The organism is Brenneria izbisi (assembly GCF_025840185.1).
Taxonomy (GTDB): Bacteria; Pseudomonadota; Gammaproteobacteria; order Enterobacterales; family Enterobacteriaceae; genus Brenneria; species Brenneria izbisi.
Genome location: NZ_JAMPJU010000013.1, coordinates 1 through 108,471, shown reverse-complemented (window position 1 = coordinate 108,471; position 108,471 = coordinate 1). Strand labels below are relative to the sequence as shown.

The window sequence follows — 108,471 nt, the reverse complement described above, 5'->3', positions numbered from 1 at the left end:
ATAGCGTTTCATAACAGGCTCCGTTGCCCCCATAGAGATTTTCAGTATGGGGTGTCAACTATCCTGCCAGAGGGGGAGTGGAAGATATTAATTTTCAAATCTGTGCTGGGATCTCTGCTTTCTGAGGTTCTAGCGCGTATTGTTAACTTCTGTTGGGGGTCATTTTGGTGGTCTTTTTATAAATGTTTTTTAATTTTTTGTATAAAAAACAATAAATTTAGTTTTTTTTCGAGTCCGGCCTTCGCACCATAGTATGAAAATCAAGCCACCTCAGGGTAGCTTTTTTATGCCCATAATCGTCCATTAACATCAGTGTAAGTACACCTGTTTTAGTAACATTTTAAATATGGAAATTATATTTAAGCTATTTTTTAATAAAAATAACAATCTATAATTTTCTTAAAAATTGAATTAAAAAATTATATCTACACTGTCGACCCATGTGTATATCGCCGTTAACTGTTCCAGCACCACTCCGCCTGGAACTTTACGCCGTTTCCCTTTTTGCACTGTTGGCACCCTGTTGTTCAATTGGCACTCTGCTGCTCCAATAGCGGGGAAAATCGACTGTCCGCAATTCAGCTTCTGGTGCGGTGTGGTACGGCATTTGCAGGCTATTCGTCGTGGTTTTTACGAAGAGGGCTGCGAATGAATCGTCATTACTTGCATGTGGAGTTTGACAAGCAACGCGGATTGCAGGAACAACTCCGTGAATCATTGATGGATGCTATTCTGGCTGGCGTTTTTCCGGCTAATGAGCCGCTCCCTTCATGCCGTCAACTGGCCGCGCAGTTAAATGTGTCACGTAATACCACGGCGCTGGTTTTTGAAGGGCTGGTGCACGAAGGGTATCTGGTCAGTCGTCCGCGTAGCGGCTACTTTTTGCATCCCGATTATCAGCAGCGGGATTATCTGGCCCCTCCTGATGCACCGCAAGATCGCGTCAACGCCCCGCAATGGAACAATCGGCTGAAAATGACCCCCAGTGAAGCGTCGGCTATCCTCAAGCCTGCTCGCTGGATGAATTACCGCTATCCATTTATTTACGGTCAGCCGGATACCCGTCAGTTTCCGGTGAGTCAGTGGCGCGCCACATCAAACTGGCTTAACAGCGGTATGCGTGACCAGTGTTGGGTGGTGGATCATGTTGATCAGGATGTGCCGATGCTGATTGAGCAAATCCGTACCCGCGTGTTGCCTAAACGCGGCATTGTCGCCGGGCCGGATGAGATCCTGATTACGCTCGGTTCCCAGAATGCGCTTTATTTATTGACCCGTTTGCTGTTGTCCACAGAGAGCCGCGTGGGGGTGGAAAACCCCGGTTTTCGCGAGGCCATCAATACGTTTATGTTGAACGAGGTGGATATTGTTCCCCATGCGGTGGATGAACAAGGCATTGTGATTGATGAGTCTCAGCGTTGTGATTACTACTATGTGACGCCGGGCCATCAGGTGCCGACTGGCGTCACCCTGAGTCCGTCGCGTCGTAGCCAGCTTCTCAGGCACGCTGTGCAGCAGGATGCGGTCATTATCGAAGATGATTATGATTCGGAAAGTAATTTTACCGGTAACCCGCCGCCCGCGTTAAAAGCGAGCGACCGTAATGGGCGGGTAATTTACATCAGCAGTCTGTCGAAAGCGCTTTCTCCCGGTCTGCGCCTTGGTTTTATGGTGGCGGACCCGGAACTGATCGATGAGGCGCGGGCTTTGCGCCGTTTGATGTATCGCCATCCGCCAGCCAATATTCAGTATCAGATGGCGCATTTTCTGGCGCAGGGATATTACGAAACCCACCTGCGTCGTTATCATGATGATTCCGCGCGCCGCTGGGAGAGCCTTAGCAAGGCGCTGAATCGGTATTTGCCGGAATGTCAGACGATTGCCGGCAGCGAACATGCCAACGCGTTTTGGTTGCAAACCCCGTCAAGAATCAATACGCAGAATCTGACCTGGCGTGCGGCCCATGCGGGCGTGTTGATTGAGCCCGGCGCGCGTCATTTTCTTGACGATGTGCCGCCGGAGAATTTTTTCAGGATGGGTTTTCACGCCATCGCGCCGGAGAATATTGCGCCAGGCGTGGAGACGCTGATGGCGCAATTGCAACAAATGTGAGCCTGGCGGCAACATGGCGAGGCAGAAAAGTCAGGCTACAGCGGATGCAGGCAATGGTAATGAGCGCCAGTGATGACAACTGACCCCGTGGCGCTCCGCCACTGTTTCAATGACCGGCGCCGACTGGCTGCATACCTGGGTTGCGTGCGGGCAACGTGGCGCGAATGCGCAGCCGGGCGGTAGTTGCGAGAGATCCGGCGGCGAGCCCGGAATACAATGCAGCACATCGCCTTTTTTCAGGCCGCCTTGCGGACGGCTGCCGAGCAGAACCTGCGTATAGGGATGACGCGGATGGGACATAATCTCACGCAGAGAAGCCTCTTCCACAATCCGTCCGGCGTACATGACCGCCACACGATCGGCAATTTCGACCGCGGCGCCAATATCGTGTGTCACGAAGATGATCGATAGTCCAAGCGCCTGTTGCTGTTCCCGGAGCAGGATCAGGATCTGAATTTGTACGGTGGCGTCCAGCGCGGTGGTCGGTTCATCAGCCAGCAATAACGAAGGCTGGCAGGAGAGGGCCAGGGCGATCATCGCCCGCTGACGCATCCCACCGGACATTTCATGGGGATAGGCATCCAGACGCTGTTCCGGGCTGGGGATTCGAACCTGGCGCAGCGCTTCCAGCGCTCGCTGGCGGGCATCTTGGTACGATAGCTTTTCATGGCGGCGCAGCCCTTCAATAATCTGCTGCCCGACGGTGTATACCGGGTCGAACGCCAGCAGCGGTTCCTGAAAAATCATCGCGGTTTTTGCCCCACGAAAACGTTGCAGCGCCGGGGAAGACATCGTTAACACATCTTCGCCCCCGACCGTAATCGAGCCGCTCATGGTGGTGTGCCGCGGCGGATGAAGCCGCATGATGGCGCGCAGCGTCACGCTTTTGCCGGAGCCGGATTCACCGATCAATGCCATGACTTCCCCGCGCTTCACCTCGAAAGATACGCCGTTCACCGCTTCGATGGTCTGTTTGTCCCGGCGGAAACGGACATGTAAATCGTCAAGTTTTACCAGGGGTTCATACGACATGGTTTACCTCCTGAATCGCAATATCGCCGGTATGCCAGAGTGAGTCCGGTTGCGCCATCAGACACCGGCTGCTGTGGTTTTCGCCAACCGTCAGGAGTTGCGGTTTCACCTGCGTGCAAACGGCTTTCGCTTGTGGGCAACGGGTATGAAAACGGCAACCTGTTGGTGGTGAAATCGGGCTGGGCGGGTCGCCGTAAAGCGGTGAGGTTAGGGTGCGATTTTCCGGGTCCATGGAGGGCATCGAGTGCAGCAGCGCCTGGGTGTAAGGATGTTTCGCATCGGTAAACAGGTTTTCTGCCGGGCCAATTTCCACCACTTCGCCGAGATACATCACCAGTATGCGATCCGAGAGATAGCGCACCACATGCAGGTCATGGCTGATAAACACATAGGTGAGATCGAGCTCGCGCTTCAAATCCAGCAGTAGTTGCAACACCTGCGCCTCGACGGATTTATCCAGCGCTGACACGGCTTCGTCCAGAATAACCAGCCGGGGTTTCATCGCCAGCGCACGGGCAATATTCACGCGCTGACGCTGACCGCCGGATAACTCGTGGGGATAACGATGGGCGAAACGCGCCGGTTCAAGCCCCACATGCGCCAGCAGATAATGCGCATACACCTCAGCCTGCGCCGCATCGATGCCATGTACGCGCTGGCCGAAAGCGATGCTCTCTTGCATGGTCATCCGCGGGTTGAGCGAGGCGTAGCTGTCCTGAAACACCATCTGTACCTGACGGCGGTACGCTTTCATCGGCAAGCGGGAAGATCCTACGCCAATACCATCAAAAATCAGTTCGCCGCTGTCCTGAGCGAGCAGTTGCATTAGCAGGCGCGCCGTGGTGGATTTTCCGCAACCGGACTCGCCCACCACGCCCAGCGTTTCGCCTTTTTTGACCTCAAAACTGACGTCATCCACCGCCTGCACGACGGCCCGCTGTTTGCCGTTGCGTACCGGGAAATACTTCCGCAGTTGATTTACTTTAAGCAGCGGCTGCGCGGGGCCGCCCACATCGATATTCTCAAAGGGTTGCATCGGTTACTCCTTGATCGACATTGCGGCGCGTAAACGATCCGCAAGAATGTTAAAGGAGATGGAGGTGATGAATATCATCAGTCCCGGCAAGGCCGCCACCCAGGGTTGGGTATAGATTGCGGTGCGCAAGGTGTTGAGCATCAGGCCCCACTCCGGCTCCGGGGGACGAACCCCTAAGCCGAGAAACGAGAGCCCGGAGGCAAGGATCATGCATACCGAGATAAGCCCGGTGGAGAAGACAAACACCGGCCCCAGCACATTACCCAGTACCTGTACGCGAATAATCGTGAAGGCGCCGGCGCCAGTGGCGCGCGCCGCATCGATATAGTCCATGTGCCTTATCTGGGCGGTGACGCTTTCGGCAATACGCGCCACCTGCGGAACAAAAACCAGCGTCAGAGAAAGCAAGGCGTTCCCCACGCCAGCCCCCATCGCGCCGGATAACGCTATCGCCAGCAGCACGGAAGGAAAAGCGTAGAAAATATCGATGGTGCGCATAATGAGCGAGTTTACCCATCCGCCCGCATAGCCTGCGATAATGCCTATCGTGCCGCCAATAAAGAAAGCGAATACCACCGGAACAATCCCCATGAACAGCGACAGGCGAGTGCCCAGGATCAGCCTTGAAAGCATGTCGCGTCCCAGTTCGTCGGAACCCAGCACGAACCCCTGCGTGCCAATGGGTTTAAGCCGCATAAACATGGATGTCTGGTACGGATCTTTCACTATCAGCCACGGGCCGAATATCGCCAGCAACAGCAGGAACAGGATAATTACGCCCACTACCACGCCTGTCGGGTCACGTAGCAAACGGAGCAACACGCTGATCCAATAGCCCCGGCTGGCAGGCGGGGCCAGTTGTTTGGGCGGGATAACATCCACCATGGTTAGCTCCTTTTAATGCGCGGGTCGAGTGCGGTCTGCAATACGTCTACCAGCAGATTGAGCAACACAAAGAACAACGCCAGTACCCAGATGGTGCCTTGCAGTAACGGCAAATCGCGTTGAAAAATGGCGGTGTTCAACAGCAGGCCCGTACCGGGCCAGGAGAACACCGTCTCTACCAGAATGGAGCCGCCCATCAGGTAACCTACCTGCAACCCCATCACCGCCAGCGCGGTGGGCGCGGCATTTTTCACCACATGCAGAAAAATACGGCATTCAGTTAATCCCCTGGCCCGCAATCCGATGATGAACTCCTGACTTAAAATATCGGCCACCTGCGAACGCACGGTACGGGCGATGATGCCAGTTGGGATCACCGACAAGGTGATGGCGGGCAGCAACATAAATTGCAAATGCGCCCAATCCCACCTCCAGGCGGTTTCGCCAATCGGCCCGCCGCCAGTGGCGGGCAACAAGGCGAACTTCACGCAGAAAACGATAACCAGCAGCATTCCCAACCAGTAATGCGGCACGCTGACGCCAAATACCGATAACAGCGAAGCCAGGCGATCAATCATGCTGTTACGGAAATAGCCCGCGACAAACCCAAACAGACTGCCGAGCAGAAAGCCGATGCTGGTGGCCAGCAGCGCCAGACGCAGAGAATAGGTCACTGCGGTCATGACTTCGGAAATGACGGGCCGCCCGGTTGCGACCGACATGCCCAAATCGCCCTGCATTGCTCGCCACAGCCAATGCAGAAACTGGATCGGCAGCGGTTTGTCGAAGCCGTAAGCCTGCATCAGCGATTGGCGCAGCGATTCGGAGGCATCTGGCGGCATCACTGATACCAGCGGATCGCCGGGCGCTATCTGCACCAGCAGAAAGCAGACTACGGCCACGCCAAGCATCGTGGGGATCGCCAGTAAAATACGGTAAAAAAGGGTGGTGAGCATGCTCCCTCCGTGATCGTCGGTTACTCTTTTTTGCTGACCAACGCCAGATCGATGAACCAGCTTTGCGGTTGCACCACGCCGGTTACCGCCGGTGAAATGGCGCGCGGTCCAACGTCATGCGCCACAAACAGGAACGGCACCTCATTCATCACGGCTTCATGCAACTCCGCCGTCGCGCTATCCATCTCCGCCGGGGTAAAAGCATGTTTCACCTTGTTGGCGAGTCTTTCGGTTTCCGGCGTGGAGAAGTAACCCCAGTTGGTGGCAACCGGCGGAAACGCTTTGGCGGTTGAGAAACGAATCATGCCGAAATATGGGTCCGCGACGGCGGCGCTCACGTTGATGGCATCCACCCCTTGTGAGGCGGGATCTTTCGCGCCTAAACGCCAGTTGGTGAACAGCGTGTTCCATTCGTTGACTTTGATGTCCACATTGAAGAAACAGCTTTTCAGGCTTTGCTGAATATATTCGTTCATTGGCAGCGGTTGCATCTGCCCGGAGCCGGATGCGGATGTCGCCACCGTGACGCGCAGCGGTTTACCGGCGCTATAACCGGCTTCAGTCATCAGTTTGCGTGCGGTATCCGGGTCGTATTTAATCTGGAATGACGGCTTGCCGTACCACGGGTTGTCGCTCTCGTAGACGCCGGTGGCTTCCTTCATGTATCCGCCGAGATAGCTTTTTAACTCGCTGCGGTTCAGACACAGGTTGGCGGCCTTGCGTACGCGAATGTCCTTCCACGGCGAACCTTCCAGGAAAGAGAACTGCCACGGCCAGAGGTGCGGCTGCGTATTGGCATAAATCTTAAAGCCCTGAGATTTGATTTGATCAACCGCGTCAGGGGCCGGGGCTTCAATCCAGTCCACCTGTTTCGACAGGAGCGCGGCGGTACGGGCATTCGCTTCAGGAAGCGGGATCAGCACCACTTTATCAACGCGCGGAATGCGATCTTTGTTCCAGTAATGGGGATTTTTTTTCAGGATGAGTTGTTGACGCGGAACCAGTTTTTCCAGTTCGAACGGGCCGCTTCCCACGGCGTGGGCGGCAAAGTCGGTCCAGGCGCGCTGGCTGCGTTCGGCGACATCGCTTACCGAAGTTGGCACCGCATCGTACATTTTTTGCCAGGCGACCGGAGAAACAATAAACAGATTGGTGAGGTTATAGGGCAGCAGGGCATCGGGTTCGGTGGTGGTCAACGCGACGGTGTAATCATCAATTTTCTCAGCGCTTTTCAGGGTTGGCATACGTGAAAGAGTATTACCGATTTGCCCCGGCGCGTACTGCGGCGCCGTTTTATCCAGCACCTTCGCCACATTCCAGACGATGGCGTCGGCATTCACCGCCGAGCCGTCATGAAATTTTACGCCTTGACGCAGTTTGAAGATCCACCGGCTTTGATTGGCGGGATCAATATGCCATTCACTGGCAAGACCGGGCACCAGACCGCTTGGTTTTTCTCCCTGAGAGAGATCCCATTCAACCAACGCATCATATAAAGGGATCCCGGTAAAGCGGTTGCCTTCAAACCCCTGATCCGGTTGTCCCAGCGTGAGTGGAATATCGGCGGCTGTCATGGCAATACGCAACGTGGATGCCTGTGCCAGAGAACCATAAAGCGTTAACGCGCCAATGGCGCTGGCGAGCATAAATTTACGGGAAGATAGAGTATATTTCAGCATGGTGGTTTCCTGTTAATTGACGCGTTTATCGGCAAGGTCAGCGTAGATTTCTGAATAGGACGGTTCGGCCCGTTTGGTTTAAAAAAGTCAGGCGTGAATTAAACCCTCATGAGACTGAATATAATCATCCCGATCAGGGTGGAATATATTGTTAAATAATCCTGTTTTGTATTTTCATTACGCCTCTCATGCTCTGATTAAATTCATTTTCTTGCCGTTAGTTATCAGCTTGAATAAGGCATAACCATTTGCCGCGGCAAGATTGAATATTTCCCATAATATCCTCTTATATTTTCGTCATTATCATTATAGTGACGGCGTTTTTTACTGTATGAATACAATTTATCATCTGAACAGAGCCAGTTAGGTGTTGTAGATGTGTCAGTTGCCGGCGCACCGCAATATTGCGCCGCTGCCCTGTCATGGAACATGGGCTGAAAACAGCAGAAGTGAAGGCTAATCAGTGGAGGTTAATGAGTGAAGGCACAGGATGCGTCTGCCCCTGTGCCTGAGTGGTAATGAAGCGGAAGGCGATTACACGGATTCTGCTTCGTCGGTGTAGCGTTTGGCTTTGTAGGCCGGATGCATCAGGTTTTGGATAGAGAAAATATCATCCAGTTCCGCTTCCGTCAGCAGGCCGCGCTCCAGTACCACTTCACGCACGCTCTTGCCGGTTTCAGCGCAGATTTTCCCGACGATATCGCCATTATGGTGGCCGATAAATGGGTTCAGATAGGTCACGATACCGATGGAGTTGAAGACATACGCCTCACACACTTCTTTGTTGGCGGTAATGCCATCAACGCATTTTTCCAGCAGGTTGTAACACGCATTAGACAGGATCTGGATGGATTCAAACATCGCCTGTCCAATCACCGGTTCCATCACGTTTAACTGTAGCTGACCGGCTTCTGCCGCCATCGTCACGCAGGTGTCATTACCAATAACCTTGAAGCACACCTGATTGACCACTTCCGGCACCACCGGGTTAACCTTCGCCGGCATAATGGAAGAGCCAGCCTGCAACTCCGGCAGATTGATTTCGTTCAAACCGGCGCGCGGACCGGAAGACAGCAACCGCAGATCATGACAGATTTTCGATAGTTTTACGGCGACACGCTTAAGCGCGCTGTGCACCATCACGTAGGCGCCGCAGTCGGAGGTTGCTTCGATCAGGTCTTCAGCCGGTACGCACGGCAAACCGCTGACTTGCGCCAGAAACTGTACCGCCAGATGCTGATATTCATCCGGGGTGTTCAGGCGCGTCCCGATGGCGGTGGCGCCCAGATTTACTTCCAACAGCAGTTCCGCGGTACGCAGCAGGTTCTTGTTCTCTTCTTTCAGCAGCACGTTGAAGGCGTGAAATTCCTGGCCCAGCGTCATCGGCACCGCATCCTGCAACTGGGTGCGGCCCATTTTCAGGATCGTTTCAAATTCCTGCGCCTTACGCTCAAACCCATTACCCAACTGGGTGATCGCTTCCATCAGCTTCAGTATGGAACTGTACACCGCCAGCCGGAAACCGGTGGGGTAGGCGTCATTGGTGGACTGACATTTATTCAAATGGTCGTTTGGATTGAGGTACTGATATTCGCCTTTCTGATGTCCCATCAATTCCAGACCGATATTCGCCAGCACCTCGTTGGTGTTCATATTAACCGACGTGCCTGCGCCCCCTTGATAGACATCCACAGGAAACTGATCCAGACATTTGCCGTTATTCAGCACTTCATCGCAGGCCTGAATAATGACATCGGCAATGTTGCGCGGAATGGTTTGCAGTTGTCGATTCGCCAGCGCCGCCGCTTTTTTTACCATCACCATGGCGCGGACAAACTCTGGAATATCGCTGATGGTCTGGTTGCTGATATAAAAGTTTTCAATGGCGCGCAGCGTATGGATACCATAATACGCATCAGCGGGAACTTCACGGGTGCCTAACAGATCTTCTTCAATACGGATCGGGGATGACATAAGTCTTATTCCTTTGTTCTGACGATGTACACGAGGTCACGGTTTAATATTGACCTGAAAATTAATTTAAATTTAATGGCCTGCTTAAATGCTTACCCGCTCTGATTATTTCCCGTCAGGGCCGGCGCATCTCCTGTTATTAACGTTATTGCTGACGGTTATTCCCTATCATCTGGATTAATCGATACCAGTTTTTCTATTCCCCGATGCAGGTTTTGCAGTTTGGGCATAAAAACGGTTTCGATGATTTCATGGGTGACGTCACACGCTTCATCAAAGAACGCACTGTACTCGTCACGGTGTCCGACGATATAAAGCGAACGTTTTATGTTCAGTTGTTCCGGCATATGCGTCAGAACCTGTCTGGCATGGATTTCCGATTGCAGGAAACTGATGGGGCTGGTGACCGCCCAGCCGATCCCGGCCGCGACCATAGAGGTTAAGGTATCCGCATTATCAAATTCGAGCATATTGGGAACGCGAATATCTATCCTGCGCAGGTAGCGCTCAATCTGCATGCCAATCTGCGAGTTGCGATTGAACCGCACCAGCGGTAAGGCGGCGGACAATTCACGAATATCTTCGATCGTCTTGATCCGTTTGCGATATTCCGGCGGCGTAATAATAAAATAACCTTCGGAAAACAGGCGGTAACGCACCACGCTGTCGGTATCCATCAAGGGATCGCTGGTGACGATAAGATCCAGTTCCCGCCGCATCAGCGCTTCGCCTTGCTGTGGGCTTAATCCTGTACGGATCAGCAATTGCGATGAACGTTTCAACAAACGTTTGGTGAATACCGAACCACAGGTGATGGCAAAGGAGTCAACCAGACCGATGCGCAGATCAGGTTTTATCCCTTTTCCCGCTTCGAGCACCTGCGCTTTCAGATTGGCGATCTCTTCGGTCAGCACTTCTCCGCGGTTTTTTAAGGCAATGCCATAAGGCGTTAACACAAAAGGACGTCTTGCCCGGTTGACCAGCATGACGCCGAAATCGTCCTCCAAAAGCCTGATCGTTTGCGAAATGGCTGAGGGCGTCAGGCCCAGACGCGTCGCTGCCGCGGTCATGCTACCTGCTTCGGCCATCGTCACAAAGACATGGACGGCATACATATCGATCAATTTATTGGCGGACATTATTCGTTTAACCATGTGAAATTGTTCGTTTAACCATGTGTTGTTGCCTGCGCGACAAAAGGTGGATGCGTAACGCTCCGAGGTTACGGCTATTTTATCTCATATCAGCCGCTGGCAAACGTGGTAACTGATATCAGCTTAATCAGCCGGACGATGAAAAAATATAAGGAATATCACTGATTAATTTTTTCTTATAACCAGCTTTAGCGGATCTGAAGTTAGCGGGGCGACAGAGCGCGTACCTGTCACCGGTTTGTCTGCGTTAAGCGAATCGGCACTGCACTATGATAGAGCGTATGCGCATGTTTTACGCACCGTAAACGTTATTTTTTCCTGCTTCTTACATAAAAACAACATAAATTCAAAATGTTAAAAGTTGGCATAACTTCTGCTTTATCAGCAGCAGTAAGACTTGTATACAAGATTGAATTCATTATCAATGGCTGTCCGGCGATGTGCTTTTATTCGCTGTGACGGCTGAGCGCACCCTCTGGAGGATTAACGATGAAACGCGTCACCCATAAGGCTTTATCCGCTCCTGTCAATCCACAGCGTCGGCGCTTGATCAGACTGTCTGCGCTGGCATTTGGCGCCGTCGTCGCTGGCGACATGCTGGGGCTTTCTCGCGCGCAGGCTGCTGAGGATGACGAAATCCGTATCGGCTACTGGCCGATTGTCGGCGGGTTGCCGCTGTATGTCGCCGTCGAGCGCGGTTTTTTCAAGGAGGCGGGGCTGAACGTGCGGGCGGTCAAGTTCGCCAGTCCGCAGCAAATCGTTGAAGGCATGATCACCAACCGCATTCATGGCTGCGCCAACGGTACGGCGACCGGCGCGCTGGGATTAGGGGCGCAAACCATGCCGGAACTGTTCAAATTTATCTGTACCAATCCATCCAACCATAAATGGGTACTGGACGAGTTTCTGGTGCCGCTGAATAGCCCGGTAAAAAGCATCGCCGAGCTAAAGGGCAAACGCATCGCCACCGGCCCCGGGATCCAGAATGTGACGCTGGCGAAAATCATTCTGGAGAAAAATGGTTTTACCGATACGAAAGTGATTGAACTGCCAGTGGGACAACATGTTCCTTCACTTGCCGCTGGACAGATCGACGGCGTTTATACGCTGGAGCCGACCGGTACGGTCGGGCAGATGAGGAATCTGGCGCGCACGCTGGAAACCGGGGTGATTTCGAAATATGTCCTCGACGATGCCGATGCGCCGTGGTTTGGCGGCGCGGCGGCGCTAACCAGCAGCTTTATCAACGGCAACGCGGATAAAGCCAAACGTTTTATCGATGCCTATGCCCGTGCTGTTGAGTTCATCCAACGCCAGCCGGATGCCGCGCGCGAGAATATCGGCAACTTTACCGGCATTGATAACGCGTTGTTGAAAGCGGTGCCGCTGCCTAATTTTGTTATGTACAACGACATGAACGCTTCGGATATCGGCTTCTTCCAGAAGTACTACGACATTTTTACTGAACGTAAAATTTTCCGTGACCACATTTCCGTCGCGGCGCTGATGTATTCAGCTTAAAAAACCAGGAGACATTATGAGCCGTAAGCTGTTGCCATTTCTTGGCCCTATTCTGTTGTTTCTGCTGTGGCAGCTTGCCGTCAGCGCCAAGTGGCTGAATCCGGTGCTGCTGCCTTCACCGACGGAAACATTAGGTTATTTGTTCCACGCTTTCGGCGAGGCGGACATGCGTGAGGATATCGCCGCGACGCTGTACCGCACGCTGATGGCGTTTGCCTTTGCCGCGGCGATCGGCGTGCCGCTCGGCATTATTCTTGGCAGCAGCGAGACGGTGTATCGCAGCGTGGAGTTTTTGATTGATTTCTTTCGCTCAACGCCATCTTCGGCGCTTATCCCTTTGTTCTTGCTGATTTTCGGTATTACCGATGCGAATAAAATCGCCATTGCCGCCTTCGCCGCCGTATTGGTGATCCTGTTTAACAGCGCTTATGGCGTGATGAACGCCAAGAAAACCCGCGTGATGGCCGCGCAGGTCATGGGCGTATCACGCTGGCATATTTTCAAGGACATCATGCTGATGGAAAGCCTGGCGCAGACATTCGTCGGTCTGCGTACCGGCGTATCGATGGCGCTGGTGATCGTGATTGTCGCGGAAATGTTTATCGGTTCGGAAAATGGCTTGGGCCACCGTATTATCGACGCCCAGCAGATTTTCAATATCAAGGATATGTACGCCTCGATCCTGATCACCGGCGCGTTGGGTTATCTGTTGAATCTGCTTTTTTTACTGGTTGAGAAGAGAATTGTTCACTGGAGCGGCAAAGCATGACGACACCTAGCGTATTACACCCTGACTATCGCGGACCGCAACTGGAGCAGTATCCGCCCGCGGATACGCACGTCACCATTCGCGGGCTGGATAAATCATTCGCCGGCCAGCCGTTATACAGCAATCTCAATTTGGATTTGCCGCGCGGTAAAATTGTTTCGATATTCGGTCCTAACGGCTGCGGAAAATCGACGCTGATGAATATGATCGCCGGGCTGATACCGGTGGATAAAGGTGAAATCCTGTTCGACGGGAAATTGCTGTCGGAAACGACCATCGGTTACGTGTTCCAGAACTACCGCGATGCATTGTTTCCGTGGATGAGCGCCTACGCGAATATCGCCTATCCTTTGATTCGCCGCGGCATGAGTAAAGCGCAGGTGAAGCTGCGGGTGGAAGAACTGATCGCCATGTTCGAAATTCGCTTTGATCTACAACGTTATCCTTACGAGCTATCGGGCGGTCAGCAGCAGACCGTGTGCATCATGCGTGCGCTGGGGCCAAAACCGGAAGTGATGTTTCTTGATGAGCCTTTCTCCGCGCTCGATTTTGAAATGACGCTGTTTATTCGCGATAAATTGCAGGAAGTTCAGCTTGCCACCGGCGTAAGCATGCTGATTGTCTCGCACGATTTGGAGGACGCGGTGTTCCTGGCGGACGAGATCCTGCTGCTTACCCGGCGTCCGACACAGGTTGCTGAAGTGGTTCCCTTTAATCTGCCCAGACCACGCGGCGCCGAGGCGATGAGCGATCCAGAGTTTATCCGCGTTAAAGCCCATACGCTGGCGGTATTCAAGCGGGAAATGGCGTCGTAGCGAGGCTGAGGCGTATCGGTTCGCTGATAAACAAAGAGGGATTGCTGTGTTTAGCAATCCTTCTTTAATGTCTTCAGTTTTGTGAACCATGACATATGTTATTACCGTTTTGAGCTCCAACTGAGAATGGCATGAAAAACGCCAGACCGGAAATTTCACCGTTCTATTTGATCGATAATAAAATAATCCCTGTTCTAACATATTGTATAAAAGTAGTTTACGATGTTGTCTCCCCAGGAAATCAGCCATTAAAATATATAGAGTTAATTTGTGTACCTAATGGAATGCCTTTTTTTGTTTCGCCAAACTACAATCTATCTTTTTCCGGGATCCTGACGCCGGGGAAAGATGAAGTTTATGTGGAAAGAAAGAGAACGAGAATCAAATTAAATCCACTATCATTAATCGCTGATTGGCGTTGTCAGAAAATATACATCAATAATAGCGGATCAGTCAGAGTATCTAAAAGGCGCTAGTCAAAGCGCGATATCTAATGGAGGCTGAATTGATTTTGTCAGCATTTGAAGCGCACCGCATTATTCGTGCGTCACCGCGGGGCGTCTGGCCTGCTGCAACATATGCAGGGTGATTTTTCTGACTTCGGCCTTACTTTCGGCAATGTGCGCGGTTAAAATACGCTGCGCCTCTCCGCTCTGCTGCTGCAAGATCAGTTGCAAAATGCGGGCGTGTTCGCGATAGGTCGCATCAATACGATCTTCGCGTGTGAAATCAAGACGGCGGATGATACGGATCTTTTCGGTCAGTTCGGCGTGAACCCGTTCTATTTCACGGTTTCCAGCCGCCGCAACCAGCCTCATATGAAAGGCTTCATCATAGCGGGATACTGTTTTACCTTCGGCAAGGCGCGGTTCATCAATCCAGAATTGCGTCAGTTCTGCCAACAGCGCGCGGCTGCGCTCCAGGGGCATCTCACACAGGCGGTGCACGGCTTCCCGCTCCAGTACGGTGCGAAAATCGTAGAGTTCTTCGAAGTATTCAAAATCGAACGGTCTTACCTGCCAGCCGCTGCGGAAATAAACTTCAACATAGCCTTCCCGCTCCAGCCAGAACAAGGCCTGACGTACCGGAGTCCGGCTGACGTTCATCCGTTCGGCGACCTCGCTTTCGCTGAACCGATCGCCCGGCATCAGGCGGAAATCAAAGATATCGTTTTTAAGTGATTGATATACCCGCTCCGCCAGCGCTTCAGGCCGGGCTTTGCTTTTGCGTTTGTTCTGAGTACCTTCCGGCATTTTATCGCTCCTGTTCCAGCCCTGGTTTCGCCAGCGGGACATCCCCCGGCGTTGATATACACTGAATTCCATTTTGTATACAAGATGGCTTTCAATAAAGCGAAGTCTGTGCCATTTTTTTAATTTTTTGTTTTAAAAGATTTTTAAATGATCGCTGGCCTGCAAACGCACGTAAAGCGGGCAAGGCTGCGCTATGGCGGAGCAACGTTTTCAGGCCGCATGGCGGCGGCGAACAGACTGGATCATCCTTCCCAACTACGCTAACGTCTTGGCTGCCGTTGGTCACTTAGCTGAGATAACATGCCTAATCATTGTGTTCCCTTGTTTCGTTCGCTGTGTCTGATTGCCTTGTTGGTACTAGCTGGTTGCGCGGACAAAAGCTCGCAACAGCCTGAACCGCGTCCGGCGGATATCCGTGCGCAGTTGCTGAAGCTATTGCCTGCCACCGTCAGCGATCGTCAGGGGTGGGCGACCGATATTGCCGCGGCGTTTACCGCGCAGAACCTTGATCCCAGTAATGAAAATTTGTGCTCGGTTTTGGCGGTAACCGAGCAGGAATCGACGTTTAACGCCGATCCGCAGGTACCGGGATTAGCCAAAATCGCCTGGAAGGAAATTGACCGTCGCGCCGAGCAACTGCATGTTCCGGCTTTTCTGGTGCGCACCGCGCTGTTGATCAAATCCCCCAATGGCAAAAGCTACAGTGAGCGATTGGACAAGGTGCGTAGTGAAAAAGAACTGAGCGCGATCTTTGATGATTTTATTGAGATAGCGCCGATGGGACAAAAACTGTTTGGCCGTCTGAACCCGGTACACACCGGTGGGCCGATGCAGGTGAGCATTGCCTTTGCCGAAGCCAACGCCGAAAGCTATCCGTACCGCGTAGACGGCGCCATTCGCCGCGAAGTGTTCAGCCGTCGGGGTGGCATGTACTTCGGCATTAAACACCTGTTGGACTATCCGGCGAATTATCCGCAGTCGATTTATCGCTTTGCGGATTTTAATGCCGGCTGGTACGCCAGCCGTAATGCCGCGTTTCAACGGGCTGTCAGCCGTCTTAGCGGTATTTCGCTGGCGCTGGATGGCGATTTGATCAATCACGGTTCGGATAAACCCGGCGCGACTGAACTGGCAGTACGTTCGCTGGGCAAACGGCTGGATATGAGCGATAGCGCGATCCGCCGGGCGTTGGAGAAGGGGGATAGTCTGGCGTTCGAAGAAACCGGCTTGTATGAGCGAGTTTATGCCTTAGCCGACAAAGCGGCTGGCGGCGGCGCACCTCGCGCCATTCTGCCGGGGATCACACTGGAAAGCCCGAAAATCACCCGTAAACTGACCACCGCATGGTTCGCAAAACGTGTGGATGATCGCCGTCAGCGCTGCCTGACTCGCGCACAATAACGAGCAACGCCCGATAAAGGGCGTTGCACATTAGGATAATAGCGTCAAACCGGCCACTGGCTGAGTTTGATGCCGCGCTCCTGGGCATTGTCACGGAAATCAGCCAGCACGGAACGAACATCGGGGTCGATGTAGTCCGCATTGTCATGCTCGACAATCACCACGCTGTTGGCTGGGATCTTGTTCAGCAGACTTTGCAGGTGCGGGTTGTGCACAAATGTCAGGTTTTGCTGAAAGCTCAGTACGAAGTGGTCGCTGTAGCGCGTCAACTTCATGGCGTTGCGGTGGCTTTTGTAAATGCTGAACGCCAGTTGAGTGGCGATGCCGATAGCGATACCGGCCAGCATGCCGAAGGCGATAATCCCGATGACGGTGGCGGCAAAGGGAACGAACTGTTGCAGGCCCTGGCGCCACAACAGCAGAAACTGTTGCGGCGAGGCCAGTTTATAACCGGTATAGAGCAGCACGGCCGCCAGACTCGCAAGTGGGATGACGTTCAGCAGATCGGCCATGAACAAACCGGACAACAGCAGTAGGACGCCGTGCAGCAGGATGGAGAATCGGGTGCGCGCCCCGGCATTGACATTGACCGAACTACGCACAATCACCGCGGTGATCGGCAGGCCGCCCAAAAAGCCGCTCAGCATGTTGCCGATGCCTTGTGCGCGCATCTCTTTATCCGGCGACGGCGCCGGGTGCTGCGGACGGATTTTTTTGAGCGCTTCCTGGCTTAGCAAGGTTTCCAGACTGGCCACCAGCGCCAGCGTGACCGCTACGACATACACCGCCGGATTTTTCCATGCCTGCCAGTCTGGGCGCGTCATTTCTCCCATCAACTGCTCGATATTGTCGAACTCCGGCAGCGTGATGCGCGGCAGGTTGCTGACCATCTCGGAGGATAAGCGGTCGCCGTAGACCGTAAACAATCCGCCAAATAAGACGGCGATCAACGGCCCGGGCAACCAACTGATGGCGCTGATCTTCTGCACCGGTTTGGTGGTCCACAGCCATAGAATCGCCAACCCGACCAGACAAACCGTCAGCGCGCCGGCGGAGAAGCCGGAACCGGATGGACTGAACAGCGATTTCAGGTCGTCTTCGCCATCGGAGCCGAGGGCTAAGGGAACTTGCTGGATGATTAACAAAATGCCGATGGCGGAGAGCATGCCTTTGATCACGGTGCCGGGGATCAGGGTAATGAAGCGTCCGGCGCGCAGCATTCCTAATACGCATTGCAGAACGCCCGCGAGCATCACCGCCAGCAGCAATGCCGAAAACGAGCCCAGACTGGCTATCGCGCCGGAGACAATCGTCACCAGACCGGCGGCGGGGCCGCTGACCGCATAGCGTGACGGGCTGAATAGCGTAACGACGATACCGCCGACCACGCCGGTCAGCAGTCCGACAAAGGGCGGGAGTCCGCTGGCTTGCGCAATACCCAGGCTCAGCGGCAGGGCGACAAGGAAAACGACAAGCCCCGCAGGGATGTCATAGCGAAGTGTGCTCAGGTTCATGGGGATTCCTCCTGTTCCTGCGCGTGCCGGTGGATAAGTTCTTTCAGGTGACCGGTGTGCAGATCGTAAACACAGCCAAAAACGTCAAGCTCGACGCCATTGCGCCAGGCTTGCCGCACGGGTTCGCAAGCGATCAAATGAGCGAACTGCGCCAGTACGTTTGCTTCAACCAACTGATTCTGACGCGTGCTTTCGTCAGCCTCGGTATGGGGCGAGGCGGTAATCTGTGATGAGATGGCCTCGCGCAGTTGGGTGATGCGGCGGGAGAGCGGCGAATCCTCGCTGGCGAGCGTCATTTCGGGCAGGTTAACGGCGGCTTGCACGCCGCCGCAGCCGTAGTGACCACACAGCACAATGCGGGAAACATGCAGGTATTCGAGGGCATATTGCAGAACGCTCATGAAATTGTCGTCGTCTGCTACCACCATATTAGCAATATTGCGATGGACGAAGAGTTCACCGGGATCAGAGCCTGTCAACACTTCGGCAGGGACGCGGCTATCGGAACAGCCGATCCACAATGAGTGCGGCTGCTGGCCTTGCGTGTGTTTTCTGAAATAGTGCGGATGACGCTGACGGCGCAGCGTAGCCCAGCTACGATTTTTAGCTAACAGGGGTTTTAATGTCGTCAAATCAAATATCTCGCTTTAGAAAACAGATTGATATTCACCCTCTCAACGAGAAGGGGAGAGGAACCATTATTTTTAAACTTACACATAAGTAAGTTCCGTATTATTAAATTTAGTTCTATGTTTTATGACAAGACCTGTTGATTAAGAAGATTCTTATATTTTGTTGTATTTTTAATATCATTTTTAAATTTAAAAACATATTTAAATCAGTACTTTATGTTTTGTTTGCTTGTTGATAGGAAAAACTTATTGTGAGATTTATTACTTGCGACAGTAATATTTAATATTACATTATTATGACAATCGCGTTTATTTTCATCGAATTAAAGTGGGGAATGGAATTTTATTATTTTCCAGTTTAATTACTTAATTAACGTAACAATTATAATGTTGGTGGTCGGGAGGTAAATATAACCTTGCTAATATAGGGGGAATAAACCGAATCATTATCTTTCAGGCGATATACCCATCATCATTCAAGTTGCAGGGGCGTTGGCGGTACTCACCACTCGCCCCATCCGTGAGCGTTGTTAATATGGCGACGTTATGTCGATGTGATAAACCTATTCTCCATTGCCCGCCGATGGGGGAGGGGCTGTTTCCCCGGCACGGGCGGACGGTGGCTGTGGGTTGTCTATGGCCCGGTTCGCCGCCGGCTTGTCGGTTGTTACTGCGGCGGCGACCCGACGCACGCCTTCGGTCACGCCGCGATCCAGCAGATTCAGCACTTCGGTGGTGGCCTGGGGCGCCACCTGTAGCGCTCCGCGCAGCGCGTGGTAGGCGCTCTCCAGCTTGCGCAGGTGGCTATCCGCGCTGGTCGCGCGCGGAAGCTGGGTTTTGTGTTGGGCCGCGATGTTGAAAGCGGCGTTGGTCAGGCGATCCCCTGGTTCGATTGTTCCTTTACGCGCTTTAATTTCCGCGGAAACAGCCTGATTGCTGTAAATGGATGAGGTATAGGTAATCGGCGAGATCATACCGAGCAAAGCATTCCTGGCGCGTTGTCCGCCGCTGAGCGATGCCGACGAATCCGCTTTAGGCATCAGCCCGCTGATGAACGACCCTTGCACCGCCGACGCCATTTTACTGTAGAAATTGCTGCGCACCTTGTCTTGCGTGATGTCCAGACTTTGCTTGATCTTGTCGCCGATGCTCGTCTGGGGTGTCCGTTGCGGTTCGAAGATGGCGAATTTACGTCCCTGGGGATCGGTGTAGGCCGTATGAAGTTGCACTGCCGCTTTGATCGCGCCTGCCGTACTGGAACCCAGTGCGCCGAATCCTGAGAGAATATGCGGTGTCGTCAGATCCTTGGCGCTGACATCGTCAAGGCTTTGACGCAGCACCTGAATGGCGCCGCGTGGGAGAAAGGCTATCGAATCCCCCAGCGCCAGAACGGTATCGCTGCGTAATTGTTTATTGCTGACGCGCAAACGTTCCTGATCCGCCTGGGTCGTTTCCTCGGTCAGGGTATGTGACGATTTTTTCACCATCTCACCGTACTCGCCAACAGCCGAGCGCAAGGGTTTGGGAACGATGGTATCAGCCTTAACGGGTTTAAGCCCTGGAACGCCCAACGCTTGCAAACCGTCTTCCAGAATGGGTTTCATCAGTCCGCTGATGGCCTCATGCGCAAACCCGGTGACGCTGCCCGCCATGACGGATCGTCCCAACGTACCCTGCGCATCGTTCCGGGGGATCTGGCTGCTCGCGGCGATATTCATCCAGGAACGAACTTCTCCCAGATGCAGGAATGTCTGAACGCCCTGAACGATAGCCGATCCCACGATGATCTTTCCTTTCTCCGTCGCTTCCAGCGGTCTGGACAGGCGCTCCCGAACATCCTCCAGATTGAGGTGAGCCTGCACGGTAGCAAGATGCTTAACCTTGGAATGCCCCTGATAGTCGGTTTGTACGCCTTGCAGGAACGACAGAGTCTGCTTATGTGCGTCCATCTCCGTCTGGATCGTCTTAACACGGTCATCCGAAGGCGCCGTCTCGTTAAGTTCGTGTTCGAGCAGCGTCAGGTTGGCGTTAACCTTGTTCATGCTCGTCTCAAGCGCGTCGGGAACGCTCTTGATCGCCTCGCGCGCCGCTGACGCCAACGCTGTCTGACTGCGGCGGATATCCATGCGATCCGTCTGGCTGAGGTTCGGTTCGCGCAACGCGCTATCGTGCAGGAGATGAGCATGTTCCAGGTAGTCGCCCAACTTGCCCGCATAGTCGGCGAAAACCTGGGCGGTTTCCTGGATATCCGGGGGAGAATGCAGTTCACTGCGTGCCGCAATCTCATTAAGCCGATCGGTAAAAACCGGATCGGCCAGACGCGGCGGCGGCGATATTCCCGGCAGATAAGCCGCCACCTCGTTGAAACGCGAGCCGGGATTGGTTTCCAGCAAACCTCCCAACAGGCGGGGAAGCGCGCCATTGACATGAGACATGTCCGTACTGCCGCGCTCCATCAGATCCAAGCGGTAATCATCAAACAGTTGTTGATGGCGCTCCGGCAATTTTAACGCCTGAGGCTGCGGCGCATTGAAGGACGCTGGACGTTCGCGCTGTCCGCTCAGTAGCGGAGGATTGCTTGATGGGCGCACACTGACCGTTGATGTTGACGCGATATCGGACGCCTTTGGCTGAGTGGGAAGGCCGCTCAAGGCGAGTGTCTGTGGCTGTATATCATTAATACGCATGATCGTGCCTCTCTCAATAGGGTTGCTTGCGCGCCGCGGCGGTTGGGGTTGGCATGCGTGCGGGGCGGGGGGCGTCTGACTCGCGCCATTGGCGCACGAAGGCGGCGCAGGCGGAAAGCGCTGCCAACAGCGTGGGCGCGGAGGCGCGCTTAAGGCCGACTGCGCCCATAAGCAGAATGTTTCCGGTTTTGGGATTGCGAGCCAACACCGCACCGTAGGGCGCGTTGAAAAGGTGAAAATTCATATCCAGCAGCGCGATTGATTGTTGTGCCGAATACTCACCGCGCAATGCGCCTAGATCGGCGTGGATCGCCATGTGGCCGGGTTCTGGCTGTGGGACATAGGGTAGGGAAAAATCGACGCCGTCGATCTCGAAATTGGGGCGTTCGTAAATCACGCCGCTGCGGGGGATCTCTGCGAGGTCGCAGAAACCATCTATTAAGGCCCGATAGATTTCCAAGCTCATCTTTATATTTTCCTGTATTGACCGATAAAAAAGCCGTCTTGCTGAAACATGAAGCAAGACGGCGGGACAAATGGTTTAAGGCATAGACATCGATATTCTCTGTTCAGGGCTCAAAAGGAAGAAAGATCCGTAAGAGTCAGACGTGTGTTTTTTTATTCACTTTTAAGTCGTTGCGGAGGGAAAGTGGTTTCCGATTGAATTGTGAATTTTTTGTGACGTGGTGTTGTCGGGGATGTATATCGGCAAAGGTGTAAAGCGAGCTCGCGCCCGTCAGCATCCGGTTAATGGCGCACTGGCGCGGTAGCGCCAGTGCGGTTCATCCTCTATGTTCGGAGCCGGTTATAACTGATGCATTACCTTATGCTTCAAAGGTGGATAGTTCGTCGCATACCTCACTCAGCGCCTTGATGAAGAGTTCGGCTTCTTCCAGTGACAGAATCAGCGGCGGCTGGATTCGCATAACCCGGTTATTGTTGGCCGTCACAAAGGTCAGAATGTTGTGTTCCTGAGAGAGCTTGGTCATGATGCGTAGCACGAACATGTCCGCCATCGTGGACTCTAGCTCTTTCATGGCGGCTTCCAGATGATCGCGGGCTTTCATGGGCATCATCCGGTAGGTAGCGGCGGCTTTGGCGGGCAGTCTGCTGGTCATTTCCTGGACGAAGGCCTCAATGCCGTCCGATATATCGTTTTGGAATTCAACGGCGAGCATCAGTCCTCGTCCGCGGACTTCTTTAATGAAGTAGTGCTTGCGGGCTAACTCTTCCAGCCCTTGCCGTAAATGAGCCCCGACCAGACGGGCGTTGCCGGCCAGGTCTTCATGTTCCATCACATCCAGCGAGGCCAGCGCCGCCGCCGCCGCAAAATTTCCGCCGCCGAATGTTGAGGTGTGCAAGGAAAAGCGATCGATATTACCGTAGGCGCGTTGCCAGACTTCTTTCGATGAAAGGGTGGCGCCAATGGGTACCAGTCCGCCGGAAAGGGATTTGGACAATACCATGATGTCGGGAGAGACATCCTCCCACTGGCAGGCGAACATCTTACCGGTACGGCCAAGCCCGGTCTGGATTTCGTCGAGGATCCACAGGCATTGATGTTCGGAGCACAGCGCGCGCACCGCAGAAAGGTAACCATCCGGCGGCATGGTGACGCCGCCTTCTCCCTGGATGGGTTCCATGATGAAAGCCATAACGTCTCCCTTGAGCAGCCGCGCTTGCAGAGCGGTCGCGTCACCGAACGGAATTTCCTCGCAGCGGGGCAGCAGCGGTTCATATACCTTGCGATGTTTCTCGCGACCCGTCACCGACAAGGCCCCCAGCGTTTTGCCGTGGTAACCGTTGGCGCAATACAATATTGTTGGTTTATCAATCGTAGGTTTATCGAACGTAGTTTTATTGCTGGCGGCCATCGCCAGCTTTAACGCGGCTTCCACGGCTTCAGTTCCTGAGTTGCTCAGGAACACGCGCTCCAGTCCGCCTGGCGTAAGTTCGGATAGACGCCTGGCCAGAAGACTGGCATGCAACGGCGCGGACAGATATTGCACGAAGGTGGGATACTGTTGCGTGAGGTAGTGTTGTAGTTGGGCGATAACGCGTGGGTGGTTGTGACCGGTATTGAGACAACCGTAGCCCGCCATAAAATCCAGATAGCGGCGGCCATCCAGATCGGTTAGCCAGCATCCTTGCCCGTGGTTGAAAACCCGTTCGACATGATTGAACTCATAGAATTCACGCAAGACGGGGTTGATGTGTTCGCCAAAACAGCGCAGCACTTCCGTGCGAAGGTGTTGGGGATCGTCATCTATGTCCAGGGCTGCTGGCTGTTTGCCGCCGTGGAAACGCCGTAATTGATGGAACTTAGCTTCATTTACCGTTTCGCCCTGGCTTGTTAAGGGACGCGGGAAAAAACCATGATGTTCGGCAATACGTCCAATTTCCAGCACTCGGTCGACTGGCAAATCGCGTCCGATCGAAAAAGGTTCTGCCCGTCCCTCCAGCGCGAGAATAATGGTTTCGGCGAGGCAACCATTGAGGTTGCGCTTCGGATCCAACCCTAACGCCAAAGCGCCGAAGTTTACGGTGTCGTTTGCCGATACCAGTCCGCCATCAATCACCAGAATATCGTCACGCTTTTCCCAGCCTGGCTGCGTATCTTTCGGCAGCGCCGCATCCACGATCACGCTGCCCGGCGCCAGCCGTTGTGGATCAATCACGCCGCCGCTGGACGTCGCGGCCACGAACAGCTTGATTTTGTCGTAGCATGCTTCCACGTTGGCGTGCAGCGTGACTTGTCCGTGAAATTGCTCCGGCAGATAATTCAGCAGAATCGCGGATTGCTGTTTTTCGTCCCGATGCACCAGATGCAATCGGCATCCCTTCGGGGCCAGCAGTCGGGCGACTGCCAGCGCGATTGAACCGGGATAGCCCAGTACGGCAACTTCCGCCTGCTCGGGAGGAATATCAAGAGCGGATAGAACATCCAGCAGATTTATATAGGTAGCATAGGCTGTCAGCGAGTTGCCGGTAGTTACCGGAACCTGGGTGCGTTCGAGCGTCTGTAGGCCGCGGTTGCCGACGATGGATGTAAAGCCCCCAAGCCCAACCAGTTCCGCGCCCTCGCTTTTGAGCGCGTTGACGCCTTCGACCACGCGTTCAGCGATGCGTCGCGGCTGGCTTAGCATCTGTTCAGCCGTCAATGGCATGAATTGTAAAATACCTTCACATTGCGCGCCACAGGCGCTGACGATGCGACTGAATTCGACAAAGGGAACCAAATTGCGCTGACGCCATCGCGCAGGATCGTAGCCGTTGGCCTGTTCCTCAAGCATACGGCCTGTCATATCGACCAGTTTGACCTGATGCAGCAATTCTCTGGATGTTGGGTGGGCAATAAAACCGAATTTCATAGTTATCCCTCTTGAGAAATACGTAGACGGCTCCAGGAGTCTTCTGAGATTAGGCTTAAGCCGTCACCCTCTGAGTTGTGTCCGAGCCAGACATCGAAGAAGTTGACGCGGCCTGGCGTGATTAACGCTTCGCCCAACTGTTTCGGGCAAAATTGGCGGATCGTGCGGCGATGGACGCTTATGTCATCAATAACGCAGTCTTCAGGCTTGGTCTCCCGTCCGACCATGGGGATATGGACTTGTTTATAGCCGTTCGGCAGGTGACGCTTGTCCAGATAGCTCTGGATCATGGAGAGCCCGCCATTGGTCAGGTACAAGACGGTGACGTTGCCGCCGCGAGCCGCCACGCCTTTAGCTGATGACAAGATCAAACGCTGTTCTATGTCCGGCGCGATTGCGCGAGCGCCATCGCCAATAAAGGCCAGCACGTTGCGCTCGTTTTTCAGCGCGATATAGGGTAGCGACATCAGGCCATCCCCCATCAAGGCGCGGCCATACCAACCGGAGAAGCCGGTATCGGTACGCGCGACATTGCGGATGGCTGATAAGCCGCAACGTCCGACATCATAGACGCCGGTATAGCGATAGCCTTGCCGTTGAATCAGATCGGTTAACAGCAGATTTAAATGATGGAAGAAATAATTGGGCGTCATCGGCATCGTTTCGATGAGATCGATTGGCACCGCCTCCTGAATATTCCGCAATTGTTCAAGCAATGTCCGGCGGTGAGACAGCACGATGCTATCGACATCCAGACGCGGCTCTATATAGTCAAGAAAATCTTCCAGCCGAACATCCAGAGCCAGGCTGGTGAATGGCGACATATGCGCCGTGTTGCTGTTGACCTGGGCAACGTTGAAGTTGCGTTTGAGCTTACCTTCCGAATAGGGCGTCGCTGATTGTTCAATTCTGCTTTTGAGAAAGAACAACCAGGGCCGGCTTTCGTCTTGCTGAGGCGGCGTTTCCAGAAACTCATAGATTGCGCGGTTAAAACCGTACATGGAAAGTGTGCCGAGATAGTTTTCCACGGGGGCGCTTTCCCGGTAAGTGGGTACGCTGCCGGGATGAATGATGCTATCGACCAATCCAATGCCCGCTTTCTCTGCCAGTCGCATAACACGGACTTGTTCGTCTGGCGTGAGGCGATCACAGTGCCATAGCATTCGCGTATTATCATGGTTGATGGCCGCTACCGCCTGATCTAGCCGTTCACGCTGAGCCGCGGATAGATCCGCCGTTTTGATGGCGGGTGGCCGTGTTGTGAGCGTGGGCTCATCCAGTTGTGATTCGAGCATGGCTTGCGTAGCCATGATAAAGGTTGGCGCCGGATGCTCATCAATAGCCTGGAAAGCGCCTTCCATTCCAGTGGATATATCATCGGGCGAGTTTATAAAACAATGCCATAAGCCGCGAGCGGCAATCACTGCATGACCGTTGTTATCCGCGTTGACCGTTCCCTGAAATGGATACCAGATAGTTGAGGGGGAATCGGCGCAGACAATCAGGCCTGGCGCGGCAGCGTGTTTAAGGTTTGTCAGGGTGCCGCGCATCTCGTCAATCATGCCTGAGGTCATGGCTATCACATAGGGCCGGTCATATAACTGCCAGCCCGCCAACGCGCTGACGGCAAGAGAATGTTCGTTGTTTCCAGTCAGGCATCGGTGGTCTGAACCTTGCAATAATGTATTCATCGAACTGATGAACCGGGCTATCATGGAACCGGTATAGAAGTGAAAGTCCCACTGATCGCCCCAGCGAGCGGTCATATGACGATGAATTGTCTTCGCTAGCGTCACCGGCTCATCTGTATTCTGATAGACTCGCATGAGCATGCGGTTGTAATAGGCGTGTTCCAGGTGGCCCAGAATCAATCGCAGAAAGTCGGCCCGACGTTGATACGGATTGGGATGCAGTACGCGTACTTGTCTGCTGCTTCCCGACTGACACATCCATTTTCTCAGAAATTCCTCCTGACATAGCAGTATCATTGAATAAGGTGAAAAGCGGGTTTCAGGTTGGTTGCTGATAAACGGTACAAATGGGTCTTCCGCGCCAGGTTCTTCGTATCTGGCGTCTAAGAAGACAAATTGCGGTTGATGACCTGCCGTCAATGCCTCAAGCGCCGCCGAAATTGAGTCGAAACGCAGTAATGACAGGGCGATACCCTTGTATTTATGCTGTGAAATGTACTGATTTGCCTGTTCGATAATCTGTTTATAGAGGATGCTGTCACTTTTTGTGCAATCCTCGTCTGACAACAATTTATCGGTTGGCATGCTGTCGTTGCTGTCCAGCAATGTATTGATATTATTAAGCACTACTTTTAAATCTTGTATTAACCCATCATCCTGGCTGATTAGGCAGACATGGATTGTTTGAAACTCATGCGGCATAAATATTACCTTTCTTCTTTAAGAATCGCGAATAGCGTAAATTTTTCCCAGGCAGTCAACTGCCTGGCATACAACAACTCCTGCCATAAATGCCAATCAACCATAGGCGCCAAAAAGTCGCTTTCCTCGACTCGAATTATTCAGGCTATAACCCTTTAATTAATAAATGGGCTATTCTTATTTTTAGAAAATATTTTCAACACCTTTTACAGATTAAAATAGAAGGTGGTGTTGGGAGTTGGTAGTAACAATTGGGTTAATAGGTTTTAAAAGTCATGATTCTTATTGTGTTGGTAAGTGCGCATGTTTTTTATGATTAATATTAATTGTAGTCAAGATGCTAAAAAGGTAAATATACAATTTTTAATATTTTTATATAATTTCATTTTTTCTTTATTAAATAGAAGGTTATTAATAATGGTTAATGCCAGATTATTCATGCTCGCGTATCAATTGAAAAAAATAATAACGAGGTAAATTAAATTATTAAAATATGTGATTGTTTACAGAGGTTACTCTTTTTAAAAATTTAATTTTCCTGTCATATTAAAAATGGCAGATGCATTGACATCTCTTGAGCACGTTAATCTTAAATAGACAAGTGGCAGAGAGACGCGCTAATGTCCATCCGTCCCGAAAGTCCGGTCTGCTTTTCCCGAAACGCGTTGATGTGATAGGACGTTATAACGTGTTCAGGTATTGGTGTGCCGGGGTCGGCATGATTCAACATAATAATTTTCTGTTTTCTCTGCTCTACATCATGTTTTTATAAACGATAATTATTCTCATCTTGGTGTTGTCTTGTTAATATAACGACCGATTTTAGGCTACCTTTTTTCCACCTCTGTATTTTTTGGGTAAATGGAATATTACTATGTCTACATTTGAGAGCACCTCTGCATTATCGGTGCCAGCGCGCCGAATGAAGAAACCCCATCGTCTCCTTGCCACGCTGTTGCTTTGCTTTTCCCCGTTATTGACGGGTCCGACGCTGGCGCAAACGCCTGCGTCGCTAACGTTCGCCAACTTTCGTGATACGCGCGATCTCAATCCGCATCTCTATTCGGGTGAGATCTGGGCGCAGAATATGTTGTATGAATCGCTGGTGAAAATCACGCCCACCGGTATTCAGCCCTGGCTGGCGGAAAAATGGCAAACCTCCGCCGACGGCAAGGTATACACCTTTACCTTGCGCGAGGGCGTGAAATTCAGCGATGGCGCGCCGTTCAACGCTCTGGCGGCAAAACAGAACATTGATGCGGTGTTGGCTAACCGCGAACGGCATGGCTGGCTGGAAATGGTGCGCATCATTGATAAGGTTGAAGCGCTTGATGAACGCCAACTGCGTTTTACCCTGAAAGAACCCTATTATCCTTTCCTGATTGAGTTGGCGGTTACCCGGCCCATGCGCTTTATTTCGCCGGCGGCGATGAAAGCGGGGGAAACGAAACAAGGGGTGACGGCTTATATCGGCACCGGCCCTTACGTGATGAGTGAACATAAAACCGATGAATATGCGGTATTTACGCTCAATCCATATTATTGGGGCGAGAAACCCAGGCTGGAACGGGTGGTGATGAAGGTGATACCGGATAATCAGACACGCTTGCTGGCATTGCAGAAAGGTGAAATCGAACTGATTTATGGCAAAAACATGATTGACGCCGATTCTTTCGTCCAACTGAGCAAGAACAAGAAATTCGCCACACAGCTTTCCGAGCCGGTATCCACCCGCATGCTGCTGATTAACACCCAGTCGGAAAACCTGAAGGATGTACGCGTGCGGCAGGCGTTGCAGCACGCAGTGAATAAGGTGGACATCGCGGAAGGCATCTTCGGCGGCAGTGAAGTGCCGGCGGATACGCTGCTGGCCAGGAATGTGCCGTACAGCAATATCGATCTGAAACCTTATGCGTATGATCTGGAGCAGTCGGCAAATCTACTGGACGCGGCGGGTTGGGTGCGGCAAGCCGGTCAGACGTGGCGGCAGAAAGACGGTAAACCGCTCTCCATCGCGATTTACTACGACAGCAACACCGCATCGCAGAAAGTGATTGCCGAATACCTGCAAAGCGAATTCGCCGACCTGGGTATTGAACTCAAATTATATGGTGAAGAGGAGCAGGCTTACCGCGATCGTCAGAAAGCAGGCAAATTCGATATCGTGTTTAATATTTCCTGGGGCACGCCTTACGATCCTCAGTCCTTCCTGTCGGGAATGAAATTGCCGGTTTACGGCGACTACGCCGCGCAACAAGGGCTGGCGGAGAAAAAACAGATCGATGACAGCATTGCGCATGCGCTCATCACCACGGATGAACAAAAACGGCAGGAACTCTATCGCTATGTCCTGACCACGCTGCATAACGAAGCGGTTTATATCCCGTTGACGTATGAACGCAACCGGGCGGTGTATGTGAAGAGTCTGAAAGGGGTGGGCTTTAACCCGTCGCAGTTTGAGATCCCGTTTGATCGCATGTACCGCGAGTAACGGATTAACGCGAGTCAGGCGTTTAAGGCGAATGTAATGTAAGCCTCCGCTTTCCCTGATGGCGAGGCGGAGGATGTTGCTGATATATGCGCCGTGTTTCTGTTCGATGTTATTCGTTCCATGCTTTCCGCGTTGCGGAGGGATCTGAGAAATGACAGGTTGTGATGTGAAAAAATATATCTGCCGACGTCTGTTGCTGACCGTGCCGATTCTGTTCGGTATCTCATTCCTCTCTTTTTTGTTGCTGAATCTGGTGCCTGCTGATCCGGCTGAAGTCGCCCTGCGGGTCAATGAAATTATTCCCACCCCGGAGTCAATCGACGCCATGCGTCTGCAACTTGGGCTGGATCGCCCCTTTCTGCTGCGCTATTTCTACTGGTTATTCGATGCCATGCGTCTGGATTTTGGCTACTCGTATGTCAACAATCGACTGGTGCTGGATGAGATTGCCCGCTGTTTGCCCGCGACACTGGCGCTGGCTGGGGTGGCGCTGTTGATGATCCTGGGTATCAGCATCCCGCTGGGCGTATTGAGCGCGGTGTATAAAGACAGCCTGTTTGACCGCCTGATTCGGACGCTGGTTTTTCTGGGGACGGCCATGCCCAGCTACTGGCTTGGCCTGCTGCTGATCTGGTGGCTTGCGCTAGCGTGGGATTGGTTGCCGACCAGCGGCAGCGGTACGTTCGCGCACATCATTTTGCCTGCCATCACGCTGTCGATGGTGTATATCTCCATCTATATCCGATTGATTCGTAATAATATGCTGGAAAATATGCAGCAGTATTACGTCTATTACGCCCGTACTCGCGGGTTGACGGAGAAGAGCATTATTCTGCGCCATGTGCTGAGGAATTCGCTGCATAGCAGCATTACCGCACTGGGCATGAGTATTCCGCAACTGCTGGCCGGGACGGTGATTATCGAAAATATCTTTGCCTGGCCGGGGGTGGGGCGACTGTGTATTTCAGCGATTTTCAGTCGCGACTATCCGGTGATTCAGGCTTATATCCTGATGATGGCGGTGCTGTTTGTGTTCTGCAATCTATTGGTGGATATCATTCAGCGCTGGATGGATCCGGCTTTGCGACAAGAGAGATAATATGTTGTTTTCGCAAAAACTGCTGCGCGATAAAGTCGCATTACTCTGCCTGCTGGTGCTGATTACCGTGGTCGTCATCGGTATTTTCGCGCCGTGGCTGGCGCCCAACGATCCGAACAAGATTAACATCGCCCGTAAATATGCCGACTTCAGCGCTCGCTTCCCGCTGGGCTCTGATCATCTTGGCCGCTGCGTGCTGTCGCGTCTGATGTTCGGCGTGAGAACCACGCTGTTTCTGGCGCTGCTGACCATGGCGGTAACGATTGTGATTGGTTGTCTGTTTGGCTTCCTGTCCGGTTATTTTCGTGGCCGACTGGACGAGATCATGATGCGCTGTTGCGACGTCATGTTGTCCTTCCCCAGCCAGATTATGATCCTGGCGATTGTCGGGATTCTGGGCGTGGGGATCGGGAACGTGATCCTGGCGAATATTCTGGTGAAGTGGGCGTGGTATACCCGTATGATCCGCAGCATTGTCATCAAGCACAGCCAGAAAAATTACATTCTGTTTTCCCGCGCCAGCGGTACGCCGTGGTGGTTTATTTTACGACGCCATTTGCTGCCCAATACGTTGTCCGAGATCGTGGTGCTGGCGACGCTGGATACCGGCTGGGTTATTCTGAATATCTCCGCGCTGTCGTTTCTTGGGCTTGGCGTTCAGGCGCCGACGGCTGAGTGGGGTACCATGTTAAGCGAGGCGCAAAAAGTGATGATGAGCCACCCTGAGCAAATGCTGGCGCCGGGGCTGGCGATCCTGGTGGTGGTGGCCGCTTTTAATTTGCTGGGTGACTGTCTGCGTGATGCGCTGGACCCACGGGAGTCTCATTGATGAGCGATTTACTACGTGTCGAGAATTTGCAGGTTGCGTTGAAAACCGGGGGGCAGACACTGCTGAACGATATCGCCTTTTCTCTGCCTCGTCATGCCTGCCTTGGCGTGGTCGGCGAAAGCGGTAGCGGAAAAAGCCTGACCTGTCGGGCATTGATGGGGCTGTTGGGCGGACAGTTTACCTGTAGCGGGCAAGCCTGGTTGAACGGGACGGATTTGCTGGCGCAATCGCCGGAAGCGATGCGGCGGTTGCGCGGAAAAAGCATCGGCATGATCCTGCAACATCCGATGAATGCGTTTGATCCGCTGCAATCGGTCGGTAGGCAGATGGTGGAAACCTTTGGCGTCCATCTGGCGCTGAACCGGCGCGAAGCGCGCGAACGGGCGTTGGAGATGATGCAACTTGTCCGGCTACGGGACGTGACGGCATTGTTTGATAAATACCCCGCTCAGATCAGCGGCGGCATGTTGCAGCGCGTCATGATCGCCATCGCGCTGGCGCTGGAGCCGCAACTGCTGATTGCCGATGAACCGACGACCGCGCTGGATTCGGTTACCCAGCACGAAATCATGCAGGCGTTCAGCGCCATTCGTGAGCGCCTCGGCACCACCATGATTTTTATTTCTCACGATTTCGGCGTGGTGAATCGTATCGCCGATCGCGTACTGGTGATCCATCAGGGGCGTGCGGTGGAACAGGGTGAGGCACGGCAGGTGCTGCGCCAGCCCCAGCATCCGCATACGCGCTATCTGGTGGCTTCTCGCCAGGCCTTGCAGCGACGTTATCAGGCGCTGGTGGTTGCGCCGGCCAATGAGCGGGAAGTGACATATGACCGCGTTGGTTGACGTCGTTCAGGTGAGCCATGGCTACCGTGCGGAAAACGTCGGTCAGTGGTTGCCCGTTTTGCATGATGTATCGTTCAGTGTGCGCAGCGGCGAATGTCTTGGCATTATCGGCGAGAGCGGCAGCGGCAAAAGTACGCTGGGCCGGATTCTGCTGGGGCTGGAAGCGCCGAAGCGCGGGCAGGTGCGGCTGGCGGGGCAACCGCTCTATACGCCGCGACGTTTCTGGCAACGCCCGCAGGCGCGGCAGGTGCGGGTCAGCGCGGTTTTTCAGGACTATACCTCATCGGCCAATCCCTCGATGAGCGTGCTGAACATTGTTGCGGAACCCTTGCGGGGACGCGGCGTGACGCGGCGTGAGGACGTGCGGCGACAGGTGACGGAATTGCTGGATCTGGTGGGGCTGACGGCGGAATTATGCGAGCGTTTTCCGCACCAGTTGAGCGGCGGGCAAATGCAACGCGTCTGCATCGCCAGAGCCATCGCCTGCCGACCGCAGTTTATCGTGCTGGATGAGGCGGTCAGCGCGCTGGATGTGTCTGTGCAGGTACAAGTGCTGGATCTGCTGGCGGAACTGCGTGAACGGCTGGGACTGACCTATCTGTTTATCAGCCATGATTTAGCGGCTGTCGCCTACCTGTGCCAGCGGGTGATTTTTTTGCAATCGGGCCGCGTGATTGAGCGAGTGGATGAGATGTCCGCGTTGGGAGAGGTGCGGCATCCCTATGCGCAACAGCTTTTGCAGTCGGTGATGACGTTCTGATGCGCGTCGCGCCCGGAGATGGTTAATCAATCCAGATAGAAAACGGGAACAAGCGCCTCGCTGAGCGGACTATTGTCTGGGTTGGCGGGCATCACGTCTGTCATATGCCGCCACCAGCGCTGACAGACCGCCGTTTGCGCGATGGCGTTCCAACGCTCTTCGGATTCAATTTCGACATAAGCAAACAGCAGATTTCGCGCTTTATCCAAAAAAATACTGTAGTGGCGCGCGCCGTGCGCTTTGAGCGCCTCGGCCAGTTCCGGCCAGATCGGATTATGCCGTTGTTCATATTCGGCATGACATTCAGGAAAAACGGACATCACAAAGGCTTTACGCAACATGGCGGCTCTCTCTTGAAGGCGTCACGGACAAACGCCGGTGACGCCGGTTAAACAATGGCGGAAAGACTAAACGCGCAACGCCGCTTTCATCGGCGTGACACCAAAGCGCTCGCCCAAAGCAATCAATGCTTCGGTGGAGATGGTTTGTTTCTTGCCGCCCATCGATCTGACTTTCACCATCACCGTGGCGGATTTCTCAGCGGTATCGATCAGGCCGAAAGTTTCATCCAGCGTCGGGCCGCTGCCGAAAATACCGTGGAACGGCCAGAGCACCAGCGAATGACGCCGCATCTGATCAGCGGTCGCGTTACCGATGGCATCGGTTCCCGGCACCATCCACGGAACGATACCGATGCCATCCGGGAACACCACCAGACATTCGGTGCTGCCTTCCCACAGTTCGCGGGTGAACACGGCAGTATCGAGTTCCAGCACATAGCTGAGCGCGATCAGGTTGGTGGCATGGCAATGCATGATGACCCGATCGCGTCCGTGCGTGACCGCCATGCGTACTTTATGCGACTGAAAATGCGCGGCCAGTTCCGACGTCGGCAGGCCGCCGTTGGTCAGCCCCCAGTACAAGCGATAGCCTGTACCGTCATGATCCACTTGCAGCAGCGCCAGCGAATCCGCCGGCTCCAACTGTACGTTACGAAAAAACTTGCCGGAACCGGTGACGATAAACCAGCATCCCGCCAGTTCAGGCATGGCCTGACTTAATGTTTCATGGCGCGGTTGCGGATAGAAATCGCTTTCATAAGGCGTGACATCCTCTGTCGTCAGGCGCAGGCTGATATTGCCGCCGTTACGCTCGTCCCAACCTTTAAGCCACATATCGCCGGTGGCTTTAATCATGCCTTGTACAAACCAGGAAGAAAGGATCGCTTGCATAGTCTTACCCTTGACGTTGAGTGAGGATGGTTTGTTCATACTGGCGCACATGTTGCAGCCATTCGCTGCCCGGCATGACGTCATGGCGCTGGCAGTAGCGCTCCCAGACGGCTTGCCACGGCAGGGATTTTTGTTCTTCCAGCAGGGCCAGACGAGCGGTGTAGTCACCTTGCCGTTCGTATTGACGCAGCATATTGATGGGTTCCAGCAGCGCGCGCAGCAGTGCTTTCTTCATATTACGGGTGCCGATAACCCAGGCGGCGATACGGTTGATGGAGGCATCAAAGAAATCGAGCCCGATATGCACGCGGCTGAGCAGTTGGTGGCGCACGATTTCATGGGCAATAGCCTGTGTTTCGTCATCCAGCAGGACGACATGATCGCTGTCCCAACGCACCGGGCGGCTGACGTGCAGTAACAGACGCGGAACATACAGAATGGCGCTGGAGATCTTGTCGGAAATCACTTCGGTCGGATGGAAGTGACCGGCATCCAGACACAACGCCGTGCCGCGGCTGGCGGCATAGCCCAGATAGAATTCATTGGAGCCCACGGTAAAGCTCTCCGCCCCCAGCCCGAACAGCTTACTTTCCACCGCATCAATGTGGTGCGACGGATTGAGCGGTTCGGCAATAACTTCATCCAGCGCGCTGAGCAGACGCTGGCGGAACGCCAGACGATCAACGGTCAGATCTTTCATACCGTCCGGTATCCAGATATTCATCACTGACGGCGTACCCAGTTCGCGTCCGAAATAGGCGGAGATACGGCGGCTGGCCTGACAATGTTCAATCCAGAACCGGCGGATTTTTTCGTCCGGGTGCGACAGGGTAAAACCGTCGCTGCTGAGCGGATGAGAGAAGCAGGTGGGATTGAAATCCAGCCCCAGTTGATGGCGTTTGGCCCACTCGACCCAATGGCTGAAATGCCGCGGCTCAATCTGGTTACGGGCGACAGGCTGCTCGGACTCCAAATAAATAGCATGCAGATTCAAGCGTTTCGGCCCTGGGATCAGGGTGAACGCCTGCTCCAGATCGGCGCGTAGCTCATCGGCTGTTCGCGCTTTGCCGGGATAGTTGCCAGTGGCCTGAATACCGCCAGTCAGTGCGCCGCCGCGATCTTCAAAACCGGCGACGTCGTCCCCCTGCCAGCAGTGCATGGAGACCGGAATGCGATCCAACTGTTCCAGCACGGCGTCGACATCAATATTCATGCTGGCGTAACGTTCTTTCGCCAGACGCCAGGCGGTTTCAATCGCATTGTTCATACAGTGGTTTCCTCTTTTTTATCATGACAAAGGGACTTGAATCGGCGCCAGTGGCTGACGAAATCAATATCTGCGCGAGGGGTATAACGGTGGAGCGGGAAATTTTGGGTTAACAGATGACGGAATTCGGTCAGATCGGCGACGGCATTGAGCGCGATCAACTGACAGCCGATATTACCCAACGTGGAGGCCTCCACCGGTCCGGCTAATACCGGCAACTGGCACACATCGGCGCACAACTGATTCAGGAGTGCGTTCTGGCAGCCGCCGCCGACAATATGTAACTGGCGCAACGGGGCTTGCCGCAGTTCGCCCAGTTGCTCAATAACCTGACGGTAAAGCATGGCCAGGCTGTCAAAGATGCAGCGTGCCAGTTCCGCGTCGCTGTGGGGCATCGCCTGCTGATGTTCGGCGCAAAATTCGCGGATTGCGTCACACATGGACGGCGGATTGATGAAACGCTCGTCATTCGGATTGATCAGGCTGCCACACAGCGGCAGACGGGAGGCTTCCTCAATCAGCGCAGACAGATCCTGAATCTGCCGCTCCTGACAGACGCGTTGCAGTAGCCACAGCCCCATGATGTTTTTCAGTACGCGATAGGTGCCGTTAATTCCACCTTCATTGGTGATATTGGTGGCCAGCGCCCGCGCGCTGGTGTATGGCGTGTCGCTTTCAAAGCCGATTAATGACCAGGTGCCGGAACTGAGGTAAGCGCTGTCTTTGTCATGCAGCGGCGTGGCGACAACGGCGCTGGCGGTATCATGCGTCGCCACCGCGCGCACCGGAATTCGCTGGCCGCTGGGCGCGAACCAGACGCCGATGCGGTGACCGGGCTGCACCGGTTGGCTTAGCAAACGTTGGGGAAATCCCAGATAGTTCAGCAGTGCGCTATCCCATGTTTTATCCGCCAGATTGAGCAACTGTGTCGTGCTGGCGTTGGTGTATTCGCAACTGATGGCGCCGGTCAACCGATAGTGGAAATAATCCGGGATCAGCAACAGATGTTCAGCTTGTTGCAGATATTCCGGGTGCTGATCGCACAAAGCCTTGAGTTGGTACAAGGTATTGAAAGGCAGAAATTGAATGCCGGTACGTTGATAAATATTTTCACGCCCCAGATCACCTGTCGCCATAGCCATCAGGCCGTCAGTGCGATGATCGCGATAAGCGTAGGGCAGGCCGACCAGTTCGCCCGCTTTATCCAGCAACACATAGTCTACCCCCCAGCTATCAATCCCGATGCTGTCCGGGTAGATTCCCATGCGATCAATTTGATGTAAACCAGCAAGGATCGCCTGTTCCAGCGCTGACAGATCCCACACATGGTGGCCGTCCTGCGACACCAGATGATGGCTGAAACGATGAATTTCCCTCAGCGCCAGATGCTGTGTGGAGGTCTGTAACGTCGCCAGCATCACCCGACCGCTGGAGGCGCCAAGATCCACCGCCACGATATGCTTCACCGTCATGACCCTTCCTCTTTACCGGTTTGATGTCAGGCAGTGTAAAGATCAGTGACCGCGGTCACCTTCCGGTGAGTGCCATGTCACCGCGGTGACTGGCAAAATCGTCAAGCTGACGGTGAAACAGATCACAGTTGCGCCAGATCATGACGGGTTTTACGGCTGTATACGGCGGGAGGAGGGGAGATAAAAGAGAAAAAGGCCGGTGTGATCCTATCCACACTTCGACGAATTGGTTTCTGGATCTTGAAAAAATGACATCACAATGCCCGTGCGAGCGACGGTATTTAAAGGTCGTGCGATGTGCTTATGGCTACCATGACGCTATTTCCCCGGCGTTGGTACGCACTGGCGATCTTATACCGCTTCGCGAGCGGGTTAAGTGGAGAATCAAAATGACCTTACTTCGTGGTGATGACTTCTTTGCTTCACGGGCGGTGACAGTGGCGGTGGAGCCGCGCACGCCGCAGTCGGCATTTCCCGAACATTCTCACGATTTCTGGGAGATCGTGCTGGTGGAACAGGGCGCTGGCGTCCATGTGTTTAATGAGCAGCCCTATGCGCTGAGCAGCGGGACAGTGTTCTTCGTGCGCGATAACGATCGGCACCTGTTCGAAAATGTGGAGGGCTTATGCCTGACCAACGTGCTCTACCGCTCGCCGCGTGGCTTTCGTTTTCTGTCTGATATCGCCTCTTTTTTGCCTTACGGCCCGCACGGTGAGTGGCAGGGACAATGGCAGGTTAACGCGGCGGGCATGCGGCAGTTAAAACAAAGCCTCGGCAAACTGGCTGATTTGGCGCAGAGCGACACGCCGGAAGCTATCGCCGCCAGCGAAAGCCTGTTTTTACAAATACTGATACTGTTGCGGCAACGCTGTTTCCAGACCGAAAGCAACGGCTGTCAGCGTCAGGGCGTGCAGGCGCTGCTGGGCTGGTTGCAGAACAACTATAGCGAACAGATCAACTGGGGCGCGTTGGCCGAACAGTTCTCGTTACCGCTGAGAACGCTGCATCGCCAGTTGAAACAACATACCGGTATGACGCCACAACGCTATTTGAATCGGTTAAGATTGCTGGAGGCGCGTCGGCGGTTGCAGCAAAGTGATGATTCGATCACCACCATTGCGCATGCCTGTGGATTCAGCGACAGTAATCACTTCTCAACGCAATTCCGCAAGGCATTTTCTCTGGCCCCTAAATCGTTACGCCATCAGGCGTGTCATGAGGATAGCTGACGGCGGGCAGGTGAGGAATGTTAAAAAACAGACGTGGTTTAAAGCTACAGACTGAAGACTATTTCCTCACCGATAAAAACAACGTGATGGTTGCCGAACGCCATCCGCAGCCGGTATTTCCTCTGCATCATCATGATTTCGATGAATTGGTGATTGTCTGGCGCGGAAATGGTCTGCATTTGTGGAACGATGTGCCTTACCGCATCACGCGTGGCGACATGTTCTACGTCTCGGCCAGTGACCGGCACAGCTACGAATCTGTGCACGATCTGGAACTGGATAATATTATGTATATCCGCGAGCGGTTGACGTTATCGACAGACTGGCAGGCATTATTGCCGGGCGGCGATGAACCGCAGCATGCGCGCTACTGGTGCCTGGGTTCCGCAGGGATGGAAGCCATTCGCGATAAAGTCGACGCGCTGGCGCAGGAGTGCATGAAATCGGATGCGCTGTCGTTGCAATTGAGCGAGGTGTTGCTGTTGCAGATTGTCTTGCTGGCAAGGCGATATCGTCATGCGCCGGACAATCCGCAGTTGGCGGAGGCTCACCAGTTGGATTTGCTGATGAACGCCCTGCGCGCCAGTATCGCGCTTCCTTTCCGCTATGACGTTTTCTGCCGACAGCATGGTTTCAGCGCGCGCGGCCTGCGCACACGTTTTAAAGAACAGACCGGCATGAGCGTCGCGCAATATTTGCGTCAATTGCGCTTGTGCAAAGCGATGGAACTATTGCGCTACAACCAGCAAACCATTGGTGAAATAGCCGCGCAGTGCGGCTTTGACGACAGTAACTATTTCTCCGTGGTCTTCCATCAGGCATTTGGCGTCTCGCCCAGCACCTATCGGCAGCGTTTCCAGCATGTCGATCCGTAAGCTTATCGGGTAGCTTGCGACAGCGGCACTTCCGCATCCGGCGCATGGGTAATGCGGTTGCGTAAGTCGCGGCGGGCAATTTCAACCAGCCAGAAACAGAACATGTGGCCGAAAAGCTCGGAGAAATGCTCGGCAAACGGCTGATCCCACGGCGCCGGTATGGTGCCCAACAACGGCAGCAGGATAATATGGAAGACAACATGCAGAACCAGGCCGTAAAAAGCCCCTTGCCAGAGTTTGATTTTGGGATAAAACTCGGCCACCACGCAGTACAGCACGGCAAAGGTAATGGAAAACCCGAAGTGCATGATAAAGCTCATGATGGGTCTTGGGTTGCCGTTAAACAAATACGTGATGTGGGACATTTCGAAAGACATGCCCAACTGTTGCAGTAACTGTTGCGGCGGATTGGTAAGATCGCGGTCCGGCGTGCGCGGCGGGAACGGAATTTCCCAACCAAATTTCGCCAGGGCGCAAATAATACCGGCAATGACCCCGACTAATATTGCTATCAGGATTTTTTCCTTCGTGGTACGTAACTGCATAATATTTTCTCCTAAATAATCCGTCATCTTTCAGAATCGTCGGTTTGTTGCACCGCATCCGTTATCGGAAATTGATCCGCTTACCGCTGTTCAGGATCTTGAAATCCATTGGATAGAGCACGTTGTCATTGTTGATCAGTGAAATTGTTGTTCAGTAAAATTTAGCATGACGATGCGTAAATAAACCACCTCCCTTAAGTTGAATACCCACCATTGCAGAACGAGTTAACCACATGGCTCTTTTTCGTTGCCGAAAATGCGGTTGTTTATCCGAGAAACTTTAAAATAACCATGTTGGTTTTAAAGGTTTGTTCTATTGTCGCTTTACCGTGTAAATAATTTTATATGATGTAACTATTTGATTGTTAATGGATAAATGAAAGTAATCCTAAAAATCCGTAAAAGTAAGCCTTCATTTTAGACAATGATACACTTATTGAACATTACGATCGATTTTTACCTTTGAAACAACATTAGCATTAATGTGAATAGAGTGGTGCCAGTTGGGGCTTTTATGGTTATCAGATATGACAATATGTGTATTTATGTAATTTCTTTTTTTATCTGGCTAAATAGAATACCAAAATTCAGGTGATTAATAACGAATATAAATAATGTTCATGCTACTAAAATTAAATTGATATATACCTGATAGATCGAAAGTTACAGATGTAAGCGTTTAATTTTAATATTGACAGGCTTTATTACGTTTATTTTACATTCCGCCAAGATTCCGCGCAGCCTGATAATGTTATAGTCGAGAGCGATTTTCCGCCATATCACCTTATTTGGAATCACATGACCTCTTTCAAATACCTGTTTCTGGTATTCAATATTATTTTCCTGACCGCATGCGATGACGAAACAAAAGAACCAGCGGTTGCAGAGCCTACTGAAGTCGGGGTCGTCGTATTAAAGTCATCTCCCGTTACACTCGCCAGCGATTTAACCGGACGGACCACCGCCACGCTGAGTGCCGATGTCCGGCCCCAGGTGGGCGGCATTATTCAAAAACGGCTGTTTACCGAAGGACAGGACGTTAAGGAAGGCCAGATACTTTATCTTATCGATCCGTCAAGTTATCAGGCAGCCTACGATCAAGCGGCGGCGGTCTTAAAAAATGCACAGGCCGTTGTCTCTGCGGCGAAATTAAAAGCGCAACGTTATGCCATCCTGGAAAAAGAGCACGGCGTTTCCAGGGAAGAGTATGACGATGCGCGCGCGACTTATGAACAAAACGTTGCTTCGGTCGCTGAGAAAAAAGCCGCTCTCGAATCCGCCAAAATTAATTTGGCCTGGACCCGCGTCACCGCTCCAATCAGTGGGCGCATCGGGATTTCATCCGTCACGCCCGGCGCCCTGGTGACATCAGAACAGACCACCGCGCTGGCGACAATCCGCTCGCTGGATAGGATGTATGTGGATATGACGCAATCCAGCAGCCAATTGCTCGCCTTACGCAAACAGGCGTTGCAGAAAAATAAAGACAGTATCGATAATGTTACCCTGACGCTTGAAGATGGCAGTATTTATCCACATAAAGGCGCGCTGCAATTATCTGAAGTCGCGGTGGATGAGGCCACCGGTTCGGTAACGCTGCGCGCGGTGTTCCCCAATCCAGAATTTATCCTGTTGCCGGGCATGTTTGTCAGGGCCAGGGTCGTTAACGGTACGCTTAACGATGCTATTTTGGCGCCACAGCAGGGCATCACCCGCGACTCGGCGGGCAATGGCAGTGCGCTTATCGTCAATAAAGATAACAAGGTTGAGCAGCGCTCGGTGACCACATCGCGTGCCATTGGCGATCATTGGTTAGTGACCAAAGGCCTGTCGTCCGGCGATAAATTGATTGTCGAAGGCCGCAGTAAGGTCACCATGGGTGAGAGCGTAAATGCGGTGGTCATCGGCAATAAAATCGAGGGAGCGCAATGATGTTTTCTCGTTTTTTTGTCAGGCGGCCAGTATTTGCCTGGGTTATTGCTATTCTGCTCGTTCTTGCCGGCGCGATGGCCTTGCGGGAGATGGCGATTGGACAATATCCCGATGTCGCCCCACCAACGGTAAAAATAAGCGCCACCTATACCGGCGCGTCGGCGGAAACGCTGGAAAATAGCGTCACTCAGGTGATTGAACAGGAATTAACCGGTCTTGATGGCTTGCTCTATTTCAGTTCAACCAGCAGTTCTGACGGCACGGTTTCGATTAACGTCACCTTCGCTCAAGGCACCGACGCCAATATCGCCCAGGTGCAGGTACAAAACAAAGTTCAGCAGGCCGAAGCCAGATTGCCGGCGGAAGTGACTGCACAGGGCGTGACAGTCGAAAAAAGTCAGACCAGCTTTCTGCTGATTATGGCGCTGTACGACAAATCGGATAAACATTCGGGAACCGATATTGCGGACTGGCTGGTTAGCAATATCCAGGACCCGCTGTCACGGGTGCAAGGGGTCGGCGATGTACAGGTGTTTGGCTCGGAATACGCCATGCGCATCTGGCTGGATCCGGCAAAGCTGGCTTCTTACAGCCTGATGCCTTCCGATATTGAAAGCGCAATTGAAGCGCAGAACACCCAAGTTTCAGCGGGCAAAGTGGGGGCGGCGCCTTCGTCCGATGTCCAACAGTTGACGGCGACCGTCACAACCCTGTCCCGTCTCAAAACGCCCCAGCAATTTCGCGACATCATTGTTAAAAGCGATACCGCCGGCGCGATTGTGCATTTGAGTGATGTGGCGCGCGTTGAGCTTGGCAGCGAGGATTACAGCAACGTAACCCGCTTAAACGGCCATCCGGCCGCGGGTATCGCGGTGATGCTGGCATCCGGGGCGAATGCCCTGGATACGGCGACCAATGTGAAAGCCAAGCTAGCGGAATTCCAGAGCAACATGCCGCAAGGCTATGAAATCGCCTATCCCAAAGACAATACCGCCTTTATCAAAATTTCGGTTACCGAGGTGGTAGAAACATTGTTAATCGCCATCGTGTTGGTGATCGCGGTGATGTATATCTTCTTGCAGAATGTGCGTGCGACCCTGATCCCCGCCCTTGCCGTACCTGTCGTTATGATGGGGACCTTCGCCGTACTGTCGGTATTTGGTTATTCCATCAATACGCTGACGCTGTTCGGCATGGTACTGGCTATCGGGCTTCTGGTGGATGACGCCATTGTCGTGGTGGAGAATGTCGAACGCATAATGCGCGAGGAGAAATTGCCCGCCATTGAAGCCACAGAGAAATCAATGGGCGAGATTTCCGGGGCGCTGGTGGCGATCGCCCTCGTGCTGTCCGCGGTATTTCTTCCGATGGCCTTTTTTGGCGGTTCCACCGGCGTTATCTACCGCCAGTTTTCGGTAACGATTGTTTCCGCGATGATCCTATCGGTGGTGGTGGCCTTGACGTTGACGCCGGCGCTATGCGGCGCGATGCTCAAAACGTCTGACGAACATGAGCGCAGATTTGCCCGATGGTTTAACCGCATTTATGAAAAAACGGAAACAAAATATGGCCGCAAGGTAGCCGGTATCCTCAGGCGTCCGGCGCGGGCGATACTGGTTTATCTGGTTATCGCCGGCATCATGGTCGTATTGCTGATGCGCTTGCCCGGTGGTTTTTTACCTGTGGAAGATCAGGGCGATGTGATGGTGCAATACACCCTGCCCGCCGGGGCGACCATGAACCGAACCAATCAGGTGAGTAAAGTGGTGGAAACCTATTTTCTGGATAACGAAAAAGCCAATACCGAGGTTATTTTCACCGTCTCTGGCTTTAACTTCAGCGGCAGCGCACAGAATGCAGGTATGGCGTTTGTTGCCCTGAAAGACTGGTCGGCGCGCGACGGCAACGACAATACGGCGCAGTCCATCGCCGCTCGCGCCATGAAAAATCTTGCCGTCGTGCGTGATGCGCAAATCTATACCCTGGTCCCGCCGGCCGTAGATGGATTGGGCCAGTCCAACGGTTTCACCTTTGAATTGCAGGCCGCCGGTGCGACCACCCGTGAAGAGTTGAAAGTCTTACGGGATCAGTTGATCAAAGCAGCCTCGGCCTCCACTGAACTGGCGTCGGTTCGCGCCAATGAACTGCCTGAAATGCCGCAACTCAATGTGGATATTGATACCGCCAAAGTGGTTGCCCTGGGATTATCTATCGGTGATGTCACCGCCACGCTCAGCAGCGCCTGGGGCGGTACATACGTCAATGATTTTCTGTCCGGCGGACGGGTTAAAAAAGTCTATCTTCAGGGCGACAGTCAATTCCGCTCCAAACCTGATGACCTGAATAATTGGTTCGTTAAGGGCAGCAACAATGATATGACCCCTTTCTCCGCCTTTGCCACAACCCGCTGGACCGCCGGCGCCGATACGTTGACCCGCTATGGCGGTTCGTCATCCTATGAAATTCAGGGTGAAGGCGCGATCGGCACCAGTTCAAGCGCCGCGCTGGATAAAATGGAAGCGCTGGCGCAGACCCTGCCTGCTGGGGCGACCTATTCCTGGAGCGGATTGTCGCTACAGGAAAGAATGGCTAGCGGGCAGGCAGGTATGCTTTACGGCTTCTCCATACTGGTGGTTTTCCTCTGTCTGGCGGCGCTTTATGAAAGCTGGTCCGTACCGCTTTCGGTGCTGATGGTTATCCCGCTGGGGGTGGTGGGGGCCGTGATCGCGGTGACCTTGCGCGGCCTGGATAACGATGTTTATTTTCAGGTGGCGTTGCTGACGACCATCGGCTTGTCGTCCAAAAACGCCATTTTGATTGTCGAATTCGCCGAGGCCGCGTTGAATCAGGGAAAATCTGTTGGCGTCGCCGCTTTTGCCGCGGCCAGAACGCGGTTGAGGCCGATTCTGATGACTTCATTCGCCTTTATCGCCGGGGTGCTGCCTCTGGCGATGTCCACTGGCGCGGGCGCCAACAGCAGGATAGCGATAGGCACCGGCATCGTGGGCGGAACGGTAACCGCCACCTTCCTGGCTATTTTCTTCGTGCCGTTATTTTTCATCTTAGTAAAAAAAGTTTTTACTAAAGCGGCTGTGGTCGGGAGTAAATCGTAATGCTGAGGAAAATGCTGATTGCCTGCCCGCTATTACTTGCAGGATGTATTTCACTGGAGCCTCATTATGTGCGTCCCACCGCTCCCGTGCCAGCCGTGTGGCCCGGTGGCCAGAGCACACAGCCGCAATTGGAGTTAACAGCGTGGCAGGCTACCATCCATAATGACCGGTTGAAGCAGGTGGTGAGCCGGGCGTTAAAATCGAATCGGGATTTACGTCAGGCCATCGCGGACATTGAAGCGGCGCGGGCTTTGTATGGGGAGAGGAACGCGGCTCTCTATCCTACGCTGGATGCTGAGTTAAGCTCCAGCCGCAGTCGCTCGGTCAGCACCGGGGTATCGGAAGTAAATAGCAGCGCCGAAGCAAACGGCAGCGTCAGTTCTTTTGAACTCGATCTTTTTGGTAAAAACCGCAGTTTGTCCCAGGCAGCCAAAGAGAGTTGGCTGGCCTCAGCCGCGACCGCCAAAAATACCCGCATTACCCTGATTGCGGAGACGACGACGGCCTGGATTACCCTTGCCGCCGATCAAAGCAGTCTGGCGCTGGCAAAAGTCACGATGCAAAGCGCGGCGGATACCGTGAAAGTGACGAAACGACGCCTCGAACTCGGGGCGGATGACGGTACGGCGGTTAACTCGGCAATCACCACCTATCAGCAAGCGCGGGGCGATGTGGCCGCGTATACCACCCTGGTGGCGCAGGATCTCAACGCATTAAATCTGCTGGTCGGCGAATCAGTTCCTGACTTACTGCTGCCCGACACCCTGGAACCGCTGGAAGGCGCCATTACCATCGTGCCGTCCGGCGTCTCGTCCGAGGTATTGCTTCGTCGTCCCGATGTGCAGGCAGCCGAGCATGAGCTTAAAAGTGCCAATGCGGATATCGGCGCGGCGCGGGCCGCTTTTTTCCCCAGCCTGACGCTGACCGCCAGCGCCGGGGTGGGCAGCAGTTCACTGTCCAGCTTATTCAGTCATGGGAGTAATGTGTGGTCATTCGCGCCGAGCCTGACCTTGCCGATTTTCACCGGCGGGGAGAATCTCGCGGCATTACGTTACGCCGAGGCTGAAAAGAAAGGGTATATCGCCGCTTATGAGAAAGCGATTCAGAGCGCGTTTAAGGATGTCGCCAATGCGTTGGCCAGCCGTGCAACTCTGCAAGAACGGCTGGATGCACAGAACGCCTATGTCGCTGCCGCGATGAAAAGCTACCATTTATCTGATTTACGTTACCGCAATGGCGTGGACAGCTATCTGAACATGCTGGTGGCGCAACGGACGCTTTATGCCGCCCAACAGGGTTTAATCACGCTGAAGCAAACTGATTACCAGAACCGTATCACGCTTTGGCAATCTCTGGGCGGAGGCATTTAGGCCAGTCATTATTCATGCCCTCTTCTTTTCGGGGGGCGTTGCCGCGGTTGAATGCGTAGCGACATCGTGACCGCGCGAAAGGACAACATCAGCGACGGTGGCGAGACACGTTGGAGCCGCTCGCTTGCCTAATACCTGTTTTTTATTTCGCCAGGAGATGAAATGAAATTATCAATCCGCACTAACTATATAATAAATCTTGGTTTACTTGCCGCTTTCGGCCCTTTGTGCACCGATCTTTATCTGCCGGCGTTACCGCACTTATCCACGGAACTTAATATATCGACCTCCACGGCTCAGTTAACGCTTACCGCCAGTCTTTTCGGACTGGGGATCGGTCAACTTCTTTTCGGACCGATCAGCGATCAGGTCGGGAGAAGGCGGCCATTATTACTATCGCTGGCGTTATTTATCATCGCCTCCGTATGGTGCATGTTCGCGCCAACGGCGATGCAACTTATTCTGGCCCGTTTTCTTCAAGGCGTAGCGGGCGCCGGCGGCGCCGTGCTCTCCCGTTCCATTGCACGGGATCTCTACAACGGTCATGAGCTCACCACATTCTTCGCCATGTTGATGATGGTCAATGGATTGGCGCCTATTATCGCCCCGGTACTCGGTAGCGTGCTGCTGTCCGTCATGGACTGGCGTGGCTTGTTTGCGGTGCTTACCGCGGTCGGCGTAATTTTACTGGTTATGACCAGGCTCAATATCCGTGAAAGTCTGCCGCAGGGAAAGCGCAATCCCGGCAGTTTCGGCGCAATGTTCGGCTCTATCGGTTCGGTGATCCGGCATAAAGTCTTTATCGGGTTCTGTCTTACACAGGCGCTCATGCTGGCGGGGCTGTTTGCTTATATCGGCGCCTCGCCGTTTGTTTTACAGCGCATCTATAATATGTCGCCTCTTGGCTTCAGTCTTTGTTTTGCCATCAATGGTATCGGGCTGATCATCGCCGCGCAGTTGGCCGCGCTATTAAGTAAAAAATACGGCGAGTTCACGCTACTTAAGGGCGCATTGATATTCGCCGGCATGATCAGCAGCGCATTGTTGCTGGCGGGGATCATCGGCGCGCCTTTGCCCGTTTTCCTGGTTATCCTGTTTTTCGCCATCGCCTGCAACAGCGCCATCTGTACCGCGGCGTCCTCGCTGGCCATGCAAACCCAGAACAGCAATGCCGGCGGCAGCGCATCGGCGGTGTTAGGCGTCACTATGTTCACATTCGGCGGCATCAGCGTACCGCTTTCCGGCATCGGCGGAACCTCGGTCTTTACCATGACGCTCACCCTCTGGGCGGCGTATATGCTTGCGATTCTTGCTTTCTTTTTTATCGCCGGCAAAAAGCAGCCTGAAGGCCGGTGAAATTGTATGACTATCATTAAGCTTTCCGGCTTCCACTTTGGCGTTAAGGGTTACATGACGTTATTTTTTGAGAGAAATCTGCCGCGGTGTACTGAGATTTGATTCACACTGTCTTAAGCTTTTCGCTATGATGCCTACGATTTCCCTAACCTGCATAATGAGAATCATGGAACGTTTTATTGAAAATTTGATGTATACGTCGCGTTGGTTGCTGGCTCCCATTTATCTGGGGTTGTCGCTTGGCTTACTGGCGCTGATGCTTAAATTTTTCCAGGAGGTCTACCACGTACTGCCCCAGGTCTTCGTCATGGCCGAATCCGATTTGGTGCTGACGCTGTTGTCGCTGATCGATATGACGCTGGTGGGCGGGTTGCTGGTGATGGTGATGCTTTCTGGTTATGAGAACTTTGTATCGGCTCTGGATATCTCCAATAACAGGGAGAAGCTGAACTGGCTGGGCAAGATGGACTCCGGTTCGCTGAAGAATAAAGTGGCCGCATCGATTGTGGCGATCTCTTCCATCCATTTGCTGCGTGTTTTTATGGATGCGCGCAACATCCCGGACAACAAGCTGATGTGGTACGTGATTATCCATTTGACGTTCGTGTTGTCTGCGTTTGTCATGGGCTATCTGGATAAGGTTTCCCGCTACGAGAAAAGCAAGTCTGTCTGAGTTTGTCCACAGTAATGAAACCGTAGTAATGAAATCGCAGTAATAACACGCAAAGCCATGTCCGATTGAACGTGGCTTTGTACTTTTCAGCGGGGCGCACGGCGTAATGCAGCGACATGAACTATGCTTATCATTTGCTGTTGACTGTTGCTAATGGCATAACTCGTTGATTCTTAATTTAAAGGAGGAAACGCATGTCGCAAACCGAACAGTACAATCGCCGTATCGTGCTGGCGCAACGCCCACATGGTGCTCCCACGCCAGCCAATTTCCGGCTGGAACAGCAAGCCATTCCTGAGGTTAATCAGGGTGAAGTGCTGCTGCGCTCGGTTTTTCTTTCTCTTGATCCTTACATGCGTGGCCGTATGAGCGATGCGCCGTCTTACGCCAAACCCGTTGAGTTGGGCGAGACGATGGTCGGTACGACCGTCAGTCGGGTAGCGAATTCAAAACATCCCGATTATCAGGTGGGAGATTGGGTCGTGGCGCCCGGCGGCTGGCAGGATTACATCGTTTCCAATGGCGAAGGCATAAAAAATCTGGGGCAATCGCCGTCTAATCCATCCTACGCGCTGGGGATTTTGGGGATGCCTGGGTTTACCGCCTACATGGGACTGATGGACATCGGACAGCCCAAAGCCGGTGAAACCCTGGTTGTGGCGGCGGCCTCGGGGCCGGTGGGCGCGACAGTCGGGCAGATTGGTAAACTGAAGGGGTGTCACGTTGTGGGCGTCGCCGGCGGTGCGGAGAAATGTCGTCATGCGGTTGAGGTGCTGGGGTTTGATGTGTGCCTCGATCACCACGCGGCGGATTTTGCCGAACAGCTACAACAAGCCTGCCCGCAAGGGATCGATATCTATTTTGAGAATGTCGGCGGCAAGGTATTCGATGCGGTATTACCGCTGTTGAATACCTGCGCGCGTATTCCGCTTTGTGGGTTGGTCGCCGGTTATAATGCGACAGACTTGCCTGACGGCCCCGATCGTCTGCCGTTGCTGACCGCGACCCTGTTGAAGAAACGTATTCGGATGCAGGGATTCATTATTTTTGATGACTACGGCCATCGTTTTGACGAATTCTGGCAAGTCGTTTCCCAGTGGGTGGCGGAAGGCAAGATCAAATACCGGGAACATCTGGTCGATGGTTTGGAAAACGCGCCGGAAGCGTTTATCGGCCTGTTGCAAGGACGCAATTTCGGCAAACTGGTGGTAAGAGTCGGGCCGGATTCATAACGTGCCGCACTCGCCGCATCTGCGGCGAGTCAAGGCGTCGGATTATTTACCCTCATTCAACCAGGCTGGCAAATCATGTAACCCCATAGCCTGACGCACCAACGTCGGTTTAACGCCGGGCAGTTTGTCAGCCAGTACCAGCCCCACGTCGCGCAGCAGCTTTTTCGCCGGGTTTTCGCCAGCGAACAGATCGCGGAAGCCCTGCATACTGGCGAGCATGACGGCGGCGCTGTGTTTACGTTTGCGTTCATAGCGCCTGAGATACAGATGCTGACCGATATCTTTGCCCTGTGTTTGCAGGCGCTTTAATTCCGCAATCAAGTCCGCCACATCCATAAAGCCGAGATTTACCCCCTGGCCCGCCAGAGGATGAATGGTGTGCGCCGCATCGCCGACCAGCACCAGACGATGCGCCGCGAAACTGCGGGCGTAACGCGCCATTAATGGGAACGTGTGTCGTTCACTTTCAAGTTTGCATAATCCCAGCCGCATATCGAAGGCCATCGACACTTGCTGATTAAACTCGTCTTCGGATAGGGTTTGCATAACCTGGGCTTGTTGCGGCGCGAGTGACCAGACAATCGAACAGAGATGCGGATCGTTAAGCGGCAAAAACGCCAGAATACCATCGCCATGAAACACCTGACGCGCCACGGCGTGGTGCGGGGCGGCGGTACGGATATTGGCGACCAGCGCGTGGTGACCGTAATCCCAGAAGGTCAGCGGAATATCCGCATGCTGACGCAGCCAGGAGTGCGCGCCGTCGGCGCCGACCACCAGACGCGCGGTCAGCATGCTGTCACCCTGCAAGGTGATAAAGGCTTCGTTTTCGCCCCAGGCGACCTGTTTTAGCACTGCGGGCGTCAGCAGCGTGATGTCGCTGGACTGGTCAGCCTTGCGCCACAGCGCCTGCTGAATGATAGGATTTTCGATAATATGGCCGAGGCGTGAAAAGCCAAACTCTTCGCCGCTGAAATGGATTTTGCCGAAGCTGTCTTTATCCCAGACTTCCATCGCGTTATAAGGGCTGGCGCGCTGTGCGACGAGGCTGTCCCACACGCCCAGATGACGCAGCAGACTCTCACTGGCGGCGTTGATGGCGGAAACGCGCAAGGCGCGCCCATGTTCAGGCGCATGCGCGTCAAGCGGCTGTTTTTCGAGAACGGCAATGCGCAGGCCGCTGCCTTGCAAACCGCAGGCGAGCGCCAGACCAACCATGCCGCCCCCGGCAATAACCACGTCGAATGATTGCATAAACTTTTCCTGTTATGTTCCGCCGAAAATCGTGATTAACGCTCAACCCAGCCAAGCGTGCGGCGGGCAAGCGCATCGCGCATCAACGGCAGATTATTCATGGCCATCAGCCCCAGATTACGGCCAATTTCCAGCGCGGTATAGCGGTTGGCGAAAAGTCTGACCAGCCCGTCGGTTATCGCCACTGTTGTTTGCTGATCCGATTGGCGTCGTTGCTGGTAGCGGCTAAGCACGCGGTAGCAGCCCGGATCCTGATGATGCCGCATGGCGTCCACCACCGTTTCCGCCAGCGACATAACATCCCGTAAACCCAGATTAAAGCCTTGTCCGGCGATCGGGTGCAGCGTCTGAGCCGCGTTGCCCACCAATGCCAGCCGGTGGCTGATGTGCTGACTGGCCGTGAGTAATCGTAACGGATAGCTGCGGCGCTCGCCGATGTGGACGAACGCCCCCAAACGCCAGCCAAACGCTCGCTGCAACTGCTGACGGAATTCATCTTCATGCCAGCTATCAACCTGCGCCTGCTGGTTGTTGGCATGGCACCACACCAGTGAACTGCGGCCTTTGCTCATGGGCAACATCGCCAGCGGACCCTGTGGCGTAAAACGCTCGAACGCGCGCCCCTGATGGGGTTCGCTGGTCGTCACGTTGGCGATAACGGCGATTTGCTCATAGTCTTGCTGCTGCCACTGGATACCGCATGATGCCGCCAGCATCGAATTGGTGCCGTCGGCCGCCACCATGAGTCGCCCGGTCAGCACCGTCCCGTTATCCAGCGTCAGCATGGCCTTGTCTGACGTGCGGGCCACGTCCACCACTTGCGCTGGACAATGCAGACGCACGCCGGGCGCCTGCTGCAACAGAGAGAACAGTCGTTGACCCGCTTCGTGCAGTTCGACGACATGGCCCAGCGCCGGCACGCGATAGTCCGCGGCGTTCAGATTAACAAAGCAGGCGTGGCCGCGATCGCTGACGTGAATGTCGGTTATCGCGGTGGCGCAGCCCGCCAGCCTCTGCCAGATGCCGATGGTTTCAAGTTGTTCGCTGGTGCCTTCCGCCAGAGCAATCGCTCTGCCGTCAAAGCCCGGATGCTGACGTTCGAGCGGTGATATCGCCTCAATGAGATCCACGGGGACTTTCCCTTGTGAGAGCGTGGATATCGCCAGCGCCAACGTCGCGCCCGCCATTCCACCACCAACAATCATTACCGTCATGTTGTCATCCTGAAATCGATTGCTGAGCGGAATGCCGTTGCGCCATCAGCGCTTCGATTTCATCGGCATCTTTCACCACGCCGGACGTCAGGTTTTCGTTGCCGGTTGCGGTGATCAGAATGTCATCTTCAATACGAATCCCAATGCCCCGATATTGCTGAGGCACGTTGGCATCCGGCGCGATATACAGACCGGGTTCAACCGTCAGCACCATGCCGGGTTCGAGCGGACGACCACGATCGGTGGAACCATAATCGCCGACATCGTGTACATCCAGCCCCAGCCAGTGGCTGAGCCCATGCATGAAGAACTGACGGTGCGCCTGTTCGGTGATCAACGCGTCCACCTCGCCTTTCAGGATGCCCAACTGAACCAGGCCGCTCACCATGATACGCACCACTTCGTCAGTGACGTCGCGGATGCTGATACCGGGCGCGAATATCTCCAGCGCCTTGCGTTGCGAGCGCAGCACGATGTCGTAGATGGCTCGTTGCGGCGCGGTAAATTTGCCATTGACCGGGAACGTGCGGGTAATATCGCCCGCGTAGCCGCGGTATTCGCATCCGGCGTCGATCAACACTAAATCGCCATCACGCATTTGAGATTCATTTTCGGTGTAATGCAGAATGCAGGCGTTATCGCCGCTGCCGACAATGGTGTTGTAAGAGGGATAACGCGCGCCGTGACGGGTGAACTCGTGATGAATTTCCCCTTCAAGCTGGTATTCAAACATTCCGGGACGACAAGTCTGCATGGCGCGCATGTGGGCCAGCGCGGTGATTTCCCCTGCGCGCCGCATCACGTCAATTTCCGCCTGTGATTTGAACAATCGCATTTCATGGACCCACGGACGCCAGTCGGTGACGGTCGGCGGGGCGATAAAACCTTTGCGGGCGCCGTTACGCAACGTTTCCAGCGCGGAAAACAGCAGCTTGTCGGCGTAATCGTATTGCCCCTGCGCGTGATAAATGACGTCCAGACCGTTGAGCAACAAATGTAGCTGGTCGCCGATTTCATTAAATGGCAGCGCCCGATCGACGCCCAGTTTGGCGGGCGCGGCTTGTTGGCCCAGGCGACGACCAAACCAGATTTCCGCCGTCAGATCGCGCACACGGTTGAATAGCACGCTATGGTGATGTTTTTCATCGCTTTTAACCAGCAACAGCACCGCTTCCGGTTCATTGAATCCGGTGAAATACCAGAAATCGCTGTTCTGACGATAGGGATAATCACTGTCGGCATTACGCGCTGTTTCAGGCGCGGCAAACATGATCGCGGCACTGGCTGGCGCCATTTTCTCCAGCAGCGTCTGCCGACGACGAAGGAATTCTTGTGGATTCATCACCTGCTCCTGAAAATATTCCGTGCTGTGGGACAAACCGTTGCTGCGGCTGGCGAAAAATCAATGCAGCGTTGGTTTTTTCTGCTCAGGCGCCACAACCGGTTGGCTGGTAAATTCGTTATGACACAAAATGGCCGAGACTCGAACATATTCAATCACTTCTTCCAGTGACTGCGCCAGTTCTTCCTGATCTTCATCTTCGTCGTAACCTAACTGGGCGATGTTGCGTAAATCATCAATGGCTTCTTTCAATTCGCCTTCGGCTTTGTTCAGGCGCGGTTGAGCCACGCCCAGGCCCAGCAAAAAATGGTTTACCCAGTCGGCCAGCGCATCTATCCGGTCAAATACCGTGACGGGTTCGTTGTTATCGTCAGGCAGGAAAAGCTGAAACATGAAACCTTCGTCTTCCAGCATTTCACGCGTAACCTGATACAGATGCTGGATTGGCTGGGCCAGCGTTTGCGGGAAGGCCATGCCTTCGTTGGTCAATTCAAACACCAGGGTTCGCCAACTGTCGTCATGGTTGCCGCCGCACAGCAGACCGCTAATCAGACCATGCATTTCTGCGGCGGTGAGGGCGATTTGCTGCTGGTGAAGCAATTGGTCAAGGGCTTCATAGCCTGGAAACGTATTCTCTATAGACATGCGGATTCGTCATCGTTGGCAGGATTAGTTCGTGTTATGCTACCACCAAGCCCGGTAGGGATACCAGAAAGGGCTTGTATCTTATAGTGGGGATATATATAGTGACGCCCGCTTTAACTGGCCCGATGCCGGGCAGCGCAGGATTAACTTCTCTGCGGGCGCGAAAACGAAATAAGGCAGGAAGGTGGCATGTCTGCACAACCGGTAGATATTCAGGTTTTTGGCCGTTCGTTAAGAGTCAACTGTCCGCCAGAACAACAGGATGCGTTGAATCAGGCTGCGGAGGATCTTAACCAGCGGTTGCAAGATCTTAAAGTTCGCACTAGAGTCACAAACACCGAGCAACTGGTGTTTATCGCCGCGTTGAACGTGTGCCATGAACTGGCGCAGGAACGGGGTAAAACCCGTGATTATGCGGCGAACATGGAGCAGCGTATCCGTATGCTGCAACAGACCATCGAACAGGCGCTGTTGGAGCAGGGACGGATTACCGAACGTCAGGGACCGCAGTTTGAATAACATCGAAATTTGACAAAAGTACGGTGTTTTTACGCGATAAGACGTGATAAGGTCTTTGTGAGTTACGAATAAAATTTCTCTGAGATGTTTGTCAGCGGGTCAGTCCCCTGAGCCGATATTTCAAACCAACAGAATGTAATGCTCCGTGGTTGGTGAGCATGCTCGGTTCGCCCGAGAAGCCTTAAGACTGCGACGTTATGTTCACCTTGAACCAAGGGTTCAAGGGTTACAGCCTGCGGCGGCATCTCGGAGATTCCCTTTGTTTCACGCGTGATCATTACGGCTACGGCCTCCATTTTCGTATGCATCCCACTCCGTCATCCGCCTCATCCCTCTCTTGCGCTCAACGTCGTCAGCAAATCCGTCAGGATGTGCGGCAGCGCCGTCGTCAACTCACGCCCGATCAGCAGGCCCTCTGCGCGGAACAGGCGATGGATCAGGTCTGTCGTCACCCGAAAATAACGCAGGCCGACAATATCGCGGCGTTTCTCTCATTCGATGGCGAACTGGATACACAGCCGCTGATCCAACAGCTATGGCGGCAGGGTAAACGGGTTTATCTGCCGGTATTACATCCGTTCAGCGCCGGGAATTTGCTGTTCCTGCGTTATACGCCGGATACCGAACTGGTTTTGAATCGTCTGAAAATTCTGGAACCGCAACTGGATGTGCGGCAGGTTCTGCCGCTGCCCCAGTTGGATGTATTGCTGACGCCGCTGGTGGCGTTTGACAGGCAGGGACAACGATTAGGCATGGGCGGCGGTTTCTATGATCGCACGTTGCAGAATTGGTCGCGGCAGGGGCCTTACCCGATCGGCCTGGCCCATGATTGTCAGTTGGTTGACTGTTTACCCACCGAACATTGGGATATCCCGCTGCCGGAGATTATTACGCCGTCACGTTGTTGGCGCTGGTGATGTGATTTGTTAAACCCGCACTGGAAGCGCAATGACAGAAAATCCTCGTAGCTCCCGTTTTACGACTCTGAACATGATAATCGCCGCATCCCTGGTGGGGCTGGTTACTGGCTATACATTGCCGTTGATCAGCCTGAAGCTTGCACAGCAAGGACACAGTACCGCGACGCTCGGTATTCTGGCGGCGCTGCCCGCCGCCGGAATGATGTTATCCTCTTTTATTACGCCATTGCTCAGCCGTCGCCTGCACGCCGGATACCTTTTATCGAGTAGTCTTATTATCCTTGCGGCGTCAACCGTTGCCTCCTATCTGCTCTCGCATCCTCTGTTACTCATTTTACCCCGTTTGCTGACGGGACTGGCGTCGGGGCTCCTTGTGGTACTGGGGGAAAGCTGGATTACCAGCCGCGCTTCAGACAAGCACAAGGCGACGTTGACTGGGGTCTATACCTCAGTTTTCACCGGGTGTCAGTTGCTGGGGCCATTGCTTATTGCCGCCGGGGAGAATATTCAAATATATGCCTTGTGGTTGATTTGCGGCGTATCTGGCGTTTGTGCGCTAATGCTGAAAAATTGTGCCGATATGATTCGGGCAGAGGAAAGATCGTCTGCCTCTTACCGGAGTCTTATACCATTTCTACCTGCGATTGCCTCTGGCGTATTCTGTTTTGCGTTCTTTGATGCCAGCATGCTCTCCCTCTTCCCGCTCTATGGCGTGGAGCAAGGTCTGGACGAAAAATCTGCGATATTATTGGTAACGCTCATCTTTCTGGGGGATGCCTTATTCCAGACGCCGATTGGCTGGCTGGCGGACAAATGCGGCATCATAAAAACCCATATCGGCTGTGGCGTTATTTTCTGTATTATGCTGTTGTTAATAACATTTTCATTTTCCTCCCCAGCGCTTCTGGCTTCAATCTGTATCATCCTTGGCGCGGCGGCTGGAGGCCTTTACACACTTTCCCTGGTTCGGGCTGGTCAGATATTTGTCGGTCAGCGACTAATTGTGATGAATTCATTGCTGGGGCTGTTTTGGTCTGCCGGCAGTATCGTCGGCCCGCTCCTCTCCGGGGCGGTCATTACCTTTTTCGGTTACGATGGGCTGATCGCGATATTGCTTTTTATGGGGGTTTTGTTCGTCAGCATGCAGTGCATGTTAAGAAACGCGTGTTTAGCGCGTTCGTTGGGCGAATAGCTAGCCCCAATATGTTGTTCTTGCTGAAGATGGAACCGGGGCTTTTTTAGGCGCGTCGTTGAATCAGCCAGCGTTCATGCCGGTTGAGTTATGCTGGCGGGCAAACAGGCTGACTATGATTGAACAGTGCACTTTATCTGCTATGCCCCAGCATTTGCTGCACCAGTTCCACACAGCGCAGAAAACGCGAGTCATAGTCTGATTCTTCAACGTGGATGTAGCGAATATTGTTCTCTACCAGCATGCTTTTCAGCAGATTTTGAAATTCCTGCCGGGCGGACGAACTGCCCAGGCTGCGTAGTCCATCAGCCACCCACGGCGTGTTGTTTTCCAGCAGAATCACCAGATCGAAGCGATATTCGTCAATCAGCGCCTGAACGAACGGATGCTCACGCCCCTCATACTTTTTGCAGAATGCCTGTGTCGTCACGAAGTCGGTATCAATAAAAGCCACTTTGTTGGCGTATTTGACGGCAAAATCGATGTATTGCGCCTGACCGAGCGCGATTTTGTCGTAGTCGGAGTATTGCAGCGCCATTTCATCGCCGCCCAGATGGGAGAACACGTAGTCGCGGCCATATTCCCAGGCGCTGGTGGTGTTGAAGATGTTGGCCAGTTTGTTCACCAGCGTGGATTTTCCGCTGGATTCGCCGCCCAAAATAGCGACCGTGCGCACAAAGAACGGTTTGACTTCGGTGGGGATATATTCCCAGTAGCGGAAAGGATCGTGGCGGATTTGCGATCCGCTGATGCTCATAAAGGAGCGCTGGGGATCGATCAGGACCGTTTCGATCCCCAGTTGTTCACGGTATTGCGGCGCATCCTGTTCTTCGCTGGTATAGACGAAATTGGGTTCAATATTTTTTCCCCGCATAAAAGCCTGAATGCCCTGGCTCCAGATGTCCCAGCCGTGCGGATACGGCTCCATCCCTTGTTCATTAAAGGCATGAATACGGATATTTTTCTGATATTTAAAGGTTTGTAACAGCCAGCGCAGACGATCGCTGACAGTGGGCTGTTGCGACATGGAGCTATTTTCAAACAGCAGGCGGTCACGCGGTTCGTCATAACCCAGAATGACGTGCAGTTCGTCCACCTGACTGCACGCCCGTTGGATCAGATAGATGTGGCCGGTATGCAGGGGGTAAAACTTGCCGAAGACGACGCCAATCTTTTTTTCATGCCGGGGAAATTCCAGACCGAGAAAACGGTGCAGCGCTTCCAGTTTCTGAGCGCTGGGGCTTTTGATCTTGGCATTGAGCAACTGGCTGAGATAGCCTTTGGTCATATCCGTCGCATCGGCGACTTGCTGTAAAGTACACCCCTTTTGCCGAATGGCGGATTTTAAATACTCAAATGGGGACATAGACCGATACTCCTGTTTAGCGTACTAAACAAGATACCACAGGGCAGCGGATGAATCGCTGTTTTATGGGAGGTCGGAGCTCCGCGACGTTAAAAATCGTTGAGAATATCCAATGCGTCAGCCAGCTTTTTAACGCCGAAAACCTGCATATTGGCCGGCGGTTTTTTCGGCATATTGGCGTGGGGAACAATCGCGCGTTTGAAACCGTGCTTAGCCGCTTCCGCAATGCGTTCCTGACCGCTGGGCACCGGGCGGATTTCACCCGCCAGCCCGACCTCGCCAAATACCACCAGATCCTGCGGCAGCGGACGGTCGCGCAGGCTGGAAACCAGCGACAGCAACAGGGCGAGATCGGCGCTGGTTTCCGTTACTTTGACGCCGCCGACGACGTTGACGAACACATCCTGATCCGACATCTGCAAACCGCCATGACGATGCAGCACCGCCAGCAGGATCGCCAGACGGTTCTGTTCCAGTCCCACCGCGACCCGACGCGGGTTCGCCATCATGGATTGATCCACCAGCGCCTGAATTTCCACCAGCAACGGGCGCGTGCCTTCCCAGACCACCATCACCGAACTGCCGGAGGTGATTTCGTCGCCGCGGCTGAGGAAAATCGCCGACGGGTTGCTGATTTCGCGCAATCCCTGTTCGGTCATGGCGAAAACACCCAGTTCGTTGACGGCGCCAAAGCGGTTCTTGTGACTGCGCAAGGTACGGAAACGGGAATCGGCGTCGCCATCCAGCAATACCGAGCAGTCGATACAGTGTTCCAGCACTTTCGGGCCGGCCAGCGAACCGTCTTTGGTGACATGACCGACCATAATAATGGCGACGCCACGGGTTTTGGCGAAACGGGTCAGGTAGGCCGCGGTTTCGCGGACCTGGGCGACGCTGCCGGGCGAGGATTGAATATCCGCCAGATGCATGACCTGAATAGAGTCGATCACCATCAGCTTTGGCTGTTCCTGCTCGGCAATCAGGCAAATCTGTTCGATGCTGGTTTCAGACAACATATTCAGATTGTGCGCGGGCAGGCCGAGGCGATGGGCGCGCATCGCCACCTGCTGCAACGATTCTTCCCCGGTGACGTACAGGGTTTTCATCTGCTCGGACAGTTTGCACAGCGTTTGCAACAGCAGGGTGCTTTTCCCCGCCCCCGGATTACCGCCGATCAAAATCGCGCTGCCCGGCACCACGCCGCCGCCCAGCACGCGATCAAACTCCTGAAAACCGGTGGAAAAGCGAGGCAGCGCCTCAAGACTGATTTCTGAGAGTTTTTGTACCCGACTGACCCCGGCGCTTTCCCCCGCATAGCCGGTCAGACGATCGGATCGTGAGGACGAGGCCGCCGCCAGACGAACTTCGGTAATGGTATTCCAGGCATGACAGGCGCTGCACTGTCCCTGCCAGCGTGGATAATCCGCCCCGCATTCATTACATACAAAGGCGCGTTTGACGGCTTTTGCCACAGGTTACCTCGTATCGATTAGCGTTCTTCGTGCCTCATGCTGCCGCTGAGGATGCACAACACCCCGGTCAGGTCGGCATGTCGGATGGTCACGGCGGACTGTTCGTTGACTTTGGGTTTGGCATGATAGGCAATGCCCAGACCAGATGCTTTGATCATCAGCAGATCGTTGGCGCCATCGCCGATGGCGACCGTCTGCTGCAAGGGAATATCCAGTTTTTCCGCCAGTTCACGCAGCGTGGCGGCTTTATATTTCGCATCGACAATCGGGCCGATGACTTCGCCGGTCAGTTTACCATCCCACATTCCCATTTCATTGGCGACAGCCGCCACCAGACCCAGTTCTTCACGCAGATAATCGGCGAAATAGGTAAACCCGCCAGAGGCGATGGCCACATGCCAGCCAGCCGCCTGAAGTTGACTGACCATGTTGGTTAGACCCGGCATCAGCGGCAGATCTTTACGCACCTCATGCAGAATATTGGCGTCGGCGCCTTTTAATGTCCCGACGCGTTGGCGCAGACTGGCGGAAAAATCCAGTTCTCCGCGCATCGCGCGCTCGGTGACTTCGGCAACCAATTCGCCCGTTCCCGCCAGCCGCGCGATTTCATCAATGCATTCAATCTCAATCGCGGTGGAATCCATATCCATCACCAGCAGGCCGGGCGCGCGCAGGGTGGGAGCGTTGCGCATTGGCGCGACATCCATGCCCAGTTCATGCGCCAGCTTGGTGGCGCGCGGCGTCAGCGAACCCGCCAATCGCACGACCTGATAATCTCCCACGTTCCAGGCGCTGACAATCACCATCGCCGCGCCCAGTTTACGCTGATAGCGCGAAAGCAGATTCTTGTCGAGTACATCGCTATACAACAGCCAGCCAGTGTCTCCGGCGCGGTAATCGAGCGGCATTACTTCATCACCGCTCAGCGATAGCGGCAGTCCCGGCCAACAGTTAATCTCATTCGGGAGATCACGATAGGTCAGACTATTCGACATGGGATAAATCCTCTACGGGCGGTCATTGGGTGGCATAGAATGGGTATCTGTCGGTTTTCTGATACCGGATCGCAACCACAAACATATCCATCGGAAAACAGGGCAACAAGCTATCCTATCGTTGACGCTTCTGGCAACATAAAGTATCCAAATCGCCTAAGGATTATCATGGTTAGGACTCGGGTAAAATTTCGCCTGCATCGCACAGCCATTGTGCTGTCTTGTCTGGCTCTGCTGGTGATACTGATGCAGGGCGCTTCCTATTTCAGCCTGAGCCACCAGATGGCGCGCTCCGAACAGGTTGAGGAGTTGGCGCGCACCCTGACCAAACAAGTGGCTTACAGCCTCGCGCCGCTGATGGATAGCGTGGGGGATAACAACCAGAAGATTAACGATATACTCAAACAACTCACGGAACATAGCCGGATTTTGGATGCCGGTATTTATCAGCAGGATGGATCGTTGGTCGCCAACGCGGGCGAGCAGGTTCAATTGCGCGATCGGCTGGCGCTGGACGGCAATCGGGTCGGCAGTTATTCCAATCATCAACTGGTGCAGCCGATTGAGGGCAAGGACGGGCCGATAGGCTTCCTGCGCATTACTCTTGATACCCACGTTTTGGCGACAGAAGCCAAACAGGTGGATAACACCACCAATATGCTGCGCCTGATGATATTGTTGTCGCTGGCGATCGGTATCATTCTGACGAGAACGCTGTTGCAGAACCGCCGTACCCGTTGGCAGCAATCGCCTTATTTGCTCACGGCCAGTACGCCGGTTAATGAGGATGACGGCGTGGAAAACGACGCCGGCGCGGATAACGAAGAGCAAAGGAAAGGCTAATTAACGCAGTTGTTTTAAGCGTTTACCGTTAAGCCCGCAGGCGCGGCTAACTTATCTGATGTCCATTTTGGGAGGAACCATCTGGTTATGTTTGGTACGTTGAACGCCACCAACCTTACGCTCGCATATGATAAAAAAATTATCGCTGAAGCGCTGAGCGTTACGATCCCGGATAATCAATTCAGTGTGATTATCGGTCCAAATGCCTGTGGCAAATCCACTTTGCTACGGGCGCTGTGCCGGTTGTTGAAACCACTGGCGGGAGAAGTGTTGCTGGATGGTAAAAACATTCACCAACTCCCCACCAAAGCGCTGGCCCGGAAAATTGGTCTGTTACCGCAGCATGCCATCGTACCGGATAACATCACGGTGGCTGATCTGGTGGCGCGTGGACGCTATCCTCACCAAAGTCTGCTGCGGCAGTGGCGTGCGGCGGATCAGGAAGCGGTGGAGCAGGCGATGATTGCCACCGATGTCAGTGCGTTGTCGGAACGCAGCGTGGATGAACTGTCCGGCGGACAGCGGCAGCGCGTATGGATAGCCATGGTGTTGGCACAACAGACACAGTTGTTGCTGCTGGATGAACCCACGACCTGGCTGGATATGGCTCATCAGATTGATCTGCTCGATCTGTTTTGCGATCTCCACCAACAACATGGCCGCACGCTGGTGGCGGTGCTACATGACCTGAATCAGGCCTGTCGTTATGCCGATCATCTGATCGTCATGCAGGCCGGAAAGATTATGGCGCAAGGAAAACCAGCCGAGATCGTCAGCGCCGACCTGATCAGACAGGTGTTCGGCATGCCCTGCGTGATTATTCAAGACCCGGTATCTCACACGCCGCTGATTGTGCCGTGCGGACGCTATCATCCGGTTCCGCATGTGACGACAGCCTAACCGCCGCTTTTCAGCCCCAACCGCGACGTTCCCGAGACGCCGCGTCGAACCTGCTCGTTTATTAAGCGATAAGCCGGATATTTCCTATCGCTACCTATGCGGATGCATTAAAAAACCAAAGATGTGAAATTAATACAAAACGCTAATGATAATAAATATCATTAGCGTTTTGTATTTTTGTTGTGCTAAGGTTTTTCGGCAGTAAAACAGGGTTACATAGGATGATGTTAACATTGTTGCGCAAGGGTTAATTATATGAAAATAAAACATAAAAAATGTTTTTGCGCCGCTATGCATATGGGATTACTTCTGGCAGTAGTCCATCCAGTGCAAAGTGTGGCGGCTGATACACAACACAACACAACACAACACAACACAACACAACACAACACAACACAACAGAATGACACCATCACGGTGGTAGCCGGAACAGCAAATGAATCACCCACCGCGCCGCTAAAAGGAATGGTGGCAACCACCAGTCAGGCGGGCAGTAAAACCGCCACGCCATTGATAAAAACGCCGCAATCTATTTCAGTCGTGACCCGCGACCAGATGGATGCGCAGGATGTATCCTCCGTTCCGCAGGCATTGCGCTACACCGCCGGGGTGGTAGCGGAATACCGGGGCAGTTCCAATCGTTACGACGAGGTGTTTATTCGTGGGCTTTCCTATGTGCCACGATTTTTGGACGGTTTGAGCTTTGGCGCTTCGGCTGGAGCGCAAACTGGCGTGATCGACCCCTGGTTGCTGGAGCGAGTGGAAGTGGTCAAAGGCCCGGCATCTGTACTTTACGGCCAGGTGAATCCTGGTGGTCTGGTCAGTATGACCAGCAAACGTCCGACAGCCACCCCGATACATAAAATTCAATTGAAAGGCGGCAATAATGATCTTGCGCAGGGCGCATTTGACTTTGGCGGCGCGTTGAATGATGACAACACCCTGCTGTATCGACTCAACGGTCTGGCGCGTACCCAGCATAATCAAGTCGATGATTATAAGGAAACCCGCTACGCCATTGCTCCTTCGTTGACCTGGTATCCCAATATCGATACCCGCTTTACGTTGCTGACCAGTTTCCAGAAAGATCCTGATGCCGGCTACCGCAATTTCCTGCCGTCGGTGGGTACGGTGTTCGGCACTGAGCGGGGCTATATTCCCTTTGATTTTAATGTCAGTGATCCGTCCTTTAATCTGTCAAAGCGCGAGCAAGCCGCCATTGGTTATGAATTCGAACATAATTTCAATGAAATATTTACCTTCAGACAGAATGCGCGTTACGCCAATATCACTCAAAAATACAAATACTTTATCTACAGGAACTCCGACAGCACCTATGTGTTGAACCGACGCGCCCAGCGAGAGGAGCGCGATACCGATGAGTTTGCGTTGGATAATCAGTTACAGGCTCAGTTTGCTACCGGTATGGTGGATCATGTGGTGTTGACTGGGCTGGATTACCGGTGGAACAAGGATCGGCAGAAACTGTGGCAGGGCAATAGTACGAGTTACCAAATCGATTGGTCCTCTCCTGTCTATGGCGTACCGGTTGATGAGCGTTCGCTAATCAAGAGTACGGATCAGCGACAGACGTTGGATCAGCTTGGCGTCTATGTACAGGATCAGATGGAATGGAACAATTGGAATCTACTGCTTTCGGGACGCTATGACTGGACCGAAGTGCGAACCGACGATTATCTCGACAGCAGTCAGGTACAGCAAAACGATAGTAAGTTCACCGGTCGCGCGGCGTTGCTGTATGCCTTCGATAATGGCGTTTCGCCGTATGTGAGCTATAGCACCTCTTTTGAACCCAACCTGCAAACCAATCGTGCGCCGGGAACGCCGCCTTTTTCGCCAACCACAGGCAAACAGGTTGAAGTCGGGATTAAATACCAGCCGCCGGGTTGGAATACCTTGATGAGCCTGTCGCTTTACGATCTGCGCCAGCAAAACGTTTCTACCTATAACAGCAGCCTGGGATGGTTTGAACCGGTCGGCGAAATTCGCAACCAGGGGCTGGAAGTGGAAGTGCATTCGGCATTGACCGAATCAATCAATCTTATCGCCTCCTACAGCTATATCGATTCTGAAACCACCAAAACCACCGTGGCTGGCACGCAGGGTAAAACGCCGGCGCGCATTCCTTCTCATATGGCGTCATTGTGGGGGGAATACAATTTCCATTCCGGCGTGGCGAATGGTCTCGGTGTCGGTCTGGGCGCCAGATATATCGGCACCAGCTATGGTAATGCCCAGAATACCTTTAAAGTTCCGTCTGTCGATTTATACGATGCGAAAGTCAGCTATGAACTGGGCGGCCTGACGCCATCGCTGAAAGGCGTGTCGGCGCAAGTCAATCTTAATAATATGTTTGATAAAAAATATGTCGCCACCTGTGCTTCCGCCACCGCCTGCTTCTATGGTATTGGGCGGACGGTCACTGCGACAATCAATTATGAGTGGTAGCGTCTCTCATCACTGAGTAAACCGTGGCGCTCGATGCGGATCGCCACGGTGGTCAACTCTCTTTTACATCGGTGTTCCGGGTTATTACATCCAGCATGCGGAGCTACCGGACAGAGCACGGTTAAAGAGGCTCACAGCAGAGGAAAGTATTCCTATGAATCACTATGCTGAGCAACCGCCGATTCAATTAATGCTGCATCGACATGATGCCGGCAGTGAGGAATGGTGGCGTGAATTGAGCGCGGGGGATATCCCTCGGTTGGAAAAACTTGCCACAGGCGATTACCGGGTTACCTTCTTTTGGCGTGATCCGCAAGGCAGCGAGCAGATATCCGACACTCGCTATGTCTGGATAGATGTCAATTGCGTGACAGACCATCACAAAATGTCGCCGGAGTCGATGGCGCGATTGCAAGGCACCGATGTCTGGTACTGGAGCACTATTCTGGCAGGGGACTGGCGAGGCGGTTATTCTTTTATACCCGCTACCGACCATCAGCGTTTTAATCCGCCCGCAGGGGATATCCGCACCCAGCGTCTGGCACAAAGAAAATGGTGGTGTGAAACGTTAAGCCGGGCGACGCACGATCCGCTTAATCGGCGTCGTTTCTGGCACGGCAGCCGAGGGCAGTCCCTGTCCGGGTTGCATTTACCTGATGCGCCGCCGCAACTGGCCTGGCGCGACTTTGATCTTGGCCTCCGCTGCCAGCCTGCTCCGGCACGTTTACACTCCTATTGCTGGCACAGTCAGCGCCTTAACAACCGCCGTACCGTCTGGATTTTCAGTACCGGAGAGACGCAGCCCGCTAAGCGGCCATTGGCGATCCTGCTGGATGGCCAGTTCTGGGCATCAGGCATGCCCGTATGGTCGGCGTTGATGAAGCAGACGCAGTCCGGGCAATTACCGCAAGCGGTTTATCTGCTGATCGATGTGATAGATAGCGCGCATCGGAGCAGCGAATTGGCCTGTAATGATCAATTCTGGTTGGCGGTTCAGGAGGAATTATTGCCGCAGATCGCGGGTATTTGCGCTTATCAGGACGATGCCGCCACCACCGTGGTCGCCGGACAAAGCTATGGCGGATTGGCGGCGCTATTCGCCGGGCTGCACTGGCCGCAACGTTTCGGCTGTGTGCTGAGTCAGTCCGGCTCCTTCTGGTGGCCGCGTCAGGATCTGATACAGGCCACCGAAGCGGCGGACGGTGAATGCCAGTTAATTGAGCGCATTAAACAAGGTCTGGGTAGTTACGGAAAACTGAAAATCTTTATGGAAGCCGGCGTGCGCGAGACGTTGATCCATCGGGTTAATCAACGCTTATTCAATGTATTGCGCCATACCCACCATACCCTATGTTACCGGGAGTTTAATGGCGGTCACGATGCATTGTGCTGGCGGGGCGGACTGATTGACGGCCTGACGGCGCTGTGGTCATCCGATTTCCCGATGATCCAGACGAACTCCCCCGCGGGGAAGACCACCTCTATCAGACAGGAGCCATAACATGGAACAGCAAATGCAAAATCCGTTCGATGATGAACGTTATCTCTTTCTGGTGCTAATTAATGACGAGGAGCAGTACAGCTTATGGCCGGATTTCAAGGGAACGCCTCCGGGGTGGCGAACGGTAATCGGCCCTTTGCCGCGTGCGGAGTGCGTCGCGTGGTTGGAAACCAACTGGACTGATATGCGGCCAGCTAGTCTGCGTCATGCGCAAAATGCTTCATAACCCCACCAGCCAGGAGATTTTAGTCCATGACCGATACATCCCTCTCCCCTGATACCAGCACCGCGTTACAGGTGTTGCCGTTGGTGGCCGCCCAGCCGGGCATTTGGTTTGCCGATCAACTTTCGCCCTGGTCGAATACTTTCGCGGTGGCCCATTATGTGGAAATCAGGGGTGAATTGAAGCCGGACCTCATGCTTGAGGCGATCCGTCTAGGATTGATGGAAGCTGATACTGTCAGAGCGCGTTTTGAAGAACGTGATGGTGAGGTGGTTCAGATCCTGCCGGCAGCGGAGGGCGACAGTAATTTACCCCGCCCAGAATTCATTGATCTTAGCCATGAGGCAGATGCGCCTACTGCGGCGCTCGCAATAATGCGTGAGGATTTGTCAGGCAATCTGCGGGCTGGCGGCGAAGCGATTCTGTGCCGCCATATCCTGTTCCGCCTCAGTACTGCCCCGGCGCGTTGGTTCTGGTATCAGCGTTATCATCATCTAATGGTCGATGGTTTCAGTTTTACCGCCCTGACTCGCAGAATTGCCCATATCTACCACGCTCGCTGTGATGGCCGGAGCGTCGGCCCGTCGCCGTTTACGCCTTTTTCCGCCGTCGTGCGGGAGTATCTTGACGAGTCGCATACCGCTACCTGCACGCGCGACAGGCTGTTCTGGCTGGACAAATGTCAACAATTGCCGCCGCCTGTCAGTCTCGCGGCGCGGCCAATGTCTGATAGCCATCCCTCGCCGCATATCTTACGTTATTCGCTGCGCCTGGATGCCGATGATTTTGCGCGGCTGACAGTTCCCTCGCTGACAACGCGATTAAGCGCCACGGAAATCGGATTGGCGCTGATCGCGGTCTGGGTAGGGCGTCTGAGCGGCAGAACGGCCTACACTGCGGGATTTACCTTTATGCGCCGTATGGGATCGCAGGCATTAAATGCCATCGGCCCGGTGGTGAATGTCCTGCCCGTGCCGATTCATGCCGATCCCGACGCGACATTACATGATGTGGCGCGTACCGTGGCTGCGGAGCTTAAGGCGATACGGCGTCATCAGGCTTATGATGGCGAGCAACTCTTGCGCGATCTTGGCCGCATCGGTGAAAGCCAGGGATTGATGGGGCCAACCTTTAATATCAAATTATTCGATTATCAACTTGAGTTCCACGGTGCTAAGGCCATGACCCACCAATTGGCATCGGGGCCGGTCAGCGATCTTGAGATCGATCTGTATATTGATGAATCCGGCGCGCTGAGTGTGGAACTATTGGCAAACCAGGCGCGTTACCAGCCGGAACAGTTGGCGCATTATGCCGCCTGTTTGCCGCTGTTGCTTCGTCAGTTCGCCAGCAATGTCTCGCTGCCGATCGGGGAGGCCGGTCTGCTGGATGAAACGGCGCTAGACAAGCTGTCTCACTGGAGCGATGGCGGCGCAGCCCAGCGCATTGAGCACGAAACCACGGTGCTGGATGCGTTTATGCGGCAATGCGCGCAGCAGCCTGAAGCCGTCGCGTTGCGCTGGAAAGATGAGAGCATCAGCTATCTAGAGTTGCGTCAACGGGCATCCCGGTTGGCGCGTCTGTTGCTTGATGGAACGCCTCAATCGCCGGTGGCTATTCTGCTGCCGCGCGGACCCGACTGCGTGGTGGCGATGCTGGCTGTGATGATGGCCGGTCAGGTGATCATGGTATTGGATGCGGACTCACCGCCGGAGCGACTGGCGATGATGATTGGCGAGAGTCAGCCTGATCGGTTGATTACTCTTGAAGCGTTACGTCCGCGCTTTGCCGCTTTTACGTCGATACCCGCTGTGTGTCTGGACAGCGTGTGTCTGACGACATTCAGCGATCTGCCGCCGGACGATGCTGAGCGTGGGTTCCCGCTCCTCAGCGAGCATCTGGCTTACATTATCTATACGTCAGGTTCCACCGGACGACCAAAAGGGGTGATGAACACCCATGGCGCGTTGCTCAATCTGCTAAATGTCCACCGGGCCGGCACATTTTCCTCGGCGGCGAGGAGATTGTCAGACAAAGGGGAGCGCCGACGGTTACATACCGGACACAGTGCCGCCTGGGTATTTGACGCCAGTTGGGATCCACTGTTGGGGATGATGGATGGCCAGATAATGGACCTGTTTGATGACGATACTCGCCGTGATGCGCTGGCGCTGGTAACGGCCATCCAACGCCAGCGCACCGACATTATTGAAGTGACGCCGTTGATGCTGACGCAACTGCTGGCCGCCGGTTTACTGACATCGGACAAGCATCGGCCATTGATGATCCTGCTGGGCGGCGAGGCAGTATCCTCTGCGCTCTGGCAGCAGTTGAAGCAGTATCCACAGGTGGCGGCGCGCAATTATTACGGCCCGACGGAATGTACGGTTGACAGTGTGATTGGCGATCCGGCGGACTCGTTGGAGCCTGTTATTGGCCGTCCCGTGCCAGGCATGTGCGTCTGGGTTTTGGATGGCCGATTGCAGCCGCTGCCGATAGGGGCGGTCGGCGAACTCTATCTGGGCGGAGCAGGGCTGGCGCGTGGTTATCTTGGCAAGGCGGGATTGACGGCCTCCCGGTTCATCGCTTCGCCATTCGGCAAGGGCGAGCGGCTTTACCGCACCGGGGATCTGGTTCGCTGGCGCGCTGACGGCCAGCTTGATTTCGTTGGCCGCATCGACGATCAGGTTAAGGTTCGTGGTTATCGAATCGAACTGGGCGAGGTGGAAAACGCGCTATCGGCATTATCGGAGGTGGAAAGCTCAGCGATAGTGGTTCGTGAAACGGAAGGCCGTAATCAACTGGTGGCATATTGCGCGGTGAAGGCGGTGCTGGCAGAGGAACCTGAGCGGATCAGCGAACGACTTTATGCCCGACTGCGAGAACGTATTCCAGAGTACATGCTACCCAGTCAACTTGTGGTGCTGCCGCAGTTGCCGGTCAACAGCAGCGGGAAAATCGATCGTCGTGCGTTGCCACGGCCCACAGCGAAACTATTACAACCGCAACAGCCGCAAAATGCCCGTGAGCGACTGTTGTGCGATGCCATCGCCACTGTATTGCGTCTTAAGGCTTTTGGCGCGGATGACGATTTCTTTCTGCAAGGCGGCGACAGTATTTCAGCCATGATGCTGGCCAACAATCTAAGACAGGCGGGTTACCAGTTGTCAGCAAGGGATATTTTTTCTCTGCGTACACCGCTGGCGATGGCGCCCGTCATGACCGTCTGGCAGGATGGCGATAATTCTTCGACATTGCCGCTGCTGGCGGATGATAAGGCGCTGATGGCGCGCGTCAACGCTAAATACGGTCCCGTCCATTGGGTATTACCGACCTTGCCGTTACAGCAGGGATTATTGTTCCATGCCCAACTGCGAGACGGAACCGGCAATTACAATGCATTAAGCCGCTTTGATTTCGACGGCGCGCTGACGGCCTCGCGCATAAAGGCGGCGCTGAACAGCATGATGCAACGTCATCCGCAGCTTAACGCCTGTTTTGATAACACGCTGTGTGACGCGCCATTGCAAATTTTGCCCCGGCGGTCAATGGGACGCAGTTGGCCATGGCGTCAGTACGATCTGAGCGGTATGAGCGCGCAGGAACAGCAGCAGAGCCTGCAACGTATCGAACAAGAGGAACTGGCGCGTGATTTGCTGATTGACGGAAGCGATGTTCCGTTGGTGCGTGCCGTGCTGGTGCAATTATCCTCCCGGCGGTCAACACTGCTGATTGTCGCTCATCATCTGGTGGCTGATGGTTGGTCTTCAGCCATTATGTTGCGCGAACTACTGTTTGTGCTTGGCGACATGGCGTCCTCTCTGCCGACGCCGCAGGCGGATTATCCCACGGTGATAACCCGATTGACGGCGCGGAACAAAGACGCCGCGCAATCCGCCTGGCGCGAGTCGCTGAAGGATGTGACGCCTTGCGTGCTGTTCGGTGATGTTCCGTCAACGCAAGAAACCATGCATCGTCTGCCGATAACGTTGACGCCCGAATTGCAACACGGTCTGGAATCATTGCGGCTGAGGTGGGGGCTGACCCTGAACACGCTGTTGCAGGGCGTGTGGGCGACACTGTTGGGCGCTATCAGCGGGCGTGATGATATTGTGTTCGGCACGCCGGTATCCGGGCGTTTTACCGGACCGGCAGGCACTGGCGATCATATTGGTTTATTCAGTAATACCGTGCCGGTTCGGATTCGGTTGCAACCCCAGCGCGCTTTGTTGGAACAGTTGGCGCAAATACAACCAGGGCAAGTCGATTTGCTGGCTCATGACAATTTGGGGCTAGGCGAGATCCAACAATTGGCGGGAGGCGAAGCGCTGTTTGATACCCTGCTGGTGGTGGAGAACTACCCGGATGAAAGCGAGTTACTCAATCGTCCTTTCGGCGAGGTATGTTGCACCCGTGTATGTAATCACGGATATACGCATTACCCGCTGACGCTGATGGCTGTTCCCGGCGATATATTATCGCTGCACCTGGAATACCGTCCAGGTCAGGTGGATGCCGAGGCGGTGGCGTTGCGCCTGCAACTGCTGCTTCAACAACTGGTCGTCACACCGGAGCGGCCTCTGGCCGCGCTGTCGCTGCTGAGCGAGTCAGAGCAAGAACTCGTGCGACGCGCCAATCAAACTGAGCATGAGGTCAGGCCGGATACCCTGAGCGGACTGTTGGCGCGCCAGGCGTCCCGCTCGCCGCAAGCCGTTGCGTTGGTGGATGAAACTCAGTCTTTGAGCTATGCCGAGGTGCGCGAACAGGTAATGCTGCTCGCGCAGCATCTGGCGGCGGCGGGCGTGATTCCCGGGGACACCGTGGCGGTAGCATTGCCGCGTTCGGTATTTCTGTCGCTGGCGTTAATGGCAGTGGTTGACGTTGGGGCGGCATATCTTCCGCTGGATACCGGCTATCCTGATGAGCGCCTGCAACTGATGCTTGATGATGCGCAACCGCGGTTGATCATCACCGATCCCTCGCAACGCGAACGCTTCGATGGTGCGGGGCCTATTTTTTCTTATGATAGCCGACTGGCGGTTAATCACGATCTCCCTGCGTGCCGTCAGACGCCTTCTCCCCATCATCCCGCCTACATTATCTACACCTCTGGTTCCACCAGTCGGCCAAAAGGCGTGGTGATTGCGCATAACGCCATCGTCAATCGATTGTTGTGGATGCAACATCAGTATCCGTTGGGCGCAGATGACGTGGTGTTGCAAAAAACGCCGTGTAGTTTCGATGTATCGGTATGGGAATTTTTCTGGCCATTGATGGTCGGGGCCTCGTTGGTGATGGCACCGCCGGAAGCGCACCGCGATCCGTCGGCGTTGATGGCGTTGACGAAAAAGCACCGCGTCACCACCATGCATTTCGTTCCCTCAATGCTGGCTGCTTTTGTTGACGCGCTGGACGACGAAAAAGCCGTGCGCAATTGCGCAACCCTGCGACGGGTGTTCTGTAGCGGTGAAGCGCTTTCAACCGAACTCTCCCGCGCCTGGGAAAGTGTGACCGGCATACCGTTGTATAATCTTTACGGTCCGACCGAAGCGGCGGTCGATGTCAGTTGGCATAATGCTTGCGGTCAGGCGCTGGCGTCGGTGACTGGCGTCAGCGTACCCATTGGCCGTCCGGTATGGAATACCGGGCTGAGAATCCTGGATCCCTGGTTGCGGCCAGTGCCGCCGGGCATCGCTGGCGAGCTTTACCTCACCGGGGAACAATTGGCGCAGGGCTATCTGCATCGGCGCGAACTGACCGCCAGTCGTTTTGTTGCGGATCCAGAGACAGTTGGAAAACGCATGTACTGTACCGGCGATGTGGCGCGTTGGCTGCCGGACGGCGTGGTGGAATATCTCGGTCGCCGTGACGACCAATTGAAAATACGTGGACAGCGCATTGAGCTGGGTGAAATTGAATCTGCGCTGGTTGCTCTGCCGGGCGTCCATCAGGCCGCGGTGCAGGCATGTGTGTTGGGCCGGAGCGGGGCCAGGGCCGGGGCGGATGCTCGCCAGTTGATCGGTTATGTCGTACCCGCACCTTCGGCACAACTGGATGGCGAGGCCCTGCGCGTTGCGCTGACCTCGCGTTTGCCGGCACATATGGTGCCGGTCGCGGTGGTGATACTGCCCTCTCTGCCCCTTAGCGCCAACGGCAAGCTGGATCGCAAGGCGTTGCCGTTACCAGAGGAGAGCGGTCAGCGAGGACGTCTGCCTCGTCCGGGGTTGGAAACGCAACTGGCCGGACTATTTTCCCGTTTGCTGGAGCGGGACAATGTGAATGCCACCGATGACTTTTTCGCGTTGGGCGGTCATTCGCTACTGGCGATGCGGCTGGCTGCGGAACTGCGACGCGATCTGGATAAACCCGTTTCCGTCGGACAACTGATGGTGGCGTCTACCGTGGAAAAACTGGCGCAGTTGCTTGACGGCGAACGTGCCGACGAAGAAATGCGGCGTGCCGGATTCGATCAGGTTTTGCCGCTGCGAACCGGGGAAGGGAACCCGCTGTTCTGCATTCATCCCGCTTCCGGGTTTGCCTGGCAGTTTAGCGTGCTCCCTCGTTATCTGGCGTCGCGTTGGCCGGTTATCGGCTTGCAGTCGCCGCGTCCTGATGGACCTATTGCCCGCTGCGCCACGATGGATGAAGTCTGTGAACACCATCTGGTCAATCTGCGACGGGTGCAACCGCACGGCCCCTATCATCTGATGGGTTATTCACTTGGCGGCACCGTCGCTCAGGGGATCGCCAGGCGCTTACAGGCGCAGGGAGAAACGGTGGCTTTTCTCGGTCTGTTGGATACTTATCCCCCGGAAACTCAGGATTGGACCGCATCCATGGACGAAAAAGCCAGACAGGAGGTGGACAATGAGCGCGACTTGTTTATGGCCGCTGCGGAGGAGACAGTGGATATCGCCCTTCAACAGCAAAAGCGGGATATGTTTGATGATATTGAGGCCAATTACGCTGACTCGGTGCGTTTGTTGGCGCAGGCCCGAACCGCTCGCTATCAAGGGGAGGCGACGTTGTTTGTCGCTAAAGGTTCTCTTCCTGAAGGTATGGATGTACAGGCGGCCTGGGCGCCGTATGTGGATCGATTACAGGTATTTGAACTGGATTGTTGCCATATTGATATTATCTCGCCAGCTTCGCTGGCTAAGTTGGGGCCGCTGATCGACAAGGTACTGTCCAGATTGTAAATGGCCTGGCTGTTTGTCGGGCGGCGCAAGGATCGTCGCCCGACACAGACTATCTGCCGGAAGAAGGTTGCATGAGGTTTGTCAGGAGCCTCAGCGGGATTCCCGTGTCAGCAACACCAGCAGATAGAGACCGCCAATGCAAACCGTGACGACGCCGACCGGCAACTGATTCGGTGAAAATAATCGCTGCGCCAGAAAATCGGCCGCCAATAATAAAAAGGCGCCGGTTAACGCGGCCGCCGGCAAGGAGGGAATATCAGCGCCGCTTAAGCGGCGAGCAATCTGCGGCGCGCACAAGGATATAAAAGAGATAGGCCCGGCGGCGGCCGTCGCTGAGGCCGTCAGCGCAACGCCGATGACCATCAGCAGCAGCCGCGAGCGCTCTACCGGTACACCCAGCGCCCTGGCGGTATCATCACCCATTTCCATTAGCGTCATTCGTCGCGTCAGCAACAACGACAAGATAAAGGCAATGGCAATAAAAAGCAGAGCGGGAAGCGCTTTACTCCAGGTAATGCCATTAAGCGAGCCTGCGCCCCACAGCGCGGCTGACATAGCTGATTCCAGCGACGCTGAGATAATAAGCCAGGTATTTATGGCATAGAGTAACGCGCTGATGGCAATGCCGATGATAATCAGCCGAAAGCCCTGAATGCCCTGACGCCAGGTCAATAGCCACACCAGCGCCGAGGAGAGAATACCGCCGGCCAGAGCGCCGCCCGCAATACTGAATTCGTTGCCGTTAAACAGAATAATCGACATTATCGCCCCGGTATATGCACCCGAGTTAAACCCGATAATGTCTGGGCTGCCAAGTGAATTGCGCAGCAGTGACTGAAAAATAGCCCCACTGACGCCAAGCGCCGCGCCGAGGATCAACGCCATTACCACGCGAGGCAAACGCCACTGGGTCACAATGGTGACGATGTTGGCGGGCGCGTCGCCCCATAACGCCCGCAGCACCAGATCTATGCTGAGCGGCATCGCGCCTGAAATCAGTGCGAGTACCGCCAGCATCAAGCAAAGCATCACCATGATGCCGCAATATCCGCGCCGTCGCAGAGCGCTTTGAGTCAGGCCGTGCCGCATCATCCGCTTTTGCCTCCATGTCGGCGTACCAGAGCAATTAATACCGGGGAGCCGATAAAGGCGGTGACAATGGAAACGCGTAATTCTCCGGGTACAATAACCCGTCCGACCATATCGGAAACCAACAACAGACAAGGCGTCAGGAGCAGTACCCAGGGCAGTATTTTTTTCTGATCCGGCCCGACCAGACGACGGGCGATATGCGGTACCATCAGACCGATAAACGCGATAGGGCCTACTGCGGCAGTGGCTGAGCCGCATAATAACGTGATGGCGATCAGACCGAGTATCTGGATCGTGGTTGTTCGTGTGCCTAACGCCTGTGCGATATCGTTTCCCATGTCCAGAACATTAAGAGAGCGAGCCAGCAATAACGCCAGCGCCAGCCCTGCCAACACCGGCGCCGCGATCACTTTTATAATGTGCATGCTGCGGATATCCAGAGTACCGGCTTCCCAGAAACGAACATGGTCATAGACCAGTGGGTCGAGCAGAGAGAGGCCGGAGGCCATCCCCGCCAGCACTGCGCCGAGCGCGACGCCTGCCAACGTTAAACGAACGGGACTGGGTTTGCGCGTCTGGAATGCGATTAGCCACACTCCCAGGCTGGATAGTAATGCGCCGCCAAAGGCGAACCACAGATACTGTTCGGGCAGCGTGGCGCCAAAAAAAGCGATACCGATGACCACCGCGAAACTGGCGCCGGCATTAATGCCTAAAATGCCGGGGTCGGCCAATGGGTTGCGTGTCAGTGCCTGGATAAGCGCCCCGGATACGCCGAGCGCGGCGCCTGCCAGCAATCCGGCCAGTGTGCGCGGTAAACGGGCATCAAGGATAATCGTACTGTCGGGATGGGCATTATCACCGCTCAATATGTTGATGATGTCGGTAAAGGGAATATTTTTGGCACCGACGAATAAACTGAGCAGACAGCACAACATCAATAGCAGACTGATGATAGATAAACCGTAGCGCGAATTGCCCGCTATCGTTCCCTTTAAAGAGGTGCGGATCCGGTCTGCGTTATCCCTCTGCGGAAAATGAGTCTTATTGGAATGCATATGCAAATGATTATAATTATCAATATAATTTGATATTGATTATATTAACATGTCTTCATCAGGAACAAAACGCTGGGGTCGATGTCGTTAATTTTTCATTGACGCAATCGGAATGTACAACCGCCGGGGAAAAGCTATGGACAGACCTTCCATTTTGCTCAATTTCAGTTTGCTAAAAAATAACCGTGATTTTCGGGCGCTGTTTTGCGCGCGTTTTATCTCCGTGCTGGCGTTGGGGATGTTGACTGTGGCGGTGCCGGTGCAGATCCAGCAAATGACCGGTTCGACCCTTCAGGTCGGGCTGGCGGTGGTGCTGGCTGGCGGCGGTATGTTTATCGGCCTGTTGCTGGGCGGTGTGATGGCGGATCGATATAACCGTCGTCGTCTTATCCTGTTCGCCCGCGCCACCTGCGGCGCGGGATTCGCCGGTTTATTCCTGAATACGCTGGCGCCTGAACCTTCGCTGCTCCTGCTATGGTTGCTTGCCATATGGGATGGCTTTTTCGGCGCGGTCGGTATGACGGCATTGATGGCTGCGACGCCGGCGCTGGTTGGGCGGGAAAACCTTGGTTCGGCAGGAGCCATCAGTATGCTGACAGTACGATTCGGCGCGGTGGTGTCTCCGGCTATTGCGGGGATGACTATCGCCTGGGGCGATGTGGGATGGAATTACGCGTTAGCCGCCGCCGGAACCTGGTTAACGCTGATCCCGCTAATACGTCTGCCTTCGATGCCCCCTCCGCCGCAGCCCAAGGAGCATCCAGGCCGCGCACTGCTGGCGGGAATGATTTTTTTAAAACAGAATCGGGTTATCGGCGCCGTTGTGTTGATGGGAACGCTGATCAGCCTGACCAGCGCCGTTCGGGTGTTGTTTCCGGCACTGGCTGTCCGCTGGCAGATTGATGCGTTGCATCTGGGCGTGATGTATTCGGCAATACCGTTGGGCGCGGCGTTGGGGGCTTTTACCAGCGGGCGGGTAGCTCAAACCCCACGGCCCGGTAGAGTAATGATCTTCACCGCGGTGGCGGGATTTTTAATCCTCAGTCTGTTCAGTTTGATGCCGTATTTTGTGTTATCGCTATGCTGTCTGGTAATTTATGGTTATCTCAGCGCGATCAATTCGTTGTTGCAGTTCACGCTGGTGCAAAGTTTGACGCCAAATGCATTGTTGGGTCGTGTTAACGGGCTATGGACAGCGCAGGCCGTGACGGGAGATGCATTTGGCGCTCTGCTGCTTGGCGTCATGGGGACGCAATTGTCGCTACAAACCTCCGGCTTGTTATTCGGTCTGAGCGCAGCCCTGGCTGGCATCACGCTGGCTACCTTGTCTGGGTCATTGCGGCGGCTTGAAAATCCCACTCCGCCGCAACGGGCATCATCGGCGAGTGGTTAATGCGCGGTAAAATACGTTTCCAGCCGGTCTAACATATTACTGGCGCTGTAATAGTCCAGACGAAAGGTATCGTTACCCATGGCGTAAACCTGTTTGTTTCTGACTGCCGGCAAATGGGCAACGAACGGATTGGCGAGCAGTTGCCCGACGCTCTCCTCTTCCGTGGAAAACAGTAGATAAGTGTTACCGTTCAGCCCGTCGGCCAACTTCTCGCCGGATAATTGCACCAGATCCTTGCGCTTGCCCATACTGTAGTTGCCACGCACTTCGTCAGGTATCGCCGCAAGTTCGAAACCCAACTGTTGCAACAACTGGCCTTGCGCAGAGTCGGCGGTCCATAAATTGGCGCCTTTGCCGTCTTCCCGCCAGACAAAGGCGCTGACAGGTTGCGGAGGTAAATTCAAACGTTGCTTCACGGCGTTCAACTGGTTATCGAATTTCGCGATCACCGCCTCAGCCTGCTCTTCGTGTCCGGTCGCATAGCCCAACTGAAGAGCCAATTCCTGCCAGCTTTTATCATCATAATTGATCACCAGTACCGGCGCGATAGCGCTAAGCTGCTGACGCAGCATCAGGGCGGAGTCGCCTCCCGTGGCGGCGACCACAATCAGGTCCGGCGCTTCATTGGCGATCGCTTCGGCATTGGGTTTGGTTTCATAGATTTTTTTTACTTTACGCTCAAGGGCGATAGCGCTCCACTGTCGCAGGAATCCCTGACTATCCGAAATATGGCTGCCTGGGCTGGTGGCGGAACTGGCAATGACCGGCGCGTCAATCGCCAACAAGGTGCCGGTGACGGTGACGCTGGTGGAGACAATACGCTGCGGCTGTTCCTTAAGCGTGACCGTGCCGTCAAGGGTCTGAATCTGCCGCGGCCAGCCTTTGGATGTCATGTTGCCCTGTTGCGCCGCCACGCCGCTGTCGGTTTGTCCGTCGCAGGCGCTCAGTATCAATGCGAACAAGGGCAGCAACACACCGCGCCATGCCGGTAAATAAAATGCCGTTCTCATCACTTAAACCTCTTATCTATTGAACATAAAATGCGGGAACGTGAAGCGAGCTTTCCTATATTGACAATTATTGACAATGCAGAAACATCGTTCTAAGTTGTTACTCAAACTCATAATGATAATGGTTATCAAAATCATTATCATTCTTATAATATGGGAGGTTGCGAGTGTACCGTTTGATTAGGGACAATTTTACGCAAGAGGAGAGGGGCGTTTGGAAGCCAGATTCAGGATTCTTTTTCAGTTCGCCCTCCCGCAGCCTGTATACACAGGGTTGCTTTATGTCATTGGCGACGCCTGCCAGTGATGGCTTTAATACTTCTGGCGAATTTCAGCGAACCCTGCAACAAGCATTTGCGCGCGCCAGAACGGAAGGTATTGCCGAGCCTGTACTGGTCGGCGCCATCCCCTTTGATACCTCGCGTCCTTCGGCGCTGTTTATTCCCCAGCAAAGTCACTGGTTTTGCCGCGACGATTTTACCATGCCATCGCTCAATGATTGTCCTCCATTGGCGGATATTGTTACAACCCAACCACGGCCAGACAAGGATGTTTTTATCGATTTAGTGAGTCAGGCTGTGAATGCGACGCGAGAGGACAAAATAACCAAAGTCGTGCTATCCCGCCTGCTGGATATCGAGCTCAGCGCGCCGGTCGATCATCGGGCGCTGTTAGCGCGCTTGCTCGCTCGTGAACCTGACGCCTATCACTTTTATGTTCCGCTGGATGATGGCGCGTTGCTGGGCGCCAGTCCTGAGTTGTTGTTACGCAAGTCGGGCCGCCAGTTATATTCCAAACCGCTGGCAGGATCCGCTCCTCGGCCTATCGATTCGCAAGCGGATCGGCGCGTGGGGCAACAATTGCTGGATTCGGTAAAAGATAGTTATGAGCATCAGGTGGTGATTAACGAGATGCGCCGGGTATTGACGCCTTGCTGTCGCCAATTACACGTACCTGAAACGCCGGAACTGCTTTCTACCGCCACATTGTGGCATTTGGCGAGCGCCATTAGCGGTGAAGCGGTTGCTGAAACTGACAGCGCATTGTCGCTGGCCTGTTTGCTTCATCCTACGCCGGCATTATGCGGTTACCCGACCGATACGGCTCGGCAACTTATCGCCAGCCTTGAACCCTTCGAACGCGGATTATTCGGCGGCATTGTCGGCTGGAGCGACGCGCAGGGCAACGGCGAATGGGTGGTGACGATTCGTTGCGGCGAGGTGCGTGGAAATAGCGTAACGCTGTTCGCCGGCGCCGGCATCGTGCCGGATTCTCAGCCGCTTGGCGAATGGAATGAAACCGGCGTGAAGCTGAGCACCATGCTGCGCGCCTTTGGCATGACGAATGTTCAGGAGTGTGTCGCATGATCGTCGAGTTCAATCGCTGGCCCGCCGAGCAGGAGCAGCACTACCGCGCATGCGGCTATTGGATCGATCGTCCGTTGGGCGACATTCTCCTGCGGCATAAAGACAGTGACGCGCTGGCGTTGATCGACGGTGAACGTCACTTCAGTTATCGCGAGTTAAACCAGAGCGTTAATCGGCTGGCTGGGGCGCTGGCGCGACGAGGTGTGCGGCGCGGACAAACGGCGCTGGTGCAGCTAGGCAACATCGCCGAGTTTTACCTGACCTATTTCGCGTTGCTGCGTATTGGGGTGGTGCCGGTAAATGCCTTATTCAATCATCAGCGCAGTGAACTGAGCGCTTATACGGAACAGATAACGCCAGCGCTGCTGATTGTCGATCGCGGTCATAATCTGTTTCATGACGACTCGTTCATTGATGAGTTACGGCGCATCAGCCCTGATTTACAGCATGTCATCCTGCGCGGTGAGGAAAATCCTGAATACGATTTGCAACAACTGCTACAGCAAACGCACAGCGATGACGCATGCTCGCCGACTCCGCCGGATGAGGTCGCCTTTTTCCAACTCTCCGGCGGCAGTACCGGCACGCCGAAGCTGATCCCGCGTACGCACAATGATTATTACTACAGCATCCGCGCCAGCGTGGATATCTGTCGTTTTGATGCAAATACCCGTTATCTGTGCGCTTTACCCGCCGCGCATAATTATCCGTTAAGTTCTCCGGGAGCGCTGGGGGTATTTTACGCAGGGGGAACGGTGGTGATGGCCACCGATCCCAGCGCCACCCACTGTTTTCCGTTGATCGAACGGCATCAGGTGAATGTGACTGCGCTGGTTCCGCCTGCGGTAACGCTATGGCTGGAAGCGGTTGCTCTGGCGGGACAAGGTCATGCATTGCGGAGCCTAAAGCTTTTGCAGGTTGGCGGCGCACGGCTCAATGAAGCATTGGCGCGACGCATTCCCCGCGAACTGGGGTGCCGGCTACAGCAGGTATTCGGCATGGCGGAAGGGCTGGTGAACTATACCCGTCTGGATGACGATGATGACCATATCTTCACCACGCAAGGGTGTCCCATCAGCATTGACGACGAAGTTTGGGTGGCGGATGCCGCAGGCGATCCGTTACCCAACGGTCAGGCTGGGCGTCTGATGACTCGCGGCCCTTACACCTTCCGCGGCTATTATCGCAGCCCGCAGTATAACCGGCAGGTGTTTGACGAACAGGGTTTCTACTGTTCCGGCGATGTGGTGATCCGGCATGAGGACGGTTATCTGCAAGTTGTGGGCCGCGAAAAAGATCAGATTAACCGGGGGGGCGAGAAAATCGCCGCCGAGGAGATTGAAAATCTGCTCTTGCGCCATCCTCTGGTGATCAACGCCGCGCTGGTGGCGATACCCGATGCGTTGATGGGAGAAAAAAGCTGCGCTTTTGTGGTTTGCCGCCAGGCGATCAAATCCGTAGCGCTGCGCCGTCATCTGCGTGAACAGGGCATTGCCGATTACAAATTACCGGATCGTTTTGAAAGCCTGCCAGCATTACCGGAAACAGCGGTAGGCAAAGTTGATAAACAACAGTTACGCAAGATTGCGCAGCAGCTTGCCCAACCAACCGTTGCAGGAGAGTAATCCATGAGCATTCCAAAACTGAATAGCTATCCTCTGCCGTCTGCGGCTTCGTTGCCTGACAATAAGGTTAGCTGGCCTTTGGAACCGCCGCGCGCGGCGTTGTTGATTCATGATATGCAAAATTACTTTCTTAATTTCTGGGGGCAAGACAGTCCGCTGACCGCCCGGCTTATCGAAAACATTGTTCGACTGCGGAGCTTCTGTCGTCAGCATGACATCCCGGTGTTTTACACTGCGCAGCCGAATCACCAGAGCGCAACGGACAGGGCGCTGTTGAATGACATGTGGGGGCCGGGACTGAATAAATATCCCGAACAGCAGGCCATTACCGCGGCGCTGACGCCGGCGGAGACGGATACGGTATTGGTGAAATGGCGGTATAGCGCTTTTTTGCGTACCGATCTGGAGCAGCAACTGCGTGAGGCCGGTCGCAACCAACTGATTATTTGCGGTATTTATGCTCATATTGGCTGCCTGACCACGGCGAATGATGCTTTCATGCGCGATATCAAACCGTTTATGGCGGCGGATGCGCTGGCTGATTTCTCGCTGGAAGATCATATGATGGCGCTACGTTATAGCGCCGGACGTTGTGGACGAGTGATGACTACGGAGCAGTTAATCGCTTGCGTACAGTCAGTGGAAAACTACGATCATGCCCGCCTGCGGGCGGAGTTGTTGCCCCTTCTGGATGAGGATGCCGGTGAGGTGGGTGACGATGAAAACCTGTTGGATTACGGCCTGGATTCCGTGCGCATTATGTCTCTGGCGGCCCGCTGGCGTCAGCAGGGCCATGATGTGGATTTCGTGACGCTGGTGAAAGTCCCGACCATCAACCACTGGCTCAGTCTGCTCTCTGTCGCAGAGCGGGAGGAAGCATGAGCTTCCGGTTCGATTTCAGCGGAAAACAGGTATGGGTAACCGGCGCCGGTCGCGGCATCGGTTATGCTACCGCCTGCCAGTTTGCACAGGCGGGGGCTGATGTGCTGGGGTTTGATCTGGCGTTCCCCGACACGGCGCTGCCTTTCACGCCCTGTTTGCTGGATATCAGCGATGCGAAAGCAGTCGCGGAGCGTTGCGGTGAACAGCTATTGCACACGCCACAATTGGACGTACTGGTCAACGGGGCCGGTATTCTGCGTATGGGGGCGACGGAAACTCTCAGTCAGCAGGACTGGCAGGATTGTCTCGCCGTTAATGCGGGGGGCGCATTCAACCTGTTTCATGCGGTGATCCCGCAGTTCCAGCGCCAGCGCCGCGGAGCCATTGTCACCGTGGCATCCAATGCCGCTCATGTTCCCAGGGTGGGAATGGCCGCCTACTGCGCTTCCAAAGCGGCGCTTCGCAGTCTGTGTCTGACGGTAGGGCTTGAACTGGCGCCGTATGGCGTGCGCTGTAATCTGGTTTCTCCGGGGTCAACTGACACGCCCATGCAACGCAGCCTGTGGCAATCCTCTGATGCGGAGCAACAGACTATCGCGGGTTTCCCCGCCCAATTTAAGCTGGGTATTCCTTTGGGGAAAATTGCCTGTCCACAAGATATCGCCGACGCCATTTTGTTTATGGCCTCTGATCTTGCTGGCCACATTACGCTACAGGATATCGTCATTGACGGCGGCGCCACATTGGGCGCCTGAGTCGGCTGTCAGGCTGGCGGCGCTGAGCTCTGGATGGTCTGCGGTTTGCGCTGCTTTCAGTGACCGATTGTGTATCACCGTCAAATCAGGGAAAATACCCGGCTTACGAATTATTTCCGCTTTGCCTGACGCTGACATCGGTGGTTTTTGACTTGATGCGCACGCCGGGTGGCTAACAGAAGAAACCTGAAATCATGTCTCCAAGTGAATACGCCCGCGAAGTCTCGAAAAGAAGAACGTTCGCCATCATCTCCCACCCCGATGCCGGTAAAACCACCATTACCGAAAAAGTGTTGTTGTTCGGACAGGCAATCCAGACCGCCGGTACGGTAAAAGGGCGCGGTTCAAGCCAGCATGCGAAATCCGACTGGATGGAGATGGAAAAACAACGTGGCATCTCCATTACCACCTCGGTGATGCAGTTTCCTTATCAGGAATGTCTGGTTAACCTGCTCGATACTCCTGGACACGAAGATTTCTCGGAAGATACCTATCGCACGTTGACGGCAGTGGACTGCTGCCTGATGGTGATCGATGCGGCGAAAGGGGTTGAAGACCGGACGCGTAAACTGATGGAAGTCACCCGCCTGCGCGATACGCCGATCCTAACGTTTATGAATAAACTGGACCGCGATATCCGCGATCCGATGGAAGTGTTGGATGAGGTGGAGAGCGAACTGAAAATCGCCTGCGCGCCCATCACCTGGCCGATCGGCTGCGGCAAGCTGTTCAAAGGGGTTTATCACCTTTATAAAGATGAAACCTACCTTTATCAGAGCGGCAAAGGCCACACTATTCAGGAAGTGCGTATCGTAAAAGGGCTGGATAACCCGGATCTGGACGTTGCGGTCGGCGAAGAATTGGCGATGCAACTGCGCGAGGAACTTGAACTGGTGAAAGGCGCATCTCACGAATTCGAACTGGAGGCGTTTCTGTCTGGCGAACTGACGCCGGTATTCTTTGGTACGGCGCTGGGTAACTTTGGCGTTGATCACATGCTTGATGGGCTGGTCGCCTGGGCGCCCGCGCCGATGCCACGACACACTGATACGCGGCTGGTGATGGCCGCCGAAGAGAAATTCACCGGTTTCGTCTTTAAGATCCAGGCCAACATGGACCCGAAACACCGCGACCGCGTGGCGTTTATGCGTGTGGTTTCAGGCCGGTATGAGAAAGGGATGAAGCTGCGTCAGGTTCGTACCGGCAAAGATGTGGTGATTTCCGATGCGCTGACCTTTATGGCAGGCGATCGTTCTCACGTAGAGGAAGCGTATCCGGGCGATATTATCGGCTTGCATAACCACGGCACGATCCAGATAGGCGATACCTTTACCCAGGGTGAAGACATGAAATTCACCGGTATTCCAAACTTTGCCCCGGAACTGTTCCGCCGTATCCGCCTGCGCGATCCGTTAAAACAGAAGCAATTGCTGAAAGGACTGGTTCAGCTTTCAGAAGAAGGCGCGGTACAGGTTTTCCGTCCGCTGACCAACAACGATTTGATCGTGGGCGCTGTCGGGGTGTTGCAGTTTGATGTGGTGGTCGCGCGATTGAAGACAGAATATAACGTGGAAGCCATTTACGAGTCCGTCAATGTTTCCACGGCGCGTTGGGTTGAATGCCGCGACGTGAAAAAGCTTGAGGAGTTCAAGCGCAAGAATGAGCAGCACCTGGCATTAGATGGCGGCGATAACCTGACTTACATCGCACCGACGTTGGTAAACCTGAATTTGACGCGGGAGCGTTATTCTGAGGTCGAATTCCATAAAACGCGCGAGCATTAATGTAATGCTTGCTGCTTAAATAAGCGGGAAGCATTCATAATCAGAATACTTTCGTTCTATTGTCTGGCGGTTCAGATACGCGAATTAATGGCCTTTAATGTGCTGAGATTCGCGTTTTTTTGTCTTATATCAATAAGTTGTTTTTTTTGTGCTCAGCTGTTCCTGCCGTTTTTCCTCCACAGACAAATCTGAATTGCAGCCTGTTTCACGTCTTTTCCGTCTATCGTCCTGTGAATTTTCATTTAGTGGTCTATAGTTAACAACGTGTTAAGTGTTTTAGTTTGTTTAACTATTTAACGTGATTATGAGTGGTTTGTTATTTTGATTTATTTCTTTTTTTAAAGATAAACCACTAATTTCTTCGTCTTTTTGGCGATAAACATCAAACGTTTCATGGCGCTGTCACAGCCCTGAATCATTTTCATAATCATCCTGCGTTAATACGGCCCAAGGCATTGTTTTGCCATCTATGGGCATAATAAAGAAAGATAAAGGAAGAAATCGATGCAAAAGACCAAACTTACACAATCGCTGATCGCTGTCGTTCTGGGTTCGATTCTGGCAGGGGGAACGGCCCTGGCTGAAGAAACCGTAGGACAGAAAATGCAAAGCATTGCTGATACGACTGGTGAGAAAGTCGATAGTTCCGCAAATAAAGCGTCAGGCTACATGAGCGACAGTGCAACAACAGCCAAAGTAAAAAGCGCTTTGCTGGAAGATAAGTCCATCACCAGCGGTGATATTTCCGTTGAAACTACTAACGGCATGGTTACGTTGAGTGGTTTTGTCGGTAGTCAGGAGATCGCGGCACGTGCCGTGGAAATAGCCACCAAAACGGAAGGCGTCACGTCTGTCAGTGACAAACTCCAGGTGAAAGATAACGCATCGCAATCCGTTGGCGCTTATGCGGGCGATGCCATGACAACCAGCACCATCAAAGCCAAACTGCTGGCGGATGACATTGTTCCCTCACGTAAAGTGAAGGTGGAAACACAGGAAGGTGTCGTTTTGCTGAGTGGCGAAGTGGATAACCAGGCGCAATCCGCGCGCGCGGAAAGCATCGCTAAGTCCGTTGATGGCGTTAAAAGCGTCAAAAATAGTTTAACCGTCAAATAATCACCTTGTTTACTGCGGGTGTCGTTTAAACGGCTACCCGCAGCTTCCACATAACACGATACGACCACGCTGGATACGCAATTTGGATGCATTACTCACGTCAGGATGACCGGCATGTTTGTTCATTTTCTGGTAAGGAGTATGTATGTTTCGTTGGGGAATTATCTTTTTGGTTATTGCGCTGATCGCCGCCGCGTTGGGGTTTGGTGGTCTGGCGGGAACTGCGGCAGGTGCGGCTAAAATCGTCTTTGTCATCGGTATTATCCTGTTCCTGGCGAGCCTGTTTATGGGCCGTAAACGTCCTTAGACACCCTTGCTTTTTCCTGACGGGGTCATACCCGTCACGTTTTCATTCTGCGAGAAAACGTTGAGGCGTTTACTTCCCTTCCCGTGCCGCCGTTAACCCAATCCGACGCCTTTTATTGTTCCTGATATCTTGGACGGAAATCTCATTTAATCACGGCATTTTCTGAAAGACAGGGCTATCACACCGCTGTAATATGAAACAGTCACACTGTTCATGGTGTTTGCTGAATCTTGACCTTTTATCAGGGGGGCATAGGATGAATAGCGATATTGTTGTAGGCAGATGGAAACAGTTGAAAGGGAACTTCTGGGCATTTTGGGCCGAATGGTTTGACAGTGACTGCGCATGGTTGGAAGGCAATAACGGTTATTTTTCCGGCGTAGTACAAGAGGGTTACGGAAAGGACAATGAACAGCTATCCTCAGAAGAGAGAATATTACACTGAGGAATAAAGACGCGTGTCGATGCTATATTCTGTCGGAGGCGCGGTGCCTGCGACTCACTCTCCTTTTATCGATACCCATTGTCATTTCGATTTCCCGTTATTTTATGATGACGATGTGGCAAGCCTCCAATTGGCTGCCGCCGCAGACGTTGAACGTATCATTATTCCTGCCGTGGCGTCTCGCCACTTTGATCGTGTACTGACGCTGTCTTGTTCGCATTCTCCGCTTTATGCCGCTCTTGGGCTGCATCCGTTATATATTTCCCAGCATACTGATACTGATCTGTCGCAGTTAGACGCGTATTTACGTCAGCAACCTGAAAAGCTGGTGGCCGTGGGCGAGATCGGTTTGGATCTTTATATGCAGGAACCGCAATTCGAGCGCCAATGCATGATGCTTGAGGCGCAGTTGAAGCTGGCGCAACGGTATGATCTTCCGGTCATCCTCCATTCACGGCGTACCCATGATCGGCTGGCGCAACTGCTGCGGCGCATTGATGTGCCGCGTACCGGCGTCGTCCACGGATTCGCTGGTAGTCTGGCGCAGGCGCAGGCGTTTATCCGGCTGGGTTATTATATTGGCGTAGGCGGAACGATTACCTATTCCAGAGCCAATAAGACGCGCCAGGCCATTGCTCGTCTCCCTCTCGATCGCTTGCTGCTGGAAACTGACGCGCCGGATATGCCGGTCAGTGGTTATCAGGGGCAACCCAACCGCCCCGAACGGATCACCGATATCTTTCAGTCGCTCTGTCAGTTACGCCCAGAACCTGCCGAGGAATTGGCGGCGGCGATATACCAAAATTCATGCCGGCTCTTTCAACTCAGATAAAAACATGTTTGCGAATTGTCCTGCAGAGCGGGTGACTTATGGGGATTTTTGACTAACCGTCCGCGCTGTAGTCATTGTTTTTTCATATAATGGCATTGAAAATGTGATCTATATCACCTTTTGGTATTTTGGCTTATTCGATGTTGTATGCATTTGTGACATAAGTTGACTACTGCTCAGGGCCAGTCTTTATAATCGACTCGACCAATCGTGCCTGGTTTCCTGCCTTGCAGGGCGATCGATGTCCTGCTGCGACCATAAATGAAAAAGACGTATTTAAAAAATAACCGTTTTCAATAACTGACCTTTTAAGAAACGAGCTATTAAGAAACAATTGTTATCACATTACACATAAAGGGAATGTAACACATGCAACTCATCATGAGTCTTATTGGCATGATTGTACTGATATTGTTTGCGATTATGCTTTCCAGTAATCGTAAAGCGATCAGATTACGCACCGTGTTGGGTGCTTTCATTATTCAGATTAGCATTGGTGCGTTGGTGCTATATGTTCCGTTGGGGCGCAGAATTTTAGGCGGTATGACGGAAGGCGTAGCCAATATCATTTCCTACGGTAATCAGGGTGTCTCTTTCATGTTCGGCGGCCTGACGTCTGACAAGATGTTTGAAGTCTTTGGCGGCGGTGGCTTTGTTTTTGCGCTTCGCGTGTTGCCTATCATCGTTTTCTTCTCATCACTTATCGCTGTGCTCTATTATATGGGCATTATGCAATGGGTTATCCGCTTGCTGGGCGGCGGGTTACAGAAACTGTTGGGTACATCGCGCACGGAATCGCTTTCCGCTACCGCGAATATTTTTGTCGGTCAGACCGAAGCGCCGTTGGTGGTGCGTCCGTATATCGCCAATATGACGCAGTCGGAATTGTTTGCTGTGATGTGTGGCGGTCTGGCTTCTATCGCCGGTTCGGTTATGGCGGGTTATGCTCAGATGGGCGTACCGCTGGAATACTTGATCGCCGCTTCCTTTATGGCGGCGCCCGGCGGGTTGTTGTTCGCCAAGTTGATGGTGCCTGAGACGGAAAACACGCATGACCGCGAACAAATGGTTGGTTTTGTGGATGAGGATGATCGTCCGGCCAACGTGATCGATGCTGCGGCCAGCGGCGCGGCTTCCGGCATGCAACTGGCGCTGAATGTGGGGGCAATGTTGCTGGCGTTTATCGCGCTGATTGCGTTGCTTAATGGGATTCTCGGTGGGGTGGGCGGTTGGTTTAACTACTCTCAGTTGTCGCTGGAATTGATTTTAGGCTGGCTCTTCGCACCGGTGGCGTTTTTGATTGGCGTACCCTGGAATGAAGCTACCATCGCCGGATCGTTTATTGGTCAAAAACTGATCGTCAATGAGTTCGTCGCCTATATGAATTTTAGCGAGTATCTGAAAGCTGACGATACGGTTGCCGCTGCGGGCTTACAGGTATTGTCCGATCATACCAAGGCGATTATCTCATTCGCACTTTGTGGATTTGCCAACCTGTCATCGATAGCTATTCTTATTGGGGGTTTAGGCAGTATGGCGCCGAGTCGACGTCAGGATATTGCCCGGTTTGGTTTGAAAGCGGTTACGGCAGGTACGCTGTCCAACCTGATGAGCGCCAGCATTGCAGGCTTCTTCCTGGCGTTATAAGCGTTTGGGGCGGCGTAAGTCGTCCATTCTTTATTTTGCAGGCGAAGAACCGAAAATGGCTGGCAGTATGAGACCACTTTCCAGAGTAACGTGACATGCTTTCTGCTTTTATTGATGATGTTGAATGGATAACTTTCCCACAAGCAATGGATGGCATCGTGTATCCCGGTATTGGCGCCCGCTGTCATTTTCGCTTGTCTGCTTATTCTGACGCCTTGTTCTTGCTGGCGGGGATCCCTTTTTCTGATGCGCTTGAGCGCTCTGTACCCAAACGTCGTGCCGAGTTTCTGGCAGGTCGATGTTTGGTTAAGCATGTACTGTGTAAACTGGGATATACGGATTTCGTCCTGCACAGCGCGGAAGATCGCTCTCCACAATGGCCTGAAAATATCGCTGGTTCTTTGAGCCATAATGCGGAAAATGTCTTGTGCGCGGCGCATATCCTCCGCGACTCACTGCCTTGCGTGGGCGTGGATATTGAGTCATATCTGTCCGATGAACGGGCGTTGGCCCTGTGGCCGGGGATTATTGATGAAGAAGAATACCAGTGGTTCCAGGAACGAGAGGAAGCATTCCACTGCCTGTTGACGCTTAATTTTTCTGCCAAAGAGAGTCTGTTCAAGGCGCTGTATCCGCAGGTGAAACGTTACTTTGATTTTCTTGATGCCAGAATGGTGGCCTTAGACTGCGCCAGGCAGGTTTTTGAACTGGAATTGTTAACTGACCTGACGCCGCAATTTTATGCAGGATATCGGTTCAAAGGCGCTTATTTGCTCAGACCGAATGATGTCACGACATTTTTATATTGTTGATAATGGCCTTCGTAGTTAAATAATTGTTTGGTATGAGGGGGCTCGGTCAAATAAAAATATCATCATTGCTCTCCTATCGTCTGTTAAAGAATTAGCGTTCTTTTAATCCTGCTGATGTTTCTAAATAGATACTGAAAAGTTCTTTTATATTATGTTGTTGCGTTAATGCAGTCTTTACGTCGATCTTAATTTTTTCAAGCCGGTTTTTATAAAAATATTAATAAGTTAGTGCGATTTTGCTGTTTCGTGATCGCATTGATTATACGGAATGAATTTATTTACATTCTCCTTTATTGAAATTTGTTGAATTTATTTATCTGGTCTACGCTTTATTTCAGAATAAAGCGGATAATTATTTTCTATAATTTATATTTTTAGGTGAATAGCAATGTCGATAAAAAAGACCGTATCTGAAAGAAAAAGTAAAAAATTGCCCGCTAAACAGGCTGATGCAGTGAAGGGCAATAAAACAGACGCGCTTCATTTAGGCGATACCGCGCCGGCAGATGGCTCCCATATGGCTGACCGTAAGCCATCTCCACCGGGCGCCTACCCGACCGTACCCGGTAGCGACAAAGACACCGCCGCGCCCACCGCAAAAAGCAAAGATCTGGATACCAATCGCAAGCGGACATCCACTGAGCAGCCATTAACGACGAATCAGGGAACCAGGATTGCCGACGATCAAAATTCCCTGCGAGCCGGTAGCCGGGGGCCGACGCTGCTGGAAGATTTCATTATGCGTGAAAAAATTACGCATTTTGATCATGAGCGCATCCCGGAAAGAATTGTTCATGCGCGGGGATCGGCGGCCCACGGTTATTTTGAGGTATATAAAAGTTTGTCTCAGGTAACGAAAGCGGATTTTTTGCAGCGTCCTGGTGAGCAAATTCCGGTTTTTGTGCGCTTCTCTACGGTGCAGGGCGCCAAGGGTTCGGCGGATACCGTGCGTGATATTCGCGGTTTCGCCACCAAATTTTATACCAACGAGGGCATTTTTGATCTGGTTGGTAATAATACGCCGGTGTTCTTTATTCAGGATGCGCATAAATTCCCGGATTTCGTCCATGCTGTGAAACCTGAACCTCATAATGAGATCCCGCAAGGGGCGTCCGCGCATGACACCTTCTGGGATTTCGTGTCTTTACAGCCGGAAACGTTGCATAACGTGATTTGGGCGATGTCCGATCGTGGCATCCCACGTAGTTACCGCACCATGGAAGGGTTTGGCATTCATACCTTTCGCTTTATCAATGCGCAGGGCAAATCGACTTTTGTGCGCTTTCACTGGAAGCCCGTCGCGGGCAAAGCGTCCTTGTTGTGGGATGAAGCGCAGAAACTGGCGGGTAAGGAGCCTGACTTCCATCGTCGAGATCTGTGGGAATCCATTGAGGCGGGCGATTATCCTGAGTTTGAGCTAGGGGTACAACTGGTAGCGGAAGAAGATGAATTCGCCTTTGATTTTGATCTGCTCGATGCCACGAAATTGATACCCGAAGAGTTGGTGCCGGTTGAGCGAGTGGGGAAAATGGTGCTCAACCGCAACCCGGATAATTTTTTTGCTGAAACCGAGCAGGTGGCTTTCCATCCCGGTCACGTTGTTCCCGGTATTGATTTTAGTAACGATCCTTTATTGCAGGGCCGCCTGTTTTCTTATACTGACACACAAATCAGTCGCCTTGGCGGGCCGAATTTTCATGAAATCCCGATTAATCGCCCGACCTGTCCTTATCACAATTTCCAGCGGGATGGCATGCATCGGCAGGAGATCGATACTAATCCGGCTAATTACGGGCCCAATTCCATCAATAATAACTGGCCGCGAGAAACCCCAGCGGCGCCAGCTGGCGGTGGTTTTGAAAGTTATGCCGAACGTATTGATGGTCACAAAATCCGGGAACGAAGCGAATCTTTCGCTGATTACTATTCTCAACCCCATCTGTTCTGGTTGAGTCAAACCGCCATAGAGCAGCAGCATATTGTTGATGCCTTCAGTTTTGAGCTCGCGAAAGTCGCCCGCTCTTATATTCGTGAACGCGTGATCGACAAGCTGGCGGGCATTGATGTCTCTCTGGCGTCTCAGGTGGCGGCAAATCTGGGTATTGAGCTTTCTGATGATGTGCGTAACACGCCTGCGCCCCATGAGGTGAACGGCTTATCATCAGCCCCTAGCCTCAGTTTGTACGCCGATCCCGCCGGAGAGGTGAAAGGGCGTATTGTCGCCATTCTTCTAAGCGATGGCGTGAAAGCGGATGATGTGCTGCTGAGCATGAAGACGCTTCAGCAAAAAGGCATTCATCCTAAATTATTGGCTCAAAAAATGGGGGTTGTTCAGGCTGATGACGGCTCGAAAATTAATGTTGACGCCACCTTTGCCGGGGCGCCTTCCATAACAGTGGATGCGGTTATTGTTCCGGCGGGGACCTATGCGGCATTGTCCGTCTGTGGTGAAGCAAAACACTATCTGCTGGAAGCCTATAAGCATCTGAAGGTGATTGGATTAAGCGGCGATGCCCGGCAACTAAATACGCTTTGGCAACAGGAAGAAGCTGCGCAGGCTGGCGTCGTGAGCGGCGATGGCATGAAGAAAAAAATGCTGGCGGACTTTATTCAACAGCTTGGTAAGCATCGAATATGGTCACGCAGCCAATATGCCGTGAGTATTCCCGCCTGATAAAACATGGCAGGGATGCTGTGTCCGCCATTCCTCAATGGGCTGGTGACTCAGGAGATAGCGTTTGCGGCTATCTCCACTAGGTAATGCCTGGTTCATCCTGAAATCCCCGTCAAGCCAATCGATATCGCGCGCTATAACTTACACTAGCGCGGATACCCACCATACTCGTCCAATCACCGCCAGTTCGCCGTTAATGATCTGCTCTTTGGTGACAACCTCATCGCCATACGCCGGATTATAGGAGCGCACAATAATACTGCCGTCAGGACGTTTGATAAGCGCTTTAACGCGCTGCAACTCGCCCATGCGAATAGCATACATTTTGCCGTCCCGGATTTGACGATCCGCCAGGTTGACGGCGACTTTATCGCCATCCGACAATTTGGGTTCCATGCTATCGCCCATTACCGTCACAACCCTGGTATCTTCAACCCGGATCCCCAGGCGGCGAAGGGTATAGGCGCGAAAAGGCAGGGCGTAGACTTCATCTTCATCAATATCATACGCGCCGCCACCGGCGGATAGCCGGACGCCCAGCAACGAGACTTCCACAAATTCGTCGTCATCGTTATCGGTGCTTTCCCATTCGGTCACCTGCAAGCGCGACGTTTTAAAATTACTGATTTCCGCTTTCGGCTGACCTGTCCCATTGAGCAGCCAGTCCAGTGAATAGCCGGTTTTTTCATTGATGGTCAGTGCCGACTCCCGACTCAGCGTGCCGCGTTTCAGCCAGTTATTTACTGTCTGCGGCGAGGTGCCGAGCATTTCCGCCAAATCCTTTTGTTTCAGTTTTTCTTCGCGCATCAGGTAGCGCAGGCGTTCGGTCAGTTCTGTCATTTTCACCAACTTATAAAATAAACACTGTGTTGATTTTTTCATTGAATTGTTGATTTTCGTTGTCTATAGTCTGCTTTGTGGATAATAAAATCAACAAAAAAATGACCTGACCTGTGGCGCTACGAAAAACAGAAACCTCGGCGGGATCGTCGCCTGCGCCGCGATCCCGCATGATTTAACGTAAGACATAGTAAGACTTAAAGGAATGATTCTATGGAATGTCAATCGATACCAAGTTCGTTGCCTGCCAGCATCGGCATTATATTCCCGGCAGGCGCGGAATCGCGCCTGTTCTGGCGGTATGGATCTGGGGACGTAGTGAGCTTTGCCTGGATGCGGCAAAGTGAACGGGGCAATTCCCACCGTCCAAACCGCTTAACGCAGACGGCAACATGGGCTGATACAGGAGAGGCTCCTCATGAATATTGAACATGCGCTCAGCCTGTGCGGGCCTAAATCGGCCTCGGCAATGTTCACCTGTAGAGAAAGCATGTCGTCTTATGATTATCACGCGCGTGATGACCGCCGACCGGTCAGCCAGGCTCAAAGAGAGCGCGCGCCTTCGTCAGCGGCGAAAAGCCGCTATAACGATATTCTACTGGCGTTGGGGGTGGTGCAATCGCGTGAGGCATTAGGATTAAGTCTGATCCTGGCACGGTACGATAAAGATCCTAAAGAGCGGAATAAAGCAATAGAAGGCATCGCCCGATTTGCGTTCAAGCAAGCGCCGGTTCTGGTGGGGAAGGCGGCTGGACGCCAGATGGCTCATTGCATGGTGTTGCTGGCAAAAATGGCGGTTGAGCAATATTGCAGAACCGCAGATGACGCGCAGTACCGTTGCCGCTGTAACGGCAGAGGAAAGATTACTGATCTGGCGGCATCAAAAGCTGCTGGAGAAACCATAGAAAAAGTGTGTCCCCGTTGCGGCGGTTCAGGATTGAAACCACTGACATCGGCGGCGGTTTATAAAGTAATAAAAACATTGATTCCAGATTTAACCCAGCGTACATGGTCGCGAAATTGGAAGGTATTTTATGACTCGCTGGTTACGCGTTGTCACCAGGAGGCGGGCGCGGCAGAACAGTTATTTTCTGTGATTACCTCATCCGAGAAATAATTGATAAAAATAAGATTAATTTTTTTTAAAATTAATGCTTGCATTCGTGTCTTAAAATGGTTAGATTTATTTCCATGATGGGAATTTAGTGATTTTTAATTTCCTTTGGTAGAGATTGAAAACCTGCTTTTGGCAGGTTTTATTATTTAAGCCCCGAAATTTTTTCGGGGCTTTTTTTATGGTTAAAATAACAGTCTTAATAAGATTTATCTTGTTTTTCACTCGCTTTTCAGAAGGTAAATATGCAAATTAATATCTTCAGTTGGGCAGGCGCTTATGAATTAATACAGGGCTGGTGGCGCGGAGATGTTCCCACCGGCGGCGTGTTATTAGCTGTTTTTATCGCAATATTGCGCGTTGCCTACAGTGGTGGAGGATGGCGAAGAATGCTGCTGGAGGCCGCGCTGTGCGGGGCGTTGACGCTGACAGCGGTTGCGTCGCTTGACTATTACTCTTTGCCAAAAACCTTGACGCCTGCGGTGGGGGGGATGATTGGTTTTATTGGCGTGAAAAAGATTCGTCACTGTATATTGAAATTTATTAATTACCGTGATGATAATGATAAGAAAACAAACAAATAACAATAAAACTCCCTGGGTTTTTATTATTTGTTTGTATGATGTTTGGTTTTTTTAAAGGAGGAGATGCGAAAGATAACGTCGTGAAATTTTTTATTGTTGTTTTAGAACGTTAGTCATTATGGTGGCTGACATCTTGTCGTTATGTCGTGAAATACGGCATGACGTCCATTTTTTATAAATGTAAATCACCCAAAAGCCCGCAACCGAACAAATATCATTATTTGTTTGGGCGGGTTTTATTTTTTTATAAAGAGAGAAATATTATGAATACTATCAGTAAAGGTAAAAAAAACGTCTTGAAATCTGCTCAACCACATAAACCGACTATTTGGTCACGCGCTGATGCGTTGAAGGTTAACGAATATGACCCAACCACCACTCAGCCGCTGGTTTGTGGAGATTTTCCGGTCATGAGCGATGAGGTGTTTATCTGGGATACCATGCCCTTACGCGATATGGACGGTAATATCGTATCAGTCAATGGCTGGTCCGTCATTTTCACGCTTACCGCCGAGCGCAGCCCAACCAATCCTGAGTATCTGGACGAAGAGGGCAATTATGACATTACCCGTGACTGGAATGATCGTCATGGACGGGCAAAAATGTACTTCTGGTTCTCCCGCACCGGTAAAGATTGGATCATGGGCGGACGCGTAATGGAGGAAGGTGATTCTCCCACAACGCGTGAATGGGCGGGAACGCCGATCCTATTGAACAATCATGGTGAAATTGATCTTTACTACACGGCGGTAACGCCGGGTTCGACCATTGTGAAAGTGCGCGGACGTGTGGTAGCCACGGAAAATGGCGTGGAAATGGTGGGATTCAAGAAGGTCAAGCGACTGTTCGAGGCGGACGGAAAAATTTACCAGACCGAAAGCCAGAACCCGTACTGGGCCTTCCGCGATCCTTGCCCGTTCCACGATCCGAAAAGCGGTCAGCTGTATATGCTGTTTGAAGGCAATGTTGCCGGTGTGCGTGGTTCGCATGTCGTCGGCCCGGATGAATTAGGTGATGTACCTCCGGGCTATGAGGATGTCGGAAACGCACACTTCCAGACTGGTTGCATCGGTATTGCCATGTGCCGTGATGAGGATGGTGACGATTGGGAATTGCTGCCGCCGCTGGTGACGGCAGTCGGTGTTAACGATCAGACTGAGCGCCCGCATTTTGTTTTCCAGGACGGGAAATATTATTTGTTCACCATCAGCCATAAATTTACTTATGGCGACGGACTGACCGGGCCTGATGGGGTATACGGTTTTGTGAGTGATAATCTGTTCGGGCCATATGAGCCGCTGAACGGCTCTGGTCTGGTGCTGGGCAACCCGCCTTCTCAGCCTTACCAGACTTACTCGCACTACGTCATGCCTAATGGTCTGGTGACTTCTTTCATCGATTCCGTCCCCACGGGCGAAGATAGCTACCGCATCGGCGGCACGGAAGCGCCGACGGTTAAAATCAAGCTGAAAGGTTTACAGACCTTTGTGCTTGAAGCGTATGACTACGGTTATATTCCTCCCATGGTTGATATTACGTTGAAATAACCATCACCTGGGGCGGCTGATGTCGCCCCTATCTGACAGGGCGTAAGGGCAGTCACGATAACTTCGTTCTGGGGTTACTCTATACGATTCCTTTCTACCATCGAGAGGATCACATGGAACAGTTCATCCTTTGCCTGCTGTTCCGTAATGACCCCTTGAACCGTCGCATAAGATAACCCTTCGGCGGAACCGAGCATTGCCCGCAGCGCCGCATCATGCAGTGGTTGACCGCCGCAAAACGGAGCAAACAGTTGGCGACATTTCTCCGTAAAAGTGGTGGTGTAATCTTGCCTGATTTGTTCAAGTTCAGGAGTTCCGGTAAGCGCCGCCATAACGTTGGGCATTTCACGCCCCTGGAGCAGTACGCAATCAATGTATGATGTCGCTATGACCGAGGCCAGTTGCTCAAGTACCGGCTCTGTATTACGGATAATTTCATCCATCTGCGCCGTCTGACGATAATCAAATTCTTTATAAAGTGCGGCGAAAAGCCCGGAACGATTGGTGAAATGATCGTACACCACGGGTTTCGTCACGCCTGCCCGCTCCGCCAGTTGGCCTAATGTGAGCGCTTCCGTGCCTTCCTCCCGGATAATCCGCCATGCGGTTTCTATCAGTTGTACATAACGCTCTTCTCTGGATAAACGCTGTCTTGCATGTGAGTTAGACATGGCCGGTATTTCCTGTTGACCTGATTATATACTAAAGGTAACCTACTATTGGTAAGTTACTTTCAGTATATAAGACTAACGCTGGCATGGTTTCATAGCAATAGGGAGTCCCCGCAATGCATGCATTAATTGTCGTTTCTCATCCCCTTCATCTCTCACTGACTCATAGTGTCGCGGCCGCCATTGCGCAAGGGATAGCTGAATCAAATTCAGAAAATACCGTTGAAATAGCGGATCTTACGCAGGAAGGCTTTAATCCCGCTTTTTCTGCATCGGATGTGGCTGCTTTTCAGCAAACAGGCACAACGCCGCCTGATGTCGTGGCGCAGCAGTCGCGTATCGACAACGCGGATGCGCTTATTCTGGTGTTTCCGATTTATTGGTGGTCAATGCCGGGGTTACTGAAGGGGTGGATCGATCGCGTTTTTTCAAACGGCTGGGCCTATGAAGACACTGCTGATGGAGACGTGGTAAAGAAACTGGGCCATTTGCCGGTGCATCTTATTGCGCTGGGCGGCGCCAGCCAAAGAACATTCGAAAAACACGGTTATGCGGACGCGTATAATGCACAGATAGTCCACGGAATTTTCGACTATTGCGGCGCGCCGGTGCTGACCTCTGAAGTGCTGCTGATGCCGGAATTAGCAACGCCGGAAGCTTGCCTTAAAGCCGGACATGATATTGGGCAACGTATTTTCGCGGCAGCTAATATATCGTGATGCAATGACAGCCGCGTTACGCGATTTTACCCAGCATTAGCACAATCAACGCATTGGAAAAAACAGTGGATTATTGATCAAACGAAATTTTTGTAAAATAAATCATCACATGATGATTTAAAGAGCTAACATGTTGGTACGCCCCATACTGCTGAATGGAGACAAAACAAACATGGCTCGGTTAATTATGCGAATTTACGGCAATGACTCCTGCCTGGTGCCTTTTCGTAAAGCGTTACCCATCAACGCTCCCAGAGCGCGTTATCCTGGTTTCCAACCGAAAACGACGTTGTTAAAAGCGGGCTCGGTTCGTCGCGAGGGTGCGCGTCCTCTTCCCTGCGATATCATTTTTGAACGGGATGTCGCCGTAACACTGCGCGATGGCACGACAATGTATACCGATGTTTTCCGCCCGGCGACAGACGGGCAATATGCTGGTCAACAACACCCAGCGCTGACTGCCTGGAGTCCCTACGGAAAAGAAATCGGCGGGCAGTGGCTGGATGATATTCGGGGGCGTTCGGGCGTTCCGCTGGCGTGGGTTTCTGAACTGCAAAAATTTGAAGGCCCCGATCCTGCATTTTGGTGCAACGAAGGGTACATCGTCCTCAACCCGGATCCACGAGGCGCATATAAATCCGCAGGCAATATAAACTACTGGGGACGTCAGCTTGCTGAAGACGGATATGATTTTATCGAGTGGGCGGCATCACAGAAATGGTGTTCGGGTAAAGTCGGTATGGCCGGGAATTCCTGGCTGGCCGTATCGCAATGGTTCATCGCTGCCGAGCAGCCGCCCCATCTTGCCGCAATTGCCCCGTGGGAAGGTTTCGTCGATCATTTTCGTGAAACCGGCAACCGAGGAGGGATCCCGGCGCCTGCTTTCCCAGAGGTGATTATCCGAAATCTCGCCGGAGAAAATATGGTTGAGGATCAGCCTCGCATGATTATCGAACATCAGTTAATGAATGAATACTGGGAAGATAAAAAGGCCCGTCTGGAACGTATTGCGATCCCTGCTTATGTGATTGCAAGCTATACCAACCATGCTCATACGCATGGATCATTTGCCGGTTTTCGGGAAATTTTATCGGAAGAGAAATGGCTGCGGGTAAATAACACTCACGAATGGCTGGACTTTTATACCCCCAAATATACGCAGGAACTGTTACAGTTTTTTAATCATTATCTGCAAGGTGAAGATAATGGCTGGGAAAAAACACCCAAGGTGAGAATTTGTATTTTAGATAAAGAAAATGCCGATGTTGTGGACCAGAAGGAACAGTCGTGGCCGCCAGCGGGTATGCAGGCCGTACCACTCTGGCTGAATACCGGCAACCGGTTGTCAGACCGCGCTGAACGTGCTGGAACCAGTGTGGCGTATGGCGTCGACAGAGAGGGGAAAACTGAATTTCATTATGTTTTCCCGCATGATACCGATGTTATCGGGTACATGAAGCTTCGCTTGTGGGTGGAGGCGCGTGGATCGGATGATATGGAGTTGGCGATCGGCGTGGAGAAGCGGGACAGTAACGGCAATCCCTTTATCCGGGTTCTGGGGGAGGGCATGAGCGGTCCGGTTATCGCCTCTGGGCTTTTGCGTGTTTCTCACCGGGCTATGGATACGCAACGCTCAACAGACTCTGAACCCTACCTGCTGCATACACACGAGGAAAAGCTTAAAGCAGGCGAAATCGTACCGGTTGAAATTGGCATCTGGCCGGTCGCGATGCGTTATCATGCTGGTGAACAACTGGTGCTGACTATTGCAGCATATCAGCCTATACCCACTGATATTGACATGGGGTTTGGCGTGGCGGAGATCACTCTTCCGGCAGCAAGTGAAACCATCACCCCAGGAGAGAAGGTCAGAATGCGTACCTTGGGAGGACGTAAAGAGGTGCCTGATTTTATCGGAGAACAGCAGGTCCCGACTCCTGAAAGCAGAAATGTCGGAGTGCACGTTATTCATTTTGGTCACGACTACGATAGTCATCTGCTTGTGCCCATAAGAGAAGTGGGATGATGAACTACATACAATTCAGTGTCGGCAAAACCAGCGCTGAATGAAACCATAAGAATTTGTATTGATATGAAAAACAAAGAAATTACTGAGACTAAAAAACGGGGCAGAAGGCCGCTTGCCGTCCGGTCAGGCCGGGAGACGATCTTACCAGCCGCATTGCATCACTTTTCCCGATACGGATATGATTCAACCACTTTACGTAAGATTGCCGCCGATGCCGGCGTTGATATGGCCTTAATTGCAAGGTTGTATGGATCTAAATCAGGATTATGGAATGAAATGCTGAGTTTTTTAGCCAGAAAGCAGAAAATACATATTCAGAAACTCAGCGATATACCGACATCATCCAGGGAGCAGAAAGACATTTTTGTTGATTTTATACAATGTGTGGTTTCTATTTGCTCGGAAATCCCTGAGTTTCCTTCTTTATTATTGAATGAGGCGGCCTCTGACCGGGAGCGCTTTAATATTGTACTGAAAGATATAATAAGTCCGTTCAAGTCAGCTTGCCTGCCGTTTATCCGGCAGGCTATGTCAAATAATATCATTCGGGGGCGTAATGAAGATGCGGTATTCATGTTTCTGATATCATCCATTTCAATGTCAATTATTACGCCTGAGTTGATTTTTGATAATAACAGTCCGTGTAATGCGGGAAAAATAGTCTCTGAACTCGCTATGTTGTTACTTAACTGAACGGAGCAAGCATTCAGCCGCCTGAAAATGAAGTCCGTTTCCTGTATCCATTTTCTGTATTGTCTTATTCATTACTCCTGATCGCCCGCTACAGTCCAGTGTTTGTGGATCAGACGCTGGTTTTCAACTTCATCAGCAACAGCCAGGGCCAAATCAGGCAAATCAATCCCTGAAGGGATGCCCTGGTGGAAAATCATGAAGTCAATGCCAAGTTCGTAGTTTCCTGTCCCTTTGCCAGGACGGTACATCCACGGTGGCGACAGAAAACTCCATTTAAAATCCGTGCGATCGGTGAAAAGCTCCAGCGCGAGGCGGCATCCTTCAAGCAAAGGTACTTGTTTCCAGTCTTTGATACACTCCTCAAGCAGTGGATCACTGTCTCCCTCTTTAACCAGACCTTTTTCCTTCCTTTCCGCGGCATCATAGAAAAAGCTTTCGCCAGTAACATCGCCAAGCCAGCGAAGATGATTGGGCGGTTCAACGCCGAAATACCATTTCGGAAAACGCGGGTCATCAAACATTTGTAACCCTGGTTTAACAAATAGGCTTGCAGCCCCGCCAACATAAATGAAATAAGGTACTTCGGTATTCCGTACCGCTTTAATCATTGAACGGGTACCTTCCACCTGAAGATAATAGACCCGGAGATCGACTGTGTGGCCACCCGAAAAGGTGGAAACCACAACATCATGACCGATCAGGACTTTTTCAAGCGCGGTTGTATTGAGAATATCTAACGTAATATTGGTTAAACCGTCTCTGTCCTGAACTTTATCGGCATCAATGGAAATACCGGTTACCGTATGTCCTCTGTTCAATAGTTCATTAACCAGCGCCATACCGCCCATACCGCTATGTCCGAGGACTGCAACGTTAAGATTTTCTTTTTTCATAATTAAATCTCCAGTTTTGGTTTTTAATGTTTATTATCAGATGGATTTTTAGTTGGAGCGGAAAGAAAGATAAGTACCTTATTAAATATTTTATTAATGGATATTAATCACTATTATAAGTACCAGTGGGTATCATTTTAATTATGGTATGCTCCTGCTCCGCTGTTGTCAATTTGACCGATCAATAATAAAGTTATTTGTGGTATCGATCTGGATCAATGTATGTTTACCGCAAGGAAAGTGTTAATGTGGTGTTTGTTTTTGGTAAATGGGTGATCAGCAGAGAGATTGCAATCCAATTGTGAAGTTAAGTAAAATGCAGGAAAGTACATTTATTATCATTTCAACTGAATTACTCTCTCTGAAATTACATGGCATTAGAATTGACTATTATGAAAAATAAACTAAGTATCAGAGGTCGTCCAAAATCAAGCGAGCTTCCCATCCGGGTTGAATTTATCCTTGATATTGCTACGCAGGTTTTTCTGGAGTCAGGATTCAGTAAGGCTAAAGTGATCGACATAGCTAAACGTGCTGGAGCATCAAAGACTACGCTATATACATTGTATCCCACTAAAGATGCTTTATTTAGCGCGGTTATTTCAAAAAAAATTGAAATGCTTGAGAAGCAATTGAATGATAGTTTAAAGTTTGAGGAAGAACTTTCTTTATTATTGGTTGGCTTTGGTAGAAAACTGATTGATACTTTTTTACAGGATGAGTCAAGAGCTTTATTTAATATCATCATTACTGAGAAGCATTGTTTCCCTGAACTGGCGGATTTTTTTTGGCAGGCGGGGCCGGGGAAATGCATCAAAACGCTGAGTCAATGTCTTGAGGTTCATCCAGAATTTACCGGAAACAACGTTACGGTTGCCGCTGAAACGTTCATTTCGTTATGTTGGGGCACCTATTTATTAAACTCGTTAATAACGAAAAATTTTCATATGTCAGAAGAGGAAATAAACAATCATTTAATTGAATCAGTGCATGTCTTTTCCGGCAGGTATTGCAGAAAAGCTTAAAACGATTGTTATACCGATTTGTCGTTGACTTATCATCAGACTGACTGACGCCGCGCATCCGACAGGCGAACGCGATGTCGAAAGACGCCTCGTTCGCCTGCGGGCTTGCCGTAGCTACTGAACGGGCGTCAGCGGTTCCTCTACGCAAATCGCCGCCATCCGCACCACCACGTTGATAACACAACCGTTGGATCGCGCAGAAATCCATTGAACCAACCAGCGTATCGTGCATTTCAGTGGCTCGATGAATTCTCCTGGAACAATTAAAGAGATTTGACGGTTTTGTTCCGCCCAAACACCGGCGGCGGCGCTTCTCTATCAATCAGCACATCGATCACCGTAGGAACACCTTGCATAATAGCCGAATGTAACGCGGTTTCCAGTTCGGATGAGTGTGTTACTCTGATGCCGTTAGCGCCTAATGCCTGAGCGAACAAAGCGAAATCTACCTGAGGAATCGCGCAATCGAGTTGCGGATAACCTATCGAGTTCAAACCTTGCCGACACATGTTGTAAGTGCCATCATTCAATACCAGCCAAATAGCCGGTGCTTGATGACGAACTGCCGTACTGATTTCGTTATTCATCAGCATAGAACCATCGCCTATGACGCCGACGGTGACTTTGCCTGACATTGCCAGTCCTACAATCCCGCAGGCATAATGTCCCATGGTCCCCAACGCTGAATTTACCCGATAACGATTGGGTTTTTGAAACTGCAAATACCTATTTGTCCATACATGTGAGTTTCCGGCATCTGCAGCCACCAGGCAATCATATTCATCAATGGCAACCTTTTGGATTATCGCCATAACATCCTCTGGATGGATGACGCCATTCTTGATTTCCTCTGTGGTCTGTCGTTCAATCGTTCTTGTGTTTTCAATAATATTGGACTGATGCGCAATGGGTAATTTTTTTATTTTATCATATACGCCATGTAAGAATTGGGACAACTCAGCATTGATGACGACGGTTGAAGCAGGAAGGTTCTTTCTGATATCGATATTTTCCAGACTGATATAATACACATCAATATCTTTTATTTTGTTTTGCAGATAATGCGAACTGGACTCCCCTAATCGGGTTCCCAAAATAATGACTGCTTTCAATGCGGGATCATTTACGATAGATTGTAATTTCTGTTCATCGGAACCTAACCCCGTAGCGCCTATATATAATGGGTGTTTTTCAGGGAATATTCCTTTTCCGCGTGGCGTTGACATTACTGGCGTATATGTTTCAGTCGCCAGTCGGGTTAATATTTCCGAGCAATGGTGGCTGCCAAAACCATTCCAGATAATAGCATCTCCCGTAGCAAGCACTTCAGCTATTTTATACTGTTGTTTTTCCAGATAACTCTCTTCTGCATTTTTCGAGGGGTGAATTTTTTGTTTATTTATTTTTACCGCATCTTGAAAAAAGTTTTTTTTCTGAATGCTGGGAAGAATAAATATACCTAATACCTGACCACGCGATGTTTTCAGATGAGAGATGGACTCAATCGCTTCATATATCTTTTCTTCTTCATCGATACAAACAATACGATCGAAGAATCCTGTGATGCCATCGCCTGCCAAGGCGCTTACATCCTGTGCTGTGGTTTGTTGCAATCCCCACAACCCATTATTTTTTGACGTTGTTATTGGCGCAATAAATACCACTTTAGAGCCATCTAGCTTTGCTGCGCGCAGTGCCGTTAACGCGTTGGTGATGCCAGGGCCTGCGGTGGAAAATACCGCAGCCGGTTTATCTTTATATAGACTGTATTCTGAGGCGCAAAAAGCAGCGCCCGCTTCATGTCGGCAATGGATGGTATTGATGGATGACTCGAAGAGTGCTTTCCATGCCGGAGCGATGAAAGCACCGGAAACACCGAAGGCAACGTCTACCCCAACGTTTTCCAAATGTTGGATCAGCACTTCTACCACAGTCTGTTGTGCATTTTCTTTCATGATTTGACCTTGTTCTAAAATCGAAGCCAAGCTAAATCAGCGATCCGGCCTTTTTGCAGACTTAGGAAAAATTATCTGATTCTGGTCGGTTAAGGTCGAGTGGCGTTGTTGCTGGTTGTATTTCTGACGTTAGTGAATGTTTAGATATTCTTCACGAAAGCGACGATTAAATGACTCGATCAAAACTTGAGCCATTGGCTTTCCGGGACGCGAGAGTCCATCGCCACATCGTTTTATTCGCCCATCGCTTGCTCCATCAATTGGGAAATAAATCGCAGCCATTATCTAACTGTAGCCGCTGCGGTACTGCATTCCGCACCTGCTTCAAGTGTCCCATGACGGCAACCACATCGTCACCGCGCTCCTCTGATTAACCTGGATTACCAGGCATTTACGGCTAAAATTATTCACTATGAACAAGGTGCGGATCCGACATTCGTTGAACACCTTATCATTAATAAAACTTATGTTCCAGCACGGATCTGCGACTGTGGCCGCTGTAAGCATGCCGGTAAATCGAACTATTCACTTTTAAAGACTTTGCTACATATGGAATATGTTCATCTAAGAAGGTTGCTATTGGTAAGGTTTGACTGAATAGAATCGAGCCGTGTGCTCTATCCGTCATAATAATGCGCCTGCGTAAAAAGAACTCGTCGGCAATCCAGCGCCAGCGTACGACCTGTGGTCACCTAGGCGCGTATCTCGGCAAGAGACAACTGGATAAATGGCTAGGATTAAACTACACCATTCAATTTTTGAAGTATTTCAAAAGTTCATCTGCCGAGATCGCTATGTGTAATACTCAATTCGAAAACTCTGAGCACCTCTCAAATCCCCAAAACATAAGATGAATAGCATCCTTGATCTCATCCGCACAGTCGCCGAGATCCGCAATCACTTCACCCATGACTTCAACAGGAACGCTGGATAGTTCAGTGGTCATCAGTCGGTAATTCTCGCCATTGATGCGAAGTTGAGGGAACAATGTTTTATTCACTTTCTCAGACAGATGATGCGATTCGATAAGCGGGATGACCGTACGCCGCTTTTGTGTCTCGACAATGTCGCTTTGCACATCGATAACCATTTTGTAGTGACTGGCGCGTTTGTATTGATAAACAATGAATTGCATGATCACCAGTTCCTGTTTTCATCCGCAAAGGCGCCATTCTGGGCGATAAATTGGGCGACTTCTTCCATCCCTTCGCGGTTTTCCTTCTTCCACTCTTCTGCCTTGATGCGACGGGCTTCTTTGCCAATGACATCATTCACCAGACCAGAAATATTGACTCCGGCGGCACTCAGAATCTGATAATTGTCTTTGTCTACGGTAACGCTGACGCGGTGTTTCATGATAGTACTCCTCATTTATGCATACTATGAGTATATACTTTGCATGATTGTTCAGCAATTAGCCAAGATTCCAATCCAACTCCTTCAACTCCTCAAACGTATAAACCCGAAAAACATGGCGGCGCTTCGTTTCCAGCGGGATGTGCTGATGATTCACGATGACGTGTTTGATGCTAGTGAACAGCAGTTCGAGAGCCAGTGTTTTCTGTGGATCTGTCTGATAACGGCGGTGTTATGCGCCTTGCGAAACAGAGAAGGGCAGATACCGGACGCCAGCAGCTTCCGAGCCGCATCGCGCTTTTCGCGGGCCCCTGCCAGCGTGGTTTGAGGATAGGGACCAAAGGCCAGACGGTTTTCTTTACCGCCGAAACGATAGCGGAAATACCATAGCTTAGCGCCGCGGGTAGATACCGTGAGGTACAGGCCTTGCGAGTCAGTGAGCTTGTAAGATTTTGCGAGAGGTTTCGCGGATCGGACTTTGCCGTCAGTTAACATATGAGGCTCACTCCAGTTGTCGAACTGAATGACCCGCAATCTGACCCAAAAATTCCCCGATACGAAGGGATAAATCAAAATGCATCGGAAAAGATTTTTACGCCAACTTATTGAATCGTAACAACATAGGGATTGATAAGGAGGCATAAAAAAGGAAAGGTGGTGGAGTCGGGATCATACTCACGATTAACTTGCTGTTAATTATCTATTTTATTGATATTTATCGTAAACACCGCCCCATGAAAGCCCCCATAAAAAATCGCTTTGTTTTTGTGATGGTTGTCACGATGAATCGGTGTTTTAGCGGTTAACAGCGCTAAAAACGCGGTTTCATCTCTCATGCTGGCAATGGCCTGTTCCTCTCTGCATTGAACATCTTTCAAACGTAGAACTTGATATGTCGGATTCGTGATTTTTGAGATAATCATAAAAAGTCTGATTTATAATTTATGGATTATATTAGTATTTTTGCTATTATTTTGAGATGTCGTCATGCTCCATTTGAGATAACTACATATCATGGCTCAATTTAATCACTTTGAACTCTCGCTCCTGAACCCCAGTTTTGACTCCCCTTTGGTCGATGCGCTGACGGAACTGGAGATCCTTCGGCATCTGAGGTTGGAAACGGATGTTCACCCTATTCTGTTTGCGCAGTTGAAAGCCGTTTTCCACATGCTGGAGAGTCTGGGCTCTGCGAGGATTGAGGGAAACCACACGACGCTTGCCGACTATGTTGAAAGCAAAGTTGAAGGAACACAGAGTTCAACGGATCAGCTCAAAGAAATCAATAATATTGAAGCTGCGATGGAATTCATCGACGAGCATCTAAATAATGGTGATGAGATAACGGAATATTTTATCCGCGAGCTACATAGTCTGGCGGTTGTCGGATTGCAACAGGAAGGTGATAAAACGCCCGGTGCCTATCGGCAGCATAACGTCAGCATCGCTCAGTCTGACCATTTACCGCCGGATCATATCCATGTTCCTGACTATATGTCAGAACTGACAGCCTTTATTAACCGTGCCGATAAACCAAAATATGATCTGATGAAAATTGCGCTGGTGCATCACCGCTTCGGCTGGATACACCCCTTTGGCAACGGTAATGGCAGAACGGTCAGACTGCTGACCTATGCGTTATTGATCAAGTATGGTTTTAATGTGCAGGCAGGTGGCCGGGTTCTTAATCCGACAGCGGTATTTTGTAACGATCGCGAGCGTTATTACGCCATGCTGTCGTTAGCGGATAAAGGAACTGAGCAGGGCTTAGAAGAATGGTGTTTATATGTACTTTCGGGAATTTCATCTGAGTTGAAGAAAGTCGATCAACTGACAAACCATGCTTTTTTGAGTACAAAAATACTGTATCCGGCGATCGACTTTTCATCTGAAAGGGGGCTAATAAACCCGTTGGAATCTAAAGTTCTGAAACGCGCTGTCGAGCTAGGGACGATAAAAGCGGGTGATCTCCGTACCGCTTTACCTGAGCTGAAACCGGCTCAAGTGACTTATCAACTTGGTAAGTTGATTGATCGGGGACTGCTTCAGCCAGTAGAAGAGGGAGCCCGTTCCTATACGGCGAAGTTTTCTAACTCATATCTGATTCGTGGGGTGATTAAGGCTCTGCGGGAAGAAGGGTTTATTCCTGATTTGTGATTTAAATATTTTCTGCTGTGGTGCGGGGGAAATAGTTGATCTTAATGAATTATGTCATTTGTACCAGAAAGTAAATGTAACCGTACTTGGTGTTTTCATGGTCTTAGTATGAAATGGAAAGATAGGTGGTAGCCTATTTTAAAGCTACCAAAAATATTATCTATATCATGCTTGTTCGTCTATTAAATTTGGTGAAACTTCAGTTATTCCTATCATGAGTTCATAATGTCCAATTTGCTTTGATTTTGTGAATATATCTTTGAATATACGTAAGTAAACCTCATTTGTTCTTTCTCCATGATTAATATATAAGTCATCATGTATTGAATGAGAACCATCATTTACCCAAGAGAATAATGACTGACAAATTAATTTATCTCTTCCCTGAAATAGTTCGCATATATTATCTTTTGACATGCCACCCCACATAGTGAAGTAATTTTCTAGAATTCTCCGCATATTACCGCTCCACTTTAGCCAGACCATGCTGATTGCTGGGGAACGGCGAAGCGGCATTCATAAATAGCTTTA

Annotated in this window: 88 protein-coding genes, 1 other RNA gene and 2 pseudogenes; 51 read left to right on the top strand and 40 right to left on the bottom strand. The window is 52.6% G+C overall.

The window, feature by feature from the left end; genetic code table 11:
• The first annotated feature begins 648 nt into the window (after positions 1-648).
• Positions 649-2,112, top strand: coding sequence for a MocR-like pyridoxine biosynthesis transcription factor PdxR (gene pdxR / locus NC856_RS15130; RefSeq protein WP_264091277.1), 1,464 nt, complete (start codon positions 649-651; stop codon positions 2,110-2,112).
• Between the two features lie 30 nt (positions 2,113-2,142).
• Here pdxR and NC856_RS15125 read toward each other — a convergent pair whose 3' ends face one another.
• The 7 genes from NC856_RS15125 to NC856_RS15095 form a co-directional block, all read right to left on the bottom strand.
• Positions 2,143-3,144 carry an ABC transporter ATP-binding protein gene (locus NC856_RS15125; protein ID WP_264091276.1) on the bottom strand — a complete coding sequence of 334 codons (1,002 nt, stop codon included), beginning with the start codon at positions 3,142-3,144 and terminating at the stop codon, positions 2,143-2,145.
• On the bottom strand, positions 3,134-4,180 hold the full coding sequence (locus NC856_RS15120) for an ABC transporter ATP-binding protein (protein WP_264091275.1): 1,047 nt from the start codon (positions 4,178-4,180) through the stop codon (positions 3,134-3,136). Before NC856_RS15120 ends, NC856_RS15125 begins: the two co-directional genes overlap by 11 nt.
• A 3-nt stretch (positions 4,181-4,183) precedes the next feature.
• Entirely contained in the window at positions 4,184-5,065 is an 882-nt protein-coding gene (locus NC856_RS15115) for an ABC transporter permease (RefSeq protein WP_264091274.1), read from the bottom strand.
• Between the two features lie 2 nt (positions 5,066-5,067).
• Positions 5,068-6,021 carry an ABC transporter permease gene (locus NC856_RS15110; protein ID WP_264091273.1) on the bottom strand — a complete coding sequence of 318 codons (954 nt, stop codon included), beginning with the start codon at positions 6,019-6,021 and terminating at the stop codon, positions 5,068-5,070.
• A 20-nt stretch (positions 6,022-6,041) separates the two neighbouring features.
• Positions 6,042-7,700, bottom strand: coding sequence for an ABC transporter substrate-binding protein (locus NC856_RS15105; protein WP_264091272.1), 1,659 nt, complete (start codon positions 7,698-7,700; stop codon positions 6,042-6,044).
• A gap of 534 nt (positions 7,701-8,234) precedes the next feature.
• Positions 8,235-9,674, bottom strand: a complete 1,440-nt coding sequence (aspA, locus tag NC856_RS15100; RefSeq protein ID WP_264091271.1) for an aspartate ammonia-lyase — start codon at positions 9,672-9,674, stop codon at positions 8,235-8,237.
• Positions 9,675-9,832: 158 nt separating this feature from the next.
• Positions 9,833-10,828: a LysR family transcriptional regulator gene (locus tag NC856_RS15095; protein ID WP_264091270.1), complete on the bottom strand. Its 996-nt coding sequence runs from the start codon at positions 10,826-10,828 to the stop codon at positions 9,833-9,835.
• Between the two features lie 489 nt (positions 10,829-11,317).
• Between NC856_RS15095 and NC856_RS15090 the strand changes: the two genes are divergently transcribed.
• The 4 genes from NC856_RS15090 to NC856_RS15075 all read left to right on the top strand — a co-directional run bounded on the left by NC856_RS15090 (position 11,318) and on the right by NC856_RS15075 (position 14,409).
• Complete coding sequence (locus NC856_RS15090) at positions 11,318-12,349, top strand: ABC transporter substrate-binding protein (protein WP_264091269.1); 1,032 nt, start codon at positions 11,318-11,320, stop codon at positions 12,347-12,349.
• Positions 12,350-12,365: 16 nt separating this feature from the next.
• Positions 12,366-13,118: an ABC transporter permease gene (locus NC856_RS15085; RefSeq protein ID WP_264091268.1), complete on the top strand. Its 753-nt coding sequence runs from the start codon at positions 12,366-12,368 to the stop codon at positions 13,116-13,118.
• Positions 13,115-13,933 (top strand): ABC transporter ATP-binding protein, encoded by an 819-nt coding sequence (locus NC856_RS15080; protein ID WP_264091267.1) that lies wholly within the window; start codon positions 13,115-13,117, stop codon positions 13,931-13,933. The genes NC856_RS15085 and NC856_RS15080 overlap by 4 nt, the downstream gene beginning before the upstream one ends.
• A gap of 131 nt (positions 13,934-14,064) precedes the next feature.
• Positions 14,065-14,409 (top strand): BglI family type II restriction endonuclease, encoded by a 345-nt coding sequence (locus NC856_RS15075; protein ID WP_264091266.1) that lies wholly within the window; start codon positions 14,065-14,067, stop codon positions 14,407-14,409.
• A 60-nt stretch (positions 14,410-14,469) separates the two neighbouring features.
• Here NC856_RS15075 and NC856_RS15070 read toward each other — a convergent pair whose 3' ends face one another.
• Positions 14,470-15,186, bottom strand: a complete 717-nt coding sequence (locus tag NC856_RS15070) for a GntR family transcriptional regulator (protein ID WP_264091265.1) — start codon at positions 15,184-15,186, stop codon at positions 14,470-14,472.
• A gap of 300 nt (positions 15,187-15,486) precedes the next feature.
• Here NC856_RS15070 and NC856_RS15065 point away from each other — a divergent pair, with 300 nt between their 5' ends.
• Positions 15,487-16,587 carry a DUF1615 domain-containing protein gene (locus NC856_RS15065; RefSeq protein WP_264091264.1) on the top strand — a complete coding sequence of 367 codons (1,101 nt, stop codon included), beginning with the start codon at positions 15,487-15,489 and terminating at the stop codon, positions 16,585-16,587.
• A 44-nt stretch (positions 16,588-16,631) separates the two neighbouring features.
• Here the strand turns inward: NC856_RS15065 and NC856_RS15060 are convergent, their stop codons facing one another.
• The 6 genes from NC856_RS15060 to NC856_RS15035 all read right to left on the bottom strand — a co-directional run bounded on the left by NC856_RS15060 (position 16,632) and on the right by NC856_RS15035 (position 27,109).
• Positions 16,632-18,101 carry a SulP family inorganic anion transporter gene (locus tag NC856_RS15060; protein WP_264091263.1) on the bottom strand — a complete coding sequence of 490 codons (1,470 nt, stop codon included), beginning with the start codon at positions 18,099-18,101 and terminating at the stop codon, positions 16,632-16,634.
• On the bottom strand, positions 18,098-18,733 hold the full coding sequence (locus NC856_RS15055) for a carbonic anhydrase (protein ID WP_264091262.1): 636 nt from the start codon (positions 18,731-18,733) through the stop codon (positions 18,098-18,100). The genes NC856_RS15060 and NC856_RS15055 overlap by 4 nt, the downstream gene beginning before the upstream one ends.
• Before the next feature lie 563 nt (positions 18,734-19,296).
• Positions 19,297-21,420, bottom strand: a complete 2,124-nt coding sequence (locus tag NC856_RS15050; protein WP_264091261.1) for a hypothetical protein — start codon at positions 21,418-21,420, stop codon at positions 19,297-19,299.
• A 13-nt stretch (positions 21,421-21,433) separates the two neighbouring features.
• Positions 21,434-21,886 carry a CesT family type III secretion system chaperone gene (locus NC856_RS15045; RefSeq protein ID WP_264091260.1) on the bottom strand — a complete coding sequence of 151 codons (453 nt, stop codon included), beginning with the start codon at positions 21,884-21,886 and terminating at the stop codon, positions 21,434-21,436.
• A gap of 358 nt (positions 21,887-22,244) precedes the next feature.
• Positions 22,245-24,791, bottom strand: coding sequence for an aminotransferase class III-fold pyridoxal phosphate-dependent enzyme (locus NC856_RS15040; RefSeq protein WP_264091259.1), 2,547 nt, complete (start codon positions 24,789-24,791; stop codon positions 22,245-22,247).
• Positions 24,792-24,793: 2 nt separating this feature from the next.
• Complete coding sequence (locus NC856_RS15035) at positions 24,794-27,109, bottom strand: hypothetical protein (protein WP_264091257.1); 2,316 nt, start codon at positions 27,107-27,109, stop codon at positions 24,794-24,796.
• 949 nt (positions 27,110-28,058) lie between these two features.
• Here NC856_RS15035 and nikA point away from each other — a divergent pair.
• The 5 genes from nikA to NC856_RS15010 all read left to right on the top strand — a co-directional run bounded on the left by nikA (position 28,059) and on the right by NC856_RS15010 (position 33,208).
• Complete coding sequence (gene nikA, locus NC856_RS15030) at positions 28,059-29,675, top strand: nickel ABC transporter substrate-binding protein (protein ID WP_264091256.1); 1,617 nt, start codon at positions 28,059-28,061, stop codon at positions 29,673-29,675.
• Positions 29,676-29,841: 166 nt separating this feature from the next.
• Positions 29,842-30,774, top strand: coding sequence for a nickel/cobalt ABC transporter permease (gene opp1B, locus NC856_RS15025; protein ID WP_264091281.1), 933 nt, complete (start codon positions 29,842-29,844; stop codon positions 30,772-30,774).
• 1 nt (position 30,775) lies between these two features.
• A complete protein-coding gene (gene opp1C / locus NC856_RS15020) occupies positions 30,776-31,603 on the top strand; it encodes a nickel/cobalt ABC transporter permease (RefSeq protein WP_264091254.1) in 828 nt (275 codons plus the stop codon).
• On the top strand, positions 31,603-32,448 hold the full coding sequence (locus tag NC856_RS15015; protein ID WP_264091252.1) for an ABC transporter ATP-binding protein: 846 nt from the start codon (positions 31,603-31,605) through the stop codon (positions 32,446-32,448). Before opp1C ends, NC856_RS15015 begins: the two co-directional genes overlap by 1 nt.
• Positions 32,432-33,208 carry an ABC transporter ATP-binding protein gene (locus NC856_RS15010; RefSeq protein ID WP_264091251.1) on the top strand — a complete coding sequence of 259 codons (777 nt, stop codon included), beginning with the start codon at positions 32,432-32,434 and terminating at the stop codon, positions 33,206-33,208. The genes NC856_RS15015 and NC856_RS15010 overlap by 17 nt, the downstream gene beginning before the upstream one ends.
• A 26-nt stretch (positions 33,209-33,234) precedes the next feature.
• On the opposite strand, the gene rhaM is transcribed toward NC856_RS15010, so the two are convergent.
• From rhaM to rhaB, 4 genes are all read right to left on the bottom strand, one after another.
• Entirely contained in the window at positions 33,235-33,549 is a 315-nt protein-coding gene (rhaM, locus tag NC856_RS15005; protein ID WP_264091250.1) for an L-rhamnose mutarotase, read from the bottom strand.
• 66 nt (positions 33,550-33,615) lie between these two features.
• Positions 33,616-34,440: a rhamnulose-1-phosphate aldolase gene (gene rhaD, locus NC856_RS15000; RefSeq protein ID WP_264091249.1), complete on the bottom strand. Its 825-nt coding sequence runs from the start codon at positions 34,438-34,440 to the stop codon at positions 33,616-33,618.
• 4 nt (positions 34,441-34,444) lie between these two features.
• Complete coding sequence (locus NC856_RS14995; protein ID WP_264091248.1) at positions 34,445-35,707, bottom strand: L-rhamnose isomerase; 1,263 nt, start codon at positions 35,705-35,707, stop codon at positions 34,445-34,447.
• Positions 35,704-37,179: a rhamnulokinase gene (gene rhaB / locus NC856_RS14990; RefSeq protein WP_264091247.1), complete on the bottom strand. Its 1,476-nt coding sequence runs from the start codon at positions 37,177-37,179 to the stop codon at positions 35,704-35,706. Before rhaB ends, NC856_RS14995 begins: the two co-directional genes overlap by 4 nt.
• 389 nt (positions 37,180-37,568) lie before the next feature.
• On the opposite strand from rhaB, the gene rhaS reads away from it, so the two are divergent.
• Both rhaS and NC856_RS14980 read left to right on the top strand, forming a co-directional pair.
• The gene (gene rhaS / locus NC856_RS14985; RefSeq protein ID WP_264091246.1) at positions 37,569-38,408 is read left to right on the top strand and encodes an HTH-type transcriptional activator RhaS; all 840 of its coding nucleotides are present in this window, start codon (positions 37,569-37,571) and stop codon (positions 38,406-38,408) included.
• 17 nt (positions 38,409-38,425) lie between these two features.
• Complete coding sequence (locus NC856_RS14980; protein WP_264091245.1) at positions 38,426-39,283, top strand: helix-turn-helix domain-containing protein; 858 nt, start codon at positions 38,426-38,428, stop codon at positions 39,281-39,283.
• Positions 39,284-39,285: 2 nt separating this feature from the next.
• On the opposite strand, the gene NC856_RS14975 is transcribed toward NC856_RS14980, so the two are convergent.
• Positions 39,286-39,828, bottom strand: coding sequence for a YagU family protein (locus NC856_RS14975; RefSeq protein ID WP_264091244.1), 543 nt, complete (start codon positions 39,826-39,828; stop codon positions 39,286-39,288).
• 798 nt (positions 39,829-40,626) lie between these two features.
• Between NC856_RS14975 and NC856_RS14970 the strand changes: the two genes are divergently transcribed.
• The 6 genes from NC856_RS14970 to NC856_RS14945 all read left to right on the top strand — a co-directional run bounded on the left by NC856_RS14970 (position 40,627) and on the right by NC856_RS14945 (position 49,504).
• Positions 40,627-41,760 (top strand): efflux RND transporter periplasmic adaptor subunit, encoded by a 1,134-nt coding sequence (locus NC856_RS14970; protein WP_264091243.1) that lies wholly within the window; start codon positions 40,627-40,629, stop codon positions 41,758-41,760.
• A complete protein-coding gene (locus tag NC856_RS14965) occupies positions 41,760-44,873 on the top strand; it encodes an efflux RND transporter permease subunit (protein ID WP_264091280.1) in 3,114 nt (1,037 codons plus the stop codon). The genes NC856_RS14970 and NC856_RS14965 overlap by 1 nt, the downstream gene beginning before the upstream one ends.
• The gene (locus NC856_RS14960; RefSeq protein WP_264091242.1) at positions 44,873-46,243 is read left to right on the top strand and encodes an efflux transporter outer membrane subunit; all 1,371 of its coding nucleotides are present in this window, start codon (positions 44,873-44,875) and stop codon (positions 46,241-46,243) included. The genes NC856_RS14965 and NC856_RS14960 overlap by 1 nt, the downstream gene beginning before the upstream one ends.
• A 162-nt stretch (positions 46,244-46,405) precedes the next feature.
• Positions 46,406-47,599, top strand: coding sequence for a multidrug effflux MFS transporter (locus NC856_RS14955; RefSeq protein WP_264091241.1), 1,194 nt, complete (start codon positions 46,406-46,408; stop codon positions 47,597-47,599).
• Positions 47,600-47,765: 166 nt separating this feature from the next.
• Positions 47,766-48,272 (top strand): TIGR00645 family protein, encoded by a 507-nt coding sequence (locus tag NC856_RS14950; protein ID WP_264091240.1) that lies wholly within the window; start codon positions 47,766-47,768, stop codon positions 48,270-48,272.
• 194 nt (positions 48,273-48,466) lie between these two features.
• Positions 48,467-49,504, top strand: coding sequence for an NADP-dependent oxidoreductase (locus tag NC856_RS14945; RefSeq protein ID WP_264091239.1), 1,038 nt, complete (start codon positions 48,467-48,469; stop codon positions 49,502-49,504).
• Between the two features lie 42 nt (positions 49,505-49,546).
• Here the strand turns inward: NC856_RS14945 and ubiI are convergent, their stop codons facing one another.
• The 4 genes from ubiI to NC856_RS14925 are packed head-to-tail and all read right to left on the bottom strand — an operon-like array spanning position 49,547 to position 53,959.
• Positions 49,547-50,758: an FAD-dependent 2-octaprenylphenol hydroxylase gene (ubiI, locus tag NC856_RS14940; RefSeq protein WP_264091238.1), complete on the bottom strand. Its 1,212-nt coding sequence runs from the start codon at positions 50,756-50,758 to the stop codon at positions 49,547-49,549.
• Positions 50,759-50,793: 35 nt separating this feature from the next.
• Positions 50,794-51,972 (bottom strand): 2-octaprenyl-6-methoxyphenyl hydroxylase, encoded by a 1,179-nt coding sequence (gene ubiH / locus NC856_RS14935; RefSeq protein WP_264091237.1) that lies wholly within the window; start codon positions 51,970-51,972, stop codon positions 50,794-50,796.
• A 4-nt stretch (positions 51,973-51,976) separates the two neighbouring features.
• Positions 51,977-53,314, bottom strand: coding sequence for a Xaa-Pro aminopeptidase (gene pepP / locus NC856_RS14930; RefSeq protein ID WP_264091236.1), 1,338 nt, complete (start codon positions 53,312-53,314; stop codon positions 51,977-51,979).
• 60 nt (positions 53,315-53,374) lie between these two features.
• Positions 53,375-53,959, bottom strand: a complete 585-nt coding sequence (locus NC856_RS14925; protein WP_264091235.1) for a YecA/YgfB family protein — start codon at positions 53,957-53,959, stop codon at positions 53,375-53,377.
• 189 nt (positions 53,960-54,148) lie between these two features.
• Here NC856_RS14925 and zapA point away from each other — a divergent pair, with 189 nt between their 5' ends.
• The 4 genes from zapA to NC856_RS14905 all read left to right on the top strand — a co-directional run bounded on the left by zapA (position 54,149) and on the right by NC856_RS14905 (position 56,590).
• Positions 54,149-54,478 (top strand): cell division protein ZapA, encoded by a 330-nt coding sequence (gene zapA, locus NC856_RS14920; protein ID WP_264091234.1) that lies wholly within the window; start codon positions 54,149-54,151, stop codon positions 54,476-54,478.
• Between the two features lie 73 nt (positions 54,479-54,551).
• Positions 54,552-54,735: non-coding RNA, 6S RNA (ssrS, locus tag NC856_RS14915), on the top strand.
• A 45-nt stretch (positions 54,736-54,780) separates the two neighbouring features.
• Positions 54,781-55,395, top strand: coding sequence for a 5-formyltetrahydrofolate cyclo-ligase (locus NC856_RS14910; RefSeq protein WP_264091233.1), 615 nt, complete (start codon positions 54,781-54,783; stop codon positions 55,393-55,395).
• Positions 55,396-55,426: 31 nt separating this feature from the next.
• Positions 55,427-56,590 carry an MFS transporter gene (locus NC856_RS14905; protein ID WP_264091232.1) on the top strand — a complete coding sequence of 388 codons (1,164 nt, stop codon included), beginning with the start codon at positions 55,427-55,429 and terminating at the stop codon, positions 56,588-56,590.
• A gap of 133 nt (positions 56,591-56,723) precedes the next feature.
• Here the strand turns inward: NC856_RS14905 and nadR are convergent, their stop codons facing one another.
• The 3 genes from nadR to serB all read right to left on the bottom strand — a co-directional run bounded on the left by nadR (position 56,724) and on the right by serB (position 60,423).
• Positions 56,724-57,956: a multifunctional transcriptional regulator/nicotinamide-nucleotide adenylyltransferase/ribosylnicotinamide kinase NadR gene (gene nadR, locus NC856_RS14900; RefSeq protein WP_264091231.1), complete on the bottom strand. Its 1,233-nt coding sequence runs from the start codon at positions 57,954-57,956 to the stop codon at positions 56,724-56,726.
• An 89-nt stretch (positions 57,957-58,045) separates the two neighbouring features.
• Positions 58,046-59,428: a DNA repair protein RadA gene (gene radA / locus NC856_RS14895; RefSeq protein WP_264091230.1), complete on the bottom strand. Its 1,383-nt coding sequence runs from the start codon at positions 59,426-59,428 to the stop codon at positions 58,046-58,048.
• A gap of 17 nt (positions 59,429-59,445) precedes the next feature.
• Positions 59,446-60,423, bottom strand: coding sequence for a phosphoserine phosphatase (gene serB / locus NC856_RS14890; protein WP_264091229.1), 978 nt, complete (start codon positions 60,421-60,423; stop codon positions 59,446-59,448).
• 168 nt (positions 60,424-60,591) lie between these two features.
• Between serB and NC856_RS14885 the strand changes: the two genes are divergently transcribed.
• The 6 genes from NC856_RS14885 to NC856_RS14860 all read left to right on the top strand — a co-directional run bounded on the left by NC856_RS14885 (position 60,592) and on the right by NC856_RS14860 (position 73,558).
• Positions 60,592-61,266, top strand: coding sequence for a YtjB family periplasmic protein (locus NC856_RS14885; RefSeq protein WP_264091228.1), 675 nt, complete (start codon positions 60,592-60,594; stop codon positions 61,264-61,266).
• Positions 61,267-61,353: 87 nt separating this feature from the next.
• Positions 61,354-62,166, top strand: a complete 813-nt coding sequence (locus tag NC856_RS14880) for an ABC transporter ATP-binding protein (RefSeq protein ID WP_264091227.1) — start codon at positions 61,354-61,356, stop codon at positions 62,164-62,166.
• Between the two features lie 255 nt (positions 62,167-62,421).
• Positions 62,422-64,635, top strand: a complete 2,214-nt coding sequence (locus NC856_RS14875; protein ID WP_264091226.1) for a TonB-dependent siderophore receptor — start codon at positions 62,422-62,424, stop codon at positions 64,633-64,635.
• Positions 64,636-64,789: 154 nt separating this feature from the next.
• Positions 64,790-66,136 (top strand): enterochelin esterase, encoded by a 1,347-nt coding sequence (fes, locus tag NC856_RS14870; RefSeq protein ID WP_264091225.1) that lies wholly within the window; start codon positions 64,790-64,792, stop codon positions 66,134-66,136.
• 1 nt (position 66,137) lies between these two features.
• On the top strand, positions 66,138-66,362 hold the full coding sequence (locus NC856_RS14865) for an MbtH family protein (protein ID WP_264091224.1): 225 nt from the start codon (positions 66,138-66,140) through the stop codon (positions 66,360-66,362).
• Between the two features lie 26 nt (positions 66,363-66,388).
• Entirely contained in the window at positions 66,389-73,558 is a 7,170-nt protein-coding gene (locus tag NC856_RS14860; RefSeq protein ID WP_264091223.1) for a non-ribosomal peptide synthetase, read from the top strand.
• A 90-nt stretch (positions 73,559-73,648) separates the two neighbouring features.
• Here NC856_RS14860 and fepG read toward each other — a convergent pair whose 3' ends face one another.
• Both fepG and fepD read right to left on the bottom strand, forming a co-directional pair.
• Complete coding sequence (gene fepG / locus NC856_RS14855; RefSeq protein ID WP_264091222.1) at positions 73,649-74,650, bottom strand: iron-enterobactin ABC transporter permease; 1,002 nt, start codon at positions 74,648-74,650, stop codon at positions 73,649-73,651.
• The gene (gene fepD, locus NC856_RS14850) at positions 74,647-75,708 is read right to left on the bottom strand and encodes a Fe(3+)-siderophore ABC transporter permease (protein ID WP_404802337.1); all 1,062 of its coding nucleotides are present in this window, start codon (positions 75,706-75,708) and stop codon (positions 74,647-74,649) included. The genes fepG and fepD overlap by 4 nt, the downstream gene beginning before the upstream one ends.
• Before the next feature lie 136 nt (positions 75,709-75,844).
• On the opposite strand from fepD, the gene entS reads away from it, so the two are divergent.
• The gene (gene entS / locus NC856_RS14845; RefSeq protein ID WP_264091220.1) at positions 75,845-77,101 is read left to right on the top strand and encodes an enterobactin transporter EntS; all 1,257 of its coding nucleotides are present in this window, start codon (positions 75,845-75,847) and stop codon (positions 77,099-77,101) included.
• Here the strand turns inward: entS and fepB are convergent.
• Positions 77,098-78,111: a Fe2+-enterobactin ABC transporter substrate-binding protein gene (fepB, locus tag NC856_RS14840; protein ID WP_264091219.1), complete on the bottom strand. Its 1,014-nt coding sequence runs from the start codon at positions 78,109-78,111 to the stop codon at positions 77,098-77,100. The two genes, entS and fepB, sit on opposite strands and share 4 nt — an antisense overlap.
• A 176-nt stretch (positions 78,112-78,287) precedes the next feature.
• On the opposite strand from fepB, the gene NC856_RS14835 reads away from it, so the two are divergent.
• From NC856_RS14835 to katE, 12 genes are all read left to right on the top strand, one after another.
• Complete coding sequence (locus NC856_RS14835; RefSeq protein WP_264091278.1) at positions 78,288-79,478, top strand: isochorismate synthase; 1,191 nt, start codon at positions 78,288-78,290, stop codon at positions 79,476-79,478.
• Entirely contained in the window at positions 79,475-81,103 is a 1,629-nt protein-coding gene (locus NC856_RS14830; protein ID WP_264091218.1) for a (2,3-dihydroxybenzoyl)adenylate synthase, read from the top strand. The genes NC856_RS14835 and NC856_RS14830 overlap by 4 nt, the downstream gene beginning before the upstream one ends.
• Before the next feature lie 3 nt (positions 81,104-81,106).
• Positions 81,107-81,985 carry an isochorismatase family protein gene (locus NC856_RS14825; protein WP_264091217.1) on the top strand — a complete coding sequence of 293 codons (879 nt, stop codon included), beginning with the start codon at positions 81,107-81,109 and terminating at the stop codon, positions 81,983-81,985.
• Positions 81,982-82,740 (top strand): 2,3-dihydro-2,3-dihydroxybenzoate dehydrogenase, encoded by a 759-nt coding sequence (gene dhbA, locus NC856_RS14820; protein ID WP_264091216.1) that lies wholly within the window; start codon positions 81,982-81,984, stop codon positions 82,738-82,740. The genes NC856_RS14825 and dhbA overlap by 4 nt, the downstream gene beginning before the upstream one ends.
• Before the next feature lie 194 nt (positions 82,741-82,934).
• Positions 82,935-84,524, top strand: a complete 1,590-nt coding sequence (gene prfC, locus NC856_RS14815; protein ID WP_264091215.1) for a peptide chain release factor 3 — start codon at positions 82,935-82,937, stop codon at positions 84,522-84,524.
• A 504-nt stretch (positions 84,525-85,028) separates the two neighbouring features.
• Positions 85,029-85,640 (top strand): molecular chaperone OsmY, encoded by a 612-nt coding sequence (osmY, locus tag NC856_RS14810; protein WP_264091214.1) that lies wholly within the window; start codon positions 85,029-85,031, stop codon positions 85,638-85,640.
• A 145-nt stretch (positions 85,641-85,785) separates the two neighbouring features.
• Positions 85,786-85,947: a DUF1328 domain-containing protein gene (locus NC856_RS14805; RefSeq protein WP_113866920.1), complete on the top strand. Its 162-nt coding sequence runs from the start codon at positions 85,786-85,788 to the stop codon at positions 85,945-85,947.
• A 256-nt stretch (positions 85,948-86,203) separates the two neighbouring features.
• Positions 86,204-86,392, top strand: coding sequence for a CsbD family protein (locus NC856_RS14800; RefSeq protein ID WP_264091213.1), 189 nt, complete (start codon positions 86,204-86,206; stop codon positions 86,390-86,392).
• A gap of 19 nt (positions 86,393-86,411) precedes the next feature.
• Positions 86,412-87,224 (top strand): TatD family hydrolase, encoded by an 813-nt coding sequence (locus NC856_RS14795; protein WP_264091212.1) that lies wholly within the window; start codon positions 86,412-86,414, stop codon positions 87,222-87,224.
• A 369-nt stretch (positions 87,225-87,593) separates the two neighbouring features.
• A complete protein-coding gene (locus NC856_RS14790) occupies positions 87,594-88,871 on the top strand; it encodes a NupC/NupG family nucleoside CNT transporter (protein ID WP_264091211.1) in 1,278 nt (425 codons plus the stop codon).
• Between the two features lie 95 nt (positions 88,872-88,966).
• On the top strand, positions 88,967-89,683 hold the full coding sequence (locus NC856_RS14785; protein WP_264091210.1) for a 4'-phosphopantetheinyl transferase family protein: 717 nt from the start codon (positions 88,967-88,969) through the stop codon (positions 89,681-89,683).
• Positions 89,684-90,071: 388 nt separating this feature from the next.
• Positions 90,072-92,357, top strand: a complete 2,286-nt coding sequence (gene katE, locus NC856_RS14780) for a catalase HPII (protein ID WP_264091209.1) — start codon at positions 90,072-90,074, stop codon at positions 92,355-92,357.
• Between the two features lie 141 nt (positions 92,358-92,498).
• On the opposite strand, the gene NC856_RS14775 is transcribed toward katE, so the two are convergent.
• Positions 92,499-93,197 carry a LexA family transcriptional regulator gene (locus NC856_RS14775; RefSeq protein WP_264091208.1) on the bottom strand — a complete coding sequence of 233 codons (699 nt, stop codon included), beginning with the start codon at positions 93,195-93,197 and terminating at the stop codon, positions 92,499-92,501.
• A 218-nt stretch (positions 93,198-93,415) separates the two neighbouring features.
• Here NC856_RS14775 and NC856_RS14770 point away from each other — a divergent pair, with 218 nt between their 5' ends.
• From NC856_RS14770 to NC856_RS14755, 4 genes are all read left to right on the top strand, one after another.
• A complete protein-coding gene (locus tag NC856_RS14770; RefSeq protein WP_264091207.1) occupies positions 93,416-93,544 on the top strand; it encodes a hypothetical protein in 129 nt (42 codons plus the stop codon).
• 71 nt (positions 93,545-93,615) lie between these two features.
• A complete protein-coding gene (locus tag NC856_RS14765; protein WP_264091206.1) occupies positions 93,616-94,314 on the top strand; it encodes an antitermination protein in 699 nt (232 codons plus the stop codon).
• 242 nt (positions 94,315-94,556) lie between these two features.
• A complete protein-coding gene (locus NC856_RS14760; protein WP_264091205.1) occupies positions 94,557-94,895 on the top strand; it encodes a phage holin, lambda family in 339 nt (112 codons plus the stop codon).
• A 263-nt stretch (positions 94,896-95,158) separates the two neighbouring features.
• Complete coding sequence (locus NC856_RS14755) at positions 95,159-96,442, top strand: glycoside hydrolase family 68 protein (protein WP_264091204.1); 1,284 nt, start codon at positions 95,159-95,161, stop codon at positions 96,440-96,442.
• Positions 96,443-96,516: 74 nt separating this feature from the next.
• Here the strand turns inward: NC856_RS14755 and NC856_RS14750 are convergent, their stop codons facing one another.
• On the bottom strand, positions 96,517-97,113 hold the full coding sequence (locus NC856_RS14750) for a TetR/AcrR family transcriptional regulator (protein ID WP_264091203.1): 597 nt from the start codon (positions 97,111-97,113) through the stop codon (positions 96,517-96,519).
• 116 nt (positions 97,114-97,229) lie between these two features.
• Between NC856_RS14750 and NC856_RS14745 the strand changes: the two genes are divergently transcribed.
• The 3 genes from NC856_RS14745 (at position 97,230) to NC856_RS14735 (ending at position 100,554) form a co-directional block, all read left to right on the top strand.
• On the top strand, positions 97,230-97,832 hold the full coding sequence (locus NC856_RS14745) for an NAD(P)H-dependent oxidoreductase (RefSeq protein ID WP_264091202.1): 603 nt from the start codon (positions 97,230-97,232) through the stop codon (positions 97,830-97,832).
• A gap of 130 nt (positions 97,833-97,962) precedes the next feature.
• Positions 97,963-99,858 (top strand): CocE/NonD family hydrolase, encoded by a 1,896-nt coding sequence (locus NC856_RS14740; RefSeq protein WP_264091201.1) that lies wholly within the window; start codon positions 97,963-97,965, stop codon positions 99,856-99,858.
• Between the two features lie 66 nt (positions 99,859-99,924).
• Positions 99,925-100,554, top strand: coding sequence for a TetR/AcrR family transcriptional regulator (locus tag NC856_RS14735; protein WP_264091200.1), 630 nt, complete (start codon positions 99,925-99,927; stop codon positions 100,552-100,554).
• 71 nt (positions 100,555-100,625) lie between these two features.
• Here NC856_RS14735 and NC856_RS14730 read toward each other — a convergent pair whose 3' ends face one another.
• Positions 100,626-101,447, bottom strand: coding sequence for an NAD(P)-dependent oxidoreductase (locus tag NC856_RS14730; protein WP_264091199.1), 822 nt, complete (start codon positions 101,445-101,447; stop codon positions 100,626-100,628).
• A gap of 371 nt (positions 101,448-101,818) precedes the next feature.
• Between NC856_RS14730 and NC856_RS14725 the strand changes: the two genes are divergently transcribed.
• On the top strand, positions 101,819-102,472 hold the full coding sequence (locus NC856_RS14725) for a TetR/AcrR family transcriptional regulator (protein ID WP_264091198.1): 654 nt from the start codon (positions 101,819-101,821) through the stop codon (positions 102,470-102,472).
• Between the two features lie 263 nt (positions 102,473-102,735).
• Here the strand turns inward: NC856_RS14725 and NC856_RS14720 are convergent, their stop codons facing one another.
• The 7 genes and pseudogenes from NC856_RS14720 to NC856_RS14695 all read right to left on the bottom strand — a co-directional run bounded on the left by NC856_RS14720 (position 102,736) and on the right by NC856_RS14695 (position 106,706).
• Positions 102,736-104,427 carry a thiamine pyrophosphate-binding protein gene (locus tag NC856_RS14720; protein ID WP_264091197.1) on the bottom strand — a complete coding sequence of 564 codons (1,692 nt, stop codon included), beginning with the start codon at positions 104,425-104,427 and terminating at the stop codon, positions 102,736-102,738.
• A 129-nt stretch (positions 104,428-104,556) separates the two neighbouring features.
• Positions 104,557-104,709, bottom strand: a complete 153-nt coding sequence (locus NC856_RS17860) for an integrase core domain-containing protein (protein ID WP_404802336.1) — start codon at positions 104,707-104,709, stop codon at positions 104,557-104,559.
• Positions 104,710-105,232: 523 nt separating this feature from the next.
• Positions 105,233-105,562, bottom strand: a complete 330-nt coding sequence (ccdB, locus tag NC856_RS14715; protein ID WP_264091196.1) for a type II toxin-antitoxin system toxin CcdB — start codon at positions 105,560-105,562, stop codon at positions 105,233-105,235.
• A gap of 2 nt (positions 105,563-105,564) precedes the next feature.
• Positions 105,565-105,783 carry a type II toxin-antitoxin system antitoxin CcdA gene (gene ccdA, locus NC856_RS14710; protein WP_264091195.1) on the bottom strand — a complete coding sequence of 73 codons (219 nt, stop codon included), beginning with the start codon at positions 105,781-105,783 and terminating at the stop codon, positions 105,565-105,567.
• Between the two features lie 58 nt (positions 105,784-105,841).
• Positions 105,842-105,997, bottom strand: a pseudogene (locus NC856_RS14705) (MobC family replication-relaxation protein); the annotation flags it as partial.
• 8 nt (positions 105,998-106,005) lie between these two features.
• Positions 106,006-106,278 (bottom strand): annotated as a pseudogene (locus NC856_RS14700) (Arm DNA-binding domain-containing protein); the annotation flags it as partial.
• Between the two features lie 197 nt (positions 106,279-106,475).
• Positions 106,476-106,706 carry a hypothetical protein gene (locus NC856_RS14695; protein WP_264091194.1) on the bottom strand — a complete coding sequence of 77 codons (231 nt, stop codon included), beginning with the start codon at positions 106,704-106,706 and terminating at the stop codon, positions 106,476-106,478.
• 91 nt (positions 106,707-106,797) lie between these two features.
• On the opposite strand from NC856_RS14695, the gene NC856_RS14690 reads away from it, so the two are divergent.
• On the top strand, positions 106,798-107,940 hold the full coding sequence (locus NC856_RS14690; RefSeq protein ID WP_264091192.1) for a Fic family protein: 1,143 nt from the start codon (positions 106,798-106,800) through the stop codon (positions 107,938-107,940).
• A 165-nt stretch (positions 107,941-108,105) separates the two neighbouring features.
• On the opposite strand, the gene NC856_RS14685 is transcribed toward NC856_RS14690, so the two are convergent.
• Positions 108,106-108,399, bottom strand: coding sequence for an AAA family ATPase (locus tag NC856_RS14685; protein WP_264091191.1), 294 nt, complete (start codon positions 108,397-108,399; stop codon positions 108,106-108,108).
• Positions 108,400-108,471 lie beyond the last annotated feature (72 nt).

Coding starts and splice junctions, on each gene's coding strand:
- pdxR (WP_264091277.1), top strand. CDS start 649: ATGAATCGTCATTACTTGCATGTGGAGTTTGACAAGCAACGCGGATTG.
- NC856_RS15125 (WP_264091276.1), bottom strand. CDS start 3,144: ATGTCGTATGAACCCCTGGTAAAACTTGACGATTTACATGTCCGTTTC.
- NC856_RS15120 (WP_264091275.1), bottom strand. CDS start 4,180: ATGCAACCCTTTGAGAATATCGATGTGGGCGGCCCCGCGCAGCCGCTG.
- NC856_RS15115 (WP_264091274.1), bottom strand. CDS start 5,065: ATGGTGGATGTTATCCCGCCCAAACAACTGGCCCCGCCTGCCAGCCGG.
- NC856_RS15110 (WP_264091273.1), bottom strand. CDS start 6,021: ATGCTCACCACCCTTTTTTACCGTATTTTACTGGCGATCCCCACGATG.
- NC856_RS15105 (WP_264091272.1), bottom strand. CDS start 7,700: ATGCTGAAATATACTCTATCTTCCCGTAAATTTATGCTCGCCAGCGCC.
- aspA (WP_264091271.1), bottom strand. CDS start 9,674: ATGTCATCCCCGATCCGTATTGAAGAAGATCTGTTAGGCACCCGTGAA.
- NC856_RS15095 (WP_264091270.1), bottom strand. CDS start 10,828: ATGGTTAAACGAATAATGTCCGCCAATAAATTGATCGATATGTATGCC.
- NC856_RS15090 (WP_264091269.1), top strand. CDS start 11,318: ATGAAACGCGTCACCCATAAGGCTTTATCCGCTCCTGTCAATCCACAG.
- NC856_RS15085 (WP_264091268.1), top strand. CDS start 12,366: ATGAGCCGTAAGCTGTTGCCATTTCTTGGCCCTATTCTGTTGTTTCTG.
- NC856_RS15080 (WP_264091267.1), top strand. CDS start 13,115: ATGACGACACCTAGCGTATTACACCCTGACTATCGCGGACCGCAACTG.
- NC856_RS15075 (WP_264091266.1), top strand. CDS start 14,065: ATGAAAAACGCCAGACCGGAAATTTCACCGTTCTATTTGATCGATAAT.
- NC856_RS15070 (WP_264091265.1), bottom strand. CDS start 15,186: ATGCCGGAAGGTACTCAGAACAAACGCAAAAGCAAAGCCCGGCCTGAA.
- NC856_RS15065 (WP_264091264.1), top strand. CDS start 15,487: ATGCCTAATCATTGTGTTCCCTTGTTTCGTTCGCTGTGTCTGATTGCC.
- NC856_RS15060 (WP_264091263.1), bottom strand. CDS start 18,101: ATGAACCTGAGCACACTTCGCTATGACATCCCTGCGGGGCTTGTCGTT.
- NC856_RS15050 (WP_264091261.1), bottom strand. CDS start 21,420: ATGCGTATTAATGATATACAGCCACAGACACTCGCCTTGAGCGGCCTT.
- NC856_RS15045 (WP_264091260.1), bottom strand. CDS start 21,886: ATGAGCTTGGAAATCTATCGGGCCTTAATAGATGGTTTCTGCGACCTC.
- NC856_RS15040 (WP_264091259.1), bottom strand. CDS start 24,791: ATGAAATTCGGTTTTATTGCCCACCCAACATCCAGAGAATTGCTGCAT.
- nikA (WP_264091256.1), top strand. CDS start 28,059: ATGTCTACATTTGAGAGCACCTCTGCATTATCGGTGCCAGCGCGCCGA.
- opp1C (WP_264091254.1), top strand. CDS start 30,776: ATGTTGTTTTCGCAAAAACTGCTGCGCGATAAAGTCGCATTACTCTGC.
- NC856_RS15015 (WP_264091252.1), top strand. CDS start 31,603: ATGAGCGATTTACTACGTGTCGAGAATTTGCAGGTTGCGTTGAAAACC.
- NC856_RS15010 (WP_264091251.1), top strand. CDS start 32,432: ATGACCGCGTTGGTTGACGTCGTTCAGGTGAGCCATGGCTACCGTGCG.
- rhaM (WP_264091250.1), bottom strand. CDS start 33,549: ATGTTGCGTAAAGCCTTTGTGATGTCCGTTTTTCCTGAATGTCATGCC.
- rhaD (WP_264091249.1), bottom strand. CDS start 34,440: ATGCAAGCGATCCTTTCTTCCTGGTTTGTACAAGGCATGATTAAAGCC.
- NC856_RS14995 (WP_264091248.1), bottom strand. CDS start 35,707: ATGAACAATGCGATTGAAACCGCCTGGCGTCTGGCGAAAGAACGTTAC.
- rhaB (WP_264091247.1), bottom strand. CDS start 37,179: ATGACGGTGAAGCATATCGTGGCGGTGGATCTTGGCGCCTCCAGCGGT.
- rhaS (WP_264091246.1), top strand. CDS start 37,569: ATGACCTTACTTCGTGGTGATGACTTCTTTGCTTCACGGGCGGTGACA.
- NC856_RS14980 (WP_264091245.1), top strand. CDS start 38,426: ATGTTAAAAAACAGACGTGGTTTAAAGCTACAGACTGAAGACTATTTC.
- NC856_RS14975 (WP_264091244.1), bottom strand. CDS start 39,828: ATGCAGTTACGTACCACGAAGGAAAAAATCCTGATAGCAATATTAGTC.
- NC856_RS14970 (WP_264091243.1), top strand. CDS start 40,627: ATGACCTCTTTCAAATACCTGTTTCTGGTATTCAATATTATTTTCCTG.
- NC856_RS14965 (WP_264091280.1), top strand. CDS start 41,760: ATGTTTTCTCGTTTTTTTGTCAGGCGGCCAGTATTTGCCTGGGTTATT.
- NC856_RS14960 (WP_264091242.1), top strand. CDS start 44,873: ATGCTGAGGAAAATGCTGATTGCCTGCCCGCTATTACTTGCAGGATGT.
- NC856_RS14955 (WP_264091241.1), top strand. CDS start 46,406: ATGAAATTATCAATCCGCACTAACTATATAATAAATCTTGGTTTACTT.
- NC856_RS14950 (WP_264091240.1), top strand. CDS start 47,766: ATGGAACGTTTTATTGAAAATTTGATGTATACGTCGCGTTGGTTGCTG.
- NC856_RS14945 (WP_264091239.1), top strand. CDS start 48,467: ATGTCGCAAACCGAACAGTACAATCGCCGTATCGTGCTGGCGCAACGC.
- ubiI (WP_264091238.1), bottom strand. CDS start 50,758: ATGCAATCATTCGACGTGGTTATTGCCGGGGGCGGCATGGTTGGTCTG.
- ubiH (WP_264091237.1), bottom strand. CDS start 51,972: ATGACGGTAATGATTGTTGGTGGTGGAATGGCGGGCGCGACGTTGGCG.
- pepP (WP_264091236.1), bottom strand. CDS start 53,314: ATGAATCCACAAGAATTCCTTCGTCGTCGGCAGACGCTGCTGGAGAAA.
- NC856_RS14925 (WP_264091235.1), bottom strand. CDS start 53,959: ATGTCTATAGAGAATACGTTTCCAGGCTATGAAGCCCTTGACCAATTG.
- zapA (WP_264091234.1), top strand. CDS start 54,149: ATGTCTGCACAACCGGTAGATATTCAGGTTTTTGGCCGTTCGTTAAGA.
- NC856_RS14910 (WP_264091233.1), top strand. CDS start 54,781: ATGCATCCCACTCCGTCATCCGCCTCATCCCTCTCTTGCGCTCAACGT.
- NC856_RS14905 (WP_264091232.1), top strand. CDS start 55,427: ATGACAGAAAATCCTCGTAGCTCCCGTTTTACGACTCTGAACATGATA.
- nadR (WP_264091231.1), bottom strand. CDS start 57,956: ATGTCCCCATTTGAGTATTTAAAATCCGCCATTCGGCAAAAGGGGTGT.
- serB (WP_264091229.1), bottom strand. CDS start 60,423: ATGTCGAATAGTCTGACCTATCGTGATCTCCCGAATGAGATTAACTGT.
- NC856_RS14885 (WP_264091228.1), top strand. CDS start 60,592: ATGGTTAGGACTCGGGTAAAATTTCGCCTGCATCGCACAGCCATTGTG.
- NC856_RS14880 (WP_264091227.1), top strand. CDS start 61,354: ATGTTTGGTACGTTGAACGCCACCAACCTTACGCTCGCATATGATAAA.
- NC856_RS14875 (WP_264091226.1), top strand. CDS start 62,422: ATGAAAATAAAACATAAAAAATGTTTTTGCGCCGCTATGCATATGGGA.
- fes (WP_264091225.1), top strand. CDS start 64,790: ATGAATCACTATGCTGAGCAACCGCCGATTCAATTAATGCTGCATCGA.
- NC856_RS14865 (WP_264091224.1), top strand. CDS start 66,138: ATGGAACAGCAAATGCAAAATCCGTTCGATGATGAACGTTATCTCTTT.
- NC856_RS14860 (WP_264091223.1), top strand. CDS start 66,389: ATGACCGATACATCCCTCTCCCCTGATACCAGCACCGCGTTACAGGTG.
- fepG (WP_264091222.1), bottom strand. CDS start 74,650: ATGATGCGGCACGGCCTGACTCAAAGCGCTCTGCGACGGCGCGGATAT.
- fepD (WP_404802337.1), bottom strand. CDS start 75,708: ATGCATTCCAATAAGACTCATTTTCCGCAGAGGGATAACGCAGACCGG.
- entS (WP_264091220.1), top strand. CDS start 75,845: ATGGACAGACCTTCCATTTTGCTCAATTTCAGTTTGCTAAAAAATAAC.
- fepB (WP_264091219.1), bottom strand. CDS start 78,111: ATGAGAACGGCATTTTATTTACCGGCATGGCGCGGTGTGTTGCTGCCC.
- NC856_RS14830 (WP_264091218.1), top strand. CDS start 79,475: ATGATCGTCGAGTTCAATCGCTGGCCCGCCGAGCAGGAGCAGCACTAC.
- NC856_RS14825 (WP_264091217.1), top strand. CDS start 81,107: ATGAGCATTCCAAAACTGAATAGCTATCCTCTGCCGTCTGCGGCTTCG.
- dhbA (WP_264091216.1), top strand. CDS start 81,982: ATGAGCTTCCGGTTCGATTTCAGCGGAAAACAGGTATGGGTAACCGGC.
- prfC (WP_264091215.1), top strand. CDS start 82,935: ATGTCTCCAAGTGAATACGCCCGCGAAGTCTCGAAAAGAAGAACGTTC.
- osmY (WP_264091214.1), top strand. CDS start 85,029: ATGCAAAAGACCAAACTTACACAATCGCTGATCGCTGTCGTTCTGGGT.
- NC856_RS14805 (WP_113866920.1), top strand. CDS start 85,786: ATGTTTCGTTGGGGAATTATCTTTTTGGTTATTGCGCTGATCGCCGCC.
- NC856_RS14800 (WP_264091213.1), top strand. CDS start 86,204: ATGAATAGCGATATTGTTGTAGGCAGATGGAAACAGTTGAAAGGGAAC.
- NC856_RS14795 (WP_264091212.1), top strand. CDS start 86,412: ATGCTATATTCTGTCGGAGGCGCGGTGCCTGCGACTCACTCTCCTTTT.
- NC856_RS14790 (WP_264091211.1), top strand. CDS start 87,594: ATGCAACTCATCATGAGTCTTATTGGCATGATTGTACTGATATTGTTT.
- NC856_RS14785 (WP_264091210.1), top strand. CDS start 88,967: ATGCTTTCTGCTTTTATTGATGATGTTGAATGGATAACTTTCCCACAA.
- katE (WP_264091209.1), top strand. CDS start 90,072: ATGTCGATAAAAAAGACCGTATCTGAAAGAAAAAGTAAAAAATTGCCC.
- NC856_RS14775 (WP_264091208.1), bottom strand. CDS start 93,197: ATGACAGAACTGACCGAACGCCTGCGCTACCTGATGCGCGAAGAAAAA.
- NC856_RS14770 (WP_264091207.1), top strand. CDS start 93,416: ATGTCAATCGATACCAAGTTCGTTGCCTGCCAGCATCGGCATTATATT.
- NC856_RS14765 (WP_264091206.1), top strand. CDS start 93,616: ATGAATATTGAACATGCGCTCAGCCTGTGCGGGCCTAAATCGGCCTCG.
- NC856_RS14760 (WP_264091205.1), top strand. CDS start 94,557: ATGCAAATTAATATCTTCAGTTGGGCAGGCGCTTATGAATTAATACAG.
- NC856_RS14755 (WP_264091204.1), top strand. CDS start 95,159: ATGAATACTATCAGTAAAGGTAAAAAAAACGTCTTGAAATCTGCTCAA.
- NC856_RS14750 (WP_264091203.1), bottom strand. CDS start 97,113: ATGTCTAACTCACATGCAAGACAGCGTTTATCCAGAGAAGAGCGTTAT.
- NC856_RS14745 (WP_264091202.1), top strand. CDS start 97,230: ATGCATGCATTAATTGTCGTTTCTCATCCCCTTCATCTCTCACTGACT.
- NC856_RS14740 (WP_264091201.1), top strand. CDS start 97,963: ATGTTGGTACGCCCCATACTGCTGAATGGAGACAAAACAAACATGGCT.
- NC856_RS14735 (WP_264091200.1), top strand. CDS start 99,925: ATGAAAAACAAAGAAATTACTGAGACTAAAAAACGGGGCAGAAGGCCG.
- NC856_RS14730 (WP_264091199.1), bottom strand. CDS start 101,447: ATGAAAAAAGAAAATCTTAACGTTGCAGTCCTCGGACATAGCGGTATG.
- NC856_RS14725 (WP_264091198.1), top strand. CDS start 101,819: ATGGCATTAGAATTGACTATTATGAAAAATAAACTAAGTATCAGAGGT.
- NC856_RS14720 (WP_264091197.1), bottom strand. CDS start 104,427: ATGAAAGAAAATGCACAACAGACTGTGGTAGAAGTGCTGATCCAACAT.
- NC856_RS17860 (WP_404802336.1), bottom strand. CDS start 104,709: ATGGCTGCGATTTATTTCCCAATTGATGGAGCAAGCGATGGGCGAATA.
- ccdB (WP_264091196.1), bottom strand. CDS start 105,562: ATGCAATTCATTGTTTATCAATACAAACGCGCCAGTCACTACAAAATG.
- ccdA (WP_264091195.1), bottom strand. CDS start 105,783: ATGAAACACCGCGTCAGCGTTACCGTAGACAAAGACAATTATCAGATT.
- NC856_RS14695 (WP_264091194.1), bottom strand. CDS start 106,706: ATGATTATCTCAAAAATCACGAATCCGACATATCAAGTTCTACGTTTG.
- NC856_RS14690 (WP_264091192.1), top strand. CDS start 106,798: ATGGCTCAATTTAATCACTTTGAACTCTCGCTCCTGAACCCCAGTTTT.
- NC856_RS14685 (WP_264091191.1), bottom strand. CDS start 108,399: ATGCGGAGAATTCTAGAAAATTACTTCACTATGTGGGGTGGCATGTCA.